Source organism: Pseudomonas sp. SLBN-26 (genome assembly GCF_006715895.1).
GTDB classification, from domain to species: Bacteria; Pseudomonadota; Gammaproteobacteria; order Pseudomonadales; family Pseudomonadaceae; genus Metapseudomonas; species Metapseudomonas otitidis.
Map to the genome: position 1 here is coordinate 1842812 of NZ_VFOB01000001.1, position 115343 is coordinate 1958154.

General features: G+C 68.0%; 92 protein-coding genes, 3 pseudogenes and 1 riboswitch (2 of these 96 running past the window's edge). Of the genes and pseudogenes, 51 read left to right on the forward strand and 44 right to left on the reverse strand.

What is annotated here, in order from left to right; genetic code table 11:
- Positions 1–949, forward strand: the 3' portion of a protein-coding gene (locus FBY21_RS08530; protein WP_074972558.1) for an HD-GYP domain-containing protein. It extends 302 nt beyond the left edge of the window; only the last 949 of its 1251 coding nucleotides appear in the window; its start codon lies beyond the left edge, outside the window; the stop codon is at positions 947–949.
- Between the two features lie 6 nt (positions 950–955).
- On the opposite strand, the gene FBY21_RS08535 is transcribed toward FBY21_RS08530, so the two are convergent.
- The 10 genes from FBY21_RS08535 to FBY21_RS08580 form a co-directional block, all read right to left on the reverse strand.
- Positions 956–1669 (reverse strand): ABC transporter ATP-binding protein, encoded by a 714-nt coding sequence (locus tag FBY21_RS08535; protein ID WP_174244722.1) that lies wholly within the window; start codon positions 1667–1669, stop codon positions 956–958.
- Complete coding sequence (locus FBY21_RS08540; protein WP_142010308.1) at positions 1666–2508, reverse strand: ABC transporter permease; 843 nt, start codon at positions 2506–2508, stop codon at positions 1666–1668. Before FBY21_RS08540 ends, FBY21_RS08535 begins: the two co-directional genes overlap by 4 nt.
- Before the next feature lie 22 nt (positions 2509–2530).
- Positions 2531–3538, reverse strand: a complete 1008-nt coding sequence (locus FBY21_RS08545; protein ID WP_142010310.1) for an aliphatic sulfonate ABC transporter substrate-binding protein — start codon at positions 3536–3538, stop codon at positions 2531–2533.
- Between the two features lie 202 nt (positions 3539–3740).
- Positions 3741–4394, reverse strand: coding sequence for a methionine ABC transporter permease (locus FBY21_RS08550; RefSeq protein ID WP_044413932.1), 654 nt, complete (start codon positions 4392–4394; stop codon positions 3741–3743).
- A complete protein-coding gene (locus FBY21_RS08555; RefSeq protein WP_107328410.1) occupies positions 4378–5454 on the reverse strand; it encodes a methionine ABC transporter ATP-binding protein in 1077 nt (358 codons plus the stop codon). The genes FBY21_RS08550 and FBY21_RS08555 overlap by 17 nt, the downstream gene beginning before the upstream one ends.
- A gap of 574 nt (positions 5455–6028) precedes the next feature.
- Positions 6029–6823: a MetQ/NlpA family ABC transporter substrate-binding protein gene (locus FBY21_RS08560; RefSeq protein WP_142010313.1), complete on the reverse strand. Its 795-nt coding sequence runs from the start codon at positions 6821–6823 to the stop codon at positions 6029–6031.
- 26 nt (positions 6824–6849) lie between these two features.
- On the reverse strand, positions 6850–8298 hold the full coding sequence (locus FBY21_RS08565; protein WP_044413941.1) for an LLM class flavin-dependent oxidoreductase: 1449 nt from the start codon (positions 8296–8298) through the stop codon (positions 6850–6852).
- Positions 8298–9506, reverse strand: a complete 1209-nt coding sequence (locus tag FBY21_RS08570) for an SfnB family sulfur acquisition oxidoreductase (protein ID WP_142010316.1) — start codon at positions 9504–9506, stop codon at positions 8298–8300. The genes FBY21_RS08565 and FBY21_RS08570 overlap by 1 nt, the downstream gene beginning before the upstream one ends.
- A 9-nt stretch (positions 9507–9515) precedes the next feature.
- Positions 9516–10751 (reverse strand): SfnB family sulfur acquisition oxidoreductase, encoded by a 1236-nt coding sequence (locus FBY21_RS08575; protein WP_142010318.1) that lies wholly within the window; start codon positions 10749–10751, stop codon positions 9516–9518.
- A 181-nt stretch (positions 10752–10932) separates the two neighbouring features.
- Positions 10933–11856 (reverse strand): LysR family transcriptional regulator, encoded by a 924-nt coding sequence (locus FBY21_RS08580; protein WP_074972540.1) that lies wholly within the window; start codon positions 11854–11856, stop codon positions 10933–10935.
- 104 nt (positions 11857–11960) lie between these two features.
- Here FBY21_RS08580 and FBY21_RS08585 point away from each other — a divergent pair, with 104 nt between their 5' ends.
- Together FBY21_RS08585 and FBY21_RS08590 are read left to right on the forward strand one after the other, a co-directional pair.
- Positions 11961–12638: a type 1 glutamine amidotransferase domain-containing protein gene (locus tag FBY21_RS08585; RefSeq protein WP_142010320.1), complete on the forward strand. Its 678-nt coding sequence runs from the start codon at positions 11961–11963 to the stop codon at positions 12636–12638.
- Between the two features lie 44 nt (positions 12639–12682).
- Entirely contained in the window at positions 12683–12985 is a 303-nt protein-coding gene (locus FBY21_RS08590) for a putative quinol monooxygenase (protein WP_142010323.1), read from the forward strand.
- Positions 12986–13002: 17 nt separating this feature from the next.
- On the opposite strand, the gene FBY21_RS08595 is transcribed toward FBY21_RS08590, so the two are convergent.
- Entirely contained in the window at positions 13003–13581 is a 579-nt protein-coding gene (locus FBY21_RS08595) for a periplasmic-like protein (protein ID WP_044413956.1), read from the reverse strand.
- A gap of 170 nt (positions 13582–13751) precedes the next feature.
- Between FBY21_RS08595 and FBY21_RS08600 the strand changes: the two genes are divergently transcribed.
- Both FBY21_RS08600 and ptrC read left to right on the forward strand, forming a co-directional pair.
- Positions 13752–13982, forward strand: coding sequence for a DUF2789 domain-containing protein (locus FBY21_RS08600; RefSeq protein ID WP_142010325.1), 231 nt, complete (start codon positions 13752–13754; stop codon positions 13980–13982).
- Between the two features lie 119 nt (positions 13983–14101).
- Positions 14102–14293 carry a type III secretion system co-regulatory protein PtrC gene (gene ptrC, locus FBY21_RS08605; RefSeq protein WP_044403712.1) on the forward strand — a complete coding sequence of 64 codons (192 nt, stop codon included), beginning with the start codon at positions 14102–14104 and terminating at the stop codon, positions 14291–14293.
- Positions 14294–14314: 21 nt separating this feature from the next.
- On the opposite strand, the gene FBY21_RS08610 is transcribed toward ptrC, so the two are convergent.
- The 4 genes from FBY21_RS08610 to FBY21_RS08625 form a co-directional block, all read right to left on the reverse strand.
- On the reverse strand, positions 14315–16549 hold the full coding sequence (locus tag FBY21_RS08610; RefSeq protein ID WP_142010328.1) for a xanthine dehydrogenase family protein molybdopterin-binding subunit: 2235 nt from the start codon (positions 16547–16549) through the stop codon (positions 14315–14317).
- 11 nt (positions 16550–16560) lie between these two features.
- Positions 16561–17019 (reverse strand): (2Fe-2S)-binding protein, encoded by a 459-nt coding sequence (locus tag FBY21_RS08615; RefSeq protein WP_044403716.1) that lies wholly within the window; start codon positions 17017–17019, stop codon positions 16561–16563.
- A gap of 122 nt (positions 17020–17141) precedes the next feature.
- Positions 17142–18068: an AraC family transcriptional regulator gene (locus tag FBY21_RS08620; protein WP_142010330.1), complete on the reverse strand. Its 927-nt coding sequence runs from the start codon at positions 18066–18068 to the stop codon at positions 17142–17144.
- Positions 18069–18288: 220 nt separating this feature from the next.
- On the reverse strand, positions 18289–19314 hold the full coding sequence (locus FBY21_RS08625; protein WP_142010332.1) for a zinc-dependent alcohol dehydrogenase family protein: 1026 nt from the start codon (positions 19312–19314) through the stop codon (positions 18289–18291).
- Between the two features lie 166 nt (positions 19315–19480).
- On the opposite strand from FBY21_RS08625, the gene FBY21_RS08630 reads away from it, so the two are divergent.
- Both FBY21_RS08630 and FBY21_RS08635 read left to right on the forward strand, forming a co-directional pair.
- Entirely contained in the window at positions 19481–20398 is a 918-nt protein-coding gene (locus FBY21_RS08630; RefSeq protein ID WP_074967870.1) for a LysR family transcriptional regulator, read from the forward strand.
- A 26-nt stretch (positions 20399–20424) separates the two neighbouring features.
- Entirely contained in the window at positions 20425–20883 is a 459-nt protein-coding gene (locus tag FBY21_RS08635) for an SRPBCC domain-containing protein (protein WP_142010334.1), read from the forward strand.
- Here the strand turns inward: FBY21_RS08635 and FBY21_RS08640 are convergent.
- Positions 20871–22013, reverse strand: a complete 1143-nt coding sequence (locus tag FBY21_RS08640) for an AAA family ATPase (protein WP_142010336.1) — start codon at positions 22011–22013, stop codon at positions 20871–20873. The two genes, FBY21_RS08635 and FBY21_RS08640, sit on opposite strands and share 13 nt — an antisense overlap.
- Positions 22014–22018: 5 nt before the next feature.
- A complete protein-coding gene (locus FBY21_RS08645) occupies positions 22019–22882 on the reverse strand; it encodes an RNA ligase family protein (RefSeq protein ID WP_142010338.1) in 864 nt (287 codons plus the stop codon).
- A gap of 256 nt (positions 22883–23138) precedes the next feature.
- Between FBY21_RS08645 and FBY21_RS08650 the strand changes: the two genes are divergently transcribed.
- Positions 23139–23567 (forward strand): hypothetical protein, encoded by a 429-nt coding sequence (locus FBY21_RS08650; protein WP_142010340.1) that lies wholly within the window; start codon positions 23139–23141, stop codon positions 23565–23567.
- Between the two features lie 134 nt (positions 23568–23701).
- Positions 23702–25207, forward strand: coding sequence for an MFS transporter (locus tag FBY21_RS08655; protein ID WP_142010343.1), 1506 nt, complete (start codon positions 23702–23704; stop codon positions 25205–25207).
- Here the strand turns inward: FBY21_RS08655 and FBY21_RS08660 are convergent.
- From FBY21_RS08660 to FBY21_RS08685, 6 genes are all read right to left on the reverse strand, one after another.
- Positions 25197–25427, reverse strand: coding sequence for a hypothetical protein (locus FBY21_RS08660; RefSeq protein ID WP_142010345.1), 231 nt, complete (start codon positions 25425–25427; stop codon positions 25197–25199). The genes FBY21_RS08655 and FBY21_RS08660 overlap by 11 nt on opposite strands.
- Before the next feature lie 2 nt (positions 25428–25429).
- Positions 25430–26848 carry a hypothetical protein gene (locus FBY21_RS08665; RefSeq protein WP_142010348.1) on the reverse strand — a complete coding sequence of 473 codons (1419 nt, stop codon included), beginning with the start codon at positions 26846–26848 and terminating at the stop codon, positions 25430–25432.
- A gap of 39 nt (positions 26849–26887) precedes the next feature.
- Positions 26888–27325 carry a nucleoside deaminase gene (locus FBY21_RS08670; RefSeq protein ID WP_074967855.1) on the reverse strand — a complete coding sequence of 146 codons (438 nt, stop codon included), beginning with the start codon at positions 27323–27325 and terminating at the stop codon, positions 26888–26890.
- Between the two features lie 115 nt (positions 27326–27440).
- Positions 27441–28787 carry an HlyD family type I secretion periplasmic adaptor subunit gene (locus FBY21_RS08675; RefSeq protein WP_142016356.1) on the reverse strand — a complete coding sequence of 449 codons (1347 nt, stop codon included), beginning with the start codon at positions 28785–28787 and terminating at the stop codon, positions 27441–27443.
- 4 nt (positions 28788–28791) lie between these two features.
- A complete protein-coding gene (locus FBY21_RS08680) occupies positions 28792–30948 on the reverse strand; it encodes a type I secretion system permease/ATPase (RefSeq protein ID WP_074967851.1) in 2157 nt (718 codons plus the stop codon).
- Between the two features lie 41 nt (positions 30949–30989).
- Positions 30990–32339: a TolC family outer membrane protein gene (locus FBY21_RS08685; RefSeq protein ID WP_044403740.1), complete on the reverse strand. Its 1350-nt coding sequence runs from the start codon at positions 32337–32339 to the stop codon at positions 30990–30992.
- A gap of 359 nt (positions 32340–32698) precedes the next feature.
- On the opposite strand from FBY21_RS08685, the gene FBY21_RS08690 reads away from it, so the two are divergent.
- Positions 32699–48919, forward strand: a complete 16221-nt coding sequence (locus tag FBY21_RS08690) for a retention module-containing protein (RefSeq protein WP_142010350.1) — start codon at positions 32699–32701, stop codon at positions 48917–48919.
- Between the two features lie 125 nt (positions 48920–49044).
- Positions 49045–49383 carry a tryptophan synthase subunit beta gene (locus FBY21_RS08695; RefSeq protein WP_074968056.1) on the forward strand — a complete coding sequence of 113 codons (339 nt, stop codon included), beginning with the start codon at positions 49045–49047 and terminating at the stop codon, positions 49381–49383.
- Positions 49384–49416: 33 nt separating this feature from the next.
- Here the strand turns inward: FBY21_RS08695 and FBY21_RS08700 are convergent, their stop codons facing one another.
- Entirely contained in the window at positions 49417–50394 is a 978-nt protein-coding gene (locus FBY21_RS08700) for a class I SAM-dependent methyltransferase (RefSeq protein WP_142010352.1), read from the reverse strand.
- Between the two features lie 153 nt (positions 50395–50547).
- Here FBY21_RS08700 and FBY21_RS08705 point away from each other — a divergent pair, with 153 nt between their 5' ends.
- On the forward strand, positions 50548–52071 hold the full coding sequence (locus tag FBY21_RS08705; protein ID WP_142010355.1) for a sensor domain-containing diguanylate cyclase: 1524 nt from the start codon (positions 50548–50550) through the stop codon (positions 52069–52071).
- 122 nt (positions 52072–52193) lie between these two features.
- A complete protein-coding gene (locus FBY21_RS08710) occupies positions 52194–52688 on the forward strand; it encodes a DUF1543 domain-containing protein (RefSeq protein WP_142010357.1) in 495 nt (164 codons plus the stop codon).
- Here FBY21_RS08710 and FBY21_RS08715 read toward each other — a convergent pair.
- Positions 52670–53365 (reverse strand): GntR family transcriptional regulator, encoded by a 696-nt coding sequence (locus FBY21_RS08715; protein WP_253543686.1) that lies wholly within the window; start codon positions 53363–53365, stop codon positions 52670–52672. The genes FBY21_RS08710 and FBY21_RS08715 overlap by 19 nt on opposite strands.
- Positions 53366–53372: 7 nt before the next feature.
- On the reverse strand, positions 53373–55187 hold the full coding sequence (atzF, locus tag FBY21_RS08720) for an allophanate hydrolase (protein ID WP_142010362.1): 1815 nt from the start codon (positions 55185–55187) through the stop codon (positions 53373–53375).
- Positions 55188–55439: 252 nt separating this feature from the next.
- Here atzF and FBY21_RS08725 point away from each other — a divergent pair, with 252 nt between their 5' ends.
- On the forward strand, positions 55440–56699 hold the full coding sequence (locus FBY21_RS08725) for an HD-GYP domain-containing protein (RefSeq protein ID WP_142010365.1): 1260 nt from the start codon (positions 55440–55442) through the stop codon (positions 56697–56699).
- Positions 56700–57001: 302 nt separating this feature from the next.
- On the forward strand, positions 57002–58594 hold the full coding sequence (locus FBY21_RS08730) for a malate:quinone oxidoreductase (protein ID WP_044400551.1): 1593 nt from the start codon (positions 57002–57004) through the stop codon (positions 58592–58594).
- Between the two features lie 172 nt (positions 58595–58766).
- On the opposite strand, the gene FBY21_RS08735 is transcribed toward FBY21_RS08730, so the two are convergent.
- The 6 genes from FBY21_RS08735 to FBY21_RS08760 form a co-directional block, all read right to left on the reverse strand.
- The gene (locus FBY21_RS08735; RefSeq protein WP_142010368.1) at positions 58767–59369 is read right to left on the reverse strand and encodes a flavin reductase family protein; all 603 of its coding nucleotides are present in this window, start codon (positions 59367–59369) and stop codon (positions 58767–58769) included.
- A gap of 64 nt (positions 59370–59433) precedes the next feature.
- The gene (locus FBY21_RS08740; RefSeq protein WP_142010370.1) at positions 59434–60048 is read right to left on the reverse strand and encodes a LysE family transporter; all 615 of its coding nucleotides are present in this window, start codon (positions 60046–60048) and stop codon (positions 59434–59436) included.
- Positions 60049–60113: 65 nt separating this feature from the next.
- A complete protein-coding gene (locus FBY21_RS08745; protein WP_142010373.1) occupies positions 60114–60917 on the reverse strand; it encodes a helix-turn-helix transcriptional regulator in 804 nt (267 codons plus the stop codon).
- Between the two features lie 70 nt (positions 60918–60987).
- Entirely contained in the window at positions 60988–61272 is a 285-nt protein-coding gene (locus FBY21_RS08750; RefSeq protein WP_074969609.1) for a hypothetical protein, read from the reverse strand.
- 190 nt (positions 61273–61462) lie between these two features.
- Positions 61463–61708, reverse strand: a complete 246-nt coding sequence (locus FBY21_RS08755; RefSeq protein WP_142010375.1) for a DUF1145 domain-containing protein — start codon at positions 61706–61708, stop codon at positions 61463–61465.
- A 92-nt stretch (positions 61709–61800) separates the two neighbouring features.
- Positions 61801–63588, reverse strand: a complete 1788-nt coding sequence (locus FBY21_RS08760) for an alkyl/aryl-sulfatase (protein WP_044405847.1) — start codon at positions 63586–63588, stop codon at positions 61801–61803.
- Positions 63589–63686: 98 nt separating this feature from the next.
- Between FBY21_RS08760 and FBY21_RS08765 the strand changes: the two genes are divergently transcribed.
- Positions 63687–64607 (forward strand): LysR family transcriptional regulator, encoded by a 921-nt coding sequence (locus FBY21_RS08765; protein ID WP_142010378.1) that lies wholly within the window; start codon positions 63687–63689, stop codon positions 64605–64607.
- A gap of 1 nt (position 64608) precedes the next feature.
- Here FBY21_RS08765 and FBY21_RS08770 read toward each other — a convergent pair whose 3' ends face one another.
- Complete coding sequence (locus FBY21_RS08770) at positions 64609–65037, reverse strand: hypothetical protein (protein ID WP_142010380.1); 429 nt, start codon at positions 65035–65037, stop codon at positions 64609–64611.
- A 306-nt stretch (positions 65038–65343) separates the two neighbouring features.
- Positions 65344–65443, forward strand: a riboswitch (guanidine-I (ykkC/yxkD leader).
- Between the two features lie 64 nt (positions 65444–65507).
- On the opposite strand from FBY21_RS08770, the gene FBY21_RS08775 reads away from it, so the two are divergent.
- The 6 genes from FBY21_RS08775 to uca all read left to right on the forward strand — a co-directional run bounded on the left by FBY21_RS08775 (position 65508) and on the right by uca (position 73500).
- On the forward strand, positions 65508–66575 hold the full coding sequence (locus tag FBY21_RS08775; protein WP_142010383.1) for a putative urea ABC transporter substrate-binding protein: 1068 nt from the start codon (positions 65508–65510) through the stop codon (positions 66573–66575).
- A 70-nt stretch (positions 66576–66645) separates the two neighbouring features.
- Positions 66646–67461, forward strand: a complete 816-nt coding sequence (locus tag FBY21_RS08780) for an ABC transporter permease (RefSeq protein WP_142010385.1) — start codon at positions 66646–66648, stop codon at positions 67459–67461.
- Positions 67458–68258: an ABC transporter ATP-binding protein gene (locus FBY21_RS08785; protein ID WP_044405795.1), complete on the forward strand. Its 801-nt coding sequence runs from the start codon at positions 67458–67460 to the stop codon at positions 68256–68258. Before FBY21_RS08780 ends, FBY21_RS08785 begins: the two co-directional genes overlap by 4 nt.
- Positions 68259–68271: 13 nt before the next feature.
- Positions 68272–69000, forward strand: a complete 729-nt coding sequence (locus FBY21_RS08790) for an urea amidolyase associated protein UAAP1 (protein WP_142010387.1) — start codon at positions 68272–68274, stop codon at positions 68998–69000.
- Positions 69001–69010: 10 nt separating this feature from the next.
- Positions 69011–69646 (forward strand): urea amidolyase associated protein UAAP2, encoded by a 636-nt coding sequence (locus FBY21_RS08795; protein ID WP_142010389.1) that lies wholly within the window; start codon positions 69011–69013, stop codon positions 69644–69646.
- A gap of 212 nt (positions 69647–69858) precedes the next feature.
- A complete protein-coding gene (gene uca / locus FBY21_RS08800) occupies positions 69859–73500 on the forward strand; it encodes an urea carboxylase (protein WP_142010391.1) in 3642 nt (1213 codons plus the stop codon).
- A gap of 48 nt (positions 73501–73548) precedes the next feature.
- Here uca and FBY21_RS08805 read toward each other — a convergent pair whose 3' ends face one another.
- The 3 genes from FBY21_RS08805 to FBY21_RS08815 are packed head-to-tail and all read right to left on the reverse strand — an operon-like array spanning position 73549 to position 78471.
- Complete coding sequence (locus FBY21_RS08805) at positions 73549–74673, reverse strand: ABC transporter permease (protein WP_044405802.1); 1125 nt, start codon at positions 74671–74673, stop codon at positions 73549–73551.
- A 1-nt stretch (position 74674) separates the two neighbouring features.
- Positions 74675–77401 carry a ribosome-associated ATPase/putative transporter RbbA gene (gene rbbA, locus FBY21_RS08810; protein WP_142010393.1) on the reverse strand — a complete coding sequence of 909 codons (2727 nt, stop codon included), beginning with the start codon at positions 77399–77401 and terminating at the stop codon, positions 74675–74677.
- Positions 77401–78471 (reverse strand): HlyD family secretion protein, encoded by a 1071-nt coding sequence (locus FBY21_RS08815; protein ID WP_142010396.1) that lies wholly within the window; start codon positions 78469–78471, stop codon positions 77401–77403. Before FBY21_RS08815 ends, rbbA begins: the two co-directional genes overlap by 1 nt.
- A gap of 181 nt (positions 78472–78652) precedes the next feature.
- Between FBY21_RS08815 and FBY21_RS29545 the strand changes: the two genes are divergently transcribed.
- From FBY21_RS29545 to FBY21_RS08835, 5 genes are all read left to right on the forward strand, one after another.
- Positions 78653–78829, forward strand: coding sequence for a hypothetical protein (locus FBY21_RS29545; protein WP_164707328.1), 177 nt, complete (start codon positions 78653–78655; stop codon positions 78827–78829).
- A 143-nt stretch (positions 78830–78972) separates the two neighbouring features.
- The gene (locus tag FBY21_RS08820; RefSeq protein WP_142010398.1) at positions 78973–79554 is read left to right on the forward strand and encodes a murein L,D-transpeptidase catalytic domain-containing protein; all 582 of its coding nucleotides are present in this window, start codon (positions 78973–78975) and stop codon (positions 79552–79554) included.
- Between the two features lie 105 nt (positions 79555–79659).
- Positions 79660–81669 (forward strand): PhoX family protein, encoded by a 2010-nt coding sequence (locus FBY21_RS08825; RefSeq protein ID WP_142010400.1) that lies wholly within the window; start codon positions 79660–79662, stop codon positions 81667–81669.
- 104 nt (positions 81670–81773) lie between these two features.
- Entirely contained in the window at positions 81774–82274 is a 501-nt protein-coding gene (locus FBY21_RS08830) for a DUF4442 domain-containing protein (protein WP_044405807.1), read from the forward strand.
- Between the two features lie 34 nt (positions 82275–82308).
- A complete protein-coding gene (locus FBY21_RS08835; RefSeq protein ID WP_142010402.1) occupies positions 82309–82962 on the forward strand; it encodes a hypothetical protein in 654 nt (217 codons plus the stop codon).
- 33 nt (positions 82963–82995) lie between these two features.
- Here FBY21_RS08835 and FBY21_RS08840 read toward each other — a convergent pair whose 3' ends face one another.
- Positions 82996–84390, reverse strand: coding sequence for a pectin acetylesterase-family hydrolase (locus FBY21_RS08840; protein WP_142010406.1), 1395 nt, complete (start codon positions 84388–84390; stop codon positions 82996–82998).
- A 565-nt stretch (positions 84391–84955) separates the two neighbouring features.
- Between FBY21_RS08840 and FBY21_RS08845 the strand changes: the two genes are divergently transcribed.
- The 14 genes from FBY21_RS08845 (at position 84956) to FBY21_RS08910 (ending at position 100547) form a co-directional block, all read left to right on the forward strand.
- On the forward strand, positions 84956–85369 hold the full coding sequence (locus FBY21_RS08845) for an NADH-quinone oxidoreductase subunit A (RefSeq protein WP_044405810.1): 414 nt from the start codon (positions 84956–84958) through the stop codon (positions 85367–85369).
- A 10-nt stretch (positions 85370–85379) separates the two neighbouring features.
- Positions 85380–86057, forward strand: a complete 678-nt coding sequence (locus FBY21_RS08850) for a NuoB/complex I 20 kDa subunit family protein (RefSeq protein WP_044405811.1) — start codon at positions 85380–85382, stop codon at positions 86055–86057.
- Positions 86058–86119: 62 nt separating this feature from the next.
- Positions 86120–87901 (forward strand): NADH-quinone oxidoreductase subunit C/D, encoded by a 1782-nt coding sequence (nuoC, locus tag FBY21_RS08855; protein ID WP_044405812.1) that lies wholly within the window; start codon positions 86120–86122, stop codon positions 87899–87901.
- Between the two features lies 1 nt (position 87902).
- Positions 87903–88394 (forward strand): NADH-quinone oxidoreductase subunit NuoE, encoded by a 492-nt coding sequence (gene nuoE / locus FBY21_RS08860; RefSeq protein WP_044405814.1) that lies wholly within the window; start codon positions 87903–87905, stop codon positions 88392–88394.
- Positions 88391–89737 (forward strand): NADH-quinone oxidoreductase subunit NuoF, encoded by a 1347-nt coding sequence (gene nuoF / locus FBY21_RS08865; protein WP_044405816.1) that lies wholly within the window; start codon positions 88391–88393, stop codon positions 89735–89737. The genes nuoE and nuoF overlap by 4 nt, the downstream gene beginning before the upstream one ends.
- A 96-nt stretch (positions 89738–89833) precedes the next feature.
- On the forward strand, positions 89834–92557 hold the full coding sequence (nuoG, locus tag FBY21_RS08870) for an NADH-quinone oxidoreductase subunit NuoG (protein ID WP_142010408.1): 2724 nt from the start codon (positions 89834–89836) through the stop codon (positions 92555–92557).
- Positions 92554–93543 (forward strand): NADH-quinone oxidoreductase subunit NuoH, encoded by a 990-nt coding sequence (gene nuoH / locus FBY21_RS08875; RefSeq protein ID WP_044405820.1) that lies wholly within the window; start codon positions 92554–92556, stop codon positions 93541–93543. The genes nuoG and nuoH overlap by 4 nt, the downstream gene beginning before the upstream one ends.
- A gap of 10 nt (positions 93544–93553) precedes the next feature.
- Entirely contained in the window at positions 93554–94102 is a 549-nt protein-coding gene (gene nuoI, locus FBY21_RS08880) for an NADH-quinone oxidoreductase subunit NuoI (RefSeq protein WP_044405822.1), read from the forward strand.
- 11 nt (positions 94103–94113) lie between these two features.
- Complete coding sequence (gene nuoJ / locus FBY21_RS08885; protein WP_044405824.1) at positions 94114–94614, forward strand: NADH-quinone oxidoreductase subunit J; 501 nt, start codon at positions 94114–94116, stop codon at positions 94612–94614.
- A gap of 4 nt (positions 94615–94618) precedes the next feature.
- Positions 94619–94927 carry an NADH-quinone oxidoreductase subunit NuoK gene (nuoK, locus tag FBY21_RS08890; protein ID WP_044405825.1) on the forward strand — a complete coding sequence of 103 codons (309 nt, stop codon included), beginning with the start codon at positions 94619–94621 and terminating at the stop codon, positions 94925–94927.
- The gene (gene nuoL, locus FBY21_RS08895) at positions 94924–96771 is read left to right on the forward strand and encodes an NADH-quinone oxidoreductase subunit L (RefSeq protein ID WP_142010410.1); all 1848 of its coding nucleotides are present in this window, start codon (positions 94924–94926) and stop codon (positions 96769–96771) included. Before nuoK ends, nuoL begins: the two co-directional genes overlap by 4 nt.
- 25 nt (positions 96772–96796) lie before the next feature.
- Positions 96797–98326 carry an NADH-quinone oxidoreductase subunit M gene (nuoM, locus tag FBY21_RS08900; RefSeq protein ID WP_074969567.1) on the forward strand — a complete coding sequence of 510 codons (1530 nt, stop codon included), beginning with the start codon at positions 96797–96799 and terminating at the stop codon, positions 98324–98326.
- A gap of 20 nt (positions 98327–98346) precedes the next feature.
- Positions 98347–99822 carry an NADH-quinone oxidoreductase subunit NuoN gene (gene nuoN / locus FBY21_RS08905; RefSeq protein ID WP_107329202.1) on the forward strand — a complete coding sequence of 492 codons (1476 nt, stop codon included), beginning with the start codon at positions 98347–98349 and terminating at the stop codon, positions 99820–99822.
- A 194-nt stretch (positions 99823–100016) separates the two neighbouring features.
- Positions 100017–100547: an alpha-ketoglutarate-dependent dioxygenase AlkB gene (locus FBY21_RS08910; RefSeq protein ID WP_253543689.1), complete on the forward strand. Its 531-nt coding sequence runs from the start codon at positions 100017–100019 to the stop codon at positions 100545–100547.
- Here the strand turns inward: FBY21_RS08910 and FBY21_RS08915 are convergent.
- The 4 genes and pseudogenes from FBY21_RS08915 to FBY21_RS08925 all read right to left on the reverse strand — a co-directional run bounded on the left by FBY21_RS08915 (position 100544) and on the right by FBY21_RS08925 (position 104899).
- The gene (locus FBY21_RS08915; RefSeq protein WP_044405834.1) at positions 100544–101611 is read right to left on the reverse strand and encodes an AI-2E family transporter; all 1068 of its coding nucleotides are present in this window, start codon (positions 101609–101611) and stop codon (positions 100544–100546) included. The two genes, FBY21_RS08910 and FBY21_RS08915, sit on opposite strands and share 4 nt — an antisense overlap.
- Before the next feature lie 168 nt (positions 101612–101779).
- Positions 101780–102601 carry a methyl-accepting chemotaxis protein gene (locus FBY21_RS30210; RefSeq protein WP_409563811.1) on the reverse strand — a complete coding sequence of 274 codons (822 nt, stop codon included), beginning with the start codon at positions 102599–102601 and terminating at the stop codon, positions 101780–101782.
- Positions 102602–102637: 36 nt separating this feature from the next.
- Positions 102638–103462, reverse strand: a pseudogene (locus FBY21_RS30215) (cache domain-containing protein); the annotation flags it as partial.
- A gap of 117 nt (positions 103463–103579) precedes the next feature.
- Entirely contained in the window at positions 103580–104899 is a 1320-nt protein-coding gene (locus FBY21_RS08925) for a Na+/H+ antiporter family protein (RefSeq protein ID WP_142010417.1), read from the reverse strand.
- 468 nt (positions 104900–105367) lie between these two features.
- Here FBY21_RS08925 and FBY21_RS30220 point away from each other — a divergent pair.
- The 3 genes and pseudogenes from FBY21_RS30220 to FBY21_RS08935 form a co-directional block, all read left to right on the forward strand.
- Positions 105368–106387, forward strand: a pseudogene (locus FBY21_RS30220) (chemotaxis protein); the annotation flags it as partial.
- A 378-nt stretch (positions 106388–106765) separates the two neighbouring features.
- A pseudogene (locus FBY21_RS30225) lies at positions 106766–107293 on the forward strand (methyl-accepting chemotaxis protein); the annotation flags it as partial.
- A gap of 99 nt (positions 107294–107392) precedes the next feature.
- Positions 107393–107989, forward strand: a complete 597-nt coding sequence (locus FBY21_RS08935; RefSeq protein ID WP_142010421.1) for an NADPH-dependent FMN reductase — start codon at positions 107393–107395, stop codon at positions 107987–107989.
- A 52-nt stretch (positions 107990–108041) separates the two neighbouring features.
- On the opposite strand, the gene FBY21_RS08940 is transcribed toward FBY21_RS08935, so the two are convergent.
- The gene (locus FBY21_RS08940) at positions 108042–108788 is read right to left on the reverse strand and encodes an anti-sigma factor family protein (protein WP_107329208.1); all 747 of its coding nucleotides are present in this window, start codon (positions 108786–108788) and stop codon (positions 108042–108044) included.
- Positions 108785–109297 (reverse strand): sigma-70 family RNA polymerase sigma factor, encoded by a 513-nt coding sequence (locus FBY21_RS08945; protein ID WP_142010423.1) that lies wholly within the window; start codon positions 109295–109297, stop codon positions 108785–108787. Before FBY21_RS08945 ends, FBY21_RS08940 begins: the two co-directional genes overlap by 4 nt.
- 130 nt (positions 109298–109427) lie before the next feature.
- On the opposite strand from FBY21_RS08945, the gene FBY21_RS08950 reads away from it, so the two are divergent.
- The 4 genes from FBY21_RS08950 to FBY21_RS08965 all read left to right on the forward strand — a co-directional run bounded on the left by FBY21_RS08950 (position 109428) and on the right by FBY21_RS08965 (position 111851).
- Positions 109428–110486: a catalase family peroxidase gene (locus FBY21_RS08950; RefSeq protein ID WP_142010425.1), complete on the forward strand. Its 1059-nt coding sequence runs from the start codon at positions 109428–109430 to the stop codon at positions 110484–110486.
- Positions 110483–111019, forward strand: coding sequence for a cytochrome b (locus tag FBY21_RS08955; RefSeq protein ID WP_142010427.1), 537 nt, complete (start codon positions 110483–110485; stop codon positions 111017–111019). The genes FBY21_RS08950 and FBY21_RS08955 overlap by 4 nt, the downstream gene beginning before the upstream one ends.
- 137 nt (positions 111020–111156) lie before the next feature.
- Entirely contained in the window at positions 111157–111480 is a 324-nt protein-coding gene (locus tag FBY21_RS08960) for a hypothetical protein (RefSeq protein WP_409563789.1), read from the forward strand.
- A 68-nt stretch (positions 111481–111548) separates the two neighbouring features.
- Positions 111549–111851, forward strand: coding sequence for a DUF5629 family protein (locus tag FBY21_RS08965; protein WP_074969545.1), 303 nt, complete (start codon positions 111549–111551; stop codon positions 111849–111851).
- Between the two features lie 6 nt (positions 111852–111857).
- Here FBY21_RS08965 and FBY21_RS08970 read toward each other — a convergent pair whose 3' ends face one another.
- Positions 111858–112448 carry a helix-turn-helix domain-containing protein gene (locus FBY21_RS08970; protein WP_142010430.1) on the reverse strand — a complete coding sequence of 197 codons (591 nt, stop codon included), beginning with the start codon at positions 112446–112448 and terminating at the stop codon, positions 111858–111860.
- 60 nt (positions 112449–112508) lie between these two features.
- On the opposite strand from FBY21_RS08970, the gene rhtA reads away from it, so the two are divergent.
- From rhtA to FBY21_RS08985, 3 genes are all read left to right on the forward strand, one after another.
- Positions 112509–113399 (forward strand): threonine/homoserine exporter RhtA, encoded by an 891-nt coding sequence (gene rhtA / locus FBY21_RS08975; RefSeq protein ID WP_044404225.1) that lies wholly within the window; start codon positions 112509–112511, stop codon positions 113397–113399.
- 74 nt (positions 113400–113473) lie between these two features.
- On the forward strand, positions 113474–114415 hold the full coding sequence (gene epsC / locus FBY21_RS08980) for a serine O-acetyltransferase EpsC (RefSeq protein ID WP_074969541.1): 942 nt from the start codon (positions 113474–113476) through the stop codon (positions 114413–114415).
- A gap of 361 nt (positions 114416–114776) precedes the next feature.
- Positions 114777–115343, forward strand: partial view of a sensor domain-containing diguanylate cyclase gene (locus FBY21_RS08985; protein ID WP_253543690.1) — the 5' end (the start) only. The gene runs 927 nt beyond the window's last position; the window shows 567 of its 1494 coding nt (coding positions 1–567); its start codon is at positions 114777–114779; the stop codon falls past the right edge of the window.

A 115343-nucleotide genomic window follows, 5' to 3' on the forward strand; every position in this document is an offset into this window, starting at 1 on the left:
CAGCCGTGCCGCCATGCTCTGTGCCAAGGCCAAGGACGCCGTGGTGAGCATGTTCAGCGACGCCCGCATGGGCAAGGCCATCAGCGTCGACGACGCCCAGGGCCTGGTGCAGGAAATCTCCGACTCGGTGCTGCGCCACCCCAATGCGCTGATCAGCCTGGCGCGGCTGAAGACCGCCGACGAATACACCTACATGCACTCCGTCGCCGTGTGCGCCCTGATGATCGCCCTCGCCCGCCAGCTCGGCCTGGGCGAGGCCCAGGTGCGCGAGGCCGGGCTGGCCGGCCTGCTGCACGACATCGGCAAGATGGCCATCCCCATGGACGTGCTGAACAAGCCCGGCAAGCTCACCGACGACGAGTTCCAGTGCGTGCGCAAGCACCCCGAGGAAGGCGCGCGCATCCTGCTGGAGAGCCACCAGGTCAGCGCCCTGGTGCTGGACGTCTGCCTGCACCACCACGAGAAGGTCGACGGCACCGGCTACCCGCACCGCCTGGCCGGCGACCAGATCAGCCTGCTGGCCAAGATGGGCGCGGTCTGCGACGTCTACGACGCCATCACCTCCGACCGCCCCTACAAGCGTGGCTGGGACCCGGCCGAATCCATCCGCCGCATGGCCGAATGGAGCAAGGACCACTTCGACGAGCTGGTTTTCCAGGCCTTCGTCAAATCCATCGGCATCTACCCCACCGGGTCCCTGGTGCGCCTGGAGAGCGGGCGCCTGGGGGTGGTGATGGAGCAGCACGAGAAGTCCCTCACCACGCCCAAGGTCAAGGTGTTCTATTCCGCCCGACTGAAGACCGCGATCCCCCAGGAAGTGGTGGACCTGGCCAAGCTCGCCGGCCGCGACCGCATCGTCGGCCGAGAATCCCCGGCGGACTGGAACTTCCGCAACCTCGACGAGCTCTGGTCCGGCATCCCCGATCCCCGGCGCAAGACCACCGGCTGAGGGTCACTAGAAGGCGTGGCCCCGGTGCAACGCCGTCAGCGCCTCGGCACGCAACTGCGCCAGCAGCGGGTCGCGTCGGTCGCGGGGGCGTGCCAGCGGCACCTCCAGCGTCTCCAGCACCCGCCCCGGGCGACTGCCCATCACCAGCACGCGGTCGCCCAGGTAGAGGGCCTCGTCCACATCGTGGGTGACCAGCAGCAACGCAATGCCGTGGTGCGCAGCCAGGGCCAGCAGCAAATCCTGCAGCCTCATCCGGGTGAAGGCATCCACCGCGCTGAAGGGCTCGTCCAGCAGCAACACCCGGGGCCGCGAATACAGCCCCCGGGCAATGGCCACGCGCTGGGCCATCCCGCCCGACAGTTGCTTGGGCAGGGCCTGCTCGAATCCCTCCAGCCCCACCTCGCGGATCAGTTGCGCCACCCGGGGCCGGTCGTAGGCCCGGTCATCGGCGAAGCCGATGTTCTCCGCCACCGTCAGCCAGGGCATCAGGCGCGGCTCCTGGAACACGAAGGCCACCTCGCCCTCACCACGCAGCGCCTGGCCGCTGTAGTCACGCTCCAGGCCTGCAACGATGCGCAGCAGGGTGCTCTTGCCGCAGCCACTGGGGCCCAGCAGGCTCACCACCTCGCCCTCGGCCAGTTGCAGGTGCACGTCCTGCAACACCGTGTGCCCGGCGAACGCCTTGCGCTGCACGCGGAAATCCAGCAGGGGCAGGCTCATGGTTGCGCCTCCCCGCCTTCGCCAGCGAACGCATCGCGCCAGGCCAGCAGGCGCCGCTCCAGCGTCGCCAGCAGCCCATCGCTGAGCTTGCCCAGCAGCGCCAGGACGATGATCGCCGCCAGCACCAGGTCCGGCCGCGAGGTTTCCCGGCCATCGGTCAGCAGGTAGCCCAGGCCCCGGGTGGACGCGATCAGCTCGGCCGCCACAAGGAACATCCAGGCCAGGCTGAGCCCACCCCGCAACCCCGTGAACAGTCCCGGCAGGGCCGCCGGCAACAGGATGCGGCGGGCCAGCCGAAGCCGCCCGAAGCCGTACATGCGCCCCACCTCCACCAGCTTGCGGTCGATGTTGCGGATCGCCGCCACCCCATTCAGGTAAACCGGGAAGAACGCACCGATGGCGATCAGCACCACCTTCGAACGCTCGTCGATGCCAAGCCACAGCAGCAGGAGCGGCACCCAGGCCAGGCTGGGGATCGCCCGCAACGCGGCCAGGGTCGGCTCCAGGTAGGCCTCCGCCTCGCGACTCAGGCCCACCCAGGCAGCAGCGACCAGCGCCAGGGACGCACCCACGGCGAACCCGGCGGCCACGCGCCCCAGGCTGACCCCGATATGCCCCCACAGCGGCCCGGCCGCCAGCTCCTGCAGGGTCAGCAGGATGTCGCTGGGGGCCGGCATCTGGTACGCCGGCACCCAGCCCGCACGCACGGCCACCTCCAGCAGCAGGATCGCCGCCAGGGGAATCGCCAGCCCCTTGGCCCGCACCACCAGCGCGGTCAGTGGCACGGCGGGTCGCCAGGGGCGCGGCGGCACCGCCAGGGTCTTGCTCTTGCTGCTCATCGGGCTCTCCTGGGGTATTGCATCACTGGCGGGCGATGGCCTGGGTGCCAAAGCTCGGGTCGATCAACTGGTCCACCACCTGGGCCACGTCCACGCCACGGCGTACCAGGCCCTCGCTGGCGAGGATCGGCGCCGCCGCCTTCAGCGCAGCGATGTGCTCCGCGCCCGGCTGGGCGTTGGAGAAGTCGGTGCGCGACAGTTGCAGCCGCGCCACCTCCAGCGGCAGGCCGGACTCCTTGGCCAGCAGCTCCGCCAGCGGCTCGGGGTTCTCCCGCGCCCACTGCCGGGCCTTTTCATAGGCCTGCAGCACCTGCTTGATGGTCTGCGGGTGCTCGGCGGCGAAGCCCTCGGTCACGCTCACCACCCCGTAGCTGTTGAAATCCAGGTTGCGGTAGAGGATGCGCGCCCCCGACTGCAGCTGGCTGGCCGCCAGGTGCGGGTCGAGCCCGGCCCAGGCGTCCACGTCACCGCGCTCCAGGGCCACTCGGCCATCCGGATGCTGCAGGTGCACCAGCTCCACGTCGTCCTTGCCCAGGCCGGCCTGTTCCAGGCTGCGCAGGGTGAACAGGTACGGATCGGTGCCCTTGGTCGCGGCGATCTTGCGGCCCTTGAGGTCGGCCAGGGTCTTGATCGGCGAGTCCTTGCGTACCGCCAGGGCCGTCCACTCGGGGCGGCTGGCGATGTACACGGTCTTGATCGGGCTGCCGTTGGCCCGGCTCAGGACGGCCGCCAACCCGGCGGTGGAGGCGAAGTCGATGCTGCCGCCGTTGAGGTACTCCAGCGAACGGTTGCTGCCCTGGCTCAGCACCCAGCTCACCCGCGTATCCGGGCCCAGGGCCTGCTCCAGCCAGCCGAAATGGCGCAGCACCAGGCTGGTGGGCGAGTAGTAGGCGTAGTCGAGGCGGACCTGCTCAGGCGGCGTCTCGGCCTGGGCGGCCAACGGCGAGGCGAGTGCCGCGCAGGCGGCCAGCAACCCGACGACGCGACCGATAAAACCGGGCCGGCGGGCCCGCAGGGGGAAATGGCTCATGGAAGGCTCCTGACAGAAGACGCGCGACGCTCCTTATTCGATCCAGCTATCCATAGCCGTCATCACGCTTTGATCAGGGAATATGCAGCCACCATGCCAACCCTCAGCGCCCCGGCCGGCGCGGCCTGGCGCCCTGCCCTGCCTCGCCCTGCTGTACACCCGGCAACAGCCTGTTGCCGGACTGTTGCTCCAGCAACAGCCCTCAGGCCCGCTTGTTCAGCAACCGCGCCAGGCGGTCGCCGCCGAACTGGATGAGGGTCACCAGCAGCACCAGCACGATGATCACCGTGAGCATGATCTGCGTGTCAAAGCGCTGGTAGCCGTAGCGGTACGCCAGGTCGCCCAGGCCGCCCGCGCCGATGGCGCCGGCCATGGCGGAGGAGTTGATCATGGTCACCAGGGTGATGGTGAAGCCACCGACGATGCCCGGCCGCGCCTCCGGCAGCAGCACATTCCAGATGATGTGACGACGCTGGCAACCCATGGCCTGGGCCGCCTCCACCAGACCGAAATCCACCTCCCGCAGGCTCACCTCGGCGATGCGCGCGAAGAACGGCGTGGCGGCGATGGTCAGCGGCACCACCGCGGCCCAGACGCCGTAGCTGGTGCCGACGATCAGCCGGGTGAAGGGAATCAGCGCCACCATCAGGATCAGGAAGGGCACCGAACGCAGCACGTTCACCACGCTGCCCAGGGTGCGGTTCAGCACACGCGCCTCGAAGATCCCGCCCGGCCCGGTGGTCACCAGCACCAACGCCAGCGGAATGCCCACCAGCAGCACGATCAGCGACGAGGCGCCGATCATCAGCAGGGTGTCCAGCAGCCCGGTCCAGAGCCGATCAAGCATGGGCGACATAGCCGCGCACCTCCGCCTTGTCCGCCAGTTGGTGGGCACGCTCCAGCACCTGCGTACTGCCCAGCCCGGCCAGGCCGACCCGCACCAGCAGGTGCCCCTGCGGGCGTCCTTGGATGCGGTCGATGCCGCCGTGCAACAGGCTCACCCGCGCGCCCAGGCCCTGGGCAATGGCCAGCAGGTCCGGCTCGCGGCCACTGGCCCCCGTGAAGTGCAGGTCCAGCAGCAGGTCACCGCCGGGCACCGGTTCGTTGGCCAGGCGGCCTTGCAGGTCGTCCGGCAGCTCGTGGCGCAGGGTGCCCAGCAGGGTGCGGGTGACCGCGTGCTGTGGGTCGCCGAACACCTGCCAGACCTCGCCCTGCTCCACCACCCGCCCCCGCTCCAGCACCACCACGCGGTCGCAGATCTCGCGGATCACGCCCATCTCGTGGGTGATCAGCACGATGGTCAGGCCCAGGCGCCGATTGATGTCGCGCAGCAGCGCCAGGATCGACTGGGTGCTTTCCGGGTCCAGCGCCGAGGTGGCCTCGTCGCAGAGCAGGATCTCCGGCTGGTGCACCAGCGCACGGGCGATGCCGACCCGCTGCTTCTGCCCACCGGAGAGCTGCGCCGGGTAGGCGTCGCGCTTCTCCGCCAGGCCCACCAGGGCCAGCAGCTCGGCGACCTTGCGCTCGATATCGGCCTTGGCCACGCCCGCCACCTTCAGCGGCAAGGCGACGTTCTGCCAGACGGTCTTGGCCGACATCAGGTTGAAGTGCTGGAAGATCATGCCGACGCGGCGACGCAGCAGCACCAGTTGCTTCTCGTCGAAGGTGCCGATGTCTTCCTCGTCTATCACCACCTGGCCCACCGAGGGCTTCTCCAGGCGGTTGAGGGTGCGGATCAGCGACGACTTGCCGGCGCCGCTGCGACCGATGATGCCGAACACCTCGCCCCGGCGGATTTCCAGGTCGATGCCCTGCAGCGCCTGCACCGGCCCCTGGCTGCCCGGGTAGGCCTTGCCCAGCCCCTGCAGCCGGATGTGCGGCAGGTCCAGGCGGATGTTGCGATTGAAACTGACCATGTGGGCCTCTCGAAAATCTGTTTAAAGCCCGAAAAGCGGAACCGCGGGAGGCAGTAGCCCGGGCTTCAGCCCGGGCTACGCACGTCCACCAGAACCCACCCCTCGACCAAACCGCACGGCGAACCTCCGTAGGGGCGAATTCATTCGCCAGGCAGCCCGCAGGGCTGCTCCTCGACGCCATTGGGGCAGCGCTGCTGCCCCTGGGCGACTGAAGTCGCCCCTACAGTGGGAGCGGATTCATCCGCGATGCAGGCCGAAGGGCTACCCTGCCGGGGTCACCCTGGGAGCGCTGCGCGCTCCTTTCGCGAATGAATTCGCTCCCACCAGAACCCGCCCCTCGACCAAACCGCACGGCGAACCTCCGTAGGGGCGACTTCATTCGCCAGGCAGCCCGCAGGGCGGCTCCTCAAATCCATTGGGGCAGCGCTGCTGCCCCTGGGCGACCTAGGTCGCCCCTGCAGTGGGAGCGGATTCATCCGCGACGCAGGCCGAAGGACTGCCCTGCCGGGGCCGCCCGGGAGCGCTGCGCGCTCCTTTCGCGAATGAATTCGCTCCCACGCCTATCCCAGGGGCGTCACTGCCAGCCGGGCTGGTAGAGCGAGCCATGAGCCTTGTCGAGTGCGGCGCGCACCTGCGGCGAGTGCTGGTACACCTCGACGAACTTCGCCAGGCGCCCGTCGTCCTGGTAATCGCCACGGGTGACGAACTGGATGACGTACTCCTTGTTCTCGATGCCGTCGAAGAGCAGCGCGCTGTTGGGGTCGATCGTGCCGGCCAGGCGGATGTAGTGCGGGTAGCCCTGGGCCAGGTCGACGTCGTCCAGGGCGCGCACCAGCTGCACGGCCTCCAGTTCGATGATGTCGATGTGCCTGGGGTTCTCGACGATGTCGTCCAGGGTCGCCTTGTAGCCCACGCCTTCCTTTAGCTTCAGCAGGCCGGCCTTCTGCAGCAGCTGCAGGCCACGACCGCCGTTGATGGGGTCGTTGGCGATGGCCACCTTGGCGCCCTCAGGCAGATCGGCGATGGCCTTGTACTTCTTCGAGTAGAGGCCGACGTTGTTGATGATCCCGGGGGCAAAGGCCTTCAGGGTAAACCCGCCCTCCTTGTTGGCGTTCTCCAGGAAGGGCGTGTGCTGGAAGTAGTTGGCGTCGATGTCACCGTTGGCCAGGGTGATGTTCGGCGTGTTCCAGTCGGTGAACTCCACCAGCTCGACCTTGAGGCCCTGCTTGGCGGCCTCCTCCACCGCCACCTCCAGGGGCGGGGCGAAAGCGGCAGTGGTGCCGAGCTTGAGGGGCTTGTCGGCGGCCTGGGCGATGCCGCTGGCCAGGAGCAGGCCAAGGGCCAGGGTCTTGAGGGTGTGCTTGGGCATGGTTTCTATCCGTGGGTAATGGGGGGTCACTGTGTAGGGGCGACTTCAGTCGCCAAGGAGCGCGCAGCGCTCCCGGAGGTACCTGGGGGCAGGCCGGCAGCCTGCTGGGCGAATGAATTCGCCCCTACAGAAAAGGCAGCCCCCTTGTGGCTCGCCGGCAACTGATCCCCCGCGCCAAAAACCTTGTGGCGCAAGGTGCCGTCGGCATAGGCGGTCTTGTAGGCACCTCGGGCCTGCAGCTCCGGCACCACCAGGTCGATGAAGTCGGCGTAGCTCTCCGGGGTGACGATGCGGGTCAGGTTGAAGCCGTCCAGCCCGGTCTCGTCGATCCACGCCAGCAGCTCGTCGGCCACCTGGGTCGGCGAACCCACCAGCAGGACGTAGCGGCCACCCAGGGCGTGCTGCTCCAGCAGGTCGCGGCGGGTCAGGCTGTTGTCACGCAGCTTGCTGGCAGCGGACTCGATGGCGTTGGTCTTCATGTAGGGAATCGGCTCGTCCAGCGCGAAGCGGGCGAAGTCGATGCCGGTGGAGCTGGCGAAGTGGGCGACGCCCGCCTCGGCACTGGCATGGGCCAGGTACTCGGCGTGCTTGGCACGGGCCTCGGCCTCGGTGGGCGCGACGATCACGCTGATGCCCATGAACACCTTCACCGCCTGCGGATCACGGCCGGCGGCCACGGCGGCGGCGCGCACCTTGTCCACCTGGGCGCGGGTCGCGGCCTTGTTGCTGCCGCTGATGAACACGCACTCGGCATGCTCGCCGGCAAAGCGCAGGCCGCGCGCCGAGGAGCCGGCCTGGAACAGCAGCGGCGTGCGTTGCGGCGAGGGTTCGCAGAGGTGGTAGCCCTCCACGTCGAAGAAATCGCCGTGGTGCACCACCTTGTGCACCTTGTCCGGCTGGGCGTAGACCCGGCGCTGGCGGTCGTTGACCACTGCCCCGGCTTCCCAGCTGCCTTGCCACAGCTTGTAGAGCACCTCCAGATACTCGTCGGCCTGGTCGTAGCGGCGGTCGTGCTCCACCTGCTGGCTGCGGCCCATGGCACGGGCCCCGCTCTCCAGGTAGCCGGTGACGATGTTCCAGCCCACGCGCCCCTCGCTCAGGTGGTCCAGGGTACTCATGCGCCGGGCGAACAGGTACGGCGGCTCGTAGCTGAGGTTGGCGGTAACGCCGAAGCCCAGGTGGCGGGTCACCCCGGCCATGGCGGAGACCAGCAGCAGCGGGTCGTTGACCGGCAGCTGGATGCTCTCCTTCAAGGTCAGGTCGACGTTGCCCTGGTAGACGTCGTAGACGCCGACGATGTCCGCCAGGAACAGCCCGTCGAACAGCCCGCGCTCCAGCAGCTGCGCCAGCTCCGTCCAGTAGGAGAGCCTGCGGTAGTCCGTGGAGCGGTCGCGCGGGTGGGTCCACAGGCCGTGGTTGATGTGCCCCACGCAGTTCATGTTGAAGGCGTTGAGGAGGATCTGCTTGCGCGCCATCAGATCGTCCCCCGGCGCGGCGGCAGCACGCCATTGAGGTAGTAGTTGCCCACCGCGTGGTACTTCCAGCGCACCGGGTCGTGCAGGGTGTGCACCCGGGCGTTGCGCCAGTGGCGGTCGAGGTTGTGCTCGGCGAGGCTGGCGCGGGTGCCGGCCAGTTCGAACAGCTTGCTGCCGGCACTGAGCGAGACCTCGGTGGTCAGCGCACGGGCCTCGGCCACCCCGAGGGACGCAGCGGCCACGCTGTCGGCGGTGGGCTCGGCGCTGGCGGCATCCAGCAGCCGGCCGGCGCGGTCGAGGATGGCCTCGGCGGCGTGCAGGCGGATGGCCAGGTGGCCGAAGGCGTGGATCAGCAACGGGTCGTCGCTGGCCTTGTCGACCCCGGCGTCGATCCACGGCCGCGAACGGGTGCGGACGAAGGCCAGCGCATCCTCGTAGGCGGCGCGGGCGATGCCGACGTCGATGGCGGCATGGAGGATCTGGGCGAAAGGCCCGACCGTGGTCGGGCGCTCGAAGGCGGCCTGGAAGGACACCAGGTCCTCGGCCGCCACCGGCACGTCGTCGAACACCACCGAGCCGCTGCCGGTGGTGCGCTGGCCAAAGCCCGACCAGTCGTCGATCACCGTCAGCCCCGGCGCGTTGCGCTCGGCAAAGGCCAGGTACTGGTGGCCATCCTCGGCCACCACCAAGGTCGGCACGCGGTGAGCGTAGAGGGCACCGGTGCAGTAGAACTTGCGGCCACGGATGCGGTAGCCCTCGCCGTCCCGCACCAGCTGGGTGGTGCGGTCGTTGGCGGTGCGGGTGCCGATCTCTGCCAGGGCGTTGCCGAAACGCTCACCGGCCAAAGCGGCAGCGAACAGGCGGCGCTGCTGTTCGGGACTGCCGTTCACCCGCAGCACTTCCAGGGCATAGAAGTGGTTCTGCGGGATCTGCCCGAGGGAACTGTCGGCTGCGCTGATCAGCGCGATGACCCGCGCCAGGGTGACACGGGACACGCCGGCCCCGCCGAACTCGCGGGGCACGCTGATGCCCCAGAGGCCGGTGCGACTGAACAGCTCCAGTTCGTCCAGGGGCAGGCGGCGCTCGCGGTCGCGCTCGGCAGCGCCGGGCCGGAACAGGTCGGCCACCTGGCGCGCCACCTCCAGGGCTTCGTCGTCGTCACGGATGATTGCCACGGGGGCGTGTGGGTGGGGATGGGCAATGGTCATGGCGCCTCCTCAGATCCAGGAATGGCGGGCCGGGAAGGCGCCGTTCAGGTGGTAGTTGCCGACGGCGTGGACCTTCCAGCGCACCGGGTCGTGGAGGGTGTGCACCCGGGCATTGCGCCAGTGCCGGTCTAGGCCGAACTCGGCGAGGGTGGCGCGGCTGCCGGCCAGCTCGAACAGCTTCTCGCTGGCCAGCAGGCTGATCTCGGTGGTGAGCACCTTGGCCTCGGCCACGGCGATGGAAGCGCGGGCGGCCGCTGCGGCGTCGATGGGCGCGGCGGCCACTTCGTCGAGCACCTGGCCGGCGCGCTCCAGCAGCGCGTTGGCGGCGTTCAGCTCGGTCTTCAGGCGGCCGATCTCGGCAATGGTGTACAGCTCCTCGCTGGCTCGCTCGACGCCGGCGTCCACCCAGGGCCGCGAGCGCTCGCGGATGAAGGCGACGGCGTCGTCGATGGCGGCCTCGGCGATACCGGCGTCGATGGCCGCCTGGATCAGCTGCGACAGCGCGCCCTGGATGCTCGGCACCTCGACCAGACGACTGTTGTGGAACACCAGGTCGTCCGCCACCGGTACGCGGTCCAGCAGCACGGTGCCGCTGGCGGTGGTGCGCTGGCCGAAGCCGGACCAGTCGTCGACGATGGCCAGCCCCGGCACGCCCCGCTCCACCAGGGCCAGCACGCCGGTGCCGCTGTCATCCAGGGCCTTGACCGCCACCCAATGGGCGAACAGGGCGCCGGTGGAATAGAACTTCTCGCCGCTCACCTCCAGCCCAGCGTCACCCCGGGTGATGCGCGCCTTGATCTCCAGGGTGTGCTTGGTATTGCGCTCGGGGCCGGCATTGGCCAGGCGACGCCCTGCGAGGATGCCGGCGAACACCTGGCGCTTCTGCGCTTCACTGCCGACGTTTTCGATCACGCTGAGCAGGCCGAACTGGTTCTGCGGGATCTGCCCCAGTGCCGGGTCGGCGGCACAGAGGATGCGGAACACCTCGGCGAGGGTCACATGGGAAACCTCGGCACCTCCATAGACGCGGGGGATGCGAATGCCCCCCAGGCCCAGGCGGGTGAAGAGTTCCACTTCGGGCCAGGGCAACTGGCGGTCGCGGTCACGCTGGGCGGCGCCAGCCCGGGCCTGCCTGGCCACTTCGTGGGCGGCGTGCAGGGCCTGGGCGTCGTTCTCGATCAGCGCCGCCGGGAGTAGCGGGGGCGCCTGGTCACGCGGGTCCTTGGGTTCGGAAGGGTGGGTCATGGGTCCGTTCTCGATCATTCCTGTTGCGTCGCGAGCAGCCGCGTACGCTTGCGAAGAGATCGGTTGCACAACCCGTGCCTGAAAAATATTCCTTATTAATCAGCTATTTATATAAAACGAACAACTGTTGGAATCTGCACAGCAGGGCAAATTGCTGAACATCTGTTGCCCCAGCAACAGTTCAGCCCTGCAAGCGCCGGGCAGCCTCCTGGATCTGCTGGCGGACCCAACGCCGCAACGGGTCGCTGGCCGTGCGCTGGTGCCAGATCTGCATCACCTCCACCTTCGGCAGGGCCAGCGCCTCCGGCAGCGCATGCAGGCACAGCGACGGGTCGCGGGCCACCGCGTCCTCGGCCACCGAGCGCAGGCAGGTCAGCAGCAGGTCGGTGCCGGGCAACAGCCGGGGCGGCGCCAGGAAGCTGGAGAGCCCCGCCGCCACCCGCCGCTGGCGACCGAGCGCAGCCAGGGCCTGGTCGACCCGCCCGGCCAGGTCGCCGGTGAGGGTGGTGAGCAGGTGCTCGCAGGCGACGAAGGCGTCGAGGTCCAGCCCCCTGACCAGGTGCGGGTTGTCGCGCCAGGCCAGCACCACAAAGTCCTCGCTGAGCAGGCGCTGCTGGTGGAAGGTGTCCGGCAGGTCGGCGTAGAACCCGGCGATGGCCAGGTCGCAGGTGCCCTTCTCCAGTTCCTCACGGGGGAGCAGGCCACGGGTGTTGTGGGTCACCAGCACCAGGTTGGGTGCCTCGCGGCGCAGCACCGGTAGCAGCTCGGGCAGCAGCGTCTGCTCCATGTAGTCGGTGCTGTAGAGGTGGATGCGCTCGGCGCGCTGGAGGAAGTCCTGGCCGTCGCTGTGTTCATAGAAGGCCTCCAGTTCCGCCACCAGGCACTGGATGCGCGGTGCCAGCTCGTGGGCCCGGGGCGTCGGCGTCAGCCCGCGCGGCGCGCGCACGAACAGCGGGTCGCCCAACTGGTGGCGCAGCTTGTTCAGCTTGTGGCTCAGGGCCGGCTGGCTCAGGGCCATGCGCTCGGCCGCCACCGAGGCGTTGCGCTCCTGGTAGAGCACATGGAAGACCAGCAGCAGGTTCAGGTCCTTGTTGGCGATATTCACTTTTTGGATACCAGGAATAAGAGCTTTCGAATTATCGAATCCTACGCCCTCTCCTAGGATGGTCGCCAACCTGAAACGACGCCCCCACGGGCGGGAGACTGCACATGAAAAAGATCCTGATGGTCCTCACCTCCCACGACCGCCTCGGCGACACCGGCCTGGCCACCGGCTTCTGGCTGGAAGAGTTCGCCGCGCCCTACTACCACTTCCTTGATGCCGGCATGGCCCTGACCCTGGCCTCGCCCAAGGGCGGCCAGCCGCCACTGGACCCGAAGAGCCACGACGAGAGCGCCCAGACCGACGCCACCCGCCGCTTCGACGCCGATCCGGCCGCGCGCCAGGCTCTGGCCAGTACCCTGCCCCTGGAAGCCGTGCGCGCCGACGACTACGACGCGCTGTTCTACCCCGGCGGCCACGGCCCGCTCTGGGACCTGGCCGAGGACGCCCGCTCCATCGCCCTGATCGAAGCCTTCCTGGCCCAGGGCAAGCCGGTGGCTGCGGTATGCCACGCTCCCGGCGTGCTGCGCCATGTGAAAGCGCCCGACGGCCAGCCGCTGGTGCGTGACAAGCAGGTGACCGGCTTCAGCAACAGCGAAGAAGCCGCCGTGCAACTCACCGAGGTGGTGCCCTTCCTGGTCGAGGACATGCTGCGCGGCCATGGCGGCCTCTACAGCCGTGCCGATGACTGGCACAGCCATGTGGTGGTGGACGGCCTGCTGGTGACCGGGCAGAACCCGGCCTCGTCCGATGCAACGGCAGACGCCCTGCTGAAACTGCTGTGAACCCATCGGGGAGGCGCCGCGCCTCCCCCTTTCGAGGAGACGCCATGAGCATCGCCCTGTTCGCCACCCTGAGCCCCCTGCCGGAGCACCGCGAGGTCGTTCTGCAGGCCCTGGAAGCCCTGGTCCAAGGCACCCGCAACGAGCCCGGCAACCTGCGCTACGACCTCTACGCCGGGGATGACGGCAGCCTGCAACTCCACGAGCTGTACCGCGACCAGGCCGCCATCGACGCCCACCGCGCCAGCCCGCACTACCAGGCCTTCCGCGAAGCCGCCGTGGCCGGTGGCTGGATGGCCGCCCCCACCCAGGTGGTGCAGGCCGTACCGGTGAACGTCGCCCAGGGTTGATCGGGCAACCGGCGCGCCTACTTGCCGCTGATCAGCCGGTAGCGCGCCAGGTCCTTCGGGTCGAGGACCCGCATCTGGCGCGGGTCGATGCGCTGCATGTCGTCCAGCAGGCTGTCGGGAATGCCCATCTCGCGGAAGTAGGCCGAGGCGTTGTAGCGCACGCCCTGGTACAGCGCCGCATCCCGCGAGGCGTCACCGTGGGCGTAATACGGCCGGTGCAGCCCCACCGAACCGCGCACCGCCTTGTTGCGGCCGGCCGCCAGCAGGTAGACGCAAGTGCCCTGGCACAGGCCGGTGGACGGCACCAGGGTGTCGAAGCCGGTCTCGCGCACCAGCCGCCCCATGCGAATCGCCTCGGGCACGCTGCCGCCGATGCTGTCCAGCATCAGCACCTTGCGCGCGAAGTTGCCGGGGTTGCCCAGCACCCCCTTCATCAGCGCGTCGTAGTCACCCGGCGCAATCTCCTCCGACACCTTGGCCACCAGCATGCGACCGATGGTCGGGTGCTGCACCGCCTCCACCTCCACCCGCGCCTCGGCCTGCAGCACGAACAGGCCGAAACACAGGGCAGCAAGGCGGGACAATGGGCGGGTCATGGGCAAAGGTCCTGGAAAAATCAGAAGGTGCGGAAGATACCTGCCGCCAAGGCCGGGCGGAAGCGTCCTGCCGCTGCACTGTGCGCCAGTGGGAAGGCGCCGCAGTGTTTCCAGGCGAACCGTTGCGCCGGATCGCAAGTCCAACCCCGCAGACCCAACAGGAGACCACCATGGACACCACGCCCCATACCCTCGCCACCCTGTTCGAACAGCTCGGGCTGGACGCCAGTCGGCCGGCCATCGAGGCCTTCATCGCGGGCCATCGCCTGGAGGAGGGTCGGAAGATCCATGAAGCGCCGTTCTGGAACGAGGCCCAGCGGGATTTCCTGCGCAGCGCCCTCGGCCAGGATGCGGACTGGGCGGTGAAGGTGGACGAGCTGGCCGTGTGCCTGAGCGCCTAGCGCCGAGTCCATCGATGGGGCTGATGGCGACCATCAGCCCCTTTCAGTTCTGCGCCCGGGAGCGCAGCGGCATCATGCCTCGGGTCGGGCACCTGCCCCGCTGAAACGAGGATCGAGCCATGTCCTTCCCCCACGCCTGCAACGACAACAGCTACCTGGTCACCCATGTGACCCAGGATGAGTTCCGCCTGCACTTCGAGACCGAGGTGGCGCTGTGCCGTGAGGACGGCACCTTCGAGATGCTCCAGGTGAGCACGCCCATCGCCGAGCGTCGCGCATTGCGCCAGCTGATTCGCGGCGAGGCGGCCTGATAGGGCCACCTCGCCGGCCGGTCAGGCCTTGACCTGGCTGGGGAACGGCAGCTTGCGCAGGCGCACGCCGGTGGCGGCGTAGAGCGCATTGGCCACTGCCGGTGCCAGGGGCGGCACGCCCGGTTCGCCGACGCCGGTGGGCTTCTCGGCGGAGGGCAGGATGTGCACCTCCACCACCGGCATCTCGTTCATCCGCAGCACCTGGTAGTCGTGGAAGTTGGATTGCTCCACGCGCCCTTCCCGCAGGGTGATGGCGCCGTGCAGGGCGGCCGCCAGGCCGAAGCCGATACCGCCCTCCATCTGCGCCTTGATCACGTCCGGGTTGATGGCCAGGCCGCAATCCACCGCGCAGACCACCCGATCCACCCGGAAGCTGCCATCGGCCTTGACCGTCACCTCCGCCACCTGGGCCACGTAGCTGCCAAAGGATTCATGCACGGCAATGCCACGGCCACGCTTCTCCCCCTCGGCCCCTGGCTTGAGCGGCTGGGACCAGCCCGCCTTGTCAGCGACCAGTTCCAGCACGCCTCGGTGACGCGGGTGCTTCTCCAGCAGCCCGTGGCGGAAGGCGTACGGGTCCTTGCCGGCGGTGGTGGCGGCTTCGTCCACCAGCACTTCGGCAGCGAAGCCGGTGTGGGTGTGGCCCACCGAGCGCCACCACTGCACGGGGACGCCGATGTCGCTGGGGGTGCTCAGCTCCACCTGCAGGTTGGGGACGGCGTAGGACAGGTTGGCGAGCCCCTCTACTGAAGTCTGGTCGACGCCGTCCTTGATCATCACGGCCTCGAAGCCGGTGCCCTTGATGATGGATTGCCCGACGATGCGGTGATGCCAGGCGGTCAGCCGGCCTTCGGCATCCAGCGCAAGGCGCGCGCGGTGCAGATAGGCCGGGCGGTAGTAGCCGCCACGGGTGTCGTCCTCACGGGTCCAGACCAGCTTCACCGGTGCCTTCACGCCCTTGTCCCAGGCGGCCTTGGCGATGGCCACGGCTTCCAGCGGGTAGTCCGACACCGGGTTGGCACGGCGGCCGAAGCTGCCACCGGCATAGAGCTGGGTGATGGTGACCTTCTCCGGGACGATGCCGAGCAAGCGTGCCACCGAGGCCTGGTCACCGGTCTGCCACTGCTCGCCGTTCCACAGTTCGCAGGCGCCTTCGGAGAGGCGCACCAGGCAGTTCATCGGCTCCATGGCCGAGTGGGCCAGGTAGGGGAACTCGAACTCCGCCTCGATGCGCTGGTGGGCCTTGGCGAGGACCGGCTCCACGTCGCCTTGGCGGGTGGCGACGGTGCCCGGCTGGGCGGCGGCGTCACGGTAGCGGGCGAAGATTTCTTCGCTGCCAAGGGTGAAGGCACGCTGCTCGTCCCACTCCACCGTCAGGGCATCCCGGCCGCTGCGGGCAGCCCAGGTGTTGTGCGCCAGCACGGCGACGCCGGCACGGCCGTGGGGCAGGTCGCGGAACTCCACCACCTCCACCACGCCCGGCACGGCCTTGGCGCGGGTGGCGTCGACCTTGGCCGGCACGGCACCGAAGCGCGGCGGGTAGGCCACCACGGCCACCAGCATGCCGGGCAGCTTGAAGTCCTGGGTGAACACGGCGCGGCCGTCGGTCTTGTCGGGGCTGTCCTTGCGCGGTACGGCCTGGCCGATGAGGCGGAAGTCCTTCGGCTCCTTGAGGGGGACGCTGGCCGGTACGCTTTCACGGGCGGCGGCCTCGGCCAGTTCGCCGAAGCCGGCCTTGCGACCGCTGGCGGCATGGCTGATGACGCCCTGCTCGACGCGCAGGGAATCAGCCGGTACCTGCCATTGCCGCGCGGCGGCGGCCACCAGCATGGCGCGGGCGGTGGCACCGGCCTTGCGCATCTGCTCGTAGGCATTGGCGATGGAGCTGCTGCCGCCGGTGCCCTGGAACGGCCCGAACGCCAGGTTGTTGTAGCGCTTGGCGTCGGCAGGCGCGCCCTCCACCACGACCCGGCTCCAGTCCGCGCCCAGCTCTTCGGCCACCAGGGTGGAGAGGCCGGTGTAGGCGCCCTGCCCCATCTCCACGTGCTTGGCGATCACCGTCACCTGGCCGCTGCGGTCGATGCGCACGAAGGCATTGGGTTCGAAGCTGCCGTTGCCGGCCAGCAGTTCGGCGGCGTCCAGCAGGGGCGAGAACAGCACCCCCAGGGCCAGTCCGCCACTGCCGCGCAGGAAGGTGCGGCGGCTGACGTTGAAGATGCCGGTCTCCGGCGCTGCGTCCTGCTTGAAGGTGCTCATGGCGTCGCTCCTCATGCCAGCTGCCCGGCGGCTTCGTGGATGGCCGCGCGGATGCGCACGTAGGTGGCGCAGCGGCAGATGTTGCCGCTCATGGCGGCGTCGATGTCGGCATCGGTGGGCGTGCGGTTGCCACTGAGCAGAGCGGTGGCCGCCATGATCTGCCCGGACTGGCAGTAGCCGCACTGCACCACGTCGAGCTTGCGCCAGGCGGCCTGGACGGCGCGGCCGACGTCGTTCTCGGCCACCGCTTCGATGGTGGTGACCTTGCGCCCCACCACGCTGGAAACGGGGGTGACGCAGGCGCGCGTGGGCTGGCCGTCGACGTGCACGGTGCAGGCGCCGCACAGCGACATGCCGCAGCCGTACTTGGTGCCGGTCATGCCGGCCACGTCTCGCAGGGCCCACAGCAGGGGCATGTCGGGCGCCACGTCGAGCGCGGTGTCCTGGCCATTCAGGTTGAGGGTAATCATCGGTTGGCCCACCTCTTCGGGATCGGGTTGGTCGTCATCGGCCGCACGCGGCCTGGCTGGTTTTCTTCAGACTAGAAGGCCGCCGCCGACCCCGGTGCCGGGGCGACGAAGCGGCGGCCGGTTCAGGCACTCTGCCGCAGGCGGGCGATGTCGCGCTGGGGCGGCGCGCCGAACAGCCGGCTGTATTCGCGGCTGAACTGCGAGGGGCTCTCGTAGCCGACGCGGCCGCCGGCGGTGGCGGCGTCCAGGGCTTCGCTGAGCATCAGCCGCCGCGCCTCCTGCAGGCGCAGCTGCTTCTGGAACTGCAGCGGGCTGAGGGCGGTGACCGCCTTGAAATGGTGGTGCAGCGCCGAGCTGCTCATGTTCACTTCGCTGGCCAGGGCTTCGATGGACAGCGGCCGGTGGTAGTGGGTCTTCAACCACGCCACCGCGCGGGCGATGCGCTGGGCCTGGCTGCCGGCGCAGGCGATCTGCCGCAACTGCGCGCTGCGCTCGCCCATCAGCAGGCGGTAGAGGATCTCGCGCTTGATCAGCGGCGCCAGCACGGGGATGTCGGCCGGGGTATCCAGCAGACCCACCAGGCGGATCAGCGCGTCCTGCAGGCCGCCGTCCAGGCTGCACACCGAGATGCCCCGGGCGGACGCCGACAGCGGCGGCGGCTCGGCGATCTGCAGCAGCATCTCGCTGATGGCGGCGGGCTCCAGGTCCAGGCGCATGCTGAGGTAGGGCACCTCGGGCGTGGCTTCGAGCACCTGGCCGATCACCGGCAGGTCGAGGGAGACGATCAGGTACTGGGACGGGCCGTAGCGGTAGCACTCGCCGTTGAGCTGGGCTTGCTTGCTGCCCTGGAGCACCACGCCCAGGGCGGGCTCATAGAGGCAATGCAGCGGTTCGCTGGGCGTGCTGGCGCGGAACAGCCAGAGGCCGGGGATGGCGGTGGCGCTGCCGCCCTCCTCCCTGGCGAATCGTTCAATCAGCCGGGCGAACCGGTCCTGGGCTCCAAGGGGGGCGGTGAAAACAGGGTCGGCGTTGGAGACGGATGAGTTCATGGTTAGGGCTTCTCCCGGCAAGGCTTCCGACTCTAACCGCGGGGAAAACCGGCGTCTCGCACGCGAGTAGAAACAGGCAGGATCGTGCAAGAATCCGGCAGGAATCGACTACCCGGGCAAGGAGGTGGGACGGCAGACTGCAGTCCTGGCTGAAACCACCACCATCCACAACGCAATCCGGCGCACAGGGCGCCGGATCGAAAGGGTCGCAGGGAACAGGTCAGTCGGCGACGCGCATCGCCACCCGTCCGCCGGGCGGGCAGGTTTCCATGTAGCGGCTGGCCTCGATGAAGTCCTCGAATTCGAAGACCCGGTCGATGCTCGGCTTGAGCAGGTGGTCGCGGGTGAGCTGGTTGATGTGCTCCAGAGCGCGGCGAACGGCCGCCTCATCACGCTCCAGGCCCGACTCCGGATCGCCACCGGTGAAATCCATGACGCAATGACGGAAGAACTGCAGGTGCTTCTTGAACGCCGCGCAGGCCGGGAAGGCCGCATCGTTGCCACCGTTCAGGCCGTAGAGGATCAGCTTGCCGCGCTGGGCGGCGACATCCCCCAGCAGCTTCATCTGCGGGCCGGCGCACTGGTCGAGGATGACCTCGACGCCCTGGCCGTCGGTGAAGCGCTCGACCTCCAGCACCAGGTCCTGCTCTTCGGTGACGATGATCTTGTCGGCCCCCAGTTCCTTGAGGAACGGGCGGCTCTCGGGGTAGCTGGTGGAGGCGATGACCACCGCGCCCAGCGCCTTGGCCAACTGCACGGTCTGCGGCGCCAGGCAATGGCCGGCCTCGGTGACCAGCACACGCTGGCCGGGTTTGAGCCGAGCCAGGTCCATCAGGGCGAAGTAGCCCATCAGCAAGGGGGTGTAGTGCACCGCTGCCTCGACCGGAGTGAGCACCTCGTCCGGGTAGCGCGTCAGGGCGCTGCGCGGCAGCAGCACCTGGTCGCCCCAGGTGGGGTAGCGGTTGGGGGTGCTGGCGGGAAAGCTGGCCACGGCCACGCCGGGTTCGAGGTCATCGACCCCTTCGCCCACGGCCTCGACCACGCCGGCCATCTCGAACCCGACACCCGACGGCAGGCGTGCCGACTCGGAGGCCAGGTTCTGACGCCAGAGCACGTCTTTCCAGCTGACGCCGATGGCACGGGTGCGCACCAGAACCTCGCCGTGCCCGGGCACCGGGGTGGGGAGCTCTTCCAGCTTGAGCACGTCGGCCTCGCCGAACTGATGGAAACGGATCATGCGGGACATCACGCACCTCGCCTGTGACTCTTTACATGGCCACGGACTCTATCCGGGCTTTGTCCACAAAACCACCCGTAGCGATCAATAGTCGTCATAAACGGTGATGATGCGGGCGCTTGACGGCGCCTGCGCGGAGCCTCATTTTTCACCCACTTTTTCCGGAAGCCCATGCATGAACAGGAACGACCTGCGCAAAGTCGACCTCAACCTGCTGATCGTCTTCGAGACGCTCATGCACGAGCGCAGCGTGACCCGCGCGGCGGAAAAGCTGTTCCTCGGCCAGCCCGCCATCAGCGCGGCCCTGGCCCGCCTGCGGTCACTGTTCGACGACCCGCTGTTCGTGCGCACCGGGCGCAGCATGGAGCCCTCGGCGCGGGCGGTGGAGATCTTCTCCCTGCTGACCCCGGCGCTGGACTCCATCTCCACCGCCATCAGCCGCGCCGCCGACTTCGACCCGGCCACTAGCAACGCGGTGTTCCGCATCGGCCTGTCGGACGACGTGGAGTTCGGCCTGCTCCCCGCCCTGCTCCGCCGCCTGCGTGCCGAGGCCCCGGGCGTGGTGCTGGTGGTGCGCCGCACCAACTACCTGCTGATGCCCAACCTGCTGGCCTCGGGGGAAATCTCCGTGGGCGTCAGCTACACCGACGAGCTGCCGGCCAACGCCAAGCGCAAGACCATCCGCCGCGCCCGCTCCAAGCTGCTGCGGGCCGACTCGGTCCCTGGCCCCTTGAGCCTGGAGGATTACTGCTCGCGCCCCCACGCCCTGGTGTCCTACGCCGGCGACCTCAGCGGCTTCGTCGACGAGGAGCTGGCCAAGCTCGGCCGCAGCCGCCGGGTGGTGCTGGCGGTGCCGCAGTTCAACGGCCTGGGCGCCCTGCTGGCCGGCACCGACATGGTCGCCGTGGTGCCGGACTACACCGCAGCCGTGCTCACAGCCGCCGGTGGCCTGCGGGTGGAGGACCCGCCCTACGGCAACCGCACCTTCGAGCTGTCCATGGCCTGGCGCGGCGCCCAGGACAACGACCCGGCGGAACGCTGGCTGCGCTCGCGCATCCAGATGTACTGCGGCGACCCCGACAGCCTGACCTGAACCGCGCGTACCGCAAGGAGACCGCCATGCAGGACACCCAGACCCTCGCCCTCCACACCCACCGACGCTTTGCGCAATCGGCCGACGCGGTCTACAGCGCCTGGCTCAACCCGGCGCTGGCCTGCCGCTTCCTGTTCGCCACGCCCGGTGGCGAGATGCGCGTCGTCGACCTCGATCCCCGCCCCGGTGGCCACCTGCTGATGGTGGAACTGCGTAACGGCGAGAAGGTCGAGCACGTCGGCGAATACCTCGAACTGGTCCGCCCCCGGCGGCTGTCCTTCACCTTCGGCATCGGCCGGGACAGTGCCGAGCGCGACCGCGTCGACGTGGACATCAGCGCCCTGGACGAAGGCTGCGAGCTGCAGTTGACCCATCACCTGGACGCCCGCTGGAGCGAACAGGCCGACAACGCCCGCGCCGGCTGGGAGGCCATGCTGGCGCACCTGGCGGCGGCACTGGAATCGGTGAAGCCTCACACCACCTGATAGACCACCCGGTTCGCCTCGCTGGGCACCGGCACCTCCCACTTGAACAGCATCCGCGCGATGTCCTGGTTGCGCAGGCTGCTGTCGCGCTGGCGATTGCGCCGGAGGATCTCCGCCTCCGGCTGCTCCAGGTAGACCAGCTCCACCCGCGCGTCATAGGCGTAGAGCAGGTCCAGGGTCTTCTTGCGCATCTGTGCCGACAGGTGCGTGGCATTCCACACGAAGGGCTGCCGCGCCCGCAGCAGCGCCCGGGCCTGGTCGATGGCGTAGTGCGCAGCGGCCCCTTCGTTCTGGCCGTGGCGCAGGCCCAGTGCCTCGCGGGCGTCGTCGAAGGACACCACCGGCAGGTCAGGCCGGTGGCGCGCCTGCCAGGTGTTCTTGCCGCTGGCCGGCAGGCCGGCCAGCACCACCACCTCGGAGCCCTCCACGGCCCGGTGCAGCGGGTAGTCCGGCAGCACCCGCGCGCCGCGGAAGTACTGCACCCGGGTGTGTTCGTCGACGAAGGCCTTGGGCGCGTGCAGGCAGCCCTCCTCCTCCGCCAGTTGCTCGAACAGGTCGATCTCGTCCAGCACCGCCTGCTTGCCGTCGAACCCACGCCCCAGCATGTCCGCCCGCGCCACCGCGCAGAGCATCCACAGCGGCAGCTCCCAGGACAGCCGGTGCAAGGTGAATTCCACCGGGCGCCCGCTGCGGTCGTTGCTGAGGGCGAAGAACGGCAGCTGGTGCACGGCGATGATCCGGCAGATGCGCTCGCGCAGCTCGAACGGCACGCCGGCGCGCCACAGCAGGATGCGCGCATCGATGGCGCCGCGCCGCGAATGGCCCGGCTGGCCGATACGGCCGGTGCTTTCGTCGATCACCGTGGTATCGGGCTTGGCGATGTCGTGCAGCAGCGCGGCGAAGAACAGCACGAAGCGCGCGTCCGCATCGGCAGCGGCATAGGCCGGCTGGGCCAGCAGCGCGTCCACCACCATCCGGGTGTGGATCCAGACGTCGCCCTCGGCATGGTAGAGCGGGTCCTGCGGGGTATCGGCCAGCCGCCCGAGGGACGGGATGGCCGCCAGGCAGGCGGCGAAGTCCGCTGCCTGGCCGGGGTTGGGCACCAGGGCCCTGAGGGTTGCCATGTCCATGGTCTTCAGTCTCCTTGGGCAGCCAGGCTGGCCCAGGTCACCACCGGCTGCGGGGCGTAGAGGTCAACGCCCGGTGCCAGCAGGTTGGGAATGTACGGCTGCCGTGAATGGTGCAGGCCGCTGTCGAGGATCGCCTGGACGAAATCCGGGCGGACCCACTTGGCGCGGCCCAGGGTGTGCCGGGCGTCCTCGATCTTCAGGTACAGCCCCTCCATGTGCTCGGAGTGGTCGCCGTTGGCCAGCGCCCGGGCCAGGTCCAGCCCTTCGCGCCGTACGGTGCGCTCGAAGCTGGCGCGCCAGTCGGGCGAACGCGCCAGGGAGGGACCGACCAGCCGCAGCAGGTCGGCCAGCCGGGGCGGCGGCGGGCCCTCGTGGAGCACCGGCACCGACAGCACCGGGCCACCGGCCAGCAACGCATGCCGCGCACGGGTGGACAGGAAGGCCTGCTCGGTGCGGTCCCAGATGTCGAACTCGAGGAACAGGTGCGGCAGCCGGTCGTAGAACACCGAATGCAGCTTGCTGCACACCTCGCCGAACATCACGTAGCGGTCTTCCAGGCGTTCCAGCAGCCAGGCTTCGTGGGCACAGGCCCATTGCTTGAACTGGCCGAACTGGCGCTCGCGGCTGCCGCCGATCAGGTAATGCCCACGGGATTGCAGCAACAGCTCGCCGCCGGGCGAGAAGCTGATGGCGGCGTTGGCGCCGTCGAGTTTTTCTTCCACCACCAGGTGGCAGCCGGCCAGGTCACGGTAGGCGAGCTGGTCGGCATCGCTGTCGCCGAGCTGCAGCCGCGACGACTCCAGGTGAGGCGTGCGCGGGTACTTGAACAATTCGAGGTTGAGCGTCGAAACGCGGACGTGGTCCGTCATGGTCTTCTCCTTCTTGAAACAGGGAAAACCGACGACGTGATGCAGCGGGATCAGTGAGCGTGCGAATGCACGGCCAGCAACAAGGCTTGTCGAACCGTCGTCGGTGTCAGGCGAGTTGGCTGGCGCGAGGCATTGGCTTCACCACTTGAGGAAAGGGGGTGGATCGGAAAGGCGCGCATTGGACCGCCACGCCACCCGGCCTGTCAAGGCCGTGAGCGTGATGCACCGCACACCGGGTTGCCCGGAGCCTGGCGCAATGGCACTCGGCGGCCTGGAAGTGGTCAGCGCGCGGGCCCTGTACGTGTACTGCCAGCAGCAGGAACAGGAGTGGCGCGAGAGGAACCGCGTCCGCGGCATGGAAGAGCGCGGGCTCGGCTTCACCCGCTTCGACACCCTCTTCGACCCGTCCATCCCGGGCGCCAGCAAGCGCACCACGCAGTCGAGCTCCAGCGTGTCCTACAGCGGCGACAGCGACAGCACCACGACCCCGATCTTCAACGCCGAAGTGACGGGCGACATCGGCGCCCTCCAGGGGCTGTCCAAGCTGGTCAACCCGCAAACCGCCTTCGCCAGCGCCGACAAGCTGGCCAAGGCCATGGCCGATGCCAAGCAGCAGTTCGAGTCGGGCAAGCTCTCGAAGGCGGAGTACCAGAGCCTGAAGATGAAGATCCTCAGCGACCTCTGAACCACCACCCGCCAGCCCCGTTTGCCGGTCGGCCCCGTGCCGGCCGGCAGACAACCTGAACTCCCCTCACCCTCGCGCGCTCTCCAGATCATGGCCAGCCCCGGCGCCGGCCCCCATGGATCAAGGAGCCCGTGATGAACAGCCCCTCGCTGACCGCACACGCCCGTCCAGGCCAGGACGCCACCGGCGACGTAACCCGCCACTACGACACCGACCTGCCGGCACGGCTCGACCGCCTGCCCTGGGGGCGCTTCCATACCCTGCTGGTGATGGCGCTGGGCATCACCTGGCTGCTGGACGGCCTGGAGGTCACCCTCGCCGGCTCGGTGGCCGCCGCCCTCAAGTACAGCCCGGCCCTGCACATGAGCAACACCGACGTGGGCCTGGCCGGCGGCATGTACATCGCCGGGGCGGTGCTGGGGGCACTATTCTTCGGCTGGCTGACCGACCGCATCGGTCGCCGACGGATGTTCTTCATCACCCTCGCGGTGTACATCGCTGCCACGGCCGCCACCGCCTTCGCCTGGAACCTCTGGAGCTTCCTGCTGTTCCGCTTCCTCACCGGAGCCGGCATCGGCGGCGAGTACTCGGCGATCAACTCCACCATCCAGGAGTTCACCCCGGCCCGCTTCCGTGGCTGGGTGGACCTGGGCATCAACGGCACCTTCTGGATCGGCGCCGCCCTCGGCGCGGTGGGTTCGGTGGTGCTGCTGGACCCGGACGTGGTGGGTGGCGACATGGGCTGGCGCCTGTGCTTCGGCATCGGCGCGGCGCTGGGGCTGGTGATCCTGCTGATGCGCCTGTGGCTGCCGGAAAGCCCGCGCTGGCTGATGATCCACAACCGCCCGGACGAAGCAAAGGCCATCATCGACGCCATCGAGGCGCGCTTCCGCCGCGAGGGGCACACACTCGCCTCCGTCGACCACCTGCCGCGCATGCGCCTGCGCGGGCGTGACCACACGCCCCTGCCGGAGGTGCTGCACACCCTGTTCGTGCGCCACCGCCGCCGCGCCCTGGTGGGCCTCAGCCTGCTCACCAGCCAGGCGTTCTTCTACAACGCCATCTTCTTCACCTACGCCCTGGTGCTGACGGACTTCTACGACGTCCCGGGGGACCAGGTGGGCTGGTACATCCTGCCCTTCGCCCTCGGCAACTTCTGCGGCCCGCTGCTGCTGGGCCGGCTGTTCGACCACGTGGGGCGACGGGTGATGATCAGCAGCACCTACATCCTCTCCGGCGTACTGCTGACCCTGAGCGGCTACCTGTTCCAGCAGCAGATGCTCGACGCCACCCAGCAGACCATTGCCTGGATGGTGATCTTCTTCTTCGCCTCGGCGGCCGCCAGCTCGGCCTACCTGACGGTGGCCGAGACCTTCCCGCTGGAGGTTCGCGCCCTGGCCATCGCCGTGTTCTACGCCTTCGGCACCGGCCTGGGCGGCATCGTCGGGCCGCTGCTGTTCGGTCAGTTGATCGAGAGCGCCGAGCGCAGCCAGGTGTTCATCGGCTACCTGATCGGCGCCGGGCTGATGGTGGCGGCCGGGGTGATCCAGGCGTTGTGGGGCGTGGCGGCCGAGCGGCAGCCGCTGGAGAGCGTGGCGAAGCCGCTGTCGCAGGTGGAGCCGGAAGCGGTCACTGCATGAGCGTGCCGAGGGTCACCACGGTGCCCAGCAGCACGAACAGCCCCACCGTGCAGGTGATGGCGCTCTCCCAGCCATCGTCCAGCCAGTGGCCCCTGGGGTAGCGCCCCAGGGTGCCCAGGCGCAGGACGACGCGGCCGACGCTGAACAGCACCCAGCGCAGCAGCACCTCCACCAGCAGTTCGCCCAGTAGGCGGCCGACCGCGCCCAGGAGGCTGTCCATGGCTAGTAGAGAGGCCGGCTGCCGAGGGTGAAGTCCACGGCCAGTTCACGGTCGTAGTGGGTGGCCCGCGCGTTCAGGTGCTCCCAGCTCAGCGCGCCGAAGCGCAGGTAGAGCCGCCCGCCTCGGCTGTCCGCCGAGAGCAGCGCCACCTGGCCGGCCTCGCGGCTGCCGTCGGTGGCATTCAGGTCAAGCCGGTACTGGCCCAGCAGTTGGCCGTAACGGTCGACGTGATCGAGGGAGATACCGCCCAGGTGCCAGTCGCTGAGCAGCAGGTAACTGTCACCGAGGCAGGCCACCTGGCGTATGGCGGCGTCGGGCTGGTACCACCAGCCCTGGCCCGCCAGCTCGTTGTTGTAGCCGGCCGGGCTGGGGCGCACGCTGACCGCACCACAGCCGGCCGGGCGCCCGGCGAACAGGGCCGGGTCCACCAGGGTGGCGGGCTGCAGTTCATGCAGGTTCAGCGGCGTCTCCGGGTAGCCCCAGGGGAGATTGATGCGCGGCGGCGGGACCAGCACCTTCTGCAGGAAGCTGGCGGCAGGCGCATCCCGCAACTCGGGGTACCCGTCGGGCGCCTGGCCGATCACCGGCCGGCCGTCGCCCACCCAGGCCTGGCGATTGCCCAGGCGCAGGTCCTCGGCCTGATCGAGCACCTCCACATCGCTGCGCCAGGCGGCAGGCTCGGAATCCGGAATGGGGCTGATGCGTTCGATGACCACATAGCGCGAGGGCTCGCCGGCCCAGGGCACGGAACGCCGTGCACCCCGTGGCAGGGCCTGGTAGGTGCGGCCGTCCGCGTGCACGCTGCGATACCCGGCGGCCAGCAACGGGGCAACCGTGACCTCGGCGAAGCGAGCCGGGCCCTCCCGCAGCACGGTGATCTCCGCCGCCGGGCGGGTAGCGGAAATGACCTGGGCAGCCGGCTGGTCGCGGGTCACCCAGTACAACGGCCCACCGACGGCGATGACCACACCCAGGCCCGCCAGCAGGCGCAGGGCGAACACGTCGCCGCTCTCGCGCATGGCCAGCAGGATGCGCACCATGTAGTGCAGCCCCACCAGGGGCGGCCATACGAGCAAGGCCGACAGCCCGGCCGGCATGGCACCGAGAAGGAGGCCCATGGAGAGCGGCAGGAAGGCCAGCTCACCGGCCAGCAGCAAGCAGAAGGCGAAGAGGTTGGCCAGCCCGCCCGCCTCCTCAGGCTCGATGAACAGCGTCCACACCAGGCCGGCCATGCCCAGCCAGGCGCCGGTGGTCAGCAGCAGCCCGAAGCCCGACCCGCCCGGTATCAGCAGGCACAGCAGGGCGAACGGCAGGGCCGCCAGCACCCCGAAGACATAGCAGGCACGGCGCAACGCCGGCCAGTTGCGGCGCAGGAAGGGCTCAGGGGCAGCCGCCCCGAAGGCGGGTGGTGGGTTGTGCATGGTGTCGTCCGTGAACGCGCGTGCAGGCGATCCGCTCGCCTATTCGCCGATGTCCTCGTTCCAGAGTTCGGGGCGGGCGGCGATGAAGTCTTCCATCAACCGGATGCAGGTGGCGTCCTGCAGCACCTCGACCTCGACCCCGCGCGAGCGCAGCAGCGCCTCTTCGCCGAGGAAGGTGTGGTTTTCGCCGATGATCACCTTGGGAATGCCGTAGAGCAGGATGGCGCCGCTGCACATGGAACAGGGTGACAGCGTGGTGTACAGCACGCACTCGCGGTAGACGCTGGCGCTCTGCCGGCCGGCGTTCTCGAAGGCGTCCATCTCGCCGTGGCGGATGGCGCTGCCCTCTTGCACGCGACGGTTGTGGCCACGGCCGATGATGCGGCCCCGGTGCACGATCACCGAACCGATCGGGATGCCCCCTTCGGCGAGCCCCTGGCGGGCTTCGTCGATGGCGGCCTGCATGAATTCGTCCATGGGCGCTCCTGCGTACGCGGTGGAACCTGGGTTTCTCGGCCTGCGCAGCCGCAAGCCGCGCAGACCCTAGGTGACGAACGGCAGGCTGTCCACCCTCGCCTGCCCGAGCTGTGAATCAGCGCTCGCGCAAGGCCTCGGCGCGGGCACGGATGATCGGCTTGAGCAGGTAGCTGAGGATGCTCTTCTTGCCGGTCATGATGTCCACCGAGGCCACCATGCCGGGGATGATCAGCAACGGCTTCTCGTCGCTGCCCAGGTGGCTCTTACGGGTGCGCAGCTTGATCAGGTAGAAGCTGTTGCCGTCCTCGTCGGTGATGGTGTCCGCGCCGATCTGCTCCAGGTCGGCCTGCAGCCCGCCGTAGATGGTGTAGTCGTAGGCGGTGAACTTCACCATGGCCTTCTGTCCGGGGTGGAGGAAGGCGATGTCCTGGGGTCGGATGCGCGCCTCCACCAGCAGGGTGTCGTCCAGCGGGACGATCTCCACCAGGTCGCTGCCCGGCTGGATCACCCCGCCGATGGTGTTCACCAGCAGCTGCTTGACGATGCCGCGTACCGGCGAGGTGACCAGGGTGCGGTTGACCCGGTCCTCCAGAGCCTTGCCGGTGGCCTCGGCCTTGTTCAGGTCGGTGCGCGCCTCGTTGAGCTGGGTGAGCGCCTCGCTGCGGAAGCGCGAGCGGGTCTCGGCGACCTTCTGCTCCACCTCCTTGATGGCCGACTCGGCCCGGGGAATGGCCAGGTTAGTGGCCTCCAGCTGGCCGCGCACCTCCACTTCGGAACGCTTCAGGCGCAGCACCTCCACCTTGGAGATCGCCCCTTCCGCCACCAGCGGCTCGGAGATGGCGATCTCCTGGCGCAGCAGCTCCAGGCTGTTGCGGTACTGGCCCTGCTTGGAGACGAATTCGCGCTGCTCCTGCTGCTTCTGCACCAGTTGCTGCTCCAGCCCGGCCACTTCGTCCCTGAGCTGCTGCTGGCGGCTGCGGAACAGCGCCTCCTCGCTCTCGGCCTGGCCGGGGGCCTTCTGCCGCAGCGCATCGGGAATGGCCAGCTCGCGGCCGTCCACCTCGGCGCTCAGGCGCTCGACGCGCAGGGCCATGGCCACGCGGTCGGCCTCGGTCTCACCGACGTTGGACTGGAAGCGCGTGGGGTCCAGGCGCAGCAGCGGGTCGCCCGGCTCCACCACCTGGCCTTCGTGGACGAACAGCTCGGAGATGATGCCGCCCTCGAGGTTGGAGATCTTCTGCAGCTTGGACGACGGAATCGCCTTGCCCTCGCCCCGGGTCACCTCGTCGATCTCGGCGAAATGCGCCCACAGGCCAAGGAACAGGGTGAAGCCGATCAGCGTCCAGATGGTCAGGCGCACCACACGGGGCGCGTCCTCCACCAGGGCCTTGCTGACTTCCGGCAGGGGTTGGTCGGCCAGGCTTTCCTGGCCCTTGAAGTAGCTCATCAGGCCTTCGCCCATCGACTTACGCGACACTGATCTGCCCCTTCTTCAGCGCTTCCATCACGGCTTCCTTCGGACCGTCGGCGATGATCTGCCCCTTGTCCACGATCACCAGGCGGTCCACCAGGGACAGCATGGAGGCGCGGTGGGTGACCAGCAGCACGGTCTTGTTGGCGACCACGGCCGCCAGGCGCTGTTTCAGGCGTTCTTCGCCGGTGTTGTCCATGGAACTGGTGGGCTCGTCGAGCAGCAGGATCGGTGGGTCCAGCAGCAGTGCGCGGGCCAGGGCGACGTTCTGCCGCTGGCCGCCGGAGAGGTTCTGGCCACGCTCGCCCACCTGCAGCTCGTAGCCCTGGGGGTGCAGCCGGGCGAATTCGTGCACGCCGGACAGCTCGGCGGCCTGCAGCACCAGCTCGTCCTCGACGTAGCGGGCGCCGGACACCAGGTTGTCACGCAGGGTGCCGGCCAGCAGCTGGATGTCCTGGGGCACGTAGCCGATGTTGTGGCGCAGGTCGCTGACGTCCAGCTGGCGCACGTCCACGCCGTCCACCAGCAGGCTGCCGGAATCGGCCTGGTAGAGCCCGACGATCAGCTTGGCCAGGGAGCTCTTGCCTGAGCCGCTGCGGCCGACGATGCCGACCTTCTCGCCGGGGCGGATGATCAGGTTGATGGTGTTCAGCGCCGGGTTCTGCTGGTTCGGGTAGGTGAAGGACACCTGGCGGAACTCGATGGCGCCCTGCAGGCCCTGGCGGGTCAGCGGCCGCTCGTCTTCGTGGCGTTCCTGGGGCAGCGCCATCATCTGGTTGACCGAGAACATGGTCAGGCGCGCCTGCTGATAGCGGGTGATCAGGCCGGAGAGCTGGGTCATCGGGCCCAGGGCGCGGCCGTTGAGCATGTAGCAGGCGATCAGGCCGCCCATGCTGAGGTCGCCGGCGATGATCATGTAGACCCCGGCGACGATCATCACCACACCGGCCAGCTGCTGGATCAGCAGGGTCAGGTTGAGCGAGAGGCTGGAGAGCATCTTCACCCGCAGTTCGAGGCGGCCCAGGGTGCCGATGGTCTGCTCCCAGAGGTACTGGCGCTCGCTCTCGGCGTTGTTGACCTTCACCGCGTCGAGGCCGGCCAGGGTCTCGATCAGGCTGGACTGACGCTCGGCGGACAGCGCCATGGTGCGGTCCATGGTCTCCACCAGGGGTTTCTGCAGCAGCCAGCCGAGGGTGCCGGCGAGCACGAAGGCCACCAGCGGCACCCACACCAGGTGCCCGCCGAGGATGCCGATCACCAGCAGGATCAGCAGCGTGAACGGCAGGTCGATGACGCTGGTCATGGTCAGCGAGGCGAGGAAGTCCCGCAGCGTCTGGAACTCATGGATGTTCTGGGCAAAGCTGCCGACCCGCGCGGGCCGGTGCTTCATGGCCATGCCGACGATGCGCTCGAACAGCGTGGCGGAAATGATCATGTCGGTCTTCTTGCCCGCCAGGTCCAGGCACAGGCCGCGCATGGTCTTGAGCAGCAGGTCGAAGACGTAGGCGCCGGAAATGCCCACGGCCAGCACCCACAGGGTGGCGGCGGCCTGGTTGGGCACCACGCGGTCGTACACGTTCATGACGAACAACGGCGCGCCGAGGCCGATCAGGTTGATCAGCAGGCTGGCCGCCACCGCGTCGACGTAGAGCCAGCGGGAACGCTTGAGGGTGTCGCGGAACCAGTGCTTGACCCGGGGAATCAGCGTGCCGTGGTTGAGGTCGAACTTGTGCCGCGGCTGGGCGAAGAAGGCCTGGCCGGCGTAGTCCTCGGCCAGGGTCTCGCGGGGGGCGCGCACCTCGCCGCCGTCGCTCTCGCTCAGCAGCAGGCGTGCATCGCCGTTGGCTTCCCAGCCCAGCAGCACGGCGCAGCGACCCTCCTTGAGGATCAGCATGGCCGGCAGTGCGATGGCCGGAATCTGCTCCAGCTTGCGCTGCAGCAGGCGCCCCTGCAGGCCGGCCCGGGCGGCCGCACGGGGCAGCAGCTCGGGGGTCAGGCGCTGGCCGGGCAGCGGCAGCCCCGCCGTGAGCATGGCCCGGCTGGCCGGGCGCTGGTGCTGCAGGCAGAGGCTGAGGAGGCTGTCGAGCAGGGGGTCATCGAGCTGTCCGCGTGGATCGTTGGTGAAGGGCAATCGACTGGCTTCTTGATCCACGCTGGAACACTCTTTTCAACGGTACGGGGGTTGGGCGCTGCTCAGTTGAGGCCCGGCAGGTTCACTTCGGGCTTCAGCTCACTCTGAACGACGCTCGCCATGGGCGCGACGACACCCTGGCTCTTGAGCAGCTCGCCCATGGTGGCTTTGATCCGGTACTGAGTAAACAGCTCCAGGTAGCGAATTTCAGCCAGGCGACGGGACGCGGTGAACAGCTCGTTCTCGCTGTCCAGCAGGTCCAGCAGGGTGCGTTCGCCGATGCTGAACTGCTTCTGGTAGGACTCGCGCACGCGGCTGCTGTAGTCCACGTACTGCTGGGCGATGGGCATCTGCTCGCGGGCGTTGGCCAGGGCGTTCCAGGACAGACCCAGGTCTTCGTTGAGCACGCGCAGGGCGTTGTTGCGGATGTCCAGGGCCTGGTTCACCTGGTAGGACTTGGACTCCAGGTCGGCCTTGTTGCTGCCGCCGGCGAACAGGTTGTAGCGCATGCGCAGCATGGCCTGCCATTCGTTGACGTGGCCGTTCTGGCCGTCCAGGTCGTTGTCGGCGCCACGGCGCAGCTCGGCATCGAAGCGCGGGTAGAAGGTGGACTTGGCGGCGTCGTACTGCTTCTCCGCAGCGGCCACGTCGGACTCGGCCGAACGCAGGATCGGGCTGTTTTCCAGCAGGGCGCGACGGGCCTCGGCCAGGTCGGCGGGCAGCTGGCCCGGCAGGCCGGACGGCTCGGTCAGTTCGAGCGGGTCGGTGCCCACCACGCTGAAGTAGTTGGTGCGGGCATCGGCCAGGTTGGTCTGCTCGGTGATCAGGTTGTTGCGGGCCTGGGCCAGGCGCGCCTCGGCCTGGTCCTGGTCGGCCAGGCGCCCTACCCCACGGGTGCTGCGCAGGGTGATCTGGTCATAGATGCGCTGGTGGCTCTTCAGGTTCTCCTCGGCCAGGCGGACCATCTCCTGGCGCTTGATCACCTCGATGTACACCTGCGCCACGTCCAGCGCGGTGCGCTCGGAGGTGCCCAGCAGCGAGTAGGCACGGGAATTCACGGTGGCCTGCTGGCGCGCCACTTCGCTGGAGGTGGCGAAGCCGTCGAACACCATCTGCTGCAGGGTCAGGGCCGACTCGCCACGGGTCATGGTCCGCCAGTGGTCACCCTGGCCACGGGTGGTGGTGTTGTCGCTGCCTTCGCGGCCATAGCCGGCCACCACGTCCACACGCGGCAGGTAGCCGCCCTTCGCAGCCTTCAACTGATAGTCAGCCGACAGGCGGGCATTCACCCCGGCCTGGACCTCCGGGTGGTACTCGATCGCACGCTGCATGGCCTCCTGCAGGGTCTGCGCGTGCAGGGGAAAGCTGGCGACAAGGGCAAAGGGCAAGGCGGTAACAAAGCGCAGACGCATGGAAAGGCATCCTTTCATGGAAATTCGGTGGGTTTCTGTCCGGGCAAGATTCCGTCAGGGAATTGGCGTCAACCTTGCTCAAACAGCGAGCAGAAATCCGTGACCCAAGTCAGTCCTGATCCTTCTGTCAGAACTATCTTAAATAGCTGCGAATATCAAAGTGACATTACGTAGGCAATTGTTTAGGATGGCAGACAATTGGTCAATACTTTGGCATATACCCAATAGCGAATCTGAATAAGCCAAATTACTGACGCCAGCTTTTCAACACCACCGAATCAATGAAGGAATGCAGCGCCGATCCACCTCTGGAACGACTCGGCGCCGCAAGCTGAAGCCAAACCAGGAGATTCACCCCCATGAGCACTGTCGTAGCCGTAGTGAAAAGCGTCATCGGCCAGGTCGTTGCACTCTCCGCCGAGGGTGTGCAGCGTCAGCTCTTCGAGGGGGATCGGATCTTCCAGGGTGACGAGATCGTCACTGGCGCGGCCAGCATGGTCACCATCGAGCTGCCCGATGGCCGCCTGATCGACCTGGGCCGCGACACCCGCTGGGCAAGCAACGAATTCGCCCCCCAGGCCGCCGATGACGGCGCCGCCCAGACCGCGCCCAGCGCCGAAGAGCTGCAACAGGCCATCGCCGCCGGTGTCGACCCGACCCAGGCCTTCGAAGCCACCGCTGCCGGTGCCACCAGCGCCGGCGGCTCCACCAGCGGCGGTGAAGCCGGCGGTGGCCGCAGTTTCGTCCTGCTGGACCCTACCGGCGGCGTCGTTGAAGCGCAGATCGGTTTCGCCACCCAGGGCCTGGCCAACGGCGCCTCCGGCACCACCGAGACCCAGGGCGCCCTGCCCAACATCGCCCCGCAGTTCACCGGCGCCGATGGCGGCCCCATCACCACCTTCAGCCTGAGCACGCCGGAAGACACCCCGATCAGCGGCACCTTCACCGCCCGCGATGCCAACGGCGACCTGATCACCTTCAGCGTCACCCAGGGCCCGGCCAACGGCACCCTGGTGTTCAACCCCAACGGCACCTGGACCTACACCCCGGCCCAGGACTACAACGGCGCCGACAGCTTCGTCGTGACCGCCACCGACGGCCGCGGCGCCTCCACCCCGCTGACCGTCAACCTGGGCATCACCCCGGTCAACGACGCACCGGTGGCCAGCGGCACCTACACCGCCGACGTCAACGACACCGCCGGCCTCGACACCTTCGCCGACATCAAGGGCCAGCTGACCGCCACCGACGTGGACGACACCCAACTGACCTGGAGCGGCAGCGGCAAGGGCGCCTACGGCGAACTGACCGTCAATGCCGACGGCACCTACACCTACGTCGTGGACGCCAAGGCCGTGAACGGCCTGCAGGACGGCGAGAAGGCCAGCGACAGCTTTGTTGTCACCGTGCGCGACCCGTCCGGCGCCAGCGACACCCGCGTCATCACCATCAATTTCAACGGCGCCAACGACGCGCCGATCGCCACCGCCAGCAGCGCCGACGTCACCGAAGACCAGACCGTGAGCGGCACCCTGCAGGCCAGCGACGCCGACAAGGGCGCGGTGCTCAGCTACAGCCTCACCGACAAGGCCCCCGCCGGCTTCAGCCTCAACCCGCAGACCGGTGCCTGGACCCTGGACGCCGGCAACGCCGCCTACCAGTCCCTCGCCGAAGGCCAGAAGCTGACCCTCACCGTGCCCTATGAAGTGACCGACCAGTTCGGCGCCAAGAGCACCAGCACCCTGACCATCACCGTCACCGGCGTGAACGACGCCGCCGTGCTCGGCAGCGCCGACGTGCAGCTGGACGAGACCGACAGCGCCCTCACCACAGGCGGCACCCTCAGCATCACCGACATCGACAGCCCGGCCACCTTCGTCGCCCAGACCGGCACCGCCGGCAACTACGGCACCTTCAGCATCGATGCCGCCGGCAACTGGACCTACGTCGCCAATGCCGCCTACAACGAGCTGAACGTCGGCCAGAAGCTGGTGGACACCTTCCAGGTCACCAGCGCCGACGGCACCAAGACCAGCGTCACCGTCACCATCAACGGCACCAACGACGCCGCCGTGCTGAGCAGCGCCGACGTGCAGCTGGACGAAACCGACAGCGCCCTCACCGCCGGCGGTGCCCTGACCATCACCGATGTCGACAGCCCGGCCACCTTCGTTGCCCAGACCGGCACCGCCGGTACCTACGGCACCTTCAGCATCGACGCCGCCGGCAACTGGAGCTACGTCGCCAACTCCGCCTACAACGAGCTGAACGTCGGCCAGAAACTGGTGGACACCTTCGAAGTCACCAGCGCCGACGGCACCAAGACCAGCGTCACCGTCACCATCAACGGCACCAACGATGCCCCGGTGGCCGTGAACGACACCGTCACCCTGGACGAGGACAGCGTCGCCACCGGCAACGTGCTGACCAACGACAGCGACGTCGACAGCACCAGCCTGAGCGTCACCGGCTTCAGCATCGCCGGGCAGAACTACCAGGCCGGCGACACCGCCTACCTGTCGGTGGGCAAACTGACCCTGCTGGCCAACGGCGAGTTCTCCTTCACCCCCAACGCCGACTACAGCGGCGTGGTACCGGCCGTCACCTACACCCTCAGCGACGGCTCCCTGAGCACCACCGGCACGCTGCACCTGGTGATCAACCCGATCAACGACGCCCCGGTCAACAGCGTCCCCGGCGCCCAGACCCTCGACGAAGACGGCAGCCAGACCTTCAGCACCGCCAACGGCAACGCCATCAGCGTCACCGACGTGGACGGCGACACCCTCACCACCACCCTCAGCGTCGGCCACGGCACCCTGACCCTGGGCAACCTCGGCAACGGCGTGACCTTCAGCGGCAACGGCACCGGCACCCTGGTGCTCTCCGGCAGCGCCCAGGCCATCAACGCCGCCCTGCAAGGTCTGAAGTACGTTCCGTCCGCCGACTACAACGGCCAGGACACCCTCAACGTCCGCACCAGCGATGGCCAGCTCACCGACAACGACAGCATCGGCCTGACCATCAACCCGGTGAACGATGCCCCCGTGGCCGGCGCCACCGACGCCGCCACCGAAGAAGACGCCGCCCCCATCAGCGGCCAGCTGGATGGCAGCGACGTCGACGGCGACACACTGACCTACACCCTCAGTGGCCCCGCCCCGGACGGCTTCCAGCTCAACCCCAACGGCACCTGGACCCTCGACCCCAGCGCCGCCGGCTACCAGAGCCTGGCCAAGGGCCAGGTCCTGACCCTGACCATTCCCTACAGCGTCAGCGACGGCAGCCTGAGTGCGAAGAGCACCCTGACCATCACCGTCACCGGCACCAACGATGCGCCGAAGATCGATGCCGCCACCGCCGCAGCCAATGAAGGTGATGGCGTCATCACCGGCCAGATGGTCGCCACCGACGTCGACACCGGCGCCCAGCTGACCTTCACCACCCCCGCCACCGTCGACGGCCTGACCCTCAACAGCAACGGCAGCTGGAGCTTCGACAGCAGCCACAGCGCCTACGACAGCCTCAAGGCCGGCGAGCAGCTGGTGATCAAGGTGCCGGTCACCGTCACCGACGAATTCGGTGCCAGCAACACCGCCAACCTGGAAATCACCGTCACCGGTACCAACGACGCCCCGGTGGCCAGCGCCGTGTCCGCCAGCGGCAGCGAAGACCAGTCCGCACGCATTCAGGTCGACCTGGCCGGCAGCGACGTCGATGGCACCGTCACCGGCTTCGTCATCACCGGCCTGCCCCAGCACGGCCAGCTCTACGCCTCGGCCAACGGCGGCACCCCGCTGAAAGCCGGCGACAGCGTCACCGGCCCGGTCTATTTCGTCCCGGACAGCGACTGGAACGGCACCACCACCTTCCAGTACCAGGCCGTGGACAACAACGGCGCCACCTCCACCAACGCCACCGCCACCGTCAACGTCTCCCCGGTGAACGATGCGCCCGTGGCCAGCCCCACCAGCGCCAGCGCCACCGAAGACGGCCCCACCGTGGGCGGCCAGCTCGCCGCCACCGATGTCGACGGCGACAAACTGACCTTCAGCCTCAAGGGCAACGCCCCGGCCGGCTTCAGCCTCAACCCCGACGGCACCTGGACCCTGGACCCGAGCAACGCGGCCTACCAGTCCCTGGCCGCTGGCGAGAAGCTGGTCATCCAGGTTCCGTTCACCGCCACCGACGGCCAGCTCAGCAGCGACAGCGTGCTGACCCTGACCATCACCGGCGTCAACGACGTCCCGGTGGTCACCGGTGCCATCAGCGTCGGCACCGACGAAGACGCCGCCGGCCAGGTCATCAACCTGCTGGCCAAGGCCAGCGACACCGATGCCAACGACGTGCTCAACGTCGTCAACCTGCGCGAAACCAGCGGCAACGATGCCTCCGGCGTCACCGTCAGCGGCAACACCCTGGTGCTCGACCCCAGCGCCTACAACTACCTGGCCAAGGGCGAGAAGGTCACCCTCACCTACGAATACGAGGTCAGCGACGGCCATGGCGGCCTGGTCACCACCCAGGCCACCGTGGTGATCGACGGCGTCAACGATGCCCCCGTGGTCAGCGCAGCCATTGCCACCACCACGAACGAAGACGCCGGCGCCCAGCAGGTCGACCTACTGCAGAACGCCAGCGACGTGGACCGCAGCGACGTGCTCTCGGTGGCCAACGTCAAGCTGGTCGGCAGCGGCGACACTGCCGGCGTGACCGTCTCGGGCAACACCCTGCAGGTCAACCCCAACGCCTACAACTACCTGGCCGCCGGCGAGAAGCTGGTGCTCACCTACAGCTACGACGTGGTCGACGGCAACGGCGGCGTCACCCCCACCACCGCCACCCTGACCATCGAAGGCCGCAACGACGCCCCGGTGCTGGAAACCACCGTGCAGACCGGCAGCGTCACCGAACGCGCCGACGGCGTGCCCGGCGAGAATGCCGGCAACCTCAGCGCCACCGGCGACATCGGCTTCGAAGACGCCGACCTCAACGACAGCCACAGCGTCAGCACCCAGCTGGTCAGCGCCACCGACAGCAATGGCCAGGCCGTGGCCGCCCTGGGCAACCTCGCCGCCACCCTCAGCGATTCCGCCACCGGCGACGGCCAGGGCTCCGTGCACTGGACCTACAGCGTGCCGGCCGGCTCCCTGGACTACCTGGCTGCCGGCGAGACCCTGACCCTGGTCTACCGCGTGACCGTCACCGACGGCAGCAACGCCAGCGCCAGCCGCGACGTCACCATCACCGTCACCGGCAGCAACGACGCCCCGGTGGTCAGCGGCGCCATCACCTCGGTGACCAACGAAGACGCCCCGCCCTACAGCATCAACCTGCTGCAGAACGCCAGCGACGTCGACGCCAAGGACGTGCTCAGCGTCATCAACCTGAAGCAGGTCGGCACCGGCAACGCCGCCGGCGTGACCTTCGACGCCGCCAGCAACAGCCTCAAGGTGGACCCGTCCGCCTACAACTACCTGGCCAAGGGCCAGAACCTGGTCCTGAACTACGAGTACGAGGTCAGCGACGGCCACGGCGGCCTGGTCAAGACCAGCGCCAGCGTCACCATCGAAGGCCGCAACGACGCCCCGGTGGTGGACAGCAACGCCATCACCGTGGCCGAGGAAAGCGTCGGCACCCCGCTGGGCCTCAAGGCGCCCACCGATGTGGACGGCGATGCGCTCACCATCACCGTCACCGGCCTGCCCGTGGTCGGCCGCGTGACCCTGGCCGACGGCACCACCGTCAGCAATGGCCAGACCCTCACCAGCGCCCAGCTGCAGGGCCTGAAGTACAACGCTCCCGCCGACTACAAGGCCGGCGACCCGGTGGGCAACTTCACCTACAGCGTCAACGACGGCACCACCACCGTGGTCGGCAGCGTGGCGGTCAGCGTCACCCCGGTGAACGACCTGCCGGTGGTGGACAGCAAGACCCTCACCGTGGCCGAGGAAAGCGTCGGCACCCCGCTGGGCCTCAAGGCACCCACCGATGCCGACGGCGACGTGCTCACCATCAAGGTCACCGGCCTGCCGGTGGTCGGCCAGGTCACCCTCGCCGACGGCTCCCTGGTCAGCAACGGCCAGACCCTCACCAGCGCCCAGCTGCAGGGCCTGAAGTACAACGCCCCCGCCGACTACAAGGCTGGCGACCCGGTGGGCAGCTTCACCTACAGCGTCAATGACGGCACCGCTACCGTGAATGGCAGCGTCACCCTGGGCGTCACCCCGGTGAACGACCTGCCGGTGGTGGACAGTAAGAACCTCACCGTGGCCGAGGAAAGCGTCGGCACCCCGCTGGGCCTCAAGGCCCCCACCGATGCCGACGGCGACGTGCTCACCATCAAGGTCACCGGCCTGCCAGTGGTCGGCCAGATCACCCTGGCTGACGGCAGCCTGGTCAGCAACGGCCAGACCCTCACCAGCGCCCAGCTGCAGGGCCTGAAGTACAACGCCCCCGCCGACTACAAGGCCGGCGACCCGGTGGGCAGCTTCACCTACAGCGTCAATGACGGCACCGCCACCGTGAACGGCAGCGTCACCCTGGGCGTCACCCCGGTGAACGATGCGCCCGACGCCCGTGACGACGCCCCGACCCTCAGCGGCCTGAAGGGCAGCTACTACGCCTACCGCGAAGGCGCCGACGGCCCGAACCTGAGCAACCTGGCGATGGTCAAGGACTTCATCGCCAAGCACGCCGCCGACGCCACCTTCACTGCCACCTCGCTGAACTACGGCAACGGCGTGAGCAGCGACCTGGGCGGCAACGGCAACCTGCAGAAGTTCCTCGGCAGCGACGCCGCGACCCTGAACAACGACCCGGCCAACACCTCCGACGCCATCGTCGAGCTGAGCGGCTCGGTCAACCTGGCCGCTGGCAACTACCAGCTGCGCGTCACCGCCGACGACGGCTTCAGCATCGTCATCGACGGCAAGGTGGTGGCCGAGTACAACGCCAACCAGGGCCCGACCGCCCGTGAGTTCGCCACCTTCAACGTGCCCACCAGTGGCGCCCACCAGATCCAGATCATCTATTGGGACCAGGGCGGCCAGGCCCAGCTCAAGGTGGAGATGCGCCCCGAAGGCGGCAGCTACACCGTGCTCGGCGGCAACAGCCTGAGCCACGGCCTCGACGGCCTGGTGACCGCTGAAGACACCCCGCTGACCATCGAGCCCGCCACCCTGCTGGGCAACGACACCGACGTGGACGGCGACAGCCTGACCATCATCAGCGTGCAGAACGCGGTCAACGGCACCGTGGCCCTGGTCAACGGCAAGGTGGTGTTCACCCCGGCGGCCAACTTCAACGGCACCGGCTCCTTCACCTACACCATCAGCGACGGCAAGGGCGGCACCGACACCGCCACCGTCAAGGTGGGCGTCACCGCAGTCAACGACCTGCCGGTGGTGGACAGCCACGGCCTCACCGTCAACGAGGAAAGCGTCGGCACCCCGCTGGGCATCAAGGCGCCCACCGACGTGGACGGCGACGTGCTCACCATCAAGGTCACCGGCCTGCCGGTGGTCGGCCAGGTCACCCTCGCCGACGGCACCCTGGTCAGCAATGGCCAGACCCTCACCAGCGCCCAGCTCCAGGGCCTGAAGTACAACGCCCCCGCCGACTACAAGGCCGGCGATGCCGTGGGCAGCTTCACCTACAGCGTCAACGACGGCACCGCCACCGTGAACGGCGCCATCAACCTGGCGGTCAACCCGATCAACGACCTGCCGGTGGTCAACAACGCCAACGTCAGCGTGGACGAGGACAGCACCCTCACCAGCCAGCTGAACGCCACCGATGCCGATGGCGACAGCCTGACCTACACCCTGAAGACCGGGACCAACAACGGCACCCTGGTGTTCGACACCGCCACCGGCCAGTACACCTACAAGCCCAACGCCAACTACAACGGCCCGGACTCCTTCACCGTCACCGTCAACGACGGCAAGGGCGGCGTGGTCGACGCCGTGGTGCGGATCACCGTCAACCCGGTGAACGACATCCCGACTTCCAAGCCGCTGGACCTGACCACCGTCGAAGACAATGCCGCCACCGGCAAGATCGATGCCCGCGACGTGGACGGTGACACCCTCACCTACAGCATTGCCAACGGCAACGGCCCGCAGCACGGCACCGTCACGCTCAACCCTGACGGCACCTTCTCCTACATGCCGGCCAAGGACTACAACGGCACCGACGCCTTCACCGTCACCATCAGCGACGGCCACGGCGGTGTGACCACCAGCCTGGTCAGCATTAATGTCCTGCCGTTCAACGACGCCCCGGAAACCACCGACCAGACCAAGGAAACCGACGAAGACAAGAGCGTCAGCGGCCAGATCGTCGCCACCGACGTGGACGGCGACAAGCTCAGCTACGTGATCCAGTCCGGCGTGGCTCACGGCTCGATCCTGCTCAACACCGTGACCGGTGAGTACACCTACACCCCGAACAAGGACTTCAACGGCACCGACACCTTCACCATCCGGGTCTACGATCCGAAGGGCGGCTATGCCGACTCCGTGGTGACGGTCAAGGTCAACCCGATCAACGACGCACCGACCTCCGGCCCGCTGTTCCTGACCACCGTCGAGGACAACGCCGCCAACGGCACGATCAATGCCCGCGACGTGGACGGTGACACCCTCACCTACAGCATCGCCAACGGCAACGGCCCGCAGCACGGCACCGTCACGCTCAACCCCGACGGCACCTTCTCCTACATGCCGGCCAAGGACTACAACGGCACCGACGCCTTCACCGTCACCATCAGCGATGGCAAGGGCGGCGTAACCACCAGCCTGGTCAGCATCAATGTCCTGCCGTTCAACGACGCGCCGGAAACCACCGACCAGACCAAAGAAACTGACGAGGACAAGAGCGTCAGCGGCCAGATCGTCGCCACCGACGTGGACGGCGACAAGCTGAGCTACGTGATCCAGTCCGGCGTGGCCCACGGCTCGATCCTGCTCAACACCGCCACCGGCGAGTACACCTACACCCCGAACAAGGACTACAACGGCACCGATTCCTTCACCATCCGGGTCTACGATCCGAAGGGCGGCTATGCCGACTCCGTGGTGACGGTCAAGGTCAACCCGGTCAACGACGCACCGACCTCCGGCCCGCAGTTCCTGACCACCGATGAAGACACCCCGATCGACGGCCGCGTGACCGGCCGCGACGTGGACGGCGACACCCTCACCTACAGCATCGCCAACGGCAACGGCCCGCAGCACGGCACCGTGGTGATGAACGCCGACGGCACCTACACCTACCAGCCGGCCAAGGACTTCAACGGTACCGACACGTTCACCGTCACCATAAGCGACGGCCACGGCGGCACCACCACCAGCCTGGTCAGCGTCATCGTCAACCCGGTCAACGATGCCCCGAACGCCCCGAACAGCACCGCCAGCGTGGACGAGGACGGCACCCTGACCAGCCGCATCCCCGCCACCGACGCGGAGGGCGACACCCTCACCTACACGCTGAAGACCGGCACCACCAACGGCACCCTGGTGCTCAATCCCAACACCGGCGAGTACACCTACAAGCCCAACGGCGACTACAACGGGCCGGACAGCTTCGTGGTCACCGTCAGCGACGGCAAGGGCGGTGTCACCGACACCGTGGTCAACATCACCGTCAAGCCGACCAACGATGCCCCGACCGCCTCCCCGTCCAGCATCAGCACCGACGAGGACACCCCGGTGGACGGCCGCGTGACCGGCCGCGACATCGACGGCGACACCCTCACCTACAGCATCGCCAACGGCAACGGCCCGCAGCATGGCACCGTGGTGATGAACGCCGACGGCACCTACACCTACCAGCCGGCCAAGGACTTCAACGGCAGCGACGCCTTCACCGTCACCATCAGCGACGGCAACGGCGGCACCACCACCAGCGTGGTCAGCGTCACCGTCAAGCCGGTCAACGATGCCCCGGTGGCGCCCAACAGCACCGCCAGCGTGGATGAAGACGGCACCCTGACCAGCCGCATCCCCGCCACCGACGTGGACGGCGACCGCCTCACCTACACCGTGAAGACCGGCACCGCCAACGGCACCCTGACCCTCGACCCGAACACCGGCGAGTACACCTACAAGCCCAACGGCGACTACAACGGCCCGGATCGCTTCGTGGTCACCGTCAGCGACGGCAAGGGCGGCGTGGTCGACACCGTGGTCGACATCACCGTCAAGCCGGTGAACGATGCGCCCACCGCCGTCAACGACACCGCCACCACCCAGGAAGACACCCCCGTCACCATCGACGTGCTGGCAAACGACCGCGACGTGGACGGCGACAGCCTGACCCTGACCGGCGCCAGCGCGCAGCACGGCAGCGTCAGCATCGTCGACGGCAAGCTGGTCTACACCCCCACCGGTAACTACAGCGGTGCGGACACCATCACCTACACCGTTACCGACGGTAAGGGCGGCAACAGCACCGCCACCGTCCAGGTGGGCATCCAGCCGGTGGCCGACGCCCCGAACCTGGGCGCCCAGGCGCCGAGCGGCACCCCCGCCGCCACCGGCCTGCTGCAACAGAGCTGGAATAACCTGGCCCTGGGCAGCGGTGGCAACGGCGCCAACCCGGCCACCCTGAAGAGCACCATCGACGCCGCCGGCCCCCCCACCAGCAGCGGCAACCTGGCCGACGCCCACATCGACAGCGTCAACGCCGGCGTGGCCAACAAGCTCTCCGGCCTGATCTACCTGGAAGCAGGCCAGACCTACACCTTCAGCGGCACCGGCGACGACAGCGTGATGGTCGTGGTCGGCGGCACCACCGTGGGCAGCGCCACCTGGGGCGGCTCCACCGGCCAGTTCAGCGGCAGCTACACCGCCCAGCAGAGCGGCTACTACACCCTGGACATCTACCAGCACAACCAGAGCGGCCCGGGCACCCTGGACGTCAACGTCAAGGTCGGCAACGGCCCAGTGCAGGACCTGTCCAGCGCCAACGTGCAGCTCTACACCAAGGCCAGCGACCTGGCCGGCAACGGCCTGCACCTGTCCGACCTGCATGGCAGCGACGGCAAGGGCTACTACCAGCTCTACAACGTCAACGAGGGTGACGAGGACAGCAGCATCCCGCTGTCGCGCCTGACCGCCTCGCTGAACGACACCGACGGTTCGGAAAGCCTCTCCGTGGGCATCTCGCAGATCCCCGCAGGCGCCACCCTGACCGACGGCGTGCACAGCTTCACCGCCACCAGCGGCAGCACCACCGCCGACATCAGCGGCTGGAACCTGGGCAACCTGAGCATCACCCCGCCGGCCAACTACAACGGCACCTTCGACCTGAAGGTCACCGCCACCGCCACCGAAGGCGCCAACGGCGACAAGGCCTCCACCTCGCTGACCCTGCCGGTCACCGTGCACCCGGTGAACGACGCCCCCACCGGCGCCGACAACACCGTGCAGACCGACGAAGGCACCCCGCGCAGCTTCAGCGCTGCCGAGTTCGGCTTCAGCGACGTGGACGCCGGCGACAGCCTCAAGGCCATCCGCATCAACAGCCTGCCGGGCAACGGCAGCCTGAGCCTGAACGGCACCGCCGTCACCGTGGGCATGCTGGTCACCGCGGCGCAGATCGCCTCGCTGGTCTACACCCCCACCGCCAGCGGCAGCAGCAGTGGCTCCTTCAGCTTCTCCGTGCAGGACCAGAGCGGCCTGTTCTCCAGCCAGCCCAACACCATGACCATCCAGGTGGCCAACCTGGATGACGCACCCGGCCTGGTCGATAGCAGCGTCACCTTCGCCGAGAACACCGCCGCCGGCACCACCATCGCCGACCTGAGCGACCGCTTCACCGGCACCGATCAGGACCGCGACGGCGAGCCGCTGTTCTACAGCATCACCGGCGGCAACGACGCCGGCCTGTTCAGCATCAACGCCAGCACCGGGGTCATCACCCTGGCCAACGGCAAGACGCTGGACTACGAGACCGCCACCCAGCACCAACTGCAGGTCAGCGCCACCGACGGCAAGACCGCTGCCACCGCTACCGTCACCGTGAACGTCACCAACGTGAACGACAACGGCGTGGTCATCAGCGACAGCGACACCGCCGCCAACCAGGTCAACGAAAACGCCGCCAACGGCACCGTGGTCGGCGTGACCGCCAAGGGCGTGGACGGCGACGTCGGCGCCACCATCACCAAATACGAGCTGGTGGACAACGCCGGGGGCCGCTTCGCCATCAACGCCACCACCGGCGTGGTCACCGTCGCCGACGGCACCAAGCTGGACTACGAGAGCGCCACCAGCCACACCATCGTGGTCAAGGCCACCAGCTCCGACGGCAGCACCAACACCCAGTCGTTCACCATCCAGGTGGGCAACGTCAACGACAACGGTGTGGTCATCACTGACAGCGACACCGCCAGCAACTTCGTCAACGAGAATGCGGCCACGGGCACCGTCGTCGGCGTCACTGCCAAAGGCGTGGACGGCGATGCCGGCACCACCATCACCCAGTACGAACTGGTGGACAACGCTGGCGGCCGCTTCGCCATCAACGCCACCACCGGCGTCGTGACCGTGGCCGACGGCACCAAGCTGGACTTCGAGAGCGCCACCAGCCACACCATCGTGGTCAAAGCCACCAGCTCCGACGGCAGCACCAACACCCAGTCGTTCACCATCCAGGTGGGCAACGTCAACGACAACGGCGTGGTGATCACCGACAGCAACACCGCCACCAACCAGGTCAACGAGAACGCCGCCAACGGCACCGTGGTGGGCATCACGGCCAAGGGCGTGGACGGCGACGTCGGCGCCACCATCACCAAATACGAGCTGGTGGACAACGCCGGTGGCCGCTTCGCCATCGACGCCACCACCGGCGTGGTCACCGTGGCAGACGGCACCAAGCTGGACTTCGAGAGCGCCACCAGCCACACCATCGTGGTCAAGGCCACCAGCTCTGACGGCAGCACCAACACCCAGTCGTTCACCATCCAGGTGGGCAACGTCAACGACAACGGCGTGGTCATCACCGACAGCGACGCCGCCACCAACCTGGTCAACGAGAACGCCGCCAACGGCACCGTGGTCGGCGTGACCGCCAAGGGCGTGGACGGCGACGTCGGCGCCACCATCACCCAGTACGAACTGGTGGACAACGCGGGTGGCCGCTTCGCCATCAACGCCACCACCGGCGTGGTCACCGTCGCCGACGGCACCAAGCTGGACTACGAGAGCGCCACCAGCCACACCATCGTGGTCAAGGCCACCAGCTCTGACGGCAGCACCAACACCCAGTCGTTCACCATCCAGGTGGGCAACGCCAACGACAACGGCGTGGTCATCAGCGACAGCGACACCGCTGCCAACCAGGTCAACGAGAACGCCGCCAACGGCACCGCCGTCGGCGTCACTGCCAAAGGCGTGGACGGCGATGCCGGCACCACCATCACCCAGTACGAACTGGTGGACAACGCGGGTGGCCGCTTTGCCATCAACGCCACCACCGGCGTTGTAACCGTGGCCGACGGCACCAAGCTGGACTTCGAGAGCGCCACCAGCCACACCATCGTGGTCAAGGCCACCAGCTCTGACGGCAGCACCAACACCCAGTCGTTCACCATCCAGGTGGGCAACGTCAACGACAACGGCGTTGTGATCACCGACAGCAACACCGCCACCAACCAGGTCAACGAGAACGCCGCCAACGGCACCGTGGTGGGCATCACGGCCAAGGGCGTGGACGGCGACGTCGGCGCCACCATCACCAAATACGAGCTGGTGGACAACGCCGGCGGCCGCTTCGCCATCAACGCCACCACCGGCGTGGTCACCGTCGCCGACGGCACCAAGCTGGACTACGAGAGCGCCACCAGCCACACCATCGTGGTCAAGGCCACCAGCTCCGACGGCAGCACTGCCAACCAGTCGTTCACCATCCAGGTGAACAACGTCAACGAGGCCCCGGTGGTGGTCGCGGGCGCCAACGTCACCGGCGTCGAAGACACCAACTACACCTTCGCCTGGAGCGACTTCAAGGTCAGCGACGTCGACGCCAACAGCACCCTGTCGATCAAGATCGAGAGCCTGCCGATCGAAGGCAAACTGCAGATGCAGGTGAACGGCACTTGGACCGACGTCACCGCCAACAGCACCATCACCAAGTCGGCGATCGATGCCGGCGGCCTGCGCTTCGTGCCGGACAGCAACGAGTCCGGCCACGACAGCTTCGGCGGCAGCGGCGTCGGGCTGAACCAGGCCACCTACGCCACCTTCAAGTACAGCGGCAGCGACGGAGCCCTGAGCACCGCCAGCAGCACCATGAGCATCGACATCACCCCGGTGGCCGACGTGCCGACCCTGACCGTGAAGTCCGCCGCGGCCAGCACGCTGTTCACCACCACCTGGGAATCGGCGCCCAACAGCGACAACACCTCCCAGGACGTGGCCGGGCCGACCTTCGAGAACTGGTCCCTGGTCACCACCGGTGACGTGCGCAACGGCGGCAACAACGTCTTCGAAATCTGGGCCAACGGCGACAGCATGCAGAACCAGGCCGGCGGCTACGTCACCGTCAGGCTGCCGGGCACCAACAACGGAGACGCGCTGGAGCTCAACGACGCGGGCGGCAGCATGTCCCAGACCCTGGGCGTCACCCGAAACGTCGCCACCGAGGTCGGCAAGGTCTACGAGCTGAACCTGGACTACGCCGGTCGCTCGGGCTTCGACGCCAGCTTCACCAAGATCGCGGTCTACCTCGGCACCACCCTGGTGGGCGAGTACAGCTCCACCAGCAGCCAGTCCAGCCTGAACTGGGAGAACATCCACTTCAGCTTCACCGGCACCGGCAAGACCGAGGCGCTGACCATCAAGCTGGCCGGCACCTCCACCGACTCCAGCGGCCGTGGTGCACTGATCGACAACATCACCCTCACCTCGTCCCAGGGCGTGGTGGCCGGTGACGGCGGCGTCAGCGGCAAGACCAGCATCGCCCTGGCCAACTACATCAGCGGCGCGCTGACCGACACCGACGGCTCCGAGAGCCTGCGCTACGACCTCTCCAACCTGCCCAGCGGGGCCAGCGTGGTGGTCGGCAACACCACCCTCACCGCGAACGCCGGCGTGGTATCGCTGACCGCAGCCCAACTGGCCACCGCCAAGCTGCTGGTCAGCGGCTCGGTACGCGGCGAGATCGGCCTGGACATCAAGGCCGTGTCGGTAGAGCCCAACGGCACCACCGCCAGCTCCGCCAGCCAGCACCTGACGCTGAAGATCGTCGACGGTGGCGTCGGCCATGAAAGCCTCACCACCAACACCATCAACGTCGCGGACACCAGCACCTCGCTGTCCAGCGGCCTGACCGGTGAATACTGGGGCTATGCCGAAAGCGGCACCGCGCGGCCGAACCTCACCAGCCTCAAACTGGTGGAGGACTACGTCGAGTCCCGCACGGGCAACAGCACCAGCCTGATCGGCTCCAATGACAACGCGGCCGCCGCCTCGGTCAACGCCACCTTCGTCGCCAACGTCATCGACTACGGCCTGAAGAACGGCACCCCGGTGTTCAGCGACGACCTGGGCGACAACCGCACGGTGTCCAACGGCGCCACCATCGGCAACGTCAGCAACAACAGCCAGAACAACCTGTACGACTTCCTCACGGCAGCCAGTACCGGCAACGTCTCCAACCTCAAGGCCGGCGGCGCAGGCCTGGGCGATACCTCGGACGCGATCATCCGTGCCCACGGTTTCCTCGACCTGGCCCAGGGCGGCACCTACGACATCCGCGTCACCGCGGACGACGGTTACCGCCTGCTGATCGGTGGCCAGGTGGTAGCCGAAGCCGACTACATCCAGAGCACCACCACCAAGGTGTTCAGCGGTGTCGGCCTCAGCGGCGACCTGCAGGCCCTGGAGCTCCTGTACTGGGATCAAGGCGGCGCAGCGAGCCTGAAAGTTGAGTTCAAGCTCAGCGGCAGTGCCGACTCCGCCTACAAGGTGCTGGGTGCCAGCGGCAGCGGGCTGGAGATCTTCCAAGCCCCGGGCGCCGGGCAGGAACTGGTGCAGACCGACACCGGCTGGGCGCTGCACACCATCGGCACCACCAACGGCACCGAGGCCAGCGACCTGATCAACGGCAGCAAGTACTCCGACATCCTCAACGGCGGCAACGGCCACGACGTGCTCTACGGCAACGCTGGCAACGACCTGCTCAATGGCGGTGACGGCAACGACCTGCTGATCGGCGGCGTGGGCAACGACACCCTCACCGGCGGTGCCGGCGCCGACATCTTCGTCTGGAAGGCCGGCGACCTCGGCAATGACGTGATCAAGGACTTCAACGCCGGCGAAGGCGACCGCATCGACCTCAGCGACCTGCTGCCCGATGCCGCCAACGCCAACAACATCCTTGACTACCTCAAGGTCGACACCGCCACCAGCACCCTGCAGGTGAGCACCAGCGGCAACGTCGCCAACGGCGCCGATGTGACCATCAAGCTCGAAGGCGTGGACCTGACCCAGTACGGGTCGACCTCCTCGCAGATCGTCAGCTCGCTGGTGGCCGGCTCCGACCCGCTGGTGAAGACCGAGCACAGCTGATGAAGCCCCTTCCCACCGCGCCAGGGCGCGGTGGGAAGGCTGCCCTGCCCGGCCATTCTTGCCTGCTTGCCAGGCCACGCGTATAGATGTGCGTCCGGCGAATCATGTCCAACCAGGGGGTACCCATGCTTTACGTGCAGCGCGACGACCAGGGCAAACTGGTGCGGGTCGAAGCGGCCGAGTTCGCCGGCCACACCGGCCAGCTCCCCGCCGACGACCAGGACGTGCTCGCCTGGTACTCCAACCAGGCCATCGAGGCCAGCCTGCTGCAACTCAAGCAGAGCGACAGCGAGATGATCCGGGTGCTGGAAGACCTGATCAGCGTGCTCATGACCAAGGGCGTCCTGCGCATCACCGACCTGCCGCCGGCCGCCCAGTCCAAGCTGCTCAGCCGGACCCAGGCGCGGGAAGCCCTGGGCGGGCTCAACCGGCTGATCAACGACGACGACGCGGGCGTGATCTGAGCGCAGTCCCGCGCACGTCCGCGTCCCTCCGGGCTAGCGCCCTGCTTCAGACTCCAGGCCGGCCTGCCCGGCCCCTTCCCACTCGAACACCAGGGCCTTGAGCCCGCCTTCCGGGTCCTCGTCGGCGAATTCCGGCGGGTTGGCCAGGCGTTCGCGGAACACCAGGCCAGGCGCTTCCTCCCCCATCGTGCGAATGATGAAGTCGGCCCCGGTGGCCGGGTCGTTGACGCAGGCCAGCACCCGGGCGCCGGGGGCCAGCAGTTCCGGCACGCGGCGGAGGATCTTGCGGTAGTCCCGGTCCAGCTCGAAGCTGCCGCGCTGGAACGACGGCGGATCGATGATCACCAGCCCGTAAGGCCCTTCCCGCTTCAGCCGCCCCCAGGACTTGAACAGCTCATGCCCCAGAAAGCTCACCCGCCCCAGGTCATGGCCATTCAGACGGTGGTTGTCGCGCCCACGGGCCAGCGCCGCGCGAGCCATGTCCAGGTTCACCACCGCCTCGGCGCCCCCGGCGATGGCCGCTACGGAGAAGCCGCAGGTGTAGGCGAACAGGTTCAGCACCCGGCGCCCCGCCGCCACCTCGCGCACCCAGCGGCGGCCATGGCGCATGTCGAGGAACAGGCCGATGTTCTGGTTGCGCATCAGGTCCAGCCGGTAGGCCAGGCCGTCCTCGTGCATGGTCCAGGCATCCACCGCCTCGCCCCACAGGCACTCGGTCTCGCTGCCGGGTCGGTAGCGGTGCTGCAGCAGTACACTGCGAACGCTTCCAGCAGGCCAGGCAGGCGCCTCGGCCAGCGCCAGCAGCAGCGCACGCAAGCCTTCCAGCGCCTCGGCCGGCGGCTCACGGAACAGCGCCACCAGCACCACGCCCTCCAGCCAGTCCACCGTGACGTGCTCCAGCCCCGGCCAGAGCCGGCCACGGCCATGGAACAGGCGCCGGGTCTCGGCCGGCGGCTCGGCCAGGGCCGTGACGAGTCGGTGCCGGAGGATGTCGAAGGAATCGGGAGTCATGGCGATACGCGTCGGGAAAAGGGGCGGCATTCTAAACCAAGGGCCGCCTCGCTGGAGTCATCGGCGCCTTCCGCTACGCTCACAACCAAGGTTCCCCGCAGGAACCGATAAGGCCGCCCGGACCCGCAGTACCCAGGATCACGACCCGACAGCATGAATGCACCCGCCCCCTCCAAGCCCCCTCCCCACCAGCGCACCCAGCAGCTGGCGCGGCTGTTCACCACCCTGACCATCCTGGCGATCCTGGCCATGGAGGCCTGGCAGGTCTGGCTCGACTACCGGCAGGAGTTCCACCGCGCCGAAGTCAGCGCCACCAACGTCACCGGCGCCGCCGCCGAACACGCACGCGACGCCATCCGCCAGGCCGATGCCCTGCTCTACGACCTGATCGAACAGGTCGAGCATGACGGCCTGGAGCGGCTGGATACGGCCCGCATGCACCGGCTGATGAAGCGCCAGCAGCAGTTCCTGCCCCAGCTCCACGAGCTGTTCATCTACGACAAGGACGGCAACTGCGTGGTGACTGACCGCGAGGTGGGCGGCCAGCCGATGAACAACGCCGACCGCGAGTACTTCCGCTACCACCGGGACGACCACGACCACCGCGTGCACATCAGCCAGGTGATCCGCAGCCGCTTCACCGGTGACCTGGTCATCCCCATCTCGCGGCGCATCGAGGACCGCAACGGCCAGTTCGCCGGGGTCGCGGTCGCCACCCTGGACGTGGCCTACTTCAACCGCTTCTACGAGACCTTCGACCTGGGGGACCGCGGCATCATCGTGCTGGCCGAACAGAACGGCACCATCCTCGTCCGCCACCCCTTCGACCCCTACGCCACCGGCCGCAGCCTGGCCAAGACCCACATCGTCAAAGACCTGCTGCCGGAGGCGCCAGCCGGGGTCACGGTGGCCCGTTCCTCACTGGACGACGTCGAGCGCCTGTTCAGCTACCGCCAGTTGCAGGACTACCCCCTGCTGGTGGAGACCGGCATCGCCACCCAGTCCATCGCCGCCCCCTGGCTCAACCAGGTGGCCCGCTCGTGCCTGGTGGTGGTGGTGGTGATCGCCGGCCTGGTGTTCTTCGCCGCCACCCTGGTGCGGCAGATGGAACAGGGGGCGCTGGCCGAGGAAGAGCTGCGCCTGGCCCACGAAACCCTGGAGCAACTGGCCCTGGAGGACGCCCTCACCGGCCTGGCCAACCGCCGCCGACTGGACGCCGTGCTGCCCATCGAGGCCAGCCGGGCCCGACGCCTGGGCACGCCGCTGGGCATCGTCATGCTCGATATCGATTACTTCAAGCGCTACAACGACCACTACGGCCACCTCGCCGGCGACCAGTGCATCCGCGCCGTCGCCCAGGTGCTGGCCGGCTTCGCCCGCCGCCCCGGCGACCTGGCCGCGCGCTACGGCGGCGAGGAAATGACCCTGCTGCTGCCCAACGCCGACCCCGAGGACACCCACCGCATCGCCGAACAGATCCGCCAGGCCGTGCGCGCGCTGGAGATCCCTCACAGCAGCAGCGACCACGGCGTGGTCACCGTCAGCCTCGGCTACCACGTGTACATGCCGCTGCCCCTGGACAACACCCACGAAGCGCAGCTGCTGCGGGCCGCCGACGAAGCCCTGTATCACGCCAAGGACGCCGGCCGTGACCGGGTTCACCCGCCGGCATCCTGAGCCCGGCAGGCCGTCGAAAAGCGCTGCACTCCGCCCCACACCCTGCGCTACCATGGCGCGCCGCCCGGCAGTGGATGCCGGGCGCCTCTCCTCCCCTGTTCTTCCAAGGAACGACAACGACAATGCTGTACGTCGTCATGCTCGGTGGCCGGCACCCCCGGGCCAAGATCGAAGTCCACGACGTGGTGTTCGCCTTCGCCGACACCATCGAAGACACCTACCCCCGTCTGCGTGAAGAGTGGTTCGGCAGCCGCGAAGGCCTGCACATCGACTCCTGGATGGCCATCGAAGGCGTCGACGGCTACCGCATCAGCCTCAGCAGCCTGGCACCGGCACCCGGCTCGCCCCGGCTCTACTTCATCAACCTCGGCGGCTACGAACCCGGCTCCTTCGGCGAAGCCCACCGTTACCTGCTGGTGGTCGCCCGCGACCGCGCCGAAGCCAAGGAGCGCGGCAAGCGCCGCATGCACGCAGGCTGGGACAAACCCCACACCGACGCCCTGCTGGACGTGGACGACTGCATCCCCATCGACCTGCTCGACGGCCGCTACGTCCACCTCACCGAAGGCGAGCACCGGGGCATCACCCAGCGCAGCGACTACATCGTCCTGTCCTGATCCCCGCCGGCCACGCACCGGGCCGCCCGCAGCCGTGCGGCGGTCACCTGTCGCACCTGGGCGCGGCTCTGGGCGATGTGGGCGGTCATGCGTGCGCAGGCGTCGTCCACATCCCGCCGCAGGATCGCCGCAAGCACGGCGGCGTGCTCCTCGTAGGTAGCGGCGATCCGCCCTTGCACCCCGAAATCCAGGCGCCGCACCACGCGGATACGCTCGCTCACCTCGCGGTGCACCCGCGCCAGTTCCGGGTTGCCGGCGGCCGCCACCAGTTCGCAGTGGAAGGCCTCGTCCCAGGCCGCCACCTCGGCATCCACCTCGCTGCGCCGGGACGGTGGCACCTGCCAGCGCGCGCAAAGCGGTGCCAGGCTGGCGGCTGCATCGGCGGCCTCGCACAGTCGCTCGATGGCCGCCCGCTCCAGCACGATGCGCAGGTCGTACAACGCCTCGAAGCGCTCGAACTCGAACGGCAGCACCTCCCAGCCGCTGCGGAAGTGCACCTGCAGGTAGCCCTCCTGCTGCAGGCGGTCCAGCGCCTGGCGCACCGGCGTGCGGCTCACCGCCAGGCGCGCGGCCACCTCGCCCTCGCTGAAGCGGTCGCCGGGCAGCAGGCGGAAATCGGCAATGTCGTCCTTGAGCTGGCGGTAGACGGTCTCCGCCAGGCGTGGCGGCCGGCTCACCATCGGCTCAGCGCCCGCCCAGCGTCGCCACGTAGGCGCGCCAGCCCCCGAAGGCCGTGATGTCGCGGGCGCCTTCCAGGCCGCAGGGCTCGCAGATGAACCCCTTCACCCAGCGGCCATCCTCCAGTTGCAGGCTGCCGATCCCCAGGGGCGGCGACACCTCGGCGACGAACTCACCGAAACGCGCCAGGGGCACGTCCCACAGCTCGACGATGATCGCGGCCCCCTCCGGGCCGCGCACCAGGCCGGGCTTGGGCGGCACCGAGCCGGCCAGCGCGTGCAGGCGGTAGCACGGGGCGGTGCGGGTCTCCTCCACCCGTACCGCGCCACGGGTGGTCAGCTGGTGGTTGAGCGGCATCCCGGTCAGGTGCGCCCCCACCACCGCCACCCGCACGCACTCAGGCGCCGGGACGGGCGGCGCCGCTGGCGGCAGCGAGCGCCCGGTGGCCCCCAGCGGCAGACCCAGCGCGGCCTGCCAGCGTCGCCCCAGGCTGGCCAGGGCCTGGTCGTGCCAGGCCGGGGCGATCAGGGTGATGCCGGCCGGCAGGCCGTCCTCGCGGAACCCCGCCGGCAGGGCCAGGGCACTCAGGTCAGCGAGGTTGGTGAAGTTGGTGTAGGTGCCGAACTGGCTGTTGTAGAGCAGCGGCTCGCGGGCCATTTCCGCCTGGGTGCGCAGGGTCGGCGAGGTGGGCACCAACAGCGCGTCGAACCCTGCCAGCACCTGCTGGATGCGTCGGGCCAGCGCCGCCCGGCGGTACTCGGCACGGTAGGCGTCGCAGGCGCTGAAGTCGCGGCCGCTCTCGACGATACCCCGCACCACCGGGTCCATCGCCTGGGGCCGGGTCTGCAGCAGGCTCCCCACGGCCACGGTGCGCTCGGCCACCCAGGACCCCTGGTACAGCTCGCGGGCCAGCTCGGTAAACGGGCCGAAGTCGATGGGCACCACCTCGGCGCCCAGGGCCTCGAAACGCTGTACGGCCTGCTCGAACACCGCCTGGTTGCGCCGGTCGCCGAAGAACTCGGGCGCCTCGGGCACCGCCAGTCGCGGCCGCGCCCCGATGGCCACCGGCGCGGTGGCCGGGTTGCGCCGTGCATAGGCGTCCGCTTCATTGAAACCGCCAGCCAGCCGCGCCACCTGCTCGGCGTCGTCCACGGTCAGGGCGAACACCGAGATGCAGTCCAGGCTGCGGCAGGCCGGGACCAGCCCCTGGGTCGACAACCAGCCCCGGGTGGGCTTGAGGCCGACGATGTTGTTGAAGCCCGCCGGCACTCGCCCCGAGCCGGCGGTGTCGGTCCCCAGGGCGAAAGGCACCAGGCCACGCGCCACCACCGAGGCCGAGCCGGAGCTGGAGCCCCCGCTGACATAGGCCGGATCGAAGGCATTGGGCACCGCGCCGAAGGGCGAACGCACCCCCACCAGGCCGGTGGCGAACTGGTCCAGGTTGGTCTTGCCCAGCAACACGGCACCGGCCGCCTGCAGCCGCGCCACCACCGTGGCATCGACCTCGGCGAGGTAGGCGAACGCCGGGCATGCGGCGCTGGTGCGCCAGCCGGCGGCGTCGATGTTGTCCTTGATGGCGAACGGCACGCCATAGAGAGGCAGGGCCGCCAGGTCGCCACCCGCGGCCTCCAGCTGGCGGGCCAGGGCGGCGAGACGCTCGGTCAGCTGGGCGGGTTCGGCCAGCACGATCCAGGCCGGGTCTTCCCCGCGCAGGGTCTCCAGCAGCTCATGCAGGCAGTCGGGCTGCAGGCGGCCGTCGCGGTAGGCCTGCTGCCAGTCGTGCAGGGTCCAGCCGGTGGTGGGCAACAGCGGGGTCTTCATCGGGGCGCTCCATCTTGTATCCAAGTTGGCAACGCCCGCTGCAAGCGCCGGACCAGAAGCCGGGAACCCAGTCACCACGCGGCCTGTCGCATCTGCAAAGGCCCCGCGCATCCGGCTGGACGCCCGCCGACGGTGCGTGCGCGCCTCATTGCAGGGCCTCCGTCGAGCGGCACGGCCCATCGCTTGGACGGGCTGCTCTCGGCCCCCCGAAAACGCTAGACTTGCCAGCATTTCGCCATCCCGGTCCCCGGCATGCCCACAAGCCCTGTCTACATCACCCCCGACCAACTGTGCGTCGGCCTCTACATCCAGCTCGAACTGGGCTGGTGGGAACACGACTTCACCTTCAGCAACTTCAAGATCCGCGACGACAACCAGGTCACCGCCCTGCGCAAGCTCGGCCTCAAGCGCCTGCGCTACGACCCGTCGCGCAGCGACTGCGAGCCCCTGCCACTGCAACCGGTCACCGCGCCGACCGAGCCGCTGGAGGACACCCCGCCCCCGCCAGCCCCGGAAGAAGCCGCGCGCCAGGCGCGGGTGGTCCAGCTGAGCAAGTTGCGCACGCGCCTGGCCGAGGTGGACCGCCGCTTCGTCCAGGCGAGCCAGCGGGTCAAGGCGATGAACCAGGCCCTGCGCAACCAGCCAGAAGATGCCCTGCGCCAGGCCGGGGAAGTGGTCGGCGAATTGGTGGAAGCCATCCAGGGCGAAGACGGCGCCGCGCTGCACAGCATCAACGGCAAGGCCCACGACGATGCCTACGTGCACCCGCTCAACGTCACCGTGCTGTCGCTGATGCTCGGCCGCCAGCTCGGCTACGACAGCGAGGCCTGCCACAGCCTCGGGCTCGGCGCCCTGCTCCACGACATCGGCAAGATGGACATCCCCAGCCAGGTGCTGCTCAAGCCTGAGCCGCTGAACCGCCCGGAACAGCTGCTGCGCCAGCTGCACACCGAGTACGGTCTGCGCCGGGGCCAGCAGCTGATGCTCGACGACGAGGTGCTGCGGGTCATCCACGAGCACCACGAGCACTGCGACGGCACCGGCTACCCGCGTCAGCTGTCCGAGGCCGCCATCGGCCGGCTGAGCCGGGTGGTATGCATCACCAACCACTTCGACGGCCTGTGCAACCCGCGCGACCCGCGCGCCGGCCTCAGCCCCCACGAAGCGCTGAAGCAGATGTTCGCCCTGCACCGCTCGCGGTTCGACGACGTGATGCTCAAGGCCTTCATCCGCTGCATGGGCGTCTACCCGCCGGGCAGCCTGGTGCAGCTGGAGGACGATCGCTACGGCCTGGTGCTCGGCATGCACCCGAGCCAGCCGCTCAAGCCGACGCTGATCCTCTACGACAGCCAGGTGCCCAAGGAGGAAGCCCTGATCGTCGACCTGGAGCGTGAACCGCGCCTGGCCATCGCCTCCGCCCTGCGGCCGGCCCAGGTGCCGCCCGAAGCACTGGACTACCTCAACCCCCGCCAGCGCATCACCTACTACATCGACCCGCGCACCCGCGGCTGAGCCGCGTGGGCGGATTTCCGCCACCCACCGCCTCCCAGGCCCCGCCATGGTGGCGGGTACCCGCCAGCCCGCGGCCGGCATGCCTCCCGGCAAGCCCCATGCCACCTGGCCTGCGACCATCTGGCACAGCCCTTGCTTTTTTGGCCGCCCACGGTGGTCCCAGGACCACCGTTCGCAGCCGCCGCCACATGCGACGGCCAGAAGAACGCAGCGCCACCGCCCGGTCGCGCCCTCACAAAGGGCCCGGCCACACCGCGTGCACAGGGTGGCAGGCGCAGCCCGGAAGACTGGAAGGTTCATCGATGAAGAAACTGCTGCTGGCACTGACGTGCCTGAGCGTGGTCGGCTGCTCCCAGCCCGACGCCCCCGAACAACCCCTCGACGTGCTGCTGATCGGCGGCGGCATCATGAGTGCCAGCCTCGGCACCTACCTCCACGAGCTGGAGCCCGAGTGGACGATCGAGACCTTCGAACGCCTCGACCAGGTCGCCGAGGAAAGCTCCAACGCCCTGAACAACGCCGGCACCGGCCACTCGGCCTTCTGCGAGCTGAACTACACCCCCGAGACCGCCGACGGCGGCATCGACATCAGCAAGGCCGTGGCGATCAACGAATCCTTCGAGATCTCCAAGCAGTTCTGGGCCTACCAGATCGATCGTGGCGTGCTGAAGAACCCCCGCTCGTTCATCAACAACGTCCCGCACATGAGCTTCGTCTGGGGTGACGACAACGTCGCCTACCTGAAGAAGCGCCACGCCGCCCTGCAGCACAGCAACCTGTTCCGCGGCATGGAATACAGCGAAGACCACGCGCAGATCGCCCAGTGGGTACCGCTGGTGATGCAGGACCGCGACCCGGCCCAGAAGATCGCCGCCACCCGCATGCCGATTGGCACCGACGTGAACTTCGGCGAGATCACCCGCCAGCTGTTCGCCTCCCTGTCCGAGTCGCCCAAGTTCAAGCTGAACCTGAGCCATGAAGTGCGCGACATCGTGCGCAACGAAGACGGCACCTGGAAAGTGGTGGTGGCCGACCTGGCCCACGACGGCGCCGAGCGCGCAGTCAACGCCCGCTTCGTGTTCATCGGTGCCGGCGGCGGCGCCCTGAAGCTGCTGCAGAAATCCGGCATTGCGGAAGCCGAAGGCTACGCCGGCTTCCCGGTGGGCGGCTCCTTCCTGATGACCCGCAACCAGGACGTGGTCGCCCGTCACCACGCCAAGCTCTACGGCAAGGCCTCGGTCGGCTCGCCGCCCATGTCCGTCCCGCACCTGGACACCCGCGTGGTGGACGGCCAGGAAGTGCTGCTGTTCGGCCCCTTCGCGACCTTCTCCACCAAGTTCCTGAAGAACGGCTCGCACATGGACATGTTCAGCGCCATCACCACCGACAACATCGGCCCGATGACCACCGCCGGCATGGACAACCTGGACCTCAGCCAGTACCTGGTCGGCCAGCTGATGCTCGACCAGGACGACCGCATGGCCGCCCTGCGCGAGTACTTCCCCGATGCGCAGGACGCCGACTGGGAACTGATCCAGGCCGGCCAGCGCGTGCAGGTGATCAAGAAGGACCCGGTGAAAGGTGGCGTGCTGCAGTTCGGCACCGAAGTGGTCAGCGCCGCTGACGGCTCCATCGCCGCCCTGCTGGGCGCCTCCCCCGGTGCCTCCACCGCCGCGCCGATCATGCTCAGCGTGCTGGAGAAGACCTTCCCCGAGAAGCTCAAGAGCGACGCCTGGCAGGCCCGCCTGAAGGCCATCATCCCGTCCTACGGCCGCAAGCTGAACGACGACCTGGAGCTGACCAACAGCACCCGCGCCTGGAGCCACGAGCGCCTGCAGCTGGAGTTCATCCCCGTCCAGCCCGAGAGCGCCCCGGCCCCGGCCGCCGCCCTCTGATCCCCCCGCCCCGCCCGTCCTGGGCGGGGCATCGCGGCTGAAGCCGCTTCCGCAGACATTCAGCCGTACTTGCACAAAAGAGCGTTCGCGAGCAGAGCTCGCTCCTACGGGTGCTGAATGCGCACTCGGCGCGCTCCCGGACTGAAGTCCGGGCTACGCAGCCTGAGCGCCCTCACGCCTTGGCCGGCAATGCCTGGCCATCAACCCCCTCGCCGATCACCAGGTAATGCCCACCGGCGACGTGGTGGAGGGTGCGCAGGTCGTCCTGGCCGTCGAAATGCCAGCGGCCTTCGCTGAATACCCGGCTGTCGGCCTGGGCAGCGATGACTTCGCCGAGGAACAGGTCGTAGCCCTGCTGAATGTGCTCCTCGGGCAGCAGGCGGCATTCCAGCCAGGCGACACAGCCTTCGATCAGCGGCGCGGCGACCTGCTCGCCCGGGAAGTGCCCGACCTGCCAGGTGGCGAACTTGTCGTGCCCGGCGGCGTCCAGTTCATGGCCCGAGCTGGAGCCGAGGGTCTGTACCAAGTCCACCTGGTGGCGGGCCGGCACACTGAGCACGAAATGGCCGTCGGCCTCCAGCAGGCGCCGGGTCCAGGTGGACTTGTCCAGCACCACGGCCACCTTCGGCGGGTCGAAATCCAGGGGCATCGCCCAGGCAGCGGCCATGACGTTGCGCTTGCCGCCATGGGCGGCGCTGACCAGCACGGTGGGGCCGTGGTTGAGCAGGCGATAGGCCTTGGCGAGGGGGACGGGACGGCGGAATTCAGCGGACATGACACGCTCCAGCAGGGACACGGGCCCGGCAGCCTGCCTCAGCGTGGGCAGCGCCGTCCAGTGGCTACAGCCCGCGCAGGGCGAGCGCTGCCAGGCCCAGCAGGAGCACGCCGCACAGGCCGTGGCTGGCCCGCTGCCAGAAGGCCGAGGCGTTGCGCCGCAGCCAGGCCACCAGGCCGGCGCAGAGGAAGCAGCAGGCCACCGAGGCGGTCATGAAGCCGGCAAAGAAGGTGGCGGTCTGGGCCAGGCTCGGGGCCTCGCCGACGATGCCGGCCAGGGCACTGCCCAGGGCGCCCCAGTAGACGATGTTCTTCGGGTTGGTCAGGGAGATCGCTGCGCCGGTCAGCAAGGCACCCCGGTCCGCCGCAGGCGCGGCTGCGTCGTCGGCCTCCGGCAGCCGCCAGGCATCCCCCAGGCTGCGCCAGCCGAGCCAGGCGAGGTAGGCGGCACAAGCCAGGGTCAGCGGCACGCGCACCGCGTCCTGGGCCAGCAGCAGGGTCAGCCCGGCCAGCCCCAGCAGCGCCCACAGGGCATCGCCGGCCAGGGAGCCCACCTGCACCATCAGCGCCGGGCGAAAGCCATGCAGCAGGCCTCGGCGCAGGGTCTCGGCCAGTACGGCACCGGGCGACAGGCAGAACGCCACGCCGAACAGAAAGGCGGAAATGAACACCATCGACATCGAATACTCCCAGGGCACGGCCAGAAAGGCGCGAGTATGCCGGCTCGCCCTAGGGCGGACTTGGATCAGATTGCAGCCTGGCCGCGCAGGCGCCGTCCCAGTTCACCGGGGGTGATGCCGTAGGCGGCGCGAAAGTGCCGGTTGAGGTGGCTCTGGTCGGCGAAGCCCAGGGCGTGGGCCACGTCGGTGGCCGGCACGCCCGCCCGCAGCAGCCCACGGGCGCGGCAGGTGCGCAGTTGCATGGCCCACTGGCGCGGGCTCAGGCCGGTTTCCTTCTGGAAGGCGCGCAGCAGGTGGAAACGCGAGACGCCCACCAGCGCAGCCATTTCCTCCAGGTCGGGCGTGTCCTGCAGGCGGTCGGCCAGCAGGGCCTGGACCCGGGCCACCGGGCCGCGCCCGAGGGAGGTGGTGCGCGGCAGGCGTGCGGCGCAGGCATCCACCAGGTGCGCCAGCGCCTCCAGCAGGCGCTCCTCGGCACGCTCGCGGGCGTGGGGGTCGGCCTGCAGGCCCAGCACGACCGCTTCGCTCAGGCACTGGCCCAAACGCGGCTGGCGCCAGCAGGCACGCTCGAATTCCAGGTGGGCCAGGCCGAAGTCGGCAGCCAGTCGGTCTGCGCAGAGGTAGAGGCCGGCGAAGCGCCAGGGCTCGCCCTCCTTCACACCGCCGCCCTGGATCTGGCCGGGGTTGTAGAGGGTGATGTCGCCCGGTTGTGCGCTGAAGGTGCGCCGATCCAGCCACACCTCTTCCACGCCGACGAGGTTGACCCCGATGACGCATTCGTCGTGGCTGTGCTTGGCGAAGCGATGGCCGGTGCCGCTGCAATGGGCGACTTCCATCCGGCCCAGCATGGCCTGTCGGGAAGAGAACATCGCATCCGGCCCAGGTGGGAAAGGCGCCGAGCATACGGCGCCCGCCACCGGGCCGGCAATGTGCAGGCGGTCAGGCCACCTGGGCCGGGGACGGCTCGGCGACGCTGCGGCCCAGTGGCAGGTGGGCCACGGGCAGGCTGTGCAACGCGGTATCGGCTTCCAGGCGCAAGGCATCGGCCTCGTCGAGCAGTTGGCGCCACTGCTGGGCGTCGATCACGGCGAAATCGTGCAGCGCATCGATGTAGCCGCGCGCCACCGCGAAGCGGTAGGCGAGCGCCCGGCGGTCCGGCGCGCTGCGCATCAGGGCCAGTTGCGTGCGCGCATTGTTCAACGCCAGTTCGGCGGAAATCTTCATGGTGTGGACTCCTTGCATGCGTCCTCGCAAGTCGGCGCCCCCTGGCGCATCGACAGGGTTTTGAACACGCCACCCCGCTCCAGGTTCAGCCAATCGTTCAACGGACGGGACCCCGCCAGGTGCGACGGGGTCCGACATCTCCTACGCAGTTGCCATTACAGGGCCATGACAGGCGGGATGGCCCCCGGCCTCAACGCAGGCCGCGCAGGTGCAGGAAGCCGAACAGCAGGACCTGGATACGCTCCAGCCAGGGCGAGGGCCGGGCCCGCAGCTTGCGGTTGAACAACGCGGCCTCGCCGACATGGGCCAGCAGGACCAGGGCGGATACCAGCAGCAGCGGCCGGTGCAGGGTCTCGCCGAAGGGGTAGATGACATTGAGCAGCGCCACCAGCCAGAACATGGCCAGCGCGCCCTTGAGGAAGGAAGGCAGGTGCATGGTGTCTCCATCGTGAGGGGCGGGAGACAGAGTGTGCCGCCTGGCGGCGGCACGGCTCTCCGCACTTTTGGTTGGCAGGCGCCCTGCCCGGCTCAACGCACGGTGAGGGCGATGGGGGCGTCCTCGAAGTCGAAGCAGCCGAGGAAGGTCTTGATGTCCAGCAGGTTGCCGTCGACCTTCACGTCCCCCAGCAGCGCGCCCTTGAGCAGGCTGTTCTCGCCGCTGATGACGGTGTCCAGGTAGCGCTTGTCGAGGGTCAGGCGCAGGGGCACGGCGGGGTCGATGCCGGACTTGAGCTGGGCCACGCCGCGGCGCACCTCCAGGGTCCAGGCTTCGTCGATGTCGGGGAAGGCGAAGCCCAGGGCCAGTTCGACGTCGCCGCTCTTCTCCGGGTCGATGCGCGTCACCCAGTTCTGCAGGAAGATGCGCGCCGGCAGGTTCTTCAGCATGTCCGGGGAGAGGAAGGCCGCGCGCACCCGGCGGGACATTTCCAGCGCCACGTCGCCCTCCAGCTTGCCTTCCAGCTCCATGGCACTCATCAGGTACCAGTTGCGCCAGTTGATGTTCATGCTGGCGTAGCCCAGGCGGCGGAAGCTGCGGGCCTTGATGTCGCGGGCGAGTTTGTCGTCGTGGTCGACGCGGATGGCGTAGCCGGACAGTTCGGCCGCCCATTGCCAGTCGCCCTTCAGGTAGGCGTCGCCGGCCGCCATCAGCACCTTGTCGCGACCGCCCATGAGGGCGATCAGGCGCTTGGCCTTCTCCGCCGGCGGGATGGGGTCGAGGTCCACCGGGTCGCCCTGGAACCAGCCCAGGTAGCCCTGGTAGATCTGCCGCACGCTGTGCTTCACGGTGCCGTAGTACTCGCGCAGGTAGGGCGTGTAGCCAGCCAGGTGCGGCGGCAGCTTGACCTTCTCCACCAGCTCGTCGGGGGTCAGGCCCTTGTTCATCCAGCGCACGGTCTGGTCGTGAATGTAGGCGATGGCGTCGCGGGTCATGCGCAGCACCTCCTCCACCTTCTCCCGCCCGCTCACCGGCTGGCCGTGCAGCGGCACCATCACGTCGGCCTGGAAGGCCCGCAGCTTGTCCAGGCTCGCCACCCACACCACCGGGTCGCGGAACTTGGTGCCGCGCAGGGTGTGGACGTTGGGCAGGGTCGGGCCCTGGGTCACCTCGGCGCTGATGAGCACGCGGTTGTCCGGCAGGTAGAGGACGATTTCGTCCGGCGCCTCGCTGGGCACGTGAAGGAACTGCACCTTCAACCCGGCGATGGTGGTGTCGAGGCTGTCGCGGAAGGTGTCGGTGGGGGCGATGAAGGTGGAGGCACCCTCGTGGGCCAGCGGGCCGAGGCCGGCGTTCATGTCGCGCTTGTCCTCGTCGGAGAGCGCAACGCCGAAGCTGTAGCCCGAGCGCATGGCGAGGATCGGCCCCACCAGCGAGCCCTGGGTGACGACGTTGTCCAGCAGGGTTTCCTGGGCGTAGATGCGCACCTCGCCGCTCTTCACCTGCTCTTCGCTGACGAAGGCCTTCACACCGTTGATGTGGTCCGGGTGGAAGTGGGTGTAGACGATGGCCTTGATGGGCTTGTCGCTGATCTTGCGGAACTCGGCGAGGACCTTGCGCGACTGGTCCACCGACTCGCCGGTGTCGACGATGATCAGCCCCTCGGGCGCCTCGATCATCACGCTGTTGGCGAGGTTCCAGCCCACCGCCGACCAGACGTTGTCGGCCACCTGGTAGACCTTCTGGTTGAAGTGCCGGGTGTGTTCGGCCAGTTCGGGGTTGATGCTGGCTTTCAGGGTTTCGTCGGGCAGGGCGGCGTCGGCCCCCAGGGGCAGGGTCGCGGCCAGCAGCAGGCCGCTGAAGCGGGTAGTCAGTCGCATGGTCGGCTCGTTGTTGTTGTGGATGAGCGCAGACAGGCTGGCAGCGGCCGAATGATAATGCCAATGCATTCTTATCCAGCTTTCAATGCAGGTAACGCATGAGCGACCTTCGCCAGCTCCGTCACTTCGTCGCCCTGGCCGAACACGGCCACTTCGCCCGTGCCGCCGAGGCGGTGAACCTCAGCCAGCCGGCCCTGAGCCGCAGCATCCAGGCCCTGGAGAACGGCCTGGGCTGCCGCCTGCTGGACCGGGGGCCGCGCCAGGTGAGCCTGACCGCCCACGGCCGGCTGGTGCTGGAGCACGCCCGGCGCCTGCTGGACGGCGACCGCGCGCTGCGCAGTGCGGTCTCCCAGCTGGACAACCTGGGCAGCGGCGAACTGCGCCTGGGTGCCGGCCCCTACCCCGCCGCCCGCCTGGTACCCCGGGCGCTGGGGCGCTTCGCCGGGGCGCACCCCGGGGTGCGGGTGCAACTGGCCATCGATACCTGGTACAGCCTGCACCAGCGCCTGCTGGACGATGCCCTGGAGCTGTTCGTGGCCGATGTACGGGAACTGCGCGACGACCCGCAGCTGGAGGTCACGCCGCTGCGCAGCTGGCCCGGGGTGATCTTCTGCCGGCCGGGGCACCCGCTGCTGGGCCGGCGCCGGCACCGGCTGACGGCGGCCGACCTGGCAGCCTACCCGCTGGCCGGCACCCAGGTGCCCGCCGAGGTGGCGCAGGCCCTGGGGCAGTTGGCGGAAAGCGGCCAGCCGCTGGGCATCGAGTGCGACAACTTCATGGTGCTGAAGGCGCTGGTGGCGGAAAGCGACGTGCTGAGCATGGCGCCACTGGACGTGGTGGCCGAAGAGATCGAGGCCGGACGCCTGGCCCTGCTGGAGCTGGCGCCCGGCCTGCTGTCGCAACGCTCGGCCTACGGCCTGGTCAGCCGCGCCGGGCGCACCCTGTCACCGGCGGCCGAAGCGATGCGCGCGCTGATCCTCGACGAGGACGCCCGCACCCCACCGGCCCTGCCCGGCTGAGCTAGCGCCCCCAGCCGCCGCGACCATCGTGGTCGTGACGGTCGTGGCGGTCACGGCCCTGCCAGTAGCGGGGTCCGCCGTCCGGCTGCCCGCCCCAGTTCTGCAGGCGCGGGGTGTAGTCGTGGCGGCGTTCGTCCCAGTCGTTCCGAGGTTGCTGGCGCCAGTCCTGGCGCTGGTACTCATGCCGCTCGTAGCGCGGCGGGTCGCGCCGTTCCGGCCAGCCGCGCACCACAGGTGGCGGAGGCGGCGGTGCATAGCGGCGCTCGCGGATGATGTAGGTGGGGTACGTGGGGTAGCCGGGATAGGACTCGATGCGGTAGTAGCCGCCGGACTGGCGCGGGTACTCGCGGTAGTCGTCGTAGTCATAGGCGGCGCAGCCCGTCAGGGGCAGGCCCAGTAAAGCCATCAGCAACAGGGTTCGATTGGACATGGCGGCCTCCTTCGACCGCTGGGACGGTGCCCACGAATGTCGGCACCCGGGATTGCTCCCACCGGATTCGACAGCGGGCCGGTGCAGCGGTGTGCAACCTGCCGTCGGCAAAATCCTTTACGGCGTATTTCCACGCACCACGGCGAGGCAGCGCGCCCCATCCCTGGGCGCCGGAGGGCGGCCGACGAACCACGGGGCGGCGCCTGGCCCTTCTGCTGCGGGCCTTTGCCCGTGTTGGCACGTCCTTCGCTTTGTGGCTGGCGTGCAGGAGCTACCCGGCCCACCGGGATCGCGGCACCACAATTTGCAATGGCTGGCTAGGGTTCCGGTCCGCGCAGGCGGATGACTGGTCCGAGAGCTGGCGACCTCCAGCGAGGTTACACGGCGGGACAAAAGCCCGGGAGAACGCGCCCCTTGATCGGGATGTGCCGCGCCGCTCCGCCCGCCCTCAACCGAACTGGAGGTACCCCATGCGCAAACCCCGTCTGTTCGCCCTCGCTGCCGCCGCCCTCGCTGCGGCCTTCAGCCTCAACGCCTCCGCCGCCCAGAAGAGCAACTTCGACGTCTGCTGGACGATCTACGCCGGCTGGATGCCGTGGGAGTACGGTGCCACCCAGGGCATCGTCGACAAGTGGGCGAAGAAGTACGGCATCGAGATCAAGGTCACCCAGCTCAACGACTACGTCGAATCCATCAACCAGTACACGGCGGGCCAGTTCGACGGTTGCACCATGACCAACATGGACGCCCTGACCATCCCCGCCGCTGGCGGCGTGGACAGCACCGCGCTGATCGTCAGCGACTTCTCCAACGGCAACGACGGCATCGTGCTCAAGGGTGAAGGCAAGACCCTCGGCGACCTCAAGGGCCTGCCGGTGAACCTGGTGGAGCTGTCCGTCTCCCACTACCTGCTGGCCCGTGCCCTGGAGCGTGCCCACCTGGCCGAGAAGGACGTGCAGGTGGTGAACACCTCCGATGCCGACATCGCCGCCGCCTTCGACACCGACGAGGTGCAGGCGGTGACCACCTGGAACCCGATGCTCGCCGAGATCAAGGCCAAGCCCGGCACCAGCCTGGTGTTCGACTCCAGCAAGGTGCCCGGCGAGATCATGGACATGATGGTGGTGAACACCGAGACCCTGAAGGACAACCCGGCCCTGGGCAAGGCGCTGACCGGCGCCTGGTTCGAGATCGTCGCGCTGATGAAGGCCGGCACTGCCGAGAGCACCGCCGCCCTGACACACATGGCCAAGGCCTCGGGCACTGACCTGGCGGGTTACCAGGCCCAACTGGACGCCACCCGCCTGTTCGGCACGCCGGCCGAGGCCCTGGAGTTCGTCACCAGCCCGAAACTGCCGGCGACCATGGACAAGGTGGCCACCTTCTCCTTCGCCCACGGCCTGCTGGGTGAAGGCGCCAAGGACGCCCACGCGGTGGGCATGAGCTTCGCCAAGGGGCTGGTCACCGGCGACAAGGCCAACGTGAAGCTGCGCTTCGACCCGACCTACGTGCAGATGGCCGCCGACGGCACGCTCTGAGCCGCCCCCAACCGCTGGCGGGCGCCACCCCGGCCCCGCCTGCGCCGCCCCACGCCACCGAGTGCTCGCCATGCGCCTGATCAACCGCCACCCGGACCGTGCAGGAAGGCTGCTGCTGATCCTGCTGCCCTTCGCCCTGCTGCTGTTCGCCTACTTCACCGGGTCGGCGGCGCGGCTCACGGAAAACCCCAACGACAAGCTGCTGCCCAGCGCCACGCAGATGGTCGACGCGGTGCAGCGCCTGGCCTTCACCGAAGACAAGCGCTCCGGTCAGTACCTGTTCTGGCAGGACAGCGCCTCCAGCCTCAAGCGCCTGGCCATCGGCCTCGGCATCGCTGCCCTGCTGGGCCTGTGCCTGGGCATCGCCGCCGGCACCCTGCCGCTGTTCAGCGCGCCGCTGTCGCCGCTGCTCACGGTGCTGTCGATGGTGCCGCCGCTGGCGATCCTGCCGATCCTGTTCATCGTCTTCGGCCTCGGCGAGCTGTCCAAGGTGATGCTGATCGTCATCGGCATCGCCCCCTGCATCGCCCGCGACCTGGAGCAGCGCGCCCGGGAAATCCCCCGCGAACTGCTGATCAAGGCGCAAACCCTGGGCGCCAACACCTGGACCCTGATCCTGCGCGTGGTGCTGCCGCAGTTGCTGCCGCGCCTGCTCATCTCCCTGCGCCTGGTGCTGGGCTCGGCCTGGCTGTTCCTCATCGCCGCCGAGGCCATCGCCTCCACCGACGGCCTCGGCTACCGCATCTTCCTGGTCCGCCGCTACCTGGCCATGGACGTGATCCTGCCGTACGTGGTGTGGATCACCCTGCTCGCCTGGCTGATGGACCTGGGCCTGCGCCAGCTCACCCGCCTGGCCTTCCCCTGGTACGAAGGAGCCAAGGCATGAGCGCCTTCATCGAAGTGAAGAACCTGTGGCAGGCCTACGGCGACCAGGTGGTGCTGGAGAACCTCAACCTCAAGGTGAACGAAGGCGAGTTCTGCACCCTGGTCGGCGCCTCCGGCTGCGGCAAGTCCACCTTCCTGCGCATGCTGCTGGGCCAGGAGACACCCAGCCGGGGCCAACTGCTGCTGGACGGCCAGCCCCTGGTGGCCGAGCCCGACGCCAGCCGCGGCGTGGTGTTCCAGCGCTACTCGGTGTTCCCCCACCTGACGGTGCTGGACAACGTCGCCCTCGGCCTGGAGCTGCCCCGCTCGCCGCTGCTCGGCCGCCTCTTCGGCAGCGCCCGGCGCGAGGCCCGCGAGCAGGCCGCCGCCATGCTGGCCAAGGTCGGCCTCGGCCACGCGCTCGGCAAGTACCCCGCGCAGCTCTCCGGCGGCATGCAGCAGCGCCTGGCCATCGCCCAGGCCCTGGTGATGAAGCCCCGCGTGCTGCTGCTCGACGAGCCCTTCGGCGCCCTCGACCCGGGCATCCGCAAGGACATGCACGACCTGCTGCTGGGCCTGTGGCAGGAAACCCGGCTGACCGTGTTCATGGTCACCCACGACCTCTCCGAAGGCTTCAGCCTCGGCACCCGGCTGATGGTCTTCGACAAGGTCCGCCACGACCCGCACGCGCCCAACGCCTACGGCGCACGCATCACCTACGACATCCCCCTGAACAGCGACCGCCGCGCCGCGCGCGCCGCCGTCGAAGCCCTGCCGGAGCGGGTCACCCGCGCCCTGCAGACCGCCCCGGCCCATTGAAAGGAGCCTGCCCATGACCGCATCCCTGGCCCTGCGCCCCACCCTCTATGAAGAAACCGTCCCCGGCGGCGGCCACACCTCCTTCGTCCTCAAGCGCGGCCAGTTGCTGCGCATCAGCGACATCGAGGGCGGCGCCAACGTCAGCCTGCTGCTGTTCAACGCCAACGAGAAGAGCGAGCGCCTGAACCTGCCGGACAGCCTCAAGTGCCAGCACACCGCCAAGCTCACCGCCGGCCACTGCCTGTACTCGGACATGGGCCGCGTGCTCGCCGCCATCACCGCCGACAGCTGCGGCTGGCACGACAGCTTCGGCGGCGTGCTCAACGCCGAGGAAGTGCGCGAGAAGTACGGCCAGGGCCGCTACCAGGAACTGCGCAACGGCTTCTTCCGCAACGGCGTCGACAACCTGCTGGTGGAAATGGGCAAGTGGGACCTGAACCTGCAGGACCTGCTCATGTGCCTGAACCTGTTCAGCAAGGTCACCGTGGACGCCGACGGCTGCTTCCACTTCGCGCCCGGCAACAGCCAGGCCGGCGACTGCATCGAGCTGTACGCGCCGATGGACACCCTGGTGGTGCTCACCGCCCTGCAGCACCCCATGGACCCCGACCCCGTCTACGCGCCCAAGCCCGTGCAGCTGGCCTGGCACAAGGTCGAGAGCGACGGCATCACCCTGCTCTGCCGCACCTCGCGCCCGGAAAACGGCCGTGGTTTCCACAACACCGAACGCCTGTACATCTGAGGGCCGCCCGATGAACCCGACTCCCAGCGACAAACACCACGAAGCCGCCGTCTACACCGCCGTGATCGCCGCCGGCGAACCCTTCATGACCGAAGTGAAGGCCGGCCAGACCCTGCGCCTGCTCGACCTCGAAGGCAACCAGGCGGTGGACACCCTCTTCTACAGCGCGCGCAACCCGCGCGAGCGCTATGACGTGCAGCGCACCCTGCGCAAGCAGAACCGCGTCTACCTCGGCCCCGGCAGCGTGCTCTGGTCCAACCTCGGCAACCCGATGCTGAGCATCGTCGCCGACACCTGCGGCCGCCACGACACCCTCGGCGGCGCCTGCGCCCAGGAAAGCAACACCGTGCGCTACGCCCTCGGCACCCGCTACATGCACAGCTGCCGCGACAACTTCCTGCGCGCCAGCCTGCACGACGGCCGCCTGGCCAAGCGCGACATCAGCGCCAACATCAACTTCTTCATGAACGTGCCGGTCACCCCCGAAGGCGGCCTCACCTTCGAGGACGGCATCTCCGCCCCCGGCAAGTACGTCGAGCTGCTGGCCCACATGGACGTCATCGTCCTCATCTCCAACTGCCCGCAGCTGAACAACCCCTGCAACGGCTGGAACCCGACTCCGGCGCAGGTGTTGGTATGGGAGTGAAGAAGCAGCGGCAAGGGGTGAGCGGCAAGCTGCAAGGGGTGCGGCGTTGGCTGTTCCTCCTGTGCCAGAGCCGTTCAGGGCAATGCCTCGGCAAGAACCCCGGACCACGACCGTAGGAGCGAGCTCTGCTCGCGAAGCCTCGCCAGCCACGGACGACCGTGGTGCAGACGAACAAGGCGGGACGGCCCGTCATCCCTTTCGAGGGCTCCGCAATGTTTGAAAAACTCCTGATCGCCAACCGCGGCGCCATCGCCTGCCGCATCCTCCGCACCCTGCGCCAGCTCGACGTGCGCGGCGTCGCCGTGTACGCCGAGGCGGACATCGCCAGCCTGCACATCCAGCAGGCCGACGAGGCCCACAGCCTGGGTGACGGGCCGGCCGCCAGCACCTACCTGGTGGTGGACAAGATCCTCGCCGTGGCCCGTGAGAGCGGCGCCCAGGCGATCCACCCCGGCTACGGCTTCCTCTCCGAGAACGCCGCCTTCGCCGAAGCCTGCGAGGCGGCCGGCATCGCCTTCGTCGGGCCGACGCCCGCGCAGTTGCGCGTCTTCGGCCTCAAGCACACCGCCCGTGCCCTGGCCAAGGCCGAGGGGGTGCCGATGCTCGAAGGCACTGAACTGCTGGAAAGCCTCGACGCGGCGCTGGTGGCCGGCGAGCAGGTGGGCTACCCGGTGATGCTGAAAAGCACCGCCGGCGGTGGCGGCATCGGCATGCGCGTATGCCGTTCGGCCAGCGAGTTGAGCGAAGCCTTCGAGGCGGTGAAGCGCCTGGGGCAGAACAACTTCAGCGACGCCGGGGTATTCATCGAGAAGTACATCCAGCGGGCCCGCCACCTGGAGGTGCAGGTGTTCGGCGATGGCCAGGGCGAGGTGATCGCCCTCGGCGTGCGCGACTGCTCGGTGCAGCGGCGCAACCAGAAGGTGCTGGAGGAAACCCCCGCGCCCAACCTCCCCGCCGGCATGGCCGAGGCGCTCTGCGCTGCCGCCATCCAGCTGGCCAGGGCGGTCAACTACCGCAGCGCCGGCACCGTGGAGTTCGTCTACGACAGCGAGGCCGAGCGCTTCTACTTCCTCGAAGTGAACACCCGTCTGCAGGTGGAGCACGGCGTCACCGAACAGGTCTGGGGCGTCGACCTGGTGCGCTGGATGGTCGAACTGGCCGCCGGCACCCTGCCCCCGCTCGCCGAACTGGCGAAGGGCCTGCGCCCCAGCGGCCACGCCATCCAGGCGCGGCTCTACGCCGAGGACCCGGGCCGCGATTTCCAGCCCAGCCCCGGGCTGCTCACCGCCGTGCGCTTCCCCGAGGCGGACAGCCGCGCCCTGCGCATCGACACCTGGGTGGAAGCGGGCTGCGAGATCCCGCCCTACTTCGACCCGATGATCGCCAAGCTGATCACCTGGGCACCGACCCGCGATGAGGCCAGCGTCGCCCTCGGCCGCGCCCTGGCCGACACGCAGCTCTACGGCGTGGAAAGCAACCGCGACTACCTGCGGCAGATCCTGGTCGACGCGCCTTTCGCCAGCGGCCAGCCCTGGACCCGCTGCCTGGAACACCTCGCCTACCGCGCCCACACCGTCGAGGTGCTCGGCGCCGGCACCCAGACCACGGTGCAGGACTACCCCGGCCGCCTCGGCTACTGGGCCGTGGGCGTGCCGCCATCCGGCCCCATGGACAGCCGCGCCCTGCGCCTGGGCAACCGCCTGCTGGGCAATGAAGCAGGCGCCGCCGCGCTGGAAATCACCATGAGCGGCCCCACCCTGCGCTTCAACACCGACGCGGTGGTGGCCGTCACCGGCGCACCCATCCCGCTCAGCCTCGACGGCCAGCCGCAGCCACTGGACACCGCCCTGCTGGTGCCCGCCGGCGCCACCCTCGCCCTCGGCACCCTTGCCGGGGCCGGCGCGCGCAGCTACCTGTGCCTGCGCGGCGGCCTGCAGGTGCCGGACTACCTGGGCAGCAAGAGCACCTTCACCCTCGGCCAGTTCGGTGGCCACGGCGGCCGCGCACTGCGGGCCGGCGACGTGCTGCACCTGGCGCCCCTGGCCGACCGCGCAGCCGGCGCCCGCCTGCCCGAGGCCCTGTACCCACCGCTGCCCGAGGTGCGCCGCCTCCGCGTGATCTACGGCCCCCACGGCGCACCGGAGTATTTCACCCCGGCCTCCATCGAGACCTTCTTCGCCACCGCCTGGGAAGTGCATTTCAACTCCAGCCGCACCGGCGTGCGCCTGATCGGCCCGAAGCCGGAATGGGTGCGCGAGAGCGGCGGCGAGGCCGGCCTGCACCCCTCCAACATCCACGACAACCCCTACGCCATAGGCGCCGTTGACTTCACCGGCGACATGCCGGTGATCCTCGGCCCGGACGGCCCCAGCCTGGGCGGCTTCGTCTGCCCGGTGACGGTGATCGAGGCCGACCTCTGGCAGCTCGGCCAGCTCAAGGCCGGCGACAAGGTGCGCTTCGAGCCGGTGGATATCGCCACGGCGCGGGCCTTGGCCAAGGCAGGTGACCGCGAATGCACCACCCTCCGTGGGAGCGAGTTCATTCGCGATGCGGGTAGCAGCCAAATCGCGGATGAATCCGCGCCTACAAGTACGGCCGAGCTTTCGAGCCCCATCGTCCTCGACCTCGGCCAGGACGCCACACGCCTGGTGGCGCGCCTCTCCGGCGACACCCACCTGCTGCTGGAGATCGGCGCGGCGGAGCTGGACCTGGTGCTGCGCTTCCGGGGTCACGCGCTGATGCAGGCGCTGGAGGCCGAGGCGCTGCAAGGCGTCATCGACCTGACCCCCGGCATCCGCTCGCTGCAGGTGCACTACCAGCCGGAGACCCTGCCCCTGGAACGCCTGCTGCAAGTGGTCGCGGGGCTCTGGGACGGCGTCTGCGCCGCCGGCGACCTCGCCGTGCCGTCACGCATCGTCCACCTGCCGCTGTCCTGGGACGACCCGGCCTGCCAGCTGGCCATCGAGAAGTACATGACCACGGTGCGCAAGGACGCGCCCTGGTGCCCGAGCAACCTGGAGTTCATCCGCCGCATCAACGACCTGCCCAACCTCGACGAGGTGCAGCGCACCGTGTTCGACGCCCGCTACCTGGTGATGGGCCTGGGCGACGTCTACCTCGGCGCGCCGGTGGCCACGCCGCTGGACCCGCGCCACCGCCTGGTGACCACCAAGTACAACCCGGCACGCACCTGGACGGCGGAGAACTCCGTGGGCATCGGCGGCGCCTACATGTGCGTCTACGGCATGGAAGGCCCCGGCGGCTACCAGTTCGTCGGCCGCACCCTGCAGATGTGGAACCGCTACCGCGAGGTGGCCGCCTTCGACGGCAAGCCCTGGCTGCTGCGCTTCTTCGACCAGATCCGCTTCTACCCGGTGAGTGCCGAGGAGCTGCTGCGCATCCGCCGCGACTTCCCCCTGGGCCGCTTCCCGCTGCGCATCGAGCACAGCGAGCTGCGACTGGCGGACTACCAGGCCTTCCTCGCCGCCGAGGCCGAGGGCATCGCTGCCTTCCGTGCTCAGCAGCAGGCGGCGTTCAACGCCGAGCGGGAACGCTGGCTCGCCTCCGGCCAGGCCCATTTCGACAGCGAGGACCCGGCGCCGGAGCTGGGCGAGGACGCCCCGCTGGACGCCGGCCAGCACGCCATCGAAAGCCATATCGCCGGCAACCTCTGGCAGGTGCAGGTGGAGGCCGGCGCCAGCGTGAAGGCCGGCGACGTGCTGGTGATCCTGGAGTCAATGAAGATGGAGATCCCCCTCACCGCCCCGCGCGATGGCGTGGTCCGCGAAGTCCGCGTGCAACCCGGCTCCCCGGTGCGCGCCGGGCAGCGGGTGGTGGTGCTGGAGGAGGCCTGAGCCACGCGGCGGTGACGGGGACGCCCCCGTCACCGCGCCAGGCCCGCATCAGGCCATCTGCGTGATGGTGGCGCGGAAGCGCCGCAGGGCGGCGAGGAAGAAGGCGCTGCCGATGGCGAGGATGGCGAGGAACTGCGGCCAGACGATGTCGAGGCCGGCACCGCGGTAGAGGATGCCCTGGGCCAGGGCGACGAAGTGGGTGGTGGGGGCGATCAGCATCACGTGCTGCACCAGCTCCGGCATGCTCTCGCGCGGGGTGGTGGCACCGGAGAGGATCTGCAGCGGCATCAGCACCAGGATGGTGAGCAACCCGAGCTGCGGCATGGAGCGGGCAACGGTGCCGAGGAAGATCCCCATGGAAGTAGTGGCGAACAGGTGCAGCGCGGCCCCTACCAGGAACAGCGACAGCGAGCCGCTGATGGGCACGGCCAGCCAGCCGCGTACCACGAACACCAGGCTCAGGGCGGTGGCTACCAGCACCACCAGCCCCATGGACCAGACCTTGGCCAGCATGATCTCGAAGGCGGTGAGCGGCATCACCAGCAGGTGCTCGACGGTGCCGTGTTCGCGCTCGCGGATCAGTGCGGCGCCGGTGAGGATGATGGAGAGCATGGTGATCTGGTTGATCACCTCCATCACCCCGCCGAACCAGGCCTGGGTGAGGTTGGGGTTGAACAGGGTGCGCATCTCCAGTTCCACCGGCATGGCCTGCTGGCCCCGGTGCCGGGCGACGAATTCGTTGACCTCGGTGGAGATGATGTTCTGCACATAGCCGGCGCCGCTGAAGGCCTGGCCGATCTGCGTGGCGTCGACGTTGAGCTGCACCACCGGGTTGCGCCCGGCGAGCACGTCGCGCTGGAAGTCCGGCGGGATGTCGAGGGTGAAGGTGTAGCGGCCGGTGTCCATGCCGCGGTCCATGCCGGCCTGGTCGATCAGCTCGGGCGTGCGGAAGTACGGCGGCTGGAAGGCATTGACCAGGCGGTTGGAGAGCTGCGAGCGGTCCTCGTCGACCACGGCGATGGGCGCGTGGTGGAGGGTTTCCGGCAGGCCGGTGGCGGAGCTGTAGACGCCCATGCTGAAGGCCCAGAGGATCAGCGCCAGCATGGCGTAGTCACGCTGCAGACTGCGGAACTCCTTGAGCCCCAGTTGAAGGATGTTGCTCAGGCTGCCCATGTCAGACCTCCTGCTTCTTCAGCGACAGGACGCTGAGGCCGAGCAGCACGGGGATGGTGATCAGCAGGGGCACGAAGTAGCCGGCCAGGTCGCTGAACCCCAGGGCCTTGGAAAACACCCCGCGACTGATGATGAGGAAGTGGGTGGCCGGGTAGGCCTGCCCGACCAGGGCGGCCGCCCCCTCCAGGGACGACACCGGGTGGATCAGCCCGGAGAACTGGATCGCCGGGACCATGGTGGCGATGGCCACGCCGAACACGGCGGCGATCTGGCTGCGCATGAAGGTGGACAGCAGCAGGCCGAGCCCGGTGGCGGTGATGACGTAGCACAGCGCGGCCAGCACCAGGGTGACGAAGCTGCCCTTGAGGGAAACCCCGAACACCACCACGGCCAGGGCCACCATGAGCAGGAAGTTGATCATGCCCATGGCGACGTAGGGCAGTTGCTTGCCAAGGAGGAACTCCAGGCGGGTGACCGGCGTGACGTAGAGGTTGGTGATGGAACCCAGCTCCTTCTCGCGCACCACGCCGAGGGCGGTGAGCATGGCCGGGATCATGATCAGCAGCAGCGGGATCACCGCCGGCACCATGGCTTCCAGGCTCTCCACGTCGGGGTTGTAGCGGTAGCGCACTTCGGTGGTGACTGCCGTGGTGTAGCCGCCGGAGGGCGAGCGCCGCGCCAGTTCGGCGAGGTACTCCAGGTGCAGGCCCTGGACGTAGCCCTTGACAGTGTTGGCGCGGGTGGGCATGGCACCGTCGATCCACACGCCGACGGTGGGCCGTGCGCCGCGCTTGAGGTCGCGGCCGAAGCCCGGCGGGATCTCCACCGCCAGGCTCAGCTCGCCGCTGCGCATGCGCCGGTCCAGTTCGGCGTAGTCGTGGATCGGTGCGCGCTCGATGAAGTAGCGCGAGCCGGCCAGGTTGAGGGCATAGGCCTCGCTGGTGGTGGTCTGGTCGCGGTCGAGCACGGCATAGGAGAGGTCTTCGACATCCATGCTGATGCCGTAGCCGATGATGAACATCAGCAGTACGGTGCCCAGCAGCGCGAGGGTCAGGCGGATCGGGTCACGGCGCAGCTCCATGCTTTCGCGCCGGGCGTAGCTGAACAGGCGGGCGAAGCTGAAGCCGCGGTCCTTGCTCGCGCCCTCCCCGCCCTTTGCCAGCACCGGCGCGGCCTGGGGCGGCTGGCCGCTGATGCCGGCGGCCTCTTCGAGGTAGGCGATGAAAGTGGCTTCGAGGGTGGGCAGGTTGCGCTTGGCCATGAGGCCGGCGGGGGTGTCGCTGTCCAGCACGCGCCCGGCGTGCATGAGGGAGATGCGATCGCAGCGCTCGGCTTCGTTCATGAAGTGGGTGGAGATGAAGATGGTGACGCCGTCGTTGCGCGAGAGGTCGATCATCAGCTCCCAGAAGCCGTCGCGGGCCACCGGGTCCACGCCGGAGGTGGGTTCGTCGAGGATCAGCAGCTCGGGACCGTGGATCACCGCCACGGCCAGCGACAGGCGCTGGCGGATGCCCAGTGGCAGGCCTTCGGGCAGTTCGTCCTGCACGCCGTCGAGGTCGAAGCGCTGGAGCATTTCGTCCACCCGCGGGCCGATGCGCTCGGGCGGGAGGTGGAACAGCCGGGCGTGCAGTTCGAGGTTCTGCCGCACCGTCAGTTCGCCGTAGAGGGAGAAGGCCTGGGACATGTAGCCGACCCGCCGGCGGGTGGCCTGGTCGCTGGCGTCGACGTCCTGCCCGAACAGAGCGCAGCGCCCTTCGCTGGCCGGCAGCAGGCCGGTGAGCATCTTCATGGTGGTGGACTTGCCGCAGCCGTTGGAGCCGAGGAAGCCGAAGATCTCGCCGCGCTCGATGCGGAAGCTCACGCGGTCCACGGCGACGAAATCACCGAAGCGGCAGGTGAGCCCTTCGGCTTCGATGGCGATCTCGCCGTTGCCGCGCTCGCGGGGCGGGATGCTCAGGCGGTGGTGGCCGCTGCGCTTCTCTTCGGGCAGCAGGGCGATGAAGGCTTCTTCGAGGGTGTCGCAGCCGGTGCGCTGGCGGATCTCGGCCGGGGTGCCGGTGGCGAGTACCCGGCCGGCGTCCATGGCCACCAGGCTGTCGAAGCGGTCTGCCTCTTCCATGTAGGCGGTGGCCACCAGCACGCTCATGCCTTCGCGGCCCTGGCGGATGCGCCCGATCAGTTCCCAGAACTGGTTGCGCGACAGCGGGTCGACCCCGGTGGTGGGCTCGTCGAGGATCAGCAGGTCGGGGTCGTGGATCAGCGCGCAGCACAGGCCGAGCTTCTGCTTCATGCCGCCGGAGAGCTTGCCGGCAGGCCGTTCGCGGAAGGGGTCGAGGCCGGTGCTGCGCAGCAGGTCGTCGATGCGCCGTTCGCGTTCGGCGCGGTCATGGCCGAACAGGCGTCCGAAGAAGTCGACGTTCTCGAACACGGTGAGCGTCGGGTAGAGGTTCTTGCCCAGCCCCTGGGGCATGTAGGCGACCCGCTGGCAGATGGCACGGCGGTGACGGGCCGAGCGCATGTCGCCGTCGAGCACGCGGATGCTGCCGTCCTGCATGCGCCGGGCGCCGGAGAGCAGCGCCAGGAGGCTGGACTTGCCGACGCCGTCGGGGCCGATGAGCCCGATCATGCAGTTGGCGGGGATGGCCAGGTCGACATCGTGCAGAGCGAAGGTGTCGCCGTAGCGCAGCGAGACCCCGCTCAGCTGCGCTACGTGGCTGACGGCCTCCATCAGGGCACCTTGATTTCGAGGTGCTCGGGCCAGGTGGCCGCTTCATCCAGCTTGAGGTAGGCCATGCCGGGTACGCCGGTCTTCACGGCAGTGATGTGCTGCTTGAGCAGCGCCGGGTCGATGCGGGCCTTGACGCGGAACACCAGTTTTTCGCGCTCGCTGGCGGTTTCCACGGTCTTGGGGGTGAACTGGGCGACGCTGGCGACATAGGAGACCTTGGCGGGGATGACGTACTGCGGCACGGCGTCGATCACCAGTCGCGCTTCGGAGCCGAGGGTGACGCGGCCGGCCTGGGGCGCTGGGAGGAAGAAGGTCATGTAGACGTCGCCCAGGTCCACCAGGTTGAGCAGCTTGCCACCGGCCCCTAGCACTTCGCCGGGCTGGGCGACGCGGTACTGCACGCGGCCGTCGCGCGGGGCCTTGAGCAGGCTGTCCTCGATGTCGGCCGCCAGGCGGGTGACGGAGGCGCGTGCGGCTTCGATGGCGGATTCGGCCTCGATCACCTGGGAACGGGCGGCTTCGATGCCGGCGTTGGCCGAGACCACCTGGGAGCGCGAGGCGGCCAGGGCAGCCTGGGCGCTCTGCATCACGGCTCGGTCATCGTCCAGTTGCTGTTGGGGCAAGGCATTGCGCTTGACCAGGGCCTCGGTGCGGGTGAAGCGCTTGCTGGCGGCTGTCAGCTCGGCCTCGCGCTGGCCGACCACGGCTTCGGCGGTGGCCTGCTCGCTCTGCCGCTGGGCCACCAGGGCCTGGGCGGTGAGGCGGGCGTTCTCGGTCTGGCGCACCTGGGCTTCGGCCTGGGCGAGCTGGGCCTGGAGCACCTGGGTGTCCATGCGCGCGACCACCTGGCCGGTCTTCACGAAGTCGCCCTCGTCCACGAGGATTTCGGCCACGCGGCCGGCCAGCTTGGTGGCCACGTCCACTTCGGTGGCCTCGATGCGGCCATTGCCGCTGGCGAAGCCCTCTCCCAGGCCGACCGGGCGCAGCACCCACCAGGCGCCGGCGCCGAGCGCGGCGACCACGAGCGCGGTGACGATCCAGCCTCGAACCTGTTTGCTTGGCTGCTTCATTTTTCAGTCCATTTCCTTGTGATGGTGGGGATCATCCGATAACTCCACGGAAATCACCTTGATACAGGTCAGGGTGCCTCCGTCGAGGATGAGGGCGCTTCCAGCGACTTGCGATATGATGGCGCCCGGCCTGATCGGCCAGACTTTCCAGTGACCGGCGCCAAGGCGCCATGGACCTTGTATGAACGACACCCTTCAAGACACCGACGCCCCGGCCGCCCCCGAGACCAGCACCGAGGCGACGGAGAAAAAGCCGAAGCAGAACCTGCCCTGGTACCAGACCCTGAAAGGCCACGACCGTGGCCAGCGCCCCGGCATGCCGCCGCGCGGCTCGCGCCGCTCCATGGGCAAGCGCTGACGCTCCGTGCCCCACCGGCGACCCCTTGCGGGTCGCCTGGATGCGGCCTTCGATCCCTGGCTGGCCGCGTCGATACCTGTCCCTCATCTTGCGTCCTCCGTGACTCCGGGGTTTAGTGGCGGCTGCTCCAACGAGACCGCCCCATGCGCCGATCCCTCGCCCTCTTACTGCTGTTGCTCTCGCCTGTTGCCACCCTGGCCGACGACTTGCGCCAGTGGGTGCCGGCGCGCGAACTGCCTGGAATCCTAGAGCGGCTTCGCCGCGATCACCACCCGCATTTCGCCGTCGTGGATTACGGCCAGCGCTCCAGCGAGCCACGCTTCCTGCTGTTCGAGCGGCGCAGCCACGCGCTGCTGGGGCGGTTTCGCGTGGCCCACGGGCGCGGCTCGGACGCGGACCACGATGGCTACGCGGAGCGTTTTTCCGATCGGCCGGGCAGCCTGGCGTCTTCACTCGGGGTGTTCCGCACGGCCGAGGTGTTCCAGAGCGAGGCCCCGGGCCACGGCCTCTCCATGCGCCTGGAGGGGCTGAGCCGCAGCAACCGCAATGCGATGGTGCGGGCCATCGTGGTGCATGCGCGGGACTACATGGAGCGCGATTTCATCGAGGCCCACGGTGTGGCGGGCCGCAGCAATGGCTGCCTGGTGCTGGCCAGCGCCGACCGTGACCGGGTGATCCGCCAGTTGCAGGGCGGTGCGCTGATCTTCGCCATCGGTCCGCGCTGACGATTCTGCGTACCGGCTCACGCTGCTGGATGGCGCTGTCATTTTCCGGTCGCTTTTGGGCTTTAGCGTCAGGTCTCCGTCGATTCGCCCGTATGGAGACATGCCTTGAACCACGAAAACAACGACACCGCCGTGCTGTTCGGCAACGGCGACGAGCTGCCCAGCAACAGCTCGGACAACCTGCACATCAATGACCTGATCGCCGGCCTTAAGCGCCGTGAGGTGCTGGCCGGTGGCGCCACCCTGGGCGCCCTCGCCTTCCTTGGCGTGAGCCTGCCCGGCCAGGCCCGGGCCACCGAGATCGAGGCCGAGGCACGCGGCCTGGGCTTCCCCTTCCGCCCGCGCAAGCGCCTGGGCTTCGAGGGCATTCCCACCGGCCGCGCCGACACCGTGACGGTGCCGCCGGGCTACAAGGCCACTGCGTTCATTCCGTGGGGTACGCCCATCACCGGCCGCTACCCGGCCTTCGCCGATGACGCCAGCAACAGCGCCCAGGACCAGGCCGAGCAGACCGGCATGCACCACGACGGCATGCACTTCTTCCCCATCGATGCCCGCCACGGCATCGGCGCGCGCTCGGACCACGGCCTGCTGGTGCTGAACCACGAGTACATCGACGCGCCGCTGCTGCACCCGAACGGCCCGACCGTGGTGAACGGCAAGCGCACCAGCGCCGAGGAAGTCCGCAAGGAGATCAACGCCCATGGCGTGTCGGTGGTGGAGATCCGCCGTGACGTGCGCGGCGAGTGGAATGTAGTACCCAGCCCGCGCAACCGCCGCATCACCGCGGCGACGCCGATGCGCATCAGCGGCCCGGCACGCGGCCACGCGCTGATGCAGACCCGCTACAGCCCGGACGGCACCCAGTCGCGCGGTACCCAGAACAACTGCTCCAACGGTTTCACCCCCTGGGGTACCTACCTGACCTGCGAGGAGAACTGGGCCGGCTACTTCGCCACCCGCGACGCCGACCTGCCCCGCGAACTGAAGCGCTATGGCCTGCGCAATACCAGCCGCTTCGGCTGGGAAACGCTGGCGGGCGATGAGTTCGAGCGCTTCGACGCGACCCGTAAGGCCGCCGATGCCAAGGGCGACTACCGCAACGAGCCGAACCAGTTCGGTTGGATCGTGGAGATCGACCCGTTCGACCCCACTTCCACGCCGGTCAAGCGCACGGCCTTGGGCCGTTTTGCCCACGAGGGCCTGATCTTCGCGCCGGTGAAGCCAGGGCGCCGGGTGGTCTGCTACTCCGGCGACGATTCGCAGAACGAGTACATCTACAAGTACGTCAGCCGCGACACCTTCCGCCCGGGCAAGCGCAACCATCGCCTGCTGGACGACGGCACGCTCTACGTGGCGCGCTTCAACGCCGATGGCAGCGGCCAGTGGCTGGCCCTGGACATCAACGACCCGGCCTTCCAGCAGGCCTGCCAGAAGGCCGGCGTGACCTTCGCCGACCAGGGCGATGTGCTGGTGAACACCCGCCTGGCTGCCGACACCGTGGGTGCGACCAAGATGGACCGTCCGGAATGGGGCGCGGTGAACCCGGACAACGGCGAGGTGTACTTCACCCTAACCAACAACACCGCGCGCACCACGCCGGACGCACCCAACCCGCGCCCGAACAATGCCTACGGCCACATCATCCGCTGGCGCGAGCAGAGCCGTGACTACGCGGGCGCACGTTTCAACTGGAACCTGTTCCTGCTGGCCGGCCCGCAGAGCGACAGCCGTGGCCCGAACGGCCAGCCGCTGGACGCCGGCACCATCCTCGCCAGCCCGGACGGGTTGTGGTTCGACGAGGACGGCCGCCTGTGGATCCAGACCGACATGAGCGGCAGCCAGCTGGCATCCGGCCCGTTCGGCAACAACCAGATGCTGGTGGCGGACCCGCGCACCGGGGAGATGAAGCGCTTCCTGGTGGGACCGCTGGGCGCGGAGATCACCGGGATCACGGCGACGCCGGACTTCCGCACGCTGTTCGTCAACATCCAGCACCCGGGCGAGGGCTCGACCCCGACCAACCTGACCAGCACCTGGCCGGACGGCCCGGGCCGCCGGCCGCGCTCGGCGACGGTGGTGATCACCCGGGAAGACCGTCGGCGCATCCTCTGACCCCTCCGCCACTGGCCGAACTGCCAGGGCACTCCGACCGGCCAGCAATGGCCGGTCCCTTTTGACACTGGGAGACTGGCGGCTCACTCACCACGAGCCTCGCCATGCCGACCAACCGCCTCGCCAAAGCCACCTGGCTGATCACCCGCCTCCCTGCTGCACTGCACACACCCTTGCTGAGCCTGCTGATCGGCAGCCAGGTGAAGTTCGCCGGCACCGGGCGCATCCGCGTCCACCACCTGGGCCGTGATCGGGCGGTGATGAGCCTGGCCAACCGCAAGCGTGTGCAGAACCACATCGGCGGGGTGCACGCCGCTGCCATGGCGCTGCTGGCGGAGTCGGCGACGGGCATCCTGGTGGGCATGAGCGTGCCGGACACCCGCATTCCGCTGATCCGCACCCTGCACGTGGACTACCTGCGGCGGGCGAGTGGCGGCCTCAGGGCCGAGGCGCGGCTTTCACCCGAGCAATTGCGCCAGATCGAAGACGAGGAAAAGGGCGAGGTGACCGTGGAGGTGCGCGTGACCGACGAGAGCGGTGCCGAGCCGATCCGCTGCCAGATGGTCTGGGCCTGGGTGCCGCGTAGGAAGGATCGCGTCGACTAAGCTTCCCGGCATTTCACACCATGCAGGAGGCACGATGCCCAACAAGACACTGCTGCTGAGCGCCATCGCGCTCGCGATTACGACGGCCAGCGCCACCCTCTATTGGCGCCTGCAAGCGGATACCGAAGCAGTTGCTCCCGTTGCAGCGGCACCAGCCGCCAGTGCCCCCGCGTCCGCCCGCTCCGAACAGTCTGGCGAGCAACCACCGAAAGCAGAGACAGAGACCAAGCCAGCCGTGGATCCGACCCTGGTGGATGCCTACTCCAAACGCTTGGCGTTCGACAGCGAGTACCGGGGCTTCTTCGACAAGGCCTCCCAGTTGCCGGAGGCGGAACGGGAAGCGGAAGCCGAGCGGTTGCGCAAGGGGCTGGAGGAGCGCGAGGCGCGAGGCGAGCTGGCGGCGAGCGAATCGCTGATGCTGCAGATTGCGCTGATCCAGGCGACCGAGAGCGATCCGGAGGAGCAGAAGAGCCGTGCAAACGCCCTGCTCCGCCGCTACCAGGAGGCCAGCGAGGCCCGCGAGAAAGCACTGGCGCAGCAGCCTTCACCGCAGTTCCAGCGCTACAAGCAGGATGAGAAACGCATCGTCGAGGAAGTGATGGCGTTGGAGGCGATACCGGATGGCCTGTCTCGCAACGAGTACCTGCGCCAGCGGCTGCAGGAGGCCCGGGAGCAGGCCTATCGGTGAGGTGACCGGGGCGCGCAAGGCGCCCCGGCGGGTTCAGAGCAGTTTGTTGATGGCGTCGTAGATCAGGTTGTTGGGCTTGGCTCGGTCCGCCGAATCGCTGAGCTCGGAGGCGTCCAGCACCGGACCTTGGCCATTGAGCACGTTGTCGATGAAGTGGCTGAGTTCCAGACCCTGCTCCTGGATATCGCCGTTGGCGAAGTCGACGATGGTGGTGCAGTGGCTCTCGTTAAGGGCCCGGTACTGCGGGAAATAGCCCCCGAAGTTCGGCAGGTTGGCCAGGGTGTCGCGCAGGCGCGCGGTGTCCACCTGCCACTTGGCCTTGATCAGCGCCTCCTTGGTGGCCTTGTCCGGAGCATTGGCGATTTCCGGGTAGAACCGCTCATAGGAATAGGACGAGTAGTTCAGGTCCTGCCAGAAGTGCGTATGACCCAGGCGGTCCCCTGGGAAGTTGGCTGCCAGGGCCGGGTAGAGGCTGCCCAGGTTGGAGAGACTCACGCCCGGCAGGCGCGACTGCAGGAACTGCAGCGGCCCCTGGTCAAGCCCCCAGGCGCTGCGGATGAGGTTCTGCAGTGGCAGCGAGGGGTAGGTCTGGCTGTCGCCGCCCACGGCAGCGCTGAAAACCGGCCCGGAGTCGTCGATCAGGAAGCCGCGATCAGGCGCGAGGTCCTGGCGAAGCACCGAGTGACTGATCAGGCTGCCCGCACCGCCGGCACTGCAGCCGGTGGAAAGCATCTGGCCGGGGCGCTCCAGGTTGTCCTTCAGCCAGCCGAGTACTGCCCGACCGTTGCGCAAGCCGTTGTGGTGCCAGACCAGGGGAGGCTTCTTCCCGCTCGGATCGTCATAGACCGCCACCTTGTCGCCGGCATACAGGTCACCGGTGCAATAGGGGATGTAGACGATGTTCCAGCCCTGGGTCTTAACCCGGGAGTAAGGATGGAGGCGCACGACGAAGGGGCTGACCAGACTGGCTTGGGGGTTCGCCAGCTTCATGTAGTCATCCGGAATGCCATTGGGGTTGCGCGCGCCGCGGATGCCGGCCTGGCCGGAACAGCTGGCGTAGTCCCAGCAGGCGCCGCCGCCTTCCATGTAGATCAGGGTGTTGCTGGTGTTTGGCATCCGGTTGACGAAGAACTTGTAGGGCGAGCCGTCACCGCATACCGCTCCGGTCTCCGGTGCGAGCTGGACGGTCTGCCAGGCGAAGTAGGCCGTCGGCGTGAAGCCGGACCTGAAACCGGCCGGGTTGGCCAGCATCGGGTAGGGGCCAACGCGCTGCTCGGCCCGCACGGGGTTATCAGCCTTGGGCGGAGAGGTCAGGTTGAGAAGTGTCTTCCAGGCACCGTAGTCACCGAGTTCGGCGTGGGCTTGGAAGGTTGGCAACAGGCAGGACAACAAGATGATGCTGCAGCGCAGGCGCGTAGCGAGCCTCATGGGCAGTTCCCTCTTTTCTTGATGTTTTGATGAGACCACCAAGCCCGGAAAGGCCGAGGACATGGGGGTCCGATTGACCCCCTGAGTACCGCCGGGAAACAGGGGAAACGCTCTGAAAAAGCGCAGCTGGTACGCTAGTACAGCATCCGGAGTGCCTCAATAAGCCGCTGCCAGAATTATTCGGGATAGAAACCGCTACCTTTGTAGTAGTTGGCGCTAATGCACCGGTAACTTTTAGTCGCCTCTGTAGGATTAATTAGGTAGTGATTAAATATTCTCCAGTCAAACGAGAATGAATATCAACTACGGACCATCTAACTTGCCGCTGCGGCATAGCGACGCAATCCGACCAAGGCCTAACAAAAAACTGAAACCCGCGACCCACCTGGCTTTCATAGCAGTACAAGGTCCTTTTACTGCCCTCGGAGTTAATTTTTCGACCTGAAAAATTTACTTGTTCCCCCTTACGGGCATAAAATTGTTCGAATAGATTGCCGGGTGCTTCTGCTCCGGCATAACCCTAATAACACGAGTGAACGCCGTTCCTTGTAGAAGGAGTTCGGGCATGTCGGAAGCCACTGCCATCCTGTCCCATAACTGGGGTTTCGCTGTTTTCCTGCTGGGCGTCTTCGGCCTGATCGCATTCATGCTCGGCGTCTCAGCCCTCCTCGGTAGCCGCGCCTTCGGCCGCGCCAAGAACGACCCATTCGAATCCGGGATGCTCCCCACCGGCAGCGCCCGCCTCCGCCTCTCCGCCAAGTTCTATCTGGTCGCGATGCTCTTCGTGATCTTCGACGTCGAAGCCCTCTTTCTCTTCGCATGGGCCGTATCTGTTCGCGAAAGCGGATGGGCCGGGCTCATCGAAGCCACCATTTTCATAGCAATTCTGTTGGCAGGTCTTGCCTATCTCTGGCGCATCGGAGCCCTCGACTGGGCCCCCGAAGGTCGTCGTAATCGGCAGGCGAAGCTAAAACAATGAGGCTTTGGCAATGCAATACAAACTTACTCGGATCGATCCGACTGCTCCCAACGAGCAGTACCCGATCGGCGAGCGGGAGGTCGTCACTGACCCTCTGCTAGAAGATCAGGTCCACAAGAACATCTTCATGGGCAAGCTCGAGGATGTTCTGAGCAACGCGGTCAACTGGGGTCGCAAGAACTCCCTGTGGCCGTACAACTTCGGTCTGTCGTGCTGCTACGTGGAGATGACCACCGCCTTCACCGCGCCCCACGACATCGCCCGCTTCGGTGCCGAAGTCATTCGTGCATCACCCCGCCAGGCTGACTTCATGGTCATCGCCGGCACCTGCTTCATTAAGATGGCGCCGATCATCCAGCGCCTCTACGAGCAGATGCTGGAGCCCAAGTGGGTGATCTCGATGGGCTCGTGCGCCAATTCCGGTGGCATGTACGACATCTACTCGGTGGTCCAGGGCGTGGACAAATTCCTCCCCGTGGACGTGTACATCCCTGGCTGCCCTCCCCGCCCGGAGGCATTCCTGCAAGGCCTCATGCTGCTGCAGGAATCCATCGGCCAGGAGCGCCGCCCGCTTTCCTGGGTCGTCGGCGACCAAGGCATCTACCGTGCCGAAATGCCGTCGCAGAAGGAACAGCGCCGCGAACAGCGTATTCAGGTCACCAACCTGCGCAGCCCCGACGAAGTCTGATACGGGTCTTTCCACGAGAAGGCCCGTTTCACTCTGTACGTTGACCGAAAGCGACCGAGACCATGACTGCAGACACCGTTCTGTCTATTCCGCCTTACAAGGCTGACGACCAAGATGTCGTCGTTGAGCTGAACTCCCGCTTCGGCGCCGAGAGCTTCACCATCCAGGCAACCCGCACCGGCATGCCGGTGATCTGGGTCCCCCGCGAAAAACTCGTCGAAGTACTGACCTTCCTGCGCAACGCCCCCCGCCCCTTCGTCATGCTGTACGACCTGCATGGCGTCGACGAGCGTCTGCGCACCCAGCGCCGCGGCCTGCCGGGCGCCGACTTCACGGTGTTCTACCACCTGATCTCGCTGGAACGTAATAGTGACGTGATGATCAAGGTCGCCTTGTCCGAGGGCGACCTCAACCTGCCCAGCGTCACCAGGATCTGGCCCAACGCCAACTGGTACGAACGCGAGGTCTGGGACCTCTACGGCATCACCTTCACCGGGCACCCGCACCTGACCCGCATCATGATGCCGCCGACCTGGCAGGGTCACCCGCTGCGCAAGGACTACCCGGCGCGCGCCACCGAATTCGACCCCTTCAGCCTCACGCTGGCCAAGCAGCAGCTCGAGGAAGAAGCCGCCCGCTTCAACCCCGAGGACTGGGGCATGAAGCGCCAGGGCGAGAACGAGGACTACATGTTCCTCAATCTCGGCCCCAACCACCCCTCCGCCCACGGTGCCTTCCGCATCGTGCTGCAGCTGGACGGTGAAGAGATCGTCGACTGCGTCCCGGACATCGGCTACCACCACCGTGGCGCCGAGAAGATGGCCGAGCGCCAGTCCTGGCACAGCTTCATCCCCTACACCGACCGCATTGACTACCTCGGCGGGGTGATGAACAACCTGCCGTACGTACTGGCCGTCGAGAAGCTCGCCGGCATTCAGGTACCGCAGAAAGTCGACACCATCCGCATCATGCTGGCGGAGTTCTTCCGCATCACCAGCCACCTGCTGTTCCTGGGCACCTACATCCAGGACGTGGGAGCCATGACCCCGGTGTTCTTCACCTTCACCGACCGTCAACGCGCCTACAAGGTCATCGAAGCCATCACCGGCTTCCGCCTGCACCCGGCCTGGTACCGCATCGGCGGTGTCGCCCATGACCTGCCGCGCGGCTGGGACAAGCTGGTCAAGGAATTCGTCGACTGGCTGCCCAAGCGCCTGGACGAGTACACCAAGGCCGCGCTGCAGAACAGCATCCTCAAAGGCCGCACCATCGGTGTTGCGCAGTACAACACTAAGGAAGCCCTGGAATGGGGCACCACCGGTGCCGGCCTGCGTGCCACCGGCTGTGACTTCGACCTGCGCAAGGCCCGCCCCTATTCCGGCTACGAGAACTTCGAGTTCGAAGTCCCGCTGGCCCACAACGGCGACGCCTACGACCGCTGCATGGTCCGCGTGGAAGAGATGCGCCAGAGCATCCGCATCATCGACCAGTGCCTGAAGAACATGCCGGAAGGCCCGTACAAGGCCGACCACCCGCTGACCACGCCGCCGCCGAAAGAGCGCACGCTGCAGCACATCGAAACCCTGATCACCCACTTCCTGCAGGTTTCCTGGGGTCCGGTCATGCCGGCCAACGAAGCCTTCCAGATGATCGAGGCGACCAAGGGCATCAACAGCTACTACCTGACGAGCGATGGCAGCACCATGAGCTACCGCACCCGGATCCGGACGCCCAGCTTCGCCCACCTGCAGCAGATCCCCTCGGTGATCCGCGGCAGCATGGTGGCCGACCTGATCGCCTACCTGGGCAGTATCGACTTCGTTATGGCTGACGTGGACCGCTGACATGAGCATTATCCAGACCGACCGTTTCGTCCTCAGCGAAACCGAACGCTCGGCCATCGAGCACGAGATGCACCACTACGAGGACCCGCGCGCGGCGTCCATCGAAGCCCTCAAGATCGTCCAGAAGGAGCGCGGCTGGGTGCCGGACGGCGCTGCCGACGCCATCGGCGAGATCCTCGGCATCCCTGCCAGCGACGTCGAAGGCGTTGCCACCTTCTACAGCCAGATCTTCCGCCAGCCGGTCGGCCGCCACGTGATCCGTGTGTGCGACAGCATGACCTGCTTCATCGGTGGCCATGAATCCGTGCTGGGCCGTATCCAGGAACAGCTCGGCATCGGCCTTGGCCAGACCACCGCCGACAACCGCTTCACCCTGCTGCCGGTGTGCTGCCTCGGCAACTGCGACAAGGCACCGGCCCTGATGATCGATGACGACACCTACGGCAACGTCAGCGCCGACGGCGTCTCGCAACTGCTGGAGGCCTATCAATGAAGACCCTCACCTCCATCGGTCCGTCGAACCGCATCCAGCGCAGCGCGGAAACCCACCCGCTGACCTGGCGCCTGCGTGACGACGCCCAGCCCGTCTGGCTGGAGGAATACCAGCAGAAGAACGGCTATGCCGCCGCGCGCAAGGCACTGGGCGAGATGGCCCAGGCCGACATCGTCCAGCAGGTCAAGGACTCCGGTCTCAAGGGCCGTGGCGGCGCAGGCTTCCCCACCGGCGTGAAGTGGGGCCTGATGCCCGCCGATGAATCCATGAACATCCGCTACCTGCTGTGCAACGCGGATGAAATGGAGCCCAACACCTGGAAGGACCGCCTGCTGATGGAGCAACTGCCCCACCTGCTGGTGGAAGGCATGCTGATCAGCGCCCGCGCGCTCAAGGCCTACCGTGGCTACATCTTCCTGCGTGGCGAATACGTCGACGCGGCGCGCAACCTCAACCGCGCCATCGACGAAGCCAAGGCCGCCGGCCTGCTGGGTAAGAACATCCTCGGGTCGGGCTTCGACTTCGAGCTGTTCGTCCACACGGGTGCCGGCCGCTACATCTGCGGTGAAGAAACCGCGCTGATCAACTCCCTCGAAGGGCGCCGCGCCAACCCGCGTGCCAAGCCGCCCTTCCCCGCCGCCGTCGGCGTCTGGGGCAAGCCCACCTGCGTCAACAACGTCGAGACCCTGTGCAACGTCCCGGCGATCGTTGCCAACGGCGTGGACTGGTACAAATCCCTCGCCCGTCCGGGCAGCGAAGACATGGGCACCAAGCTCATGGGCTTCTCCGGCAAGGTGAAGAACCCCGGCCTCTGGGAGCTGCCCTTCGGCGTCAGCGCCCGCGAGCTGTTCGAGGACTACGCTGGCGGCATGCGCGACGGCTTCAAGCTGAAAGCCTGGCAGCCCGGCGGTGCCGGCACCGGTTTCCTGCTGCCCGAGCACCTGGATGCCTCCATGTACGCCGCCGGCATCGCCAAGGTCGGCACCCGCATGGGCACCGGCCTGGCACTCGCCGTGGACGACAGCATCAACATGGTCTCGCTGCTGCGCAACATGGAAGAGTTCTTCGCCCGCGAGTCCTGCGGCTGGTGCACCCCTTGCCGGGATGGCCTGCCCTGGAGCGTCAAGGTCCTGCGCGCCCTCGAGCGTGGCGAAGGACAGGCCGGCGACCTCGAGACCCTCGAGGGCCTGGTGAACTTCCTCGGCCCAGGCAAGACCTTCTGCGCCCACGCACCGGGTGCCGTCGAGCCACTGGGTAGCGCACTGAAGTATTTCCGTCCGGAGTTCGAGGCAGGTATTGCCCGCAACGCACCGGCGAACCGACCCGAAGTGGTCGGCGCATAAGAGCCAGTTCCGACGGTTGGCGGCCGCCACAAGCGGCCCCGATCGCAACCAGATTCCATTAGCCAAGCCCGGTAACGGGCAGATGAAGACTGAACCATGGCCACTATCCACGTAGACGGCAAGACGCTCGAAGTCGATGGTGCAGACAACCTCCTGCAGGCCTGTCTGTCACTCGGACTCGACATCCCCTACTTCTGCTGGCACCCGGCGCTCGGTAGCGTCGGCGCCTGCCGCCAGTGCGCGGTCAAGCAGTACACCGACGAGAACGACAAACGCGGTCGCCTCGTCATGTCCTGCATGACCCCTGCCACTGACAACACCTGGATCTCCATCGAAGACGAAGAGGCGAAGCAGTTCCGCGCCAGCGTCGTCGAATGGCTGATGACCAACCACCCGCACGACTGCCCCGTGTGCGAGGAAGGCGGTCACTGCCACCTGCAGGACATGACGGTGATGACCGGCCACAACGCCCGTCGCTACCGCTTCACCAAGCGCACCCACCAGAACCAGGAACTCGGCCCGTTCATCGCCCATGAGATGAACCGCTGCATCGCCTGCTACCGCTGCGTGCGCTACTACAAGGACTACGCCGGCGGCACCGACCTGGGCGTCTACGGCGCCCACGACAACGTCTACTTCGGCCGCGTCGAGAACGGCACGCTGGAGAGCGAATTCTCCGGCAACCTCGTCGAGGTCTGCCCCACGGGCGTGTTCACCGACAAGACCCACTCCGAGCGCTACAACCGCAAGTGGGACATGCAGTTCGCCCCGAGCATCTGCCACGGCTGCTCCAGCGGCTGCAACATCAGCCCCGGTGAGCGCTACGGCGAGATCCGCCGCATCGAGAACCGCTTCAACGGCTCGGTGAACCACTACTTCCTCTGCGACCGCGGCCGCTTCGGCTACGGCTACGTCAACCGCGAAGACCGTCCTCGCCAGCCGCTGCTGGCAGGTGCTCCGCTGAGCATCGACGCAGCGCTGGACAAGGCTGCCGAACTGCTCAAGGGCAAGCGCGTCATCGGCATCGGTTCGCCCCGTGCCAGCCTGGAAAGCAACTTCGCCCTGCGTGAGCTGGTGGGCGAGGCCAACTACTACTCCGGCATCGCCGCCGGTGAGCTGGCCAACATCCGCCTGATCCGCGACGTGCTGCAGAACGGCCCGCTGCCGGTGCCGACCCTGCGCGAGATCGAAGACCACGACGCCGTCTTCGTCCTCGGTGAAGACCTCACCCAGACCGCTGCACGCGTGGCACTGGCCCTGCGCCAGGCAGTGAAGGGCAAGGCCACCGAAATCGCCGCCTCGATGAAGATTCAGGACTGGCACATGGCGGCCGTGCAAAACGTCGCCCAGCACGCCCTCAACCCGCTGTTCATCGCCAGCGTCACCGAGACCCGCCTCGACGACGTCGCCACCGAAAGCGTGCATGCTGCCCCGGCTGACCTGGCCCGTATCGGCTTCGCCGTGGCCCACGCCATCGACCCGAGCGCACCCGCCGTGGACGGGCTGGAGGCCGAGGCCCGCGAGCTGGTCCAGCGCATTGCCGATGCCCTGCTGGCCGCCAAGCGCCCGCTGATCGTCTCCGGTGCTTCCCTGGGCGAAAAAGCCCTCATCGAAGCCGCCGCGAACATCGCCAGCGCCCTTAAGAACCGCGAGAAGAATGGCTCCATCAGCCTGGTGGTACCGGAAGCCAACAGCATGGGCCTGGCCCTGCTCCTGGGTGAAGAGCTCGGTGGGAAATCCGTGGACGCCGCCCTGGAAGCCCTCACCTCCGGCCAGGCCGACGCGGTCGTCATCCTCGAGAACGACCTCTACCGCCGTGCCGACACCGCCAAGGTGAATGCTGCCCTGGCCGCGGCCAAGGCCGTGATCGTCGCCGATCACCAGCAGACCGCCACCACCGAGCGCGCCCACCTCGTGCTGCCGGCCGCCTCCTTTGCCGAAGGCGACGGCACGCTGGTCAGCCAGGAAGGTCGTGCCCAGCGCTTCTTCCAGGTGTTCGAGCCGAGCTACTACGACGCCAACATCCTCGTTCGCGAGGGCTGGCGCTGGCTGCACGCCCTGCACAGCACCCTGCAAGGCAAGCCGGTCGACTGGACCCAGCTGGACCAGGTCACCAGCGCCTGCGCCGAGACCTCCCCGCTGCTCGCCGGCATCCGCGATGCCGCCCCGAGCGCCTCGTTCCGCATCAAGGGCCTCAAGCTCGCACGTGAACCGCACCGTTACAGCGGTCGTACCGCCATGCGCGCCAACATCAGCGTGCACGAGCCCCGCCAACCCCAGGACCAGGACTCCCCGTTCGCCTTCTCCATGGAAGGCTACGCCGGCAGCGCCGAGCCCCGTCAGCAGATCCCGTTCGCCTGGTCCCCGGGCTGGAACTCGCCCCAGGCCTGGAACAAGTTCCAGGACGAAGTGGGCGGCCACCTGCGTGCCGGCGATCCGGGCGTACGCCTGATCGAAGCCAAGGGCAATGCCCTGCCCTGGTTCGCCGTCACCGCGCCGTTCAACCCGGCGCAGGGCACCTGGCAGGTCGTCCCGCTGCACCACCTGTTCGGCAGCGAGGAGAACTCCTCCCGCGCCGCGCCGATCCAGGCACGCATTCCCGAGGCCTACGTGGCCCTGGCCAAGGATGAGGCGGACCGCCTCGGCGTGAACGATGGTGCGCAACTGACCGTACGGGTCAACGGCCAGGCCCTGCGCCTGCCGCTGCAAGTACGCGAAGAGCTGGCCGTCGGTCTGGTGGGCCTGCCCGCCGGCCTGCCGGGCATGCCGGCCGCGCTGGCTGGTGCCACCGTCACCCTGCTGCAGGAGGCCGCGCAATGAGCTGGCTCACTCCCGAGCTGATCGACATCGTCATCGCGGTGGTCAAGGCCGTGGTGATCCTGCTTGCCGTGGTCATCTGCGGCGCCCTGCTCAGCTTCATCGAGCGGCGCCTGCTGGGCTGGTGGCAGGACCGCTACGGTCCCAACCGCGTCGGCCCGTTCGGCATGTTCCAGATCGCCGCCGACATGCTGAAGATGTTCTTCAAGGAAGACTGGACCCCGCCGTTCGCCGACAAGATGATCTTCACCCTCGCTCCGGTGATCGCTATGAGCGCCCTGCTCATCGCCTTCGCCGTGGTGCCGATCACTCCCACCTGGGGCGTCGCCGACCTGAACATCGGCATCCTGTTCTTCTTCGCCATGGCTGGGATCACCGTCTACGCGGTGCTCTTCGCCGGCTGGTCGAGCAACAACAAGTTCGCCCTGCTCGGCAGCCTGCGCGCCTCGGCCCAGACCGTCTCCTACGAGGTGTTCCTGGCGCTGTCGCTGATGGGCATCGTCGCCCAGGTCGGCTCGTTCAACCTGCGCGACATCGTCGAATACCAGGCCCAGCACCTGTGGTTCATCATTCCGCAGTTCTTCGGCTTCTGTACCTTCTTCATCGCCGGCGTCGCCGTGACCCACCGTCACCCCTTCGACCAGCCGGAAGCGGAGCAGGAACTGGCCGACGGCTACCACATTGAGTATGCCGGCATGAAATGGGGCATGTTCTTCGTCGGCGAGTACATCGGCATCGTGCTGGTGTCCGCGCTGCTGGTGACCCTGTTCTTCGGCGGCTGGCACGGTCCGTTCGGCATCCTGCCGCAGATCCCGTTCATCTGGTTCGCCCTGAAGACCGCCTTCTTCATCATGCTGTTCATCCTGCTCCGCGCGTCGATCCCGCGTCCGCGCTATGACCAGGTGATGGCCTTCAGCTGGAAGTTCTGCCTCCCGCTGACCCTGATCAACCTGCTGGTGACCGGCGCCGTCGTGCTCGCGGCCCAGTAAGGAGAAGCCCATGATCAAGTACATCTATGACGTGGTAGCCGGCACCTTCACCCAGCTTCGCAGCCTGGTGATGGTGTTCTCCCACGGCTTCCGCAAGCGTGACACCCTGCAATACCCCGAAGAGCCCGTGTACCTGCCGCCGCGCTACCGTGGCCGCATCGTGCTGACCCGCGACCCCGACGGCGAAGAGCGCTGCGTGGCCTGCAACCTGTGCGCCGTGGCCTGCCCGGTCGGCTGCATCTCGCTGCAGAAGGCCGAGACCGAAGACGGCCGCTGGTACCCCGAGTTCTTCCGCATCAACTTCTCCCGCTGCATCTTCTGCGGCCTGTGCGAAGAAGCCTGCCCCACCACCGCGATCCAGCTGACGCCGGATTTCGAAATGGGCGAGTACAAGCGCCAGGACCTGGTCTACGAGAAGGAAGACCTGCTGATCTCCGGCCCCGGCAAGAATCCGGACTACAACTTCTATCGCGTGGCAGGCATGGCCATTGCCGGCAAACCGAAAGGTGCCGCGCAGAACGAGGCCGAACCGATCAACGTGAAGAGCCTGCTGCCCTAAGGAGACGTTGCGTGGAATTCGCTTTCTATTTCGCTGCCGGCGTCGCCGTGGTGTCTACCCTGCGGGTGATCACCAACACCAATCCGGTGCATGCCCTGCTCTACCTCATCGTCTCGCTGCTGTCGGTGTCGATGTGCTTCTTCGCCCTGGGTGCGCCCTTCGCCGGCGCCCTGGAGATCATCGTCTACGCGGGCGCCATCATGGTGCTGTTCGTCTTCGTGGTGATGATGCTCAACCTCGGCCCGGCCGTGGTGGAGCAGGAGCGCAAGTGGCTCACGCCCGGGATCTGGGTCAGCCCTGCCGCCCTCTCCTTCGCCCTGCTGGCCGAGCTGCTGTACGTGCTGTTCAGCCAGCAGAGCGGCGCAGCCATCGGCCACACCACCGTGGACGCGAAGGCCGTCGGCATCAGCCTGTTCGGCCCCTACCTGCTGGCCGTGGAGCTCGCCTCCATGCTGCTGCTGGCGGCACTGGTCGCGGCCTACCACCTCGGCCGCCACGAAGCGAAGGAGTAATGCCATGAGTGCAATCCCACTGGAACACGGGCTCGCCGTCGCCGGCATCCTCTTCGCCCTCGGGCTCGCCGGCCTGATGGTGCGCCGTAACATCCTCTTCGTCCTGATGAGCCTGGAAGTCATGATGAACTCGGCCGCCCTGGCCTTCGTGGTCGCCGGTGCCCGCTGGGCCCAGGCCGACGGCCAGATCATGTTCATTCTGGTGATCACCCTCGCAGCCGCCGAGGCCAGCATCGGCCTGGCGATTCTGCTGCAGCTGTATCGCCGCTTCCACACCCTCGATATCGACGCTGCCAGCGAGATGCGCGGATGAACCTTCTATTCCTGACCTTCCTGTTCCCGCTGCTCGGCTGGTTCGTCCTGTCGTTCTCCCGCGGGCGTCTCTCCGAAAACGCCTCCGCCGTGATCGGCGTCGGCTCCGTCGGCCTCTCTGCCCTCACGGCGGCCTGGGTCATCTGGCAGTTCCACGTGTCGCCGCCGGCAGGCGGTGTCTACACCCAGGTGCTCTGGCAGTGGATGAGCGTGAACGGCTTCGCGCCCAGCTTCACGCTCTACCTGGACGGCCTCTCGGTCACCATGCTCGGCGTGGTCACCGGCGTCGGCTTCCTGATCCACCTGTTCGCCTCCTGGTACATGCGCGGTGAAGAGGGCTACTCGCGCTTCTTCTCGTACACCAACCTGTTCATCACCAGCATGCTGTTCCTGGTGCTGGGCGATAACCTGCTGTTCCTGTACTTCGGCTGGGAAGGCGTGGGCCTCTGCTCCTACCTGCTGATCGGCTTCTACTACAGCAACCCGAACAACGGTAACGCCGCGCTCAAGGCCTTCATCGTCACCCGCATCGGCGACGTGTTCATGGCCATCGGCCTGTTCATCCTGTTCATGCACCTCGGCACCCTGAACATCCAGGAGCTGATGAAGCTGGCACCCGAGAAGTACGTGGCCGGTGACAGCTGGCTTTGGTTCGCCACCCTGATGCTGCTGGGCGGCGCCGTGGGCAAATCCGCCCAGCTGCCGCTGCAGACCTGGCTGGCCGACGCCATGGCCGGCCCGACCCCGGTTTCCGCACTGATCCACGCGGCCACCATGGTCACCGCGGGCGTCTACCTGATCGCCCGGACCCACGGCCTGTTCCTGCTCACCCCCGAGATCCTCGAGCTGGTGGGCATCGTCGGTGGCGTCACCCTGGTGCTGGCCGGCTTCGCCGCGCTGGTGCAGACCGACATCAAGCGCATCCTCGCCTACTCCACCATGAGCCAGATCGGCTACATGTTCCTCGCCCTGGGCGTGGGGGCATGGGACGCGGCGATCTTCCACCTGATGACCCACGCCTTCTTCAAGGCCCTGCTGTTCCTCGCCTCCGGTGCGGTGATCAACGCCTGCCACCACGAGCAGAACATCTTCAAGATGGGCGGCCTGTGGAAGAAGCTCCCCCTCGCCTACGCCAGCTTCATCGTCGGCGGCGCGGCCCTGGCGGCACTGCCCCTGGTCACCGCGGGCTTCTACTCCAAGGACGAGATCCTCTGGGAAGCCTTCGCCAGCGGTCACCAGTGGCTGCTCTACGCAGGCCTGGCCGGTGCCTTCCTGACCTCGATCTACACCTTCCGCCTGATCTTCATCGCCTTCCACGGCGAAGCGAAGACCGAGGCCCATGCCGGCCACGGTGTGGCCCATTGGCTGCCGCTGTCGGTGCTGATCGTGCTGTCCACCTTCATCGGTGCGCTGATCACCCCGCCGCTGGCCGGCGTGCTGCCTCAGAGCGTCGGCCATGCCGGTGGCGAAGCCAAGCACAGCCTGGAAATCGCCTCGGGCGCCATCGCCCTGGCGGGCATCCTGCTGGCCGCCCTGCTCTTCCTCGGCAAGCGTCGCTTCGTCAGCGCCGTCGCCCAGAGCGCACCGGGCCGCTTCCTCGGGGCCTGGTGGTACGCCGCCTGGGGCTTCGACTGGCTCTACGACAAGCTGTTCGTCAAGCCCTACCTGCTGGCCACCCGCCTGCTGGGCAACGACCCGATCGACTCCGGCATCGGCCTGATCCCGCGCCTCGTTCGTGGCGGCAACGGCATGCTGAGCAGCAGCCAGACCGGCCAGCTGCGCTGGTACGCGGTCTCCCTGGTGGGTGGTGCCGTGCTGGTGCTCGGCGCCGTGCTGCTGACCTGAATCTTCTTAAGGAATTGAGCCCGTCATGATTCTGCCCTGGCTAATCCTGATTCCCTTCATCGGCGGCCTGCTGTGCTGGCAAGGTGAGCGCTTCGGCACCACCCTGCCTCGCTGGATTGCGCTGCTGACCATGTCGCTGCTGTTCGGCCTCGGCCTCTGGCTGTGGGCCACCGGCGACTTCACCCTGGCCCCTGCCCCGGGTGCCGATCCGGTCTGGGCGCACGAATTCAAGGTCAACTGGATCGAGCGCTTCGGCATCACCATCCACCTCGCGATGGATGGCCTGTCGGTGCTGATGGTGACCCTCACCGGCCTGCTCGGCGTGTTGTCCGTGCTGTGCTCCTGGAACGAGATCCAGAACCGCGTCGGCTTCTTCCACCTCAACCTGATGTGGATCCTCGGCGGCGTGGTCGGCGTGTTCCTGGCCGTCGACCTGTTCCTGTTCTTCTTCTTCTGGGAAATGATGCTGGTGCCGATGTACTTCCTCATCGCGCTCTGGGGTCACAGCGGCAGCAAGGGCAAGACCCGCATCTACGCCGCCACCAAGTTCTTCATCTTCACCCAGGCCAGCGGCCTGGTGATGCTGGTGGCGATCCTCGGCCTGGTGCTGGTGCACTACAACGCCACTGGCGTGCTGACCTTCAACTACGCCGACCTGCTGAAGACGCCGCTCACGCCCACTGCCGAGTACCTGCTGATGCTGGGCTTCTTCATCGCCTTCGCGGTGAAGTTCCCGGTGGTGCCGTTCCACTCCTGGCTGCCGGACGCCCACGCCCAGGCGCCCACCGCAGGCTCCGTGGACCTGGCCGGCATCCTGCTGAAGACCGCTGCCTACGGCCTGATGCGCTTCGCCCTGCCGCTGTTCCCCAACGCCTCGGCCGAGTTCGCGCCCATCGCCCACTGGCTTGGCGTGTTCGCCATCGTCTACGGTGCCCTGCTCTCCTTCGCGCAGACCGACATCAAGCGCCTGGTGGCCTTCTCCAGCGTCTCGCACATGGGCTTCGTGCTGATCGCCATCTACTCCGGCAGCCAGATCGCGCTGCAGGGTGCAGTGGTGCAGATGATGGCCCACGGCCTGTCCGCCGCCGCGCTGTTCATCCTCTGTGGCCAGCTGTACGAGCGCCTGCACACCCGCGACATGCGCCAGATGGGTGGCATCTGGAGCCGCATGCCCTACCTGCCAGCCATCAGCCTGTTCTTCGCTGCCGCAGCCCTCGGCCTGCCCGGCACCGGCAACTTCGTGGGTGAGTTCCTGATCCTCCTGGGCTCCTTCGAGAAGGCCATGTGGGTGACCATCATCGCCGCCACCGGCCTGGTGTTCGGCTCGGTCTATTCGCTGATCATGATCCACCGCGCCCACTTCGGTGCCGCCAAGTCCGACGCGCCACTGCAGGGCCTCAAGCCCCGCGAACTGATCATGGTGCTCGGCCTCGCCGTGCTGCTGATCCTCCTGGGCGTCTACCCGCAACCGGTGCTGGACACCTCCGCTGCCAGCATGCACGGCGTGCATCAGTGGCTGGATGCAGCCTTCACCCAACTCGCCTCGGCCCGGTAGCTGTCATGGAACATCACGCTGTGGAATTCACGACTCAACACCTGATCGCCCTGCTGCCGCTGCTGGTTGCCTGCGCCACTGTCGTCGCAGTGATGCTGGCCGTGGCCTGGAAGCGTAACCACACCCTCACCTTCGGCCTGTCGGTGGTCGGCCTCAACGCCGCCCTGCTGGCCATCATCCCGGCGCTGGGCGTCACCCCCATCGAGGTGACCCCGCTGCTGAAGGTCGACACCTTCGGCTGCTACTACATGGCGCTGGTACTGGCCTCCACCCTGGCGTGCGTCACCCTGATCCACGCCTACCTGGGCGGCAACACTGGCCAGGGCTACCCGGGCAACCGCGAGGAGATGTACCTGCTGATCCTCCTGTCCGCCTGCGGTGGCCTGGTGCTGGTCACCGCGCAGCACATGGCCGGCCTGTTCATCGGGCTGGAACTGCTGTCGGTGCCGGTCTACGGCATGGTGGCGTACGCCTTCTTCAACAAGCGTTCGCTGGAAGCCGGCATCAAGTACATGGTGCTTTCGGCCGCCGGTTCCGCCTTCCTGCTGTTCGGCATGGCCCTGCTCTACGCCGACGCCGGCACCCTGAGCTTCGCCGGCATCGGCGCCAAGTTCTCCGGCCAGGGCGTGCCCGGTGGCCTGGTGCAACTGGGCATCGGCATGATGCTGGTCGGCCTGGCGTTCAAGCTGTCCCTGGTGCCCTTCCACCTCTGGACGCCGGACGTCTACGAAGGCTCCCCGGCCCCGGTGTCGGCCTTCCTGGCCACCGCCAGCAAGGTCGCCGTGTTCGCCGTGCTGGTTCGCCTGTACCAGATCTCCCCGGCCACTGCCGGTGGCTGGCTGAACGACCTGCTGGCCGCCATCGCCGTCGCCTCGATCCTGTTCGGCAACCTGCTGGCCCTGCTGCAAAGCAACATCAAGCGCCTGCTGGGCTACTCCTCCATCGCCCACTTCGGCTACCTGCTGATCGCCCTGATCGCCACCAAGGGCATGGCCGTGGAGGCCATCGGCGTCTACCTGGCCACCTACGTGCTGACCAGCCTGGGTGCGTTCGGTGTGGTGACCCTGATGTCCACGCCCTACAACGGCCGTGACTGCGACGCCCTGTACGAATACCGCGGCCTGTTCTGGCGCCGTCCGTACCTGACCGCCGTACTCACCGTGATGATGCTGTCACTCGCCGGCATTCCGCTCACCGCGGGCTTCATCGGCAAGTTCTTCGTCATCGCCGCCGGTGTCGAATCCCACCTCTGGCTGCTGCTGGGCGTGATGATCCTGGGCAGCGCCATCGGCGTGTTCTATTACCTGCGGGTCATGGTCACGCTGTTCCTGGTGGAGCCGAACCTGCGTCGTCACGACGCCGACCTGCACTGGGCCCAGCGCGCCGGCGGCATCATGCTGCTGATCGTCGCCCTGCTCACCTTCGTGCTCGGCGTCTACCCGCAGCCGCTGCTGGACCTGGTCCAGCACTCCAGCCTGGTCGCACTCGGCCACTGAGCGCCCCACGGCAGCAACGAAAAAGCCCGGCGAATGCCGGGCTTTTTCATGGCCGTTCACTTCGGGGCCCCCTCCCCTTCCGCGTCCAGGCAGGTGAAACCAGCAAGACCATGGCGCCAGCCGGCAAGTCCCGGCATCATCGGCAGCCTGCTCCAGCGGGCGCCCCGCCGCCGCACCCCATCAAGGACGAAGCCGTGCACCCAAGACCCGACCTGCTGTTCATCCCCGATTTCCTCGACGAGCCGGACAGCCACTTGCGCCAACTGCTCGAAACGGTCACCTGGGACACCCGCATGCGCGCGCGGCGCACTGCCAGCTACGGGGTCGCCTACAACTACTCGCAGATCCACTACCCCGCCACGCCACTGCCCGCCTGGGCCCAATGGCTTGGCGAGCGCCTGCAACCGGTCATTGGCTTCTCTGCCAACAACTGCCTGCTCAACCTCTACGAAGACGGCCAGTCATCCATGGGCTTTCATTCCGATGAGTGCGAGGTGCTGGAAGCCGGCACCGGGGTGGCCATCCTCTCCCTCGGGGACTCCCGCGAGATCCGCTTCCGCAGCAAGGCCGACCGCGAGCACGAAGTGGCCTGGACGCTACCGTCCGGCTCGCTGCTCTACATGGACCAGGCCGTCCAGGCCCACTGGCTGCACGCCATTCCCCGGACCGAAGCCGCCGGCCCGCGCATCAGCCTCACCTTCCGCCGCCTGCGGGCAGCGCCTTAAGGCAGGCGGACCCGCCGACGGGTGCTGACGAACAACCCCCAGCTGGCCATGAACAGCGCCGCCACCAGCGGGCCGATGACGAAGCCATTGAGGCCGAACAGCGAAATCCCGCCCAGGGTGGAGAGCAACACCAGGTAGTCCGGCATGCGCGTGTCCTTGCCCACCAGGATCGGCCGCAGCAGGTTGTCCACCATGCCGATCACCAGCACGCCCACCAGCACCAGCACCACGCCCTGCCAGAGGTCACCGCTGAGCATCAGCCAGGCCGCCACCGGCGCCCAGATCAGCCCCGAGCCCACTGCCGGCAGCAGGGACAGGAAGGCCATCAGCACGCCCCAGAGCAATGCACTGGGGATGTCCAGCAGCCAGAACACCACGCCACCCAACCCGCCCTGGATCACCGCCACCACCACGTTGCCCTTGACCGTCGCCCGCACCACACGGGTGAACTTCAGCTGCAGGCGACGCTTGTGGTGATCCGCCAGGGGCACCGCCGTGCGGATGTGCCGCACGATTTCCGGGCCGTCGCGGAGGAAGAAGAACAGCAGGTAGAGCATCAGGAAGAAGCCGATCACCACCTGGAAGGTGTCCTGCCCGATGGAGAACGCCTGGGTCGCAAGGAACTGGCTGCCCTGGGTGGCGGCGCCCACCAGGCGGTCACGCAGGCCGTTCAGGTTGTCCAGGCCGAAGCGCCCCAGCTGATGCTGTAGCGCCTGCGGGAGCAGGTCGATGAAGCGTTCCAGGTACATGCCCAGGTCCAGCTCGCCGGACTCCAGCCGGCTGTACAGATCGGCCCCCTGCTGCACCAGCAGCAGGCCGATCAGGCACACCGGGATGATCGCCACCAGCAGGCATACCCCCAGGGTCAGCAGCGCCGACAGGTTGCCGCGCCCACCCAGGCGCAGGGCCAGGCGGCGTTGCAGTGGTGCGAACACCACCGCCAGCACCACCGCCCAGAAGGCGGCGCCATAGAACGGCAGCAGGATCCAGATGAAGGCCAGGGAAACCAGTACCAGCAGCAGGATCAGCGAGCGAAGTTCGAGGGGATAGCGGGAGGCGGACATGGGCGGGCGGTATCCAGTGGGGTTACCGGTTTAGTCCGCCAGTGCCCGCACAAAGTGCGAAGACTTTGCAGGTGCGGCGCCCGGAAGCGCCAGGGGTGGAGTCGCCTTGGCCTGGGCTTCAGCCCGGAACGCGAATGGCCTCGCGCCCCGAGCCGAACAAGCCGGCGATCAGATGCGGAACTGACGCACCAGCGCACCCAGGCGTTCGCCCAGGGCGGCCAGGGAGCGGGCGGTCTCGGCACCCTGGCGGGTGTCGTCGGCGACGCTGTCCACGGCCACGGCGATCTGGTGCACGCTGCGGTTGATCTCCTCGGCCACCGCCGTCTGCTCCTCGGCAGCGCTGGCGATCTGCGCGTTCATGGCGTTGATGGTACCGATCAGCCCGGCGATGGCGTCCAGCGAGGCGCCGGCCTGGTTGGCCTGCTCGCTGGTGACCTCGCCGGCATCGCTGGAGCGGCGCATGGCGGTCACCGCTTCCTGGGTGCCCTGTTGCAGGCGGTCGATCATGCCCTGGATTTCCTGGGTGCTCTGCTGGGTGCGGCTGGCCAGGGCACGCACCTCGTCGGCCACCACGGCGAAGCCGCGACCGGCCTCACCCGCGCGGGCCGCCTCGATGGCGGCGTTGAGGGCCAGCAGGTTGGTCTGCTCGGCAATGGAGCGGATCACCCCCAGCACACTGACGATGGACTGCACGTCCTGCTGCAGGCTGTCCAGGGACACGCCGCTCTCGCGGATGTCGCCCACCAGCGAGTGGATACGGGTGATGCTGCCGTCCACCACGCGCTTGGCGGCCTGGCCTTCCTGGTCGGTCTTCTGTGCGGCCTCGGCAGCCCCCTGGGCGCTCTGGGCCACCTCATGGGCGGCGGCGCTCATCTCGTTGATGGCCGTAGCCACCTGGTCGGTCTCGTGGCGCTGGCGCTCCATGGCCTGCTCGGAGCGGTGGGCCTGGGCGGACACCTGGTCCACCAGGCCGGTGAGCTGCACGGTCATCTCGACGATCTGGCGCACCAGGCCGTGGATCTTCTCGACGAAGCGGTTGAAGGAGCCAGCCAGTTCGCCCAGCTCGTCCTGGCTGTTGATCGGCAGGCGGTGGGTCAGGTCACCGTCACCGGCGGCGATGTCGTCAAGGTTGGCCTTGATCTGCTGCAACGGACGCAGGAAGGCGTTGGCCAGGGTCGTGCCGACGATGCCGAACACCACCAGCAAAATCGCCGCAATCACCACGATGCTGGTGAGGATGGTGCTGATGCGCGCGTCGATCGCCTCCTGCACCTCGGCCACCTGGGCCTCGACGCCGTCCAGGTTCACCGCCGTGCCCAGGGCCATGTCCCACTTGGGCAGGTAATAGCTGTAGGCGAGCTTGGGCACCTGCACGCTCTCGTTGCCCGGCAAGGGCGAGCTGTAGAAGACGTAGCGGCTGTCATCCTTGGCGACCCGGACCAGTTCGTCGTTCACGGCCACACCGTTGACGTCCTTGCGGCCGGAGAAGCTCTTGCCCACGTCCACTGGGCTGTCGCCACGGAACAGGCGGATCACCTGGGAGTCGTAGGCGAAGAAGTAGCTGTCCTTGCCGTACTTGATCTTCTTCAGGATCTCGATGGCTTTTTCGCGGCTCGCCATGTCATTGGCGGCCGACGCGTCATACAGCATCTGCACGGAGCCCAGGGCGATCTGCATGTAATGCTGCAGTTCACGGCGGTTCTCATCGATCAGACGCTCGCGGGTTTCCTTCACCTCACCCTCGGCGAGGCTCAGCAGGACCTTGGCTGCTGCGCCGCTGAGCACGACGGCGAACAGTATCACCGGCGCGAGCGCCAGCAGCAGGACCTTGGTTTTGAGTGTCAGGCGCATGTATCCATTCCTCAGGGCGGCAGACCGGGAAAACGAAAGGGGGACAGCCGAGGTATCGGCTGTCCCTTCATTAGCTATAGCGAATCGTGGGGAAAACGCGGCGGAACGAGCGCTCCGTCACAACACCATGGCCGCCAGCCAGCCGAAGGCCAGCAGGGGCAGGTTGTAATGCAGAAAGGTGGGCACCACGGTGTCCCAGATGTGGTTGTGCTGGCCGTCCACGTTCAGGCCGGAGGTAGGGCCCAGCGTCGAGTCGGAGGCCGGCGAACCGGCGTCTCCCAGTGCGCCGGCGGTGCCGACGATGGAGACGATGGCCAGCGGGCTGAAGCCCAGCTGCAGACACAGCGGCACGAAGATCGCCGCGATGATCGGCACCGTCGAGAACGACGAGCCGATGCCCATGGTCACCAGCAGCCCCACCAGCAGCATCAGCAGCGCGCCAAGCGCCTTGCTGTTGCCGATCAGCCCGGCGGAGGCCTCCACCAGGGTGGCCACCTGGCCAGTGGCGCGCATCACCTCGGCGAAGCCGGCGGCGGCGATCATGATGAAGCCGATCATCGCCATCATCTTCATGCCCTCGGTGAACAGGTCGTCCACCTGGCGCCAGCGCACCACGCCGCTGGCGGAGAACAGCAGGAAGCCCACCAGTGCGCCGACGATCATCGAGTCCAGCCACAGCTGCACCACGAAGGCGGCGACAATGGCCGCCCCGGCCGCCAGCAGGCTGCGGTGGTCGTAGGCCACCTCCACCTGCTCGGCAGCGGCGATGCGTTCCAGGTCGTAGACGCGCTTGCGCCGGTAGCTGAACAGCACCGCGATCAGCAGGCCCGCAACCATGCCCAGCGCCGGGATGGCCATCGCCTGGGTGACGCTGACGCCACTGATGTCCGCCCCGCTGCGGGCCACGTTGGCCAGCAGGATCTCGTTGAGGAAGATGTTGCCGAAGCCCACCGGCAGGAACATGTACGGCGTGATCAGGCCGAAGGTGATCACGCAGGCCACCAGCCGGCGGTCGATCTGCAGGCGGGTCAGCACGTACAGCAGCGGCGGCACCAGCAGCGGGATGAAGGCGATGTGGATCGGCAGGATGTTCTGCGAAGCGATCGCAACGCCCAGCAACAGCGCCACTAGTCCCCATTTCAGGGCACCGCCGCCGTTGCCATCCTGGCGCCCCACCAGCGCCAGCACCCGGTCGGCCAGCGCATGGGCTAGCCCGGAGCGGGAAATTGCCACGGCAAAGGCCCCCAGCATCGCGTAGGACAGCGCAACAGTCGCACCACCGCCCAGCCCCTTGTTGAAGGCCTCCAGCGTGCCATCCACGCCAAGCCCACCCAGCAGGCCGCCCACCAGCGCACCCAGGATCAGCGCCAGCACCACGTGCACGCGCAGCAGGCTCAGCACCAGCATCACGCCGACTGCCACGATCACCGCATTCATTCCACTCTCCCGAAGGCCGCCCTGTTCAAGGAGAGCGGCAAAAAAAGCGGCGTACTCTGCCGAAAGCGAACGATACTGTCAAAACGGATACATGTTCAGAATGCTGAACGATGCGTGCATAATCCTTGCATGCTGCGCCCGCAGCAGTCGTTTCGAGTTGGAAGCCCCATCGCCAGGACCGGCCTGATCAAGTAAGTGGCCAACTGGCCGATAGCCGCCTTGTAGTCTGACGAGAAGAAGGAAAAGACCATGCCGTTCAGTCGCCTTTCCATCCAGTGGAAGATCACCCTGCTCGCCGGCCTCTGCCTGCTGGCCATCGTGACCCTCCTGGTAGGCGCCTCCCTCTACCAGTCCAAACGCAGCGCCGAACTGGTGAAGGCCTCCAGCTCCCAGATGCTCGACCAGAGCGCCCGACAACGGATGCAGGCCCGTGGCGAACTGCAGGCCATCCGCATCCAGCGCTACTTCATGGACGCCTACCAGTACGGCAAGGGTTTTTCCCGCCAGATACTGTTCCTCAAGGAACAGGCCGAGAAGCGCTTCCTCGACGCCTTCGACCTGCGCGAGGACCTGACCCGCCAGGTGCGTACCAGCCTGGAGGCCAACCCCAGCCTGCTGGGCCTCTACGTGGTGTTCGAGCCCAACGCCCTGGACGGCAAGGACGAACTGTTCACCGAACAGGGCGAGCTGGGCAGCAACGAAAAGGGCCGCTTCGCCCTCTACTGGTCCCAGGCCACGCCCGGCAAGCTGCTGTCGGAAACCATGGACGAGAAGATGCTCGCGGACAGCAGCACCGGCCCCAGCGGCTCGCCCTACAACGCCTGGTACACCTGCCCCATGCAGACCCGCGATTCCTGCGTGCTGGAGCCCTACTTCGACGATGTCGGCGACCGCAAGATCCTCATGACCAGCATCGCCTTCCCGCTGATCCAGAACGACAAAGTCATCGGCGTCATGGGCCTGGACATCAGCCTCGACAGCCTCCAGCAGCTCAGCCAGCAAGGCAGCCAGGAGCTGTACGACGGCAAGGCCCACATCAGCATCATCAGCCCCGCCGGCCTGCTCGCCGGCCACAGCCAGGACATCGGCAAGCTCAGCCAAAAGCTCGATGCCGTCTTCGGTGCCGACGCCGCCGCCCTCACCTCTGCCCTCCAGAGCGGCAAGCCCAGCAACGTCGACAAGGACGGCATGCTGCGGGTGATGGAGCCCTTCAAGCCGATCCCCACCGCCTCGCCCTGGAGCGTGATGCTGGAAGTGCCGGACAAGGTGCTGCTCGCCCCCGCCATCAAGCTGCAGAAGGAGCTGGACGCCCAGCGCGACGCCAGCAGCCTGGTTTCGGCCCTCATCGGCCTCGCCGCCGCCGTACTCGGCCTCGGCCTGATGTGGCTCACCGCCCTCGGCGTCACCCGGCCGATCCTCGGCGTGGCCGCCATGCTGAAGAACATCGCCAGCGGCGAAGGCGACCTCACCCGCCGCCTGGAGTACGCCCGCCAGGATGAACTGGGCGAGCTGGCCGGCTGGTTCAACCGCTTCCTCGACAAGCTGCAGCCGATCATCGCCGACGTGAAGCGCTCGGTTCAGGATGCCCGGGGCACTGCCGACCAGGCCTCCTCCATCGCCGAGCAGACCAGCGCCGGCATGCAGCAGCAGTACAAGGAAGTCGACCAGGTGGCCACCGCCTCCAACGAGATGAGCGCCACTGCCCACGACGTGGCCCACAGTGCCGCCCAGGCCGCCGAAGCCGCACGAGGCGCCGACCTGGCCACCCAGGAAGGCCTGGCGATGATCGACCGCACCACCAGCGCCATCGAGCAGTTGGCCAGCGAGATGAGCGCCGCCATGGAAGAGGTGCAAGGCCTCTCCAGCAGCAGCGAGCAGATCGGCTCGGTGCTGGAAGTGATCCGCGCCATCGCAGAGCAGACCAACCTGCTAGCCCTCAACGCCGCCATCGAAGCCGCCCGCGCAGGGGAAGCCGGCCGCGGCTTCGCCGTGGTCGCCGACGAGGTACGCAGCCTGGCCAAGCGCACCCAGGACTCGGTGGAAGAGATCCGCCAGGTCATCGAAGGCCTGCAACACGGCACCCGCGAAGTGGTCGGCTCCATGCACAGCAGCCACCGCCAGGCCCAGAACAGCGTCGAGCAGGTCGGCCAGACGGTGACCTCGCTGCGCAAGATCGGCGATGCCGTCACCGTGATCACCGACATGAACCTGCAGATCGCCAGCGCCGCCGAGGAGCAGAGCGCCGTGGCCGAGGAGATCAACCGCAACGTCGCCGCCATCCGCGATGTCACCGAATCCCTCTCGGTGCGGGCGCGGGAGTCGGCCGAGGTCAGCCAGAACCTCAACCGCCTGGCCAACCACCAGCAGGGCCTGATGGACCAGTTCAAGGTCTGACGCCATCGGCTCCATGCCCTGGCACGCCGGCGCTTGTTCGCCGGCGTGCCGCTCGCTAGCCTGCCCCTCCCCCTTCCTCCTTCCTGCAAGGACAACACAATGCTCAACTACGCCATCGTGGCCGGCTCCAGCCGCGCCAACAGCCAGTCCGGCAAGGTCGCCCGCTTCATCCGCCAACGCCTGGTCGACCTGAAGCTGGCCGATGAGGCCGGCACCTCGGTCATCGACCTCGGCCAGCAGCCGCTGCCACTGTGGCCCGCCGAAGACACCGGCCCCTGGGCCGGTTTCCAGCAACAGCTTAAGGCCGCCGACGCGGTGGTGATCATCGCCCCCGAGTGGAACGGCATGGCCTGCCCGGCCATCAAGAACTTCTTCATCTATGCCAGCAAGGCCGAACTGGCCCACAAGCCGGGGCTACTGGTGGGCGTCTCCTCCGGCATCGGCGGCGGCTACCCGATCAGCGAGCTGCGCGCCTCCAGCTACAAGAACTGCCGCCTCTGCTACCTGCCCGAACACCTGATCGTCCGCGGCGTGGAGAAGGTGCTCAACGGCGCCGAGGTGGCCAGCGAAGACGACCAGCGCATCCGCGACCGCCTGGACTACGACCTGGACATCCTCGCCAAGTACGCCACCGCCCTGCAGCCGGTGCGTGCCAGCATCGACTTCAGCAACCCCACCTTCACCAACGGCATGTAAGCACGCCGGCCCCGCCACACTGCGCGGGGCTGTCCCTCACAGCGCCCGCCCCTTACAGCGAAAGCGCCCGCTGCACCACCGCACCACGCGGATCACCGCTGGGGCCCACCAGCGCGTAGTTGTAGCCATTGCGCGACCAGTAGCGCGCCTCCAGGTCACCGTCCTGGCGGCTGCCGCTGGGCATCTCGGCATAGAGCGCGCCAGGCGAGCGCAGGTACAGGCTGACCCGCTGGCCGTTGGCATCCTCGAACAGCAGGATCGCCGCCGCCCCCTGCTCATTGGTCAGCAGCCGCCCACCCACCGGGCGCAAGCCGTAGGGCGACAGGTCGGGAATGCGCGACGCGTGGGTGAAACGCCGGTCCAGCCAGGCCTGGAGGTTGCCGGCATCGCCCTGCACATCCACCGCGACGCTGCCCAGGGCGAACAGGCGGTGTGCCTCCAGGGCGTCCTGCATGGGCGGAATGTCCGCCAGCAGGGTCTGCTCACGGGCCTGCCAGCCACCCACGCCTCCCAGCCCCAGGGCCAGCAGCAAGGCGGCCGCCGTCGCCCATTGGCGCCGTTGGCGGGCCAGCCGTGCGCGGCGGATGGCACGCGGGTCCAGCGCCGGGTTGGGCGGCAGCCCCTGCAGGTCGGCGAGGCCGGCACGCAGGTGCTGCATATCCTGGCGCCAGCCCTCCACCTGGGCGGCAGCCTCGGGGTGGCGGGCCAGCCAGGCCTCCACCAGGCGGGCCTGTGCGGGGTCGAGCTGGCCGTCCAGGTAGGCGTGGAGATCGTGTTCGCTGGGTTCGAAGGAAGTCATTTGAGTATCCGCAACGAAGGGGATGCGATTTCGCCCTCGGCCAGCGCGCGCAGGGCCTTGCGCGCGCGGGAGAGGCGGGACATGACGGTGCCGATGGGCAGGTCCAGGGCCTCGGCGGCCTCCTTGTAGCTGAGCCCCTCCACCCCCACCAGCACCAGCAGCGCGCGCTGCTCGGCCGGCAGGCGGACGAAGGCATCGAGGGTCGAGCGTGCCTCCACCTGCGCCTCCAGCGACGGGGTCTCGTCGGCACCGGCCAGGCCGAAGAAGCCCAGCACCTTGGCGTAGCGCCGAGCGCGCCGCTGCCCGTCGAGGAACTTGCGGTAGAGGATGGCGAACAGCCAGGCCCGCAGGCTCTCGGCCTGGCGCGGCCCCTGGCGATCGCCCAGGGCGCGCTCCACCGTGGCCTGCACCAGGTCATCGGCACTGGCGGGCTCGCGGGTCAGCCAGAGGGCGAAACGGCGCAGGCGCTGCAGCAGTTCGCGAAGTTCGTCGTCATCGATGTCATGCATGGGGAACGGGGCTCGGGGCAAGGATGCTGTGGAGGAAGACGCCCCAGCCGCAACTTTATTCCAGCCGGCGGGAATAAATCCTCCGCTCGTACGTCCCACCGGCTCAATGACCTGGCCAGAGGAGCCATCCATGACCCCTTCCCCCCTCAGCCGCGCCCAGCTCGCCGGCCGGCTCTCGCTGATCGGCCTGGCGGTCGCCGGGCTGGCCGGCGCCTTCGCCTGGACCGCCGGCTGGATCGGCCCGCAGCGCCTCACGCCGCAACGCATCATCGACACCTTCGAAGCCAACGCCGGCCACTACCCCGGCTACCGCAAGAACCACGCGAAGGGTCTGTGCATCAGCGGCCAGTTCCAGTCCAGCGGCGCCGCTGTCGCCTATTCCCGCGCCCAGGTCTTCGCCCCGGGCGACATCCCGGTGAGCGGGCGCCTGGCCATCGGCGGCAGCAACCCCTTCGCCGCCGATGCCAGCGTGCCGGTGCGCAGCCTGGCCTTGCGCCTGCGCAGCGCCGACGGCCAGGAGTGGCGCACCGGCATGAACACCCCGGCGGTGCTGGCGGTGGGCACGGTGGAGGCCTTCTTCGAGCAGGTGCTCGCCTCGGCCCCCGATCCGGCCACCGGCAAGCCCAACCCGGCGAAGGTGCAGGCCTTCTTCGACGCCCACCCGGAGAGTGCGGCCTTCCGCCAGTGGGCCCAGGCCAACAAGCCGTCCAACAGCTTCGCCAACGCCCGCTACCACGGCCTCAATGCCTTCCGCCTGGTGAACGCCGACGGCCAGGCCCGCTACGTGCGCTGGGCGATGGTGCCGGAAGCGCCCTACGAACCCCTGGACGCCCAGGTGGACGACCCGGACTTCCTCGCCCACGACCTCCACCGCCGCCTGGCCCAGGGCCCGCTGCGCTGGCACCTGGTGCTGACCCTGGCCGAGGACGGCGACCCGGTGGACGACCCGTCCCGCGCCTGGCCCGCCGAGCGCCAGCAGGTGGAGGCCGGCACCCTGGTGATCGACCGCGCCCAGCCCGAGGACCAAGGAGACTGCCGCGACATCAACTTCGACCCGCTGGTGCTGCCCGACGGCATCGAGCCCTCGGCCGACCCGATCCTCGCCGCCCGCTCGGCCGCCTACGCCGTGTCCTTCAACCGCCGCACCCACGAAGGCGCCCCCGCACCTCGCCCCGGAGCCCAGCCATGAATTCCACCCGCCCCGTCTTCACCCCGCTCGCCCGCCTGCTGCACTGGCTGATGGCGATCCTGATCCTGGCCATGCTGTTCATCGGTGCCGGCATGGTGGTGGAGATCAGCCCCTGGCACACCACCCTGGTGGCCGTGCACAAACCGCTGGGTGTCGCCCTGCTGGTGCTCGCCGTGCTGAGGCTGGGCGTACGCCTGCGCCGGCCGGCACCGCCACTGCCGACCGACATGCCGGCCTGGCAGCAACGCCTGGCCCACGCCTCCCATGTGCTGCTCTACGGCCTGATGCTGGCCATGCCCCTGGTGGGCTGGGGCATGCTCTCCGCCGGCGGTTACCCGGTGCAGCTGGGCAGCGCCCTGCAGTTGCCGGCCATCGCCCCGCACGACGTCCAGCTCTACGCAGTACTGCGCAGCGCCCACCGCTGGCTCGCCTACCTGTTGCTGGCCTGCGTCCTGGCGCACCTGGGCGCCGCGCTGTTCCACGGCCTGGTCCGTCGCGACGGCGTGCTCGGCAGCATGCTCGGGGGCCGCTGAACGGCGTGATCCGGCCCAAACCAATCCAGACGGCCGTGGTCTAGGAGCTGTACGCACCCTCCATTCCCGACGCGGCAGGCCGACAAGCGGCCTGTCGCGAAATGGGCGGTGCCTGGCCTTCACCCTGGAGAACTTCCGTGAGCCGCATCCCCTGCCTTCTGATCACCCTGCTGTGCTGCGCCGGCAATGCCCTGGCGTCCAGCGACGATGCCTGGAAACAGCACGACCGCCGCGTCCTGGCGGCCTGCACCGCCGTCAGCAGCCTCAAGGATGCAAAGCCCGCCGGCCAGCCCGTGGTGTTCGACGACCGCCTCGGCCTCACCGCGCTGATGATCACCGGCCGCTACCCCCAGCCGCACATGAAAGGGCGCAGCGGCAACGAGCTGTGCCTGTACGCCCGCAAGACCGGCAACGCCTACATCAGCGAAGCCGATCGCCTGGTGGGCAGCGGCACGCCCTGAGCCCAGGGTCGCCCTGGCGACGGGCGTGCTCTATCATCGCGGCCTTTTCACAGCACCCGAGCCGCACCATGAGCGAACCGACCACCCTCCTCGACACCCTCGGCAACAGCGACATGCTGGAGATCGACGGCCTGCATGCCTGGCAATTCGACCTGGTCGACGGGGCACTGCGCATCGAATGCATCGACGGCCGCGACCGTCGCGTCTGGCAATTCAGTGCCGAGCAGGTGCAGCAGGCCCGCGCCGAAGCCGATGGCAGCTGGCGGATCGACAGCGACCAGGGCGAGCACCACCTGGTGTGCATGGAGGCCTTCAGCGGCAGCAATGACGACGATGAAGAAGACGAGGACGAAGCGCCCGAGCAGGCCTGAACAGGCTCAGCTCACCACGTTGCGCAGGTAGCGCAGGGGCACCGTGCCCAGGTTCGAGTAGGCATAGGGCTGGCTGCTGGCGAACACATGGAAGTCCCCGGCGCGGACCGTCACCGGCCCCTCCGGCAGTTCCAGCGTCAGCTCCCCCTCGATGACGTAGACCATCTCCCTCCAGCCCTCGGCATCCGCCTCCGAGGCGTAGCGCTCGCCCGGCTCCAGGGCCCAGGACCACAGCTCCACCTCGCGCCGCGCCGGGGCGCTGGCCAGCAGTACGGCGCGGCTGCGCGGGTCCTGGCCGACCCAGGCCACCGCTTCGATGCGCGAGCGATCCGGGCGGCTCGGCGCCTGCACCAGGTCGGGGAACAGCACCCCCAGGGCCTCGGCAATGCGGTCCAGGGTCGCCAGGCTGACGTTCACATCCCCGGCCTCGATGCCGACGATCATCCGCCGGCTCACCCCGGACTCCGAAGCGAGCGCATCCTGGCTCATGCCCAGCGCCTTGCGCAGACGGCGAACGTTCTCGGAGACGTGTTCCAGTACGTTGGGTCGGTCCATGTGCTTGGGCAATATATTGCTCATTGAGATGAATTTGCGCATTATGTTGCACATCCCGGCGCACCACAAGCACGCGCCCTTCCCTGCCTGATCCGGAAAACCATGACCCAGTCCCGCAACCTGGCCGCGACGCTCCTGCCCGTCGGCGTGCTGATCATCGCCATGACCTCCGTGCAGAGCGGCGCGTCCCTGGCCAAGAGCCTGTTCCCCCTCATCGGCGCCGAAGGCACCACCACCCTGCGCCTGGTGTTCGCCGCGATCTTCCTGATCCTGGTGCTGCGCCCGTGGCGCGCCCGCATCAACACCGGTGCCCTGGGCAGCGTGGTGGCCTATGGCGTGGCCCTGGGCTTCATGAACCTGCTGTTCTACATGTCCCTGCGCACGGTGCCCCTGGGCGTGGCGGTGGCACTGGAGTTCACCGGGCCGCTGGCGGTGGCAATCTTCTCCTCGCGGCGCCTGCTGGACTTCGTCTGGATCGCCCTGGCGGTGGCCGGCCTGTTGCTGCTCCTGCCGGTGGGCGCCAACGCCAGCGGCATCGACCCGCTGGGCGCTGCCTACGCGCTCGGCGCCGGCGTGTGCTGGGGGCTGTACATCATCTTCGGCCAGCGCGCCGGGGCCGACCACGGCATGCAGAGCGCCTGCCTGGGGGTGATCGTCGCCGCCTTCGCCGCTGCGCCCTTCGGCGTGGTCCATGCCGGCACCGATCTGCTCAACCTGGCCCTGATCCCCACCGCGCTGGGGGTGGCGCTGCTCTCCACGGCCATCCCCTACACCCTGGAGATGTACGCCCTGCAACGCATGCCGGCGCGGACCTTCGGCACCCTGATGAGCATCGAGCCGGCCCTGGGGGCGCTCTCCGGGCTGCTGTTCCTCGGTGAAAAGCTGACGCTGCTGCAATGGGCCGCCATCGGCGCCATCATCCTCGCCTCGGTGGGCACCACCGCGAGCATGAAGCGCAAGGAAGAGGTGCAGGGGCTGATTCCCGCCGACTGAGCGCAAACCCCTTGCCGAGCGAAGCCCTCCTGCGCAAGGCTATCGCCCTGCCTTGCGCCCTCACAGGATCGTCCATGAACAAGTTCCCCTACGTTTCCACCGGCTGCCGCCCGGTCAACTGGCAGCTGGACCAGATCGTCAGCGAGTTGCGCAGCGCCCGCGAAGAGTGGCGCAGCCGCAACGGTCGCGGCCAGGATCGCGGCGGACGCGAGCTGCCCTCGCGCACCACCATCGGCCAGATCATCGAAGCCATCAGCGGCGCGCTCTTCCCCATGCGCCTCGGCCCGGCGGACCTGCGCGAGGAAAGCGAAGACTTCTACGTCGGCCACACCCTGGACGTGGCGCTCAACGCCCTGGCCGGCGAGGTACGCCGCGAGCTGGGCTACACCGCCCGGCAGAACAGCACCAGCGCCGCCGACATCGAGTGCGAGGCCATCACCATCGTCCAGGGTTTCGCCGCCGCCCTGCCGCAACTGCGCCGCCTGCTGGACAGCGACGTGCTGGCCGCCTTCCAGGGCGACCCGGCCGCCCGCAGCGTCGACGAAGTGCTGCTGTGCTACCCCGGCATCCACGCGGTCATCCACCACCGCCTGGCGCACTACTTCTACAAGAACGGCCTGCCGCTGGTGGCGCGCATCATCGCCGAGATCGCCCACTCGGCCACCGGCATCGACATCCACCCCGGCGCCACCATCGGCAAGAGCTTCTTCATCGACCACGGCACCGGCGTGGTGATCGGCGAAACGGCGATCATCGGCGAGCGCGTGCGCATCTACCAGGCGGTGACCCTGGGCGCCAAGCGCTTCCCCGCGGACGAGTCGGGCAACCTGCAGAAGGGCCAGCCCCGCCACCCCATCGTCGAGGACGACGTGGTGATCTACGCCGGCGCCACCATCCTCGGGCGCATCACCATCGGCAAAGGTTCGGTCATCGGCGGCAACGTCTGGCTGACCCGCAGCGTGCCGGCCGACAGCAACATCACCCAGGCCAGCCTGCAGAGCGACTGCGGCGCCTGACCGGTACGCGCCGTGGCCCCTCGCCACGGCGCGCGCCCGGACGGACGGCACGCGGGCAGCCGATGAATGACCGGTCCTGGCCACTGGCCAGTGGCCTGCATTGATCTAGCATCCAAGGGACGACAGCAGTCACGTCGCTCCCGGTTGCACGACCCGGCCCGGCTCGCCGGGCACGCCATGGACAGGCGCCCTGAAACCATGGCACCCACCGATACAGCTCCAGAGGTCCTACGTGACACCCCCGGCGACGAGCTTCACCCCCCTGCTGCACCTGGTGCGGCGGTTTTTTCGTGTGCGTGCGGCAGCCCTGCTGGGCGCCGAGGGCCTGCTCGCCTGTGACGGATCACCTGCGGAACAGGTCGTGGCCGCCTGCCACGGACAATCGCCCGAGCTGCGCGCCCTTCATCACCAGCCCCTGCCCGGCACCGACGCCCGCCTCATCCTGCTCGATACCGCCCCCCTGGCAGACGACCTCGACACCACGGCCCTGGCCGACTTCGCCTGCCTGGCGGCAGAGCTGCTGGAGCAGCAGCAACGCCTGCAACGCATGCAGGACGAGACCACCGCCCTAAAGGAAAACGAACAGCGCCTGGCCTTGGCCGTGGCCGGCAGCGGCACCGGCATCTGGGACCGGGACGTGGTCAACGGGCGCATCCACTACTCGCCGGGTTGGAAGTCCATGCTCGGCTACGCCGTCGGGGAAATCAGCGACCGCATCGAGGACAGCTACGGCCGCATCCACCCCGATGACCTGGACTATGTGCGCCGCACCATGCTCGACCACTTCGAGCAGCGCACCCCCGACTACCAGGTGGAACACCGCCTGCAACGCAAGGACGGCAGCTACATCTGGGTCAGCAGCCGCGGCAAGGTGGTCGAGCGCGACGAACAGGGCCGTGCCCTGCGGATGATCGGCACCACCACCGAC

Bases quoted from the DNA above. Each gene is read 5' to 3' on its own strand.
- FBY21_RS08535 (WP_174244722.1), bottom strand. From the start codon at position 1,669: ATGAGCCTGCCCCTGCTGGATTTCCGCGTGCAGCGCAAGGCGTTCGCC.
- FBY21_RS08540 (WP_142010308.1), bottom strand. From the start codon at position 2,508: ATGAGCAGCAAGAGCAAGACCCTGGCGGTGCCGCCGCGCCCCTGGCGA.
- FBY21_RS08545 (WP_142010310.1), bottom strand. From the start codon at position 3,538: ATGAGCCATTTCCCCCTGCGGGCCCGCCGGCCCGGTTTTATCGGTCGC.
- FBY21_RS08550 (WP_044413932.1), bottom strand. From the start codon at position 4,394: ATGTCGCCCATGCTTGATCGGCTCTGGACCGGGCTGCTGGACACCCTG.
- FBY21_RS08555 (WP_107328410.1), bottom strand. From the start codon at position 5,454: ATGGTCAGTTTCAATCGCAACATCCGCCTGGACCTGCCGCACATCCGG.
- FBY21_RS08560 (WP_142010313.1), bottom strand. From the start codon at position 6,823: ATGCCCAAGCACACCCTCAAGACCCTGGCCCTTGGCCTGCTCCTGGCC.
- FBY21_RS08565 (WP_044413941.1), bottom strand. From the start codon at position 8,298: ATGGCGCGCAAGCAGATCCTCCTCAACGCCTTCAACATGAACTGCGTG.
- FBY21_RS08570 (WP_142010316.1), bottom strand. From the start codon at position 9,506: ATGACCATTGCCCATCCCCACCCACACGCCCCCGTGGCAATCATCCGT.
- FBY21_RS08575 (WP_142010318.1), bottom strand. From the start codon at position 10,751: ATGACCCACCCTTCCGAACCCAAGGACCCGCGTGACCAGGCGCCCCCG.
- FBY21_RS08585 (WP_142010320.1), top strand. From the start codon at position 11,961: ATGAAAAAGATCCTGATGGTCCTCACCTCCCACGACCGCCTCGGCGAC.
- FBY21_RS08590 (WP_142010323.1), top strand. From the start codon at position 12,683: ATGAGCATCGCCCTGTTCGCCACCCTGAGCCCCCTGCCGGAGCACCGC.
- FBY21_RS08595 (WP_044413956.1), bottom strand. From the start codon at position 13,581: ATGACCCGCCCATTGTCCCGCCTTGCTGCCCTGTGTTTCGGCCTGTTC.
- FBY21_RS08600 (WP_142010325.1), top strand. From the start codon at position 13,752: ATGGACACCACGCCCCATACCCTCGCCACCCTGTTCGAACAGCTCGGG.
- ptrC (WP_044403712.1), top strand. From the start codon at position 14,102: ATGTCCTTCCCCCACGCCTGCAACGACAACAGCTACCTGGTCACCCAT.
- FBY21_RS08610 (WP_142010328.1), bottom strand. From the start codon at position 16,549: ATGAGCACCTTCAAGCAGGACGCAGCGCCGGAGACCGGCATCTTCAAC.
- FBY21_RS08615 (WP_044403716.1), bottom strand. From the start codon at position 17,019: ATGATTACCCTCAACCTGAATGGCCAGGACACCGCGCTCGACGTGGCG.
- FBY21_RS08620 (WP_142010330.1), bottom strand. From the start codon at position 18,068: ATGAACTCATCCGTCTCCAACGCCGACCCTGTTTTCACCGCCCCCCTT.
- FBY21_RS08625 (WP_142010332.1), bottom strand. From the start codon at position 19,314: ATGTCCCGCATGATCCGTTTCCATCAGTTCGGCGAGGCCGACGTGCTC.
- FBY21_RS08630 (WP_074967870.1), top strand. From the start codon at position 19,481: ATGAACAGGAACGACCTGCGCAAAGTCGACCTCAACCTGCTGATCGTC.
- FBY21_RS08635 (WP_142010334.1), top strand. From the start codon at position 20,425: ATGCAGGACACCCAGACCCTCGCCCTCCACACCCACCGACGCTTTGCG.
- FBY21_RS08640 (WP_142010336.1), bottom strand. From the start codon at position 22,013: ATGGACATGGCAACCCTCAGGGCCCTGGTGCCCAACCCCGGCCAGGCA.
- FBY21_RS08645 (WP_142010338.1), bottom strand. From the start codon at position 22,882: ATGACGGACCACGTCCGCGTTTCGACGCTCAACCTCGAATTGTTCAAG.
- FBY21_RS08650 (WP_142010340.1), top strand. From the start codon at position 23,139: ATGGCACTCGGCGGCCTGGAAGTGGTCAGCGCGCGGGCCCTGTACGTG.
- FBY21_RS08655 (WP_142010343.1), top strand. From the start codon at position 23,702: ATGAACAGCCCCTCGCTGACCGCACACGCCCGTCCAGGCCAGGACGCC.
- FBY21_RS08660 (WP_142010345.1), bottom strand. From the start codon at position 25,427: ATGGACAGCCTCCTGGGCGCGGTCGGCCGCCTACTGGGCGAACTGCTG.
- FBY21_RS08665 (WP_142010348.1), bottom strand. From the start codon at position 26,848: ATGCACAACCCACCACCCGCCTTCGGGGCGGCTGCCCCTGAGCCCTTC.
- FBY21_RS08670 (WP_074967855.1), bottom strand. From the start codon at position 27,325: ATGGACGAATTCATGCAGGCCGCCATCGACGAAGCCCGCCAGGGGCTC.
- FBY21_RS08675 (WP_142016356.1), bottom strand. From the start codon at position 28,787: ATGGGCGAAGGCCTGATGAGCTACTTCAAGGGCCAGGAAAGCCTGGCC.
- FBY21_RS08685 (WP_044403740.1), bottom strand. From the start codon at position 32,339: ATGCGTCTGCGCTTTGTTACCGCCTTGCCCTTTGCCCTTGTCGCCAGC.
- FBY21_RS08690 (WP_142010350.1), top strand. From the start codon at position 32,699: ATGAGCACTGTCGTAGCCGTAGTGAAAAGCGTCATCGGCCAGGTCGTT.
- FBY21_RS08695 (WP_074968056.1), top strand. From the start codon at position 49,045: ATGCTTTACGTGCAGCGCGACGACCAGGGCAAACTGGTGCGGGTCGAA.
- FBY21_RS08700 (WP_142010352.1), bottom strand. From the start codon at position 50,394: ATGACTCCCGATTCCTTCGACATCCTCCGGCACCGACTCGTCACGGCC.
- FBY21_RS08705 (WP_142010355.1), top strand. From the start codon at position 50,548: ATGAATGCACCCGCCCCCTCCAAGCCCCCTCCCCACCAGCGCACCCAG.
- FBY21_RS08710 (WP_142010357.1), top strand. From the start codon at position 52,194: ATGCTGTACGTCGTCATGCTCGGTGGCCGGCACCCCCGGGCCAAGATC.
- atzF (WP_142010362.1), bottom strand. From the start codon at position 55,187: ATGAAGACCCCGCTGTTGCCCACCACCGGCTGGACCCTGCACGACTGG.
- FBY21_RS08725 (WP_142010365.1), top strand. From the start codon at position 55,440: ATGCCCACAAGCCCTGTCTACATCACCCCCGACCAACTGTGCGTCGGC.
- FBY21_RS08730 (WP_044400551.1), top strand. From the start codon at position 57,002: ATGAAGAAACTGCTGCTGGCACTGACGTGCCTGAGCGTGGTCGGCTGC.
- FBY21_RS08735 (WP_142010368.1), bottom strand. From the start codon at position 59,369: ATGTCCGCTGAATTCCGCCGTCCCGTCCCCCTCGCCAAGGCCTATCGC.
- FBY21_RS08740 (WP_142010370.1), bottom strand. From the start codon at position 60,048: ATGTCGATGGTGTTCATTTCCGCCTTTCTGTTCGGCGTGGCGTTCTGC.
- FBY21_RS08745 (WP_142010373.1), bottom strand. From the start codon at position 60,917: ATGTTCTCTTCCCGACAGGCCATGCTGGGCCGGATGGAAGTCGCCCAT.
- FBY21_RS08750 (WP_074969609.1), bottom strand. From the start codon at position 61,272: ATGAAGATTTCCGCCGAACTGGCGTTGAACAATGCGCGCACGCAACTG.
- FBY21_RS08755 (WP_142010375.1), bottom strand. From the start codon at position 61,708: ATGCACCTGCCTTCCTTCCTCAAGGGCGCGCTGGCCATGTTCTGGCTG.
- FBY21_RS08760 (WP_044405847.1), bottom strand. From the start codon at position 63,588: ATGCGACTGACTACCCGCTTCAGCGGCCTGCTGCTGGCCGCGACCCTG.
- FBY21_RS08765 (WP_142010378.1), top strand. From the start codon at position 63,687: ATGAGCGACCTTCGCCAGCTCCGTCACTTCGTCGCCCTGGCCGAACAC.
- FBY21_RS08770 (WP_142010380.1), bottom strand. From the start codon at position 65,037: ATGTCCAATCGAACCCTGTTGCTGATGGCTTTACTGGGCCTGCCCCTG.
- FBY21_RS08775 (WP_142010383.1), top strand. From the start codon at position 65,508: ATGCGCAAACCCCGTCTGTTCGCCCTCGCTGCCGCCGCCCTCGCTGCG.
- FBY21_RS08780 (WP_142010385.1), top strand. From the start codon at position 66,646: ATGCGCCTGATCAACCGCCACCCGGACCGTGCAGGAAGGCTGCTGCTG.
- FBY21_RS08785 (WP_044405795.1), top strand. From the start codon at position 67,458: ATGAGCGCCTTCATCGAAGTGAAGAACCTGTGGCAGGCCTACGGCGAC.
- FBY21_RS08790 (WP_142010387.1), top strand. From the start codon at position 68,272: ATGACCGCATCCCTGGCCCTGCGCCCCACCCTCTATGAAGAAACCGTC.
- FBY21_RS08795 (WP_142010389.1), top strand. From the start codon at position 69,011: ATGAACCCGACTCCCAGCGACAAACACCACGAAGCCGCCGTCTACACC.
- uca (WP_142010391.1), top strand. From the start codon at position 69,859: ATGTTTGAAAAACTCCTGATCGCCAACCGCGGCGCCATCGCCTGCCGC.
- FBY21_RS08805 (WP_044405802.1), bottom strand. From the start codon at position 74,673: ATGGGCAGCCTGAGCAACATCCTTCAACTGGGGCTCAAGGAGTTCCGC.
- rbbA (WP_142010393.1), bottom strand. From the start codon at position 77,401: ATGGAGGCCGTCAGCCACGTAGCGCAGCTGAGCGGGGTCTCGCTGCGC.
- FBY21_RS08815 (WP_142010396.1), bottom strand. From the start codon at position 78,471: ATGAAGCAGCCAAGCAAACAGGTTCGAGGCTGGATCGTCACCGCGCTC.
- FBY21_RS29545 (WP_164707328.1), top strand. From the start codon at position 78,653: ATGAACGACACCCTTCAAGACACCGACGCCCCGGCCGCCCCCGAGACC.
- FBY21_RS08820 (WP_142010398.1), top strand. From the start codon at position 78,973: ATGCGCCGATCCCTCGCCCTCTTACTGCTGTTGCTCTCGCCTGTTGCC.
- FBY21_RS08830 (WP_044405807.1), top strand. From the start codon at position 81,774: ATGCCGACCAACCGCCTCGCCAAAGCCACCTGGCTGATCACCCGCCTC.
- FBY21_RS08835 (WP_142010402.1), top strand. From the start codon at position 82,309: ATGCCCAACAAGACACTGCTGCTGAGCGCCATCGCGCTCGCGATTACG.
- FBY21_RS08840 (WP_142010406.1), bottom strand. From the start codon at position 84,390: ATGAGGCTCGCTACGCGCCTGCGCTGCAGCATCATCTTGTTGTCCTGC.
- FBY21_RS08845 (WP_044405810.1), top strand. From the start codon at position 84,956: ATGTCGGAAGCCACTGCCATCCTGTCCCATAACTGGGGTTTCGCTGTT.
- FBY21_RS08850 (WP_044405811.1), top strand. From the start codon at position 85,380: ATGCAATACAAACTTACTCGGATCGATCCGACTGCTCCCAACGAGCAG.
- nuoC (WP_044405812.1), top strand. From the start codon at position 86,120: ATGACTGCAGACACCGTTCTGTCTATTCCGCCTTACAAGGCTGACGAC.
- nuoE (WP_044405814.1), top strand. From the start codon at position 87,903: ATGAGCATTATCCAGACCGACCGTTTCGTCCTCAGCGAAACCGAACGC.
- nuoF (WP_044405816.1), top strand. From the start codon at position 88,391: ATGAAGACCCTCACCTCCATCGGTCCGTCGAACCGCATCCAGCGCAGC.
- nuoG (WP_142010408.1), top strand. From the start codon at position 89,834: ATGGCCACTATCCACGTAGACGGCAAGACGCTCGAAGTCGATGGTGCA.
- nuoH (WP_044405820.1), top strand. From the start codon at position 92,554: ATGAGCTGGCTCACTCCCGAGCTGATCGACATCGTCATCGCGGTGGTC.
- nuoI (WP_044405822.1), top strand. From the start codon at position 93,554: ATGATCAAGTACATCTATGACGTGGTAGCCGGCACCTTCACCCAGCTT.
- nuoK (WP_044405825.1), top strand. From the start codon at position 94,619: ATGAGTGCAATCCCACTGGAACACGGGCTCGCCGTCGCCGGCATCCTC.
- nuoL (WP_142010410.1), top strand. From the start codon at position 94,924: ATGAACCTTCTATTCCTGACCTTCCTGTTCCCGCTGCTCGGCTGGTTC.
- nuoM (WP_074969567.1), top strand. From the start codon at position 96,797: ATGATTCTGCCCTGGCTAATCCTGATTCCCTTCATCGGCGGCCTGCTG.
- FBY21_RS08915 (WP_044405834.1), bottom strand. From the start codon at position 101,611: ATGTCCGCCTCCCGCTATCCCCTCGAACTTCGCTCGCTGATCCTGCTG.
- FBY21_RS30210 (WP_409563811.1), bottom strand. From the start codon at position 102,601: ATGACCGTGCAGCTCACCGGCCTGGTGGACCAGGTGTCCGCCCAGGCC.
- FBY21_RS08925 (WP_142010417.1), bottom strand. From the start codon at position 104,899: ATGAATGCGGTGATCGTGGCAGTCGGCGTGATGCTGGTGCTGAGCCTG.
- FBY21_RS08935 (WP_142010421.1), top strand. From the start codon at position 107,393: ATGCTCAACTACGCCATCGTGGCCGGCTCCAGCCGCGCCAACAGCCAG.
- FBY21_RS08940 (WP_107329208.1), bottom strand. From the start codon at position 108,788: ATGACTTCCTTCGAACCCAGCGAACACGATCTCCACGCCTACCTGGAC.
- FBY21_RS08945 (WP_142010423.1), bottom strand. From the start codon at position 109,297: ATGCATGACATCGATGACGACGAACTTCGCGAACTGCTGCAGCGCCTG.
- FBY21_RS08950 (WP_142010425.1), top strand. From the start codon at position 109,428: ATGACCCCTTCCCCCCTCAGCCGCGCCCAGCTCGCCGGCCGGCTCTCG.
- FBY21_RS08955 (WP_142010427.1), top strand. From the start codon at position 110,483: ATGAATTCCACCCGCCCCGTCTTCACCCCGCTCGCCCGCCTGCTGCAC.
- FBY21_RS08965 (WP_074969545.1), top strand. From the start codon at position 111,549: ATGAGCGAACCGACCACCCTCCTCGACACCCTCGGCAACAGCGACATG.
- FBY21_RS08970 (WP_142010430.1), bottom strand. From the start codon at position 112,448: ATGCGCAAATTCATCTCAATGAGCAATATATTGCCCAAGCACATGGAC.
- rhtA (WP_044404225.1), top strand. From the start codon at position 112,509: ATGACCCAGTCCCGCAACCTGGCCGCGACGCTCCTGCCCGTCGGCGTG.
- epsC (WP_074969541.1), top strand. From the start codon at position 113,474: ATGAACAAGTTCCCCTACGTTTCCACCGGCTGCCGCCCGGTCAACTGG.